At 35.5% G+C, this 115,343-nt stretch carries 95 protein-coding genes and 1 pseudogene (2 of these 96 cut by a window edge); 47 read left to right on the forward strand and 49 right to left on the reverse strand.

Translation table 11 applies throughout. The annotated features are described in order from the left end of the window. Nucleotides 1-1,333 carry the 3' portion of a hypothetical protein gene (locus ACQUQZ_RS20385; protein WP_435356933.1) on the forward strand. Its footprint begins 1,109 nt before the window's first position, so the window shows 1,333 of its 2,442 coding nt (coding positions 1,110-2,442); its start codon lies beyond the left edge, outside the window; the stop codon is at nt 1,331-1,333. A 59-nt stretch (nt 1,334-1,392) separates the two neighbouring features. After that, nucleotides 1,393-1,953: a cob(I)yrinic acid a,c-diamide adenosyltransferase gene (locus ACQUQZ_RS20390; protein ID WP_435356934.1), complete on the forward strand. Its 561-nt coding sequence runs from the start codon at nt 1,393-1,395 to the stop codon at nt 1,951-1,953. A gap of 90 nt (nt 1,954-2,043) precedes the next feature. On the opposite strand, the gene ACQUQZ_RS20395 is transcribed toward ACQUQZ_RS20390, so the two are convergent. Continuing rightward, nucleotides 2,044-2,559 carry a hypothetical protein gene (locus ACQUQZ_RS20395; protein WP_435356935.1) on the reverse strand — a complete coding sequence of 172 codons (516 nt, stop codon included), beginning with the start codon at nt 2,557-2,559 and terminating at the stop codon, nt 2,044-2,046. Between the two features lie 154 nt (nt 2,560-2,713). Here ACQUQZ_RS20395 and purH point away from each other — a divergent pair, with 154 nt between their 5' ends. The 6 genes and pseudogenes from purH to ACQUQZ_RS20425 all read left to right on the forward strand — a co-directional run bounded on the left by purH (nt 2,714) and on the right by ACQUQZ_RS20425 (nt 6,481). After that, a complete protein-coding gene (gene purH, locus ACQUQZ_RS20400; protein WP_435356936.1) occupies nt 2,714-4,234 on the forward strand; it encodes a bifunctional phosphoribosylaminoimidazolecarboxamide formyltransferase/IMP cyclohydrolase in 1,521 nt (506 codons plus the stop codon). Between the two features lie 133 nt (nt 4,235-4,367). Next, a pseudogene (locus ACQUQZ_RS20405) lies at nt 4,368-4,445 on the forward strand (transposase-like zinc-binding domain-containing protein); the annotation flags it as partial. 3 nt (nt 4,446-4,448) lie between these two features. Then, nucleotides 4,449-4,577: a hypothetical protein gene (locus ACQUQZ_RS20410; RefSeq protein WP_435357682.1), complete on the forward strand. Its 129-nt coding sequence runs from the start codon at nt 4,449-4,451 to the stop codon at nt 4,575-4,577. Beyond that, nucleotides 4,564-5,094: an IS1 family transposase gene (locus tag ACQUQZ_RS20415; protein ID WP_435356937.1), complete on the forward strand. Its 531-nt coding sequence runs from the start codon at nt 4,564-4,566 to the stop codon at nt 5,092-5,094. Before ACQUQZ_RS20410 ends, ACQUQZ_RS20415 begins: the two co-directional genes overlap by 14 nt. Nucleotides 5,095-5,204: 110 nt before the next feature. Continuing rightward, nucleotides 5,205-5,708, forward strand: a complete 504-nt coding sequence (locus ACQUQZ_RS20420) for a hypothetical protein (protein WP_435356938.1) — start codon at nt 5,205-5,207, stop codon at nt 5,706-5,708. A gap of 2 nt (nt 5,709-5,710) precedes the next feature. Continuing rightward, entirely contained in the window at nt 5,711-6,481 is a 771-nt protein-coding gene (locus tag ACQUQZ_RS20425; protein ID WP_435356939.1) for a DUF1828 domain-containing protein, read from the forward strand. 83 nt (nt 6,482-6,564) lie between these two features. Here ACQUQZ_RS20425 and ACQUQZ_RS20430 read toward each other — a convergent pair whose 3' ends face one another. The 3 genes from ACQUQZ_RS20430 to deoC form a co-directional block, all read right to left on the reverse strand. Then, the gene (locus tag ACQUQZ_RS20430; protein WP_435356940.1) at nt 6,565-7,710 is read right to left on the reverse strand and encodes a Gfo/Idh/MocA family protein; all 1,146 of its coding nucleotides are present in this window, start codon (nt 7,708-7,710) and stop codon (nt 6,565-6,567) included. Nucleotides 7,711-7,780: 70 nt separating this feature from the next. After that, on the reverse strand, nt 7,781-8,491 hold the full coding sequence (locus tag ACQUQZ_RS20435) for a GntR family transcriptional regulator (RefSeq protein WP_435356941.1): 711 nt from the start codon (nt 8,489-8,491) through the stop codon (nt 7,781-7,783). Between the two features lie 366 nt (nt 8,492-8,857). Next, nucleotides 8,858-9,610: a deoxyribose-phosphate aldolase gene (gene deoC, locus ACQUQZ_RS20440; RefSeq protein ID WP_435356942.1), complete on the reverse strand. Its 753-nt coding sequence runs from the start codon at nt 9,608-9,610 to the stop codon at nt 8,858-8,860. 263 nt (nt 9,611-9,873) lie between these two features. Here deoC and ACQUQZ_RS20445 point away from each other — a divergent pair, with 263 nt between their 5' ends. The 7 genes from ACQUQZ_RS20445 to ACQUQZ_RS20475 all read left to right on the forward strand — a co-directional run bounded on the left by ACQUQZ_RS20445 (nt 9,874) and on the right by ACQUQZ_RS20475 (nt 18,316). Further along, nucleotides 9,874-11,529 carry an amino acid permease gene (locus ACQUQZ_RS20445; protein WP_435356943.1) on the forward strand — a complete coding sequence of 552 codons (1,656 nt, stop codon included), beginning with the start codon at nt 9,874-9,876 and terminating at the stop codon, nt 11,527-11,529. A 12-nt stretch (nt 11,530-11,541) separates the two neighbouring features. Beyond that, complete coding sequence (locus ACQUQZ_RS20450) at nt 11,542-12,147, forward strand: Uma2 family endonuclease (protein ID WP_435356944.1); 606 nt, start codon at nt 11,542-11,544, stop codon at nt 12,145-12,147. 41 nt (nt 12,148-12,188) lie between these two features. Continuing rightward, the gene (locus tag ACQUQZ_RS20455) at nt 12,189-13,634 is read left to right on the forward strand and encodes an APC family permease (protein WP_435356945.1); all 1,446 of its coding nucleotides are present in this window, start codon (nt 12,189-12,191) and stop codon (nt 13,632-13,634) included. A gap of 101 nt (nt 13,635-13,735) precedes the next feature. Continuing rightward, complete coding sequence (locus ACQUQZ_RS20460) at nt 13,736-14,323, forward strand: 3'-5' exonuclease (protein ID WP_435356946.1); 588 nt, start codon at nt 13,736-13,738, stop codon at nt 14,321-14,323. A 233-nt stretch (nt 14,324-14,556) separates the two neighbouring features. Then, nucleotides 14,557-15,933 (forward strand): MATE family efflux transporter, encoded by a 1,377-nt coding sequence (locus ACQUQZ_RS20465; RefSeq protein WP_435356947.1) that lies wholly within the window; start codon nt 14,557-14,559, stop codon nt 15,931-15,933. Between the two features lie 95 nt (nt 15,934-16,028). Beyond that, the gene (locus ACQUQZ_RS20470) at nt 16,029-17,852 is read left to right on the forward strand and encodes an ABC transporter ATP-binding protein (RefSeq protein ID WP_435356948.1); all 1,824 of its coding nucleotides are present in this window, start codon (nt 16,029-16,031) and stop codon (nt 17,850-17,852) included. Next, nucleotides 17,849-18,316, forward strand: coding sequence for a regulatory protein RecX (locus ACQUQZ_RS20475; RefSeq protein WP_435356949.1), 468 nt, complete (start codon nt 17,849-17,851; stop codon nt 18,314-18,316). Before ACQUQZ_RS20470 ends, ACQUQZ_RS20475 begins: the two co-directional genes overlap by 4 nt. Before the next feature lie 44 nt (nt 18,317-18,360). Here ACQUQZ_RS20475 and ACQUQZ_RS20480 read toward each other — a convergent pair whose 3' ends face one another. Further along, a complete protein-coding gene (locus tag ACQUQZ_RS20480; RefSeq protein ID WP_435356950.1) occupies nt 18,361-18,834 on the reverse strand; it encodes a lipocalin family protein in 474 nt (157 codons plus the stop codon). Nucleotides 18,835-19,071: 237 nt separating this feature from the next. On the opposite strand from ACQUQZ_RS20480, the gene ACQUQZ_RS20485 reads away from it, so the two are divergent. The 6 genes from ACQUQZ_RS20485 (at nt 19,072) to ACQUQZ_RS20510 (ending at nt 24,790) form a co-directional block, all read left to right on the forward strand. Then, entirely contained in the window at nt 19,072-20,175 is a 1,104-nt protein-coding gene (locus ACQUQZ_RS20485) for an efflux RND transporter periplasmic adaptor subunit (RefSeq protein ID WP_435356951.1), read from the forward strand. Between the two features lie 109 nt (nt 20,176-20,284). After that, on the forward strand, nt 20,285-21,535 hold the full coding sequence (locus ACQUQZ_RS20490) for an ABC transporter permease (protein WP_435356953.1): 1,251 nt from the start codon (nt 20,285-20,287) through the stop codon (nt 21,533-21,535). A 50-nt stretch (nt 21,536-21,585) separates the two neighbouring features. Beyond that, nucleotides 21,586-22,311: an ABC transporter ATP-binding protein gene (locus ACQUQZ_RS20495; RefSeq protein WP_435356954.1), complete on the forward strand. Its 726-nt coding sequence runs from the start codon at nt 21,586-21,588 to the stop codon at nt 22,309-22,311. Beyond that, nucleotides 22,308-23,324 (forward strand): sensor histidine kinase, encoded by a 1,017-nt coding sequence (locus tag ACQUQZ_RS20500; protein ID WP_435356955.1) that lies wholly within the window; start codon nt 22,308-22,310, stop codon nt 23,322-23,324. Before ACQUQZ_RS20495 ends, ACQUQZ_RS20500 begins: the two co-directional genes overlap by 4 nt. A gap of 78 nt (nt 23,325-23,402) precedes the next feature. Continuing rightward, on the forward strand, nt 23,403-24,176 hold the full coding sequence (locus ACQUQZ_RS20505) for a LytR/AlgR family response regulator transcription factor (protein WP_435356956.1): 774 nt from the start codon (nt 23,403-23,405) through the stop codon (nt 24,174-24,176). A 50-nt stretch (nt 24,177-24,226) separates the two neighbouring features. Continuing rightward, nucleotides 24,227-24,790: a Uma2 family endonuclease gene (locus ACQUQZ_RS20510; protein ID WP_435356957.1), complete on the forward strand. Its 564-nt coding sequence runs from the start codon at nt 24,227-24,229 to the stop codon at nt 24,788-24,790. Here ACQUQZ_RS20510 and ACQUQZ_RS20515 read toward each other — a convergent pair. Both ACQUQZ_RS20515 and asnS read right to left on the reverse strand, forming a co-directional pair. Continuing rightward, the gene (locus ACQUQZ_RS20515) at nt 24,787-25,872 is read right to left on the reverse strand and encodes a complex I subunit 1/NuoH family protein (RefSeq protein WP_435356958.1); all 1,086 of its coding nucleotides are present in this window, start codon (nt 25,870-25,872) and stop codon (nt 24,787-24,789) included. The genes ACQUQZ_RS20510 and ACQUQZ_RS20515 overlap by 4 nt on opposite strands. A 140-nt stretch (nt 25,873-26,012) precedes the next feature. After that, on the reverse strand, nt 26,013-27,440 hold the full coding sequence (asnS, locus tag ACQUQZ_RS20520) for an asparagine--tRNA ligase (RefSeq protein WP_435356959.1): 1,428 nt from the start codon (nt 27,438-27,440) through the stop codon (nt 26,013-26,015). A gap of 160 nt (nt 27,441-27,600) precedes the next feature. Between asnS and ACQUQZ_RS20525 the strand changes: the two genes are divergently transcribed. From ACQUQZ_RS20525 to ACQUQZ_RS20555, 7 genes are all read left to right on the forward strand, one after another. After that, entirely contained in the window at nt 27,601-28,209 is a 609-nt protein-coding gene (locus ACQUQZ_RS20525) for a Uma2 family endonuclease (protein WP_435356960.1), read from the forward strand. Between the two features lie 136 nt (nt 28,210-28,345). After that, nucleotides 28,346-30,058, forward strand: a complete 1,713-nt coding sequence (gene lysS / locus ACQUQZ_RS20530; RefSeq protein ID WP_435356961.1) for a lysine--tRNA ligase — start codon at nt 28,346-28,348, stop codon at nt 30,056-30,058. Nucleotides 30,059-30,290: 232 nt separating this feature from the next. After that, entirely contained in the window at nt 30,291-30,806 is a 516-nt protein-coding gene (locus ACQUQZ_RS20535) for a YciI family protein (RefSeq protein WP_435356962.1), read from the forward strand. Nucleotides 30,807-30,860: 54 nt separating this feature from the next. Further along, nucleotides 30,861-31,526: a peptidoglycan recognition protein family protein gene (locus ACQUQZ_RS20540; RefSeq protein ID WP_435356963.1), complete on the forward strand. Its 666-nt coding sequence runs from the start codon at nt 30,861-30,863 to the stop codon at nt 31,524-31,526. Nucleotides 31,527-31,604: 78 nt separating this feature from the next. After that, nucleotides 31,605-32,510, forward strand: a complete 906-nt coding sequence (locus tag ACQUQZ_RS20545) for a TIGR01777 family oxidoreductase (RefSeq protein ID WP_435356964.1) — start codon at nt 31,605-31,607, stop codon at nt 32,508-32,510. Nucleotides 32,511-32,585: 75 nt separating this feature from the next. Beyond that, nucleotides 32,586-32,978 (forward strand): HIT family protein, encoded by a 393-nt coding sequence (locus ACQUQZ_RS20550; protein ID WP_435356965.1) that lies wholly within the window; start codon nt 32,586-32,588, stop codon nt 32,976-32,978. Between the two features lie 2 nt (nt 32,979-32,980). Then, on the forward strand, nt 32,981-33,271 hold the full coding sequence (locus tag ACQUQZ_RS20555; RefSeq protein WP_435356966.1) for a hypothetical protein: 291 nt from the start codon (nt 32,981-32,983) through the stop codon (nt 33,269-33,271). A 101-nt stretch (nt 33,272-33,372) separates the two neighbouring features. On the opposite strand, the gene ACQUQZ_RS20560 is transcribed toward ACQUQZ_RS20555, so the two are convergent. The 7 genes from ACQUQZ_RS20560 to ribD form a co-directional block, all read right to left on the reverse strand. Further along, nucleotides 33,373-34,266, reverse strand: a complete 894-nt coding sequence (locus ACQUQZ_RS20560; RefSeq protein WP_435356967.1) for a restriction endonuclease — start codon at nt 34,264-34,266, stop codon at nt 33,373-33,375. A gap of 79 nt (nt 34,267-34,345) precedes the next feature. Beyond that, nucleotides 34,346-34,879: a transposase gene (locus tag ACQUQZ_RS20565; RefSeq protein ID WP_435356968.1), complete on the reverse strand. Its 534-nt coding sequence runs from the start codon at nt 34,877-34,879 to the stop codon at nt 34,346-34,348. A gap of 99 nt (nt 34,880-34,978) precedes the next feature. After that, complete coding sequence (locus tag ACQUQZ_RS20570) at nt 34,979-35,965, reverse strand: NAD(P)H-dependent glycerol-3-phosphate dehydrogenase (protein WP_435356969.1); 987 nt, start codon at nt 35,963-35,965, stop codon at nt 34,979-34,981. 200 nt (nt 35,966-36,165) lie between these two features. Continuing rightward, nucleotides 36,166-37,560: an efflux RND transporter periplasmic adaptor subunit gene (locus ACQUQZ_RS20575; RefSeq protein ID WP_435356970.1), complete on the reverse strand. Its 1,395-nt coding sequence runs from the start codon at nt 37,558-37,560 to the stop codon at nt 36,166-36,168. 95 nt (nt 37,561-37,655) lie between these two features. Next, nucleotides 37,656-39,155 (reverse strand): TolC family protein, encoded by a 1,500-nt coding sequence (locus ACQUQZ_RS20580; RefSeq protein WP_435356971.1) that lies wholly within the window; start codon nt 39,153-39,155, stop codon nt 37,656-37,658. A gap of 227 nt (nt 39,156-39,382) precedes the next feature. Further along, nucleotides 39,383-40,183, reverse strand: a complete 801-nt coding sequence (proC, locus tag ACQUQZ_RS20585) for a pyrroline-5-carboxylate reductase (protein WP_435356972.1) — start codon at nt 40,181-40,183, stop codon at nt 39,383-39,385. Nucleotides 40,184-40,234: 51 nt separating this feature from the next. After that, nucleotides 40,235-41,215, reverse strand: coding sequence for a bifunctional diaminohydroxyphosphoribosylaminopyrimidine deaminase/5-amino-6-(5-phosphoribosylamino)uracil reductase RibD (ribD, locus tag ACQUQZ_RS20590; RefSeq protein WP_435356973.1), 981 nt, complete (start codon nt 41,213-41,215; stop codon nt 40,235-40,237). 101 nt (nt 41,216-41,316) lie between these two features. Between ribD and prmC the strand changes: the two genes are divergently transcribed. The 4 genes from prmC (at nt 41,317) to ACQUQZ_RS20610 (ending at nt 45,185) form a co-directional block, all read left to right on the forward strand. Beyond that, the gene (gene prmC, locus ACQUQZ_RS20595) at nt 41,317-42,261 is read left to right on the forward strand and encodes a peptide chain release factor N(5)-glutamine methyltransferase (protein WP_435356974.1); all 945 of its coding nucleotides are present in this window, start codon (nt 41,317-41,319) and stop codon (nt 42,259-42,261) included. 81 nt (nt 42,262-42,342) lie between these two features. Beyond that, nucleotides 42,343-43,314, forward strand: coding sequence for an AAA family ATPase (locus ACQUQZ_RS20600; protein ID WP_435356975.1), 972 nt, complete (start codon nt 42,343-42,345; stop codon nt 43,312-43,314). Nucleotides 43,315-43,434: 120 nt separating this feature from the next. Further along, nucleotides 43,435-43,806 carry a BlaI/MecI/CopY family transcriptional regulator gene (locus ACQUQZ_RS20605; protein ID WP_435356976.1) on the forward strand — a complete coding sequence of 124 codons (372 nt, stop codon included), beginning with the start codon at nt 43,435-43,437 and terminating at the stop codon, nt 43,804-43,806. Beyond that, the gene (locus tag ACQUQZ_RS20610) at nt 43,803-45,185 is read left to right on the forward strand and encodes a M56 family metallopeptidase (protein WP_435356977.1); all 1,383 of its coding nucleotides are present in this window, start codon (nt 43,803-43,805) and stop codon (nt 45,183-45,185) included. The genes ACQUQZ_RS20605 and ACQUQZ_RS20610 overlap by 4 nt, the downstream gene beginning before the upstream one ends. Before the next feature lie 56 nt (nt 45,186-45,241). On the opposite strand, the gene ACQUQZ_RS20615 is transcribed toward ACQUQZ_RS20610, so the two are convergent. Then, complete coding sequence (locus ACQUQZ_RS20615) at nt 45,242-46,759, reverse strand: zinc-binding dehydrogenase (protein WP_435356978.1); 1,518 nt, start codon at nt 46,757-46,759, stop codon at nt 45,242-45,244. A gap of 209 nt (nt 46,760-46,968) precedes the next feature. On the opposite strand from ACQUQZ_RS20615, the gene mraY reads away from it, so the two are divergent. The 5 genes from mraY (at nt 46,969) to rplL (ending at nt 50,891) form a co-directional block, all read left to right on the forward strand. Continuing rightward, nucleotides 46,969-48,189, forward strand: coding sequence for a phospho-N-acetylmuramoyl-pentapeptide-transferase (mraY, locus tag ACQUQZ_RS20620; protein WP_435356979.1), 1,221 nt, complete (start codon nt 46,969-46,971; stop codon nt 48,187-48,189). 353 nt (nt 48,190-48,542) lie between these two features. Continuing rightward, nucleotides 48,543-48,980, forward strand: coding sequence for a 50S ribosomal protein L11 (rplK, locus tag ACQUQZ_RS20625; RefSeq protein WP_435356980.1), 438 nt, complete (start codon nt 48,543-48,545; stop codon nt 48,978-48,980). A 193-nt stretch (nt 48,981-49,173) separates the two neighbouring features. Next, nucleotides 49,174-49,872, forward strand: coding sequence for a 50S ribosomal protein L1 (gene rplA, locus ACQUQZ_RS20630; RefSeq protein WP_435356981.1), 699 nt, complete (start codon nt 49,174-49,176; stop codon nt 49,870-49,872). A gap of 2 nt (nt 49,873-49,874) precedes the next feature. Next, entirely contained in the window at nt 49,875-50,408 is a 534-nt protein-coding gene (rplJ, locus tag ACQUQZ_RS20635) for a 50S ribosomal protein L10 (protein WP_435356982.1), read from the forward strand. Between the two features lie 99 nt (nt 50,409-50,507). After that, nucleotides 50,508-50,891, forward strand: coding sequence for a 50S ribosomal protein L7/L12 (gene rplL / locus ACQUQZ_RS20640; protein ID WP_435356983.1), 384 nt, complete (start codon nt 50,508-50,510; stop codon nt 50,889-50,891). 85 nt (nt 50,892-50,976) lie between these two features. Here the strand turns inward: rplL and ACQUQZ_RS20645 are convergent, their stop codons facing one another. Next, nucleotides 50,977-56,292: a PAS domain-containing protein gene (locus ACQUQZ_RS20645; RefSeq protein WP_435356984.1), complete on the reverse strand. Its 5,316-nt coding sequence runs from the start codon at nt 56,290-56,292 to the stop codon at nt 50,977-50,979. A 592-nt stretch (nt 56,293-56,884) separates the two neighbouring features. Here ACQUQZ_RS20645 and rpoB point away from each other — a divergent pair. The 5 genes from rpoB (at nt 56,885) to ACQUQZ_RS20670 (ending at nt 68,101) form a co-directional block, all read left to right on the forward strand. After that, nucleotides 56,885-60,742, forward strand: coding sequence for a DNA-directed RNA polymerase subunit beta (gene rpoB, locus ACQUQZ_RS20650; RefSeq protein ID WP_435356985.1), 3,858 nt, complete (start codon nt 56,885-56,887; stop codon nt 60,740-60,742). 80 nt (nt 60,743-60,822) lie between these two features. Then, a complete protein-coding gene (rpoC, locus tag ACQUQZ_RS20655) occupies nt 60,823-65,139 on the forward strand; it encodes a DNA-directed RNA polymerase subunit beta' (RefSeq protein WP_435356986.1) in 4,317 nt (1,438 codons plus the stop codon). 138 nt (nt 65,140-65,277) lie between these two features. Then, nucleotides 65,278-65,901 (forward strand): carotenoid biosynthesis protein, encoded by a 624-nt coding sequence (locus ACQUQZ_RS20660; protein WP_435356987.1) that lies wholly within the window; start codon nt 65,278-65,280, stop codon nt 65,899-65,901. Between the two features lie 73 nt (nt 65,902-65,974). Beyond that, complete coding sequence (locus tag ACQUQZ_RS20665; protein WP_435356988.1) at nt 65,975-67,246, forward strand: hypothetical protein; 1,272 nt, start codon at nt 65,975-65,977, stop codon at nt 67,244-67,246. Between the two features lie 111 nt (nt 67,247-67,357). Beyond that, the gene (locus ACQUQZ_RS20670; protein WP_435356990.1) at nt 67,358-68,101 is read left to right on the forward strand and encodes a glycosyltransferase family 2 protein; all 744 of its coding nucleotides are present in this window, start codon (nt 67,358-67,360) and stop codon (nt 68,099-68,101) included. Nucleotides 68,102-68,134: 33 nt separating this feature from the next. Here the strand turns inward: ACQUQZ_RS20670 and ACQUQZ_RS20675 are convergent, their stop codons facing one another. Both ACQUQZ_RS20675 and pruA read right to left on the reverse strand, forming a co-directional pair. After that, nucleotides 68,135-68,578, reverse strand: a complete 444-nt coding sequence (locus tag ACQUQZ_RS20675; protein ID WP_435356991.1) for a transcription elongation factor — start codon at nt 68,576-68,578, stop codon at nt 68,135-68,137. 90 nt (nt 68,579-68,668) lie between these two features. Continuing rightward, nucleotides 68,669-70,300, reverse strand: coding sequence for an L-glutamate gamma-semialdehyde dehydrogenase (gene pruA, locus ACQUQZ_RS20680; protein WP_435356993.1), 1,632 nt, complete (start codon nt 70,298-70,300; stop codon nt 68,669-68,671). A 328-nt stretch (nt 70,301-70,628) separates the two neighbouring features. On the opposite strand from pruA, the gene ACQUQZ_RS20685 reads away from it, so the two are divergent. After that, a complete protein-coding gene (locus ACQUQZ_RS20685) occupies nt 70,629-71,006 on the forward strand; it encodes a LytR/AlgR family response regulator transcription factor (protein ID WP_435356994.1) in 378 nt (125 codons plus the stop codon). 303 nt (nt 71,007-71,309) lie between these two features. Here the strand turns inward: ACQUQZ_RS20685 and ACQUQZ_RS20690 are convergent, their stop codons facing one another. From ACQUQZ_RS20690 to ACQUQZ_RS20710, 5 genes are all read right to left on the reverse strand, one after another. Beyond that, entirely contained in the window at nt 71,310-72,161 is an 852-nt protein-coding gene (locus tag ACQUQZ_RS20690; protein WP_435356995.1) for an AraC family transcriptional regulator, read from the reverse strand. A 203-nt stretch (nt 72,162-72,364) separates the two neighbouring features. Continuing rightward, entirely contained in the window at nt 72,365-72,940 is a 576-nt protein-coding gene (locus ACQUQZ_RS20695; RefSeq protein ID WP_435356996.1) for a non-canonical purine NTP diphosphatase, read from the reverse strand. A gap of 78 nt (nt 72,941-73,018) precedes the next feature. Beyond that, complete coding sequence (locus ACQUQZ_RS20700) at nt 73,019-73,348, reverse strand: hypothetical protein (protein WP_435356997.1); 330 nt, start codon at nt 73,346-73,348, stop codon at nt 73,019-73,021. Between the two features lie 108 nt (nt 73,349-73,456). Further along, a complete protein-coding gene (gene prfA / locus ACQUQZ_RS20705) occupies nt 73,457-74,533 on the reverse strand; it encodes a peptide chain release factor 1 (RefSeq protein WP_435356998.1) in 1,077 nt (358 codons plus the stop codon). A gap of 146 nt (nt 74,534-74,679) precedes the next feature. Beyond that, nucleotides 74,680-75,525: a DUF2911 domain-containing protein gene (locus ACQUQZ_RS20710; RefSeq protein ID WP_435356999.1), complete on the reverse strand. Its 846-nt coding sequence runs from the start codon at nt 75,523-75,525 to the stop codon at nt 74,680-74,682. 235 nt (nt 75,526-75,760) lie between these two features. Here ACQUQZ_RS20710 and ACQUQZ_RS20715 point away from each other — a divergent pair, with 235 nt between their 5' ends. Beyond that, nucleotides 75,761-77,308 (forward strand): long-chain-fatty-acid--CoA ligase, encoded by a 1,548-nt coding sequence (locus tag ACQUQZ_RS20715; protein WP_435357000.1) that lies wholly within the window; start codon nt 75,761-75,763, stop codon nt 77,306-77,308. Nucleotides 77,309-77,391: 83 nt separating this feature from the next. On the opposite strand, the gene ACQUQZ_RS20720 is transcribed toward ACQUQZ_RS20715, so the two are convergent. Both ACQUQZ_RS20720 and ACQUQZ_RS20725 read right to left on the reverse strand, forming a co-directional pair. Beyond that, nucleotides 77,392-78,762 carry a Gfo/Idh/MocA family protein gene (locus tag ACQUQZ_RS20720; protein ID WP_435357001.1) on the reverse strand — a complete coding sequence of 457 codons (1,371 nt, stop codon included), beginning with the start codon at nt 78,760-78,762 and terminating at the stop codon, nt 77,392-77,394. A gap of 38 nt (nt 78,763-78,800) precedes the next feature. Then, nucleotides 78,801-80,180: a 3-keto-disaccharide hydrolase gene (locus tag ACQUQZ_RS20725; protein ID WP_435357002.1), complete on the reverse strand. Its 1,380-nt coding sequence runs from the start codon at nt 80,178-80,180 to the stop codon at nt 78,801-78,803. A 246-nt stretch (nt 80,181-80,426) separates the two neighbouring features. Between ACQUQZ_RS20725 and ACQUQZ_RS20730 the strand changes: the two genes are divergently transcribed. Beyond that, a complete protein-coding gene (locus ACQUQZ_RS20730; protein ID WP_435357669.1) occupies nt 80,427-81,491 on the forward strand; it encodes an NADH:flavin oxidoreductase/NADH oxidase in 1,065 nt (354 codons plus the stop codon). A 48-nt stretch (nt 81,492-81,539) separates the two neighbouring features. On the opposite strand, the gene ACQUQZ_RS20735 is transcribed toward ACQUQZ_RS20730, so the two are convergent. The 3 genes from ACQUQZ_RS20735 to ACQUQZ_RS20745 form a co-directional block, all read right to left on the reverse strand. Then, a complete protein-coding gene (locus tag ACQUQZ_RS20735) occupies nt 81,540-82,424 on the reverse strand; it encodes a sugar phosphate isomerase/epimerase family protein (RefSeq protein WP_435357003.1) in 885 nt (294 codons plus the stop codon). A 187-nt stretch (nt 82,425-82,611) separates the two neighbouring features. After that, nucleotides 82,612-84,294, reverse strand: a complete 1,683-nt coding sequence (locus tag ACQUQZ_RS20740) for a RagB/SusD family nutrient uptake outer membrane protein (RefSeq protein WP_435357004.1) — start codon at nt 84,292-84,294, stop codon at nt 82,612-82,614. A gap of 38 nt (nt 84,295-84,332) precedes the next feature. Further along, complete coding sequence (locus ACQUQZ_RS20745) at nt 84,333-87,419, reverse strand: SusC/RagA family TonB-linked outer membrane protein (RefSeq protein ID WP_435357005.1); 3,087 nt, start codon at nt 87,417-87,419, stop codon at nt 84,333-84,335. A gap of 310 nt (nt 87,420-87,729) precedes the next feature. On the opposite strand from ACQUQZ_RS20745, the gene ACQUQZ_RS20750 reads away from it, so the two are divergent. Next, complete coding sequence (locus ACQUQZ_RS20750; RefSeq protein WP_435357006.1) at nt 87,730-88,593, forward strand: AraC family transcriptional regulator; 864 nt, start codon at nt 87,730-87,732, stop codon at nt 88,591-88,593. Between the two features lie 78 nt (nt 88,594-88,671). On the opposite strand, the gene ACQUQZ_RS20755 is transcribed toward ACQUQZ_RS20750, so the two are convergent. From ACQUQZ_RS20755 to ACQUQZ_RS20785, 7 genes are all read right to left on the reverse strand, one after another. Next, complete coding sequence (locus ACQUQZ_RS20755; protein WP_435357007.1) at nt 88,672-88,884, reverse strand: hypothetical protein; 213 nt, start codon at nt 88,882-88,884, stop codon at nt 88,672-88,674. 119 nt (nt 88,885-89,003) lie between these two features. After that, on the reverse strand, nt 89,004-89,297 hold the full coding sequence (locus tag ACQUQZ_RS20760; RefSeq protein ID WP_435357008.1) for a putative quinol monooxygenase: 294 nt from the start codon (nt 89,295-89,297) through the stop codon (nt 89,004-89,006). Between the two features lie 54 nt (nt 89,298-89,351). After that, complete coding sequence (locus ACQUQZ_RS20765; RefSeq protein ID WP_435357670.1) at nt 89,352-89,933, reverse strand: TIGR00730 family Rossman fold protein; 582 nt, start codon at nt 89,931-89,933, stop codon at nt 89,352-89,354. 175 nt (nt 89,934-90,108) lie between these two features. Further along, nucleotides 90,109-91,017 carry a DUF72 domain-containing protein gene (locus ACQUQZ_RS20770; RefSeq protein ID WP_435357009.1) on the reverse strand — a complete coding sequence of 303 codons (909 nt, stop codon included), beginning with the start codon at nt 91,015-91,017 and terminating at the stop codon, nt 90,109-90,111. A 37-nt stretch (nt 91,018-91,054) separates the two neighbouring features. Continuing rightward, nucleotides 91,055-93,067 carry a hypothetical protein gene (locus ACQUQZ_RS20775; RefSeq protein WP_435357010.1) on the reverse strand — a complete coding sequence of 671 codons (2,013 nt, stop codon included), beginning with the start codon at nt 93,065-93,067 and terminating at the stop codon, nt 91,055-91,057. 155 nt (nt 93,068-93,222) lie between these two features. Beyond that, nucleotides 93,223-95,352 carry a carboxy terminal-processing peptidase gene (locus ACQUQZ_RS20780; protein ID WP_435357011.1) on the reverse strand — a complete coding sequence of 710 codons (2,130 nt, stop codon included), beginning with the start codon at nt 95,350-95,352 and terminating at the stop codon, nt 93,223-93,225. 74 nt (nt 95,353-95,426) lie between these two features. Next, a complete protein-coding gene (locus ACQUQZ_RS20785) occupies nt 95,427-96,182 on the reverse strand; it encodes an FKBP-type peptidyl-prolyl cis-trans isomerase (RefSeq protein ID WP_435357012.1) in 756 nt (251 codons plus the stop codon). Nucleotides 96,183-96,372: 190 nt separating this feature from the next. Between ACQUQZ_RS20785 and moeB the strand changes: the two genes are divergently transcribed. Next, nucleotides 96,373-97,437, forward strand: coding sequence for a molybdopterin-synthase adenylyltransferase MoeB (moeB, locus tag ACQUQZ_RS20790; RefSeq protein WP_435357013.1), 1,065 nt, complete (start codon nt 96,373-96,375; stop codon nt 97,435-97,437). 77 nt (nt 97,438-97,514) lie between these two features. Here moeB and ACQUQZ_RS20795 read toward each other — a convergent pair whose 3' ends face one another. The 14 genes from ACQUQZ_RS20795 to ACQUQZ_RS20860 all read right to left on the reverse strand — a co-directional run. Then, nucleotides 97,515-98,129, reverse strand: coding sequence for a M23 family metallopeptidase (locus ACQUQZ_RS20795; RefSeq protein ID WP_435357014.1), 615 nt, complete (start codon nt 98,127-98,129; stop codon nt 97,515-97,517). A 170-nt stretch (nt 98,130-98,299) separates the two neighbouring features. Continuing rightward, nucleotides 98,300-99,481 (reverse strand): acyltransferase family protein, encoded by a 1,182-nt coding sequence (locus ACQUQZ_RS20800; protein WP_435357015.1) that lies wholly within the window; start codon nt 99,479-99,481, stop codon nt 98,300-98,302. A gap of 458 nt (nt 99,482-99,939) precedes the next feature. Next, the gene (locus tag ACQUQZ_RS20805) at nt 99,940-101,127 is read right to left on the reverse strand and encodes an acyltransferase family protein (protein ID WP_435357016.1); all 1,188 of its coding nucleotides are present in this window, start codon (nt 101,125-101,127) and stop codon (nt 99,940-99,942) included. A gap of 317 nt (nt 101,128-101,444) precedes the next feature. Next, nucleotides 101,445-102,599: an ATP-grasp domain-containing protein gene (locus ACQUQZ_RS20810; RefSeq protein WP_435357017.1), complete on the reverse strand. Its 1,155-nt coding sequence runs from the start codon at nt 102,597-102,599 to the stop codon at nt 101,445-101,447. Between the two features lie 218 nt (nt 102,600-102,817). After that, nucleotides 102,818-104,473 carry a phosphoethanolamine transferase gene (locus ACQUQZ_RS20815; protein ID WP_435357018.1) on the reverse strand — a complete coding sequence of 552 codons (1,656 nt, stop codon included), beginning with the start codon at nt 104,471-104,473 and terminating at the stop codon, nt 102,818-102,820. A 140-nt stretch (nt 104,474-104,613) separates the two neighbouring features. Continuing rightward, nucleotides 104,614-105,453 carry a beta-1,6-N-acetylglucosaminyltransferase gene (locus ACQUQZ_RS20820; RefSeq protein ID WP_435357019.1) on the reverse strand — a complete coding sequence of 280 codons (840 nt, stop codon included), beginning with the start codon at nt 105,451-105,453 and terminating at the stop codon, nt 104,614-104,616. A gap of 2 nt (nt 105,454-105,455) precedes the next feature. Then, the gene (locus ACQUQZ_RS20825; RefSeq protein ID WP_435357020.1) at nt 105,456-106,811 is read right to left on the reverse strand and encodes an oligosaccharide flippase family protein; all 1,356 of its coding nucleotides are present in this window, start codon (nt 106,809-106,811) and stop codon (nt 105,456-105,458) included. A gap of 106 nt (nt 106,812-106,917) precedes the next feature. Further along, the gene (locus tag ACQUQZ_RS20830) at nt 106,918-108,150 is read right to left on the reverse strand and encodes a glycosyltransferase (RefSeq protein WP_435357021.1); all 1,233 of its coding nucleotides are present in this window, start codon (nt 108,148-108,150) and stop codon (nt 106,918-106,920) included. A gap of 88 nt (nt 108,151-108,238) precedes the next feature. Beyond that, entirely contained in the window at nt 108,239-109,423 is a 1,185-nt protein-coding gene (locus ACQUQZ_RS20835; RefSeq protein ID WP_435357022.1) for a glycosyltransferase, read from the reverse strand. Then, entirely contained in the window at nt 109,420-110,373 is a 954-nt protein-coding gene (locus ACQUQZ_RS20840) for a glycosyltransferase family 2 protein (protein ID WP_435357023.1), read from the reverse strand. Before ACQUQZ_RS20840 ends, ACQUQZ_RS20835 begins: the two co-directional genes overlap by 4 nt. Continuing rightward, nucleotides 110,370-111,818 carry an O-antigen ligase family protein gene (locus ACQUQZ_RS20845; RefSeq protein WP_435357024.1) on the reverse strand — a complete coding sequence of 483 codons (1,449 nt, stop codon included), beginning with the start codon at nt 111,816-111,818 and terminating at the stop codon, nt 110,370-110,372. The genes ACQUQZ_RS20840 and ACQUQZ_RS20845 overlap by 4 nt, the downstream gene beginning before the upstream one ends. A 46-nt stretch (nt 111,819-111,864) precedes the next feature. Beyond that, nucleotides 111,865-114,048 carry a hypothetical protein gene (locus ACQUQZ_RS20850; RefSeq protein ID WP_435357025.1) on the reverse strand — a complete coding sequence of 728 codons (2,184 nt, stop codon included), beginning with the start codon at nt 114,046-114,048 and terminating at the stop codon, nt 111,865-111,867. Then, nucleotides 114,045-114,797 carry a TolC family protein gene (locus ACQUQZ_RS20855; RefSeq protein ID WP_435357026.1) on the reverse strand — a complete coding sequence of 251 codons (753 nt, stop codon included), beginning with the start codon at nt 114,795-114,797 and terminating at the stop codon, nt 114,045-114,047. The genes ACQUQZ_RS20850 and ACQUQZ_RS20855 overlap by 4 nt, the downstream gene beginning before the upstream one ends. A gap of 116 nt (nt 114,798-114,913) precedes the next feature. Continuing rightward, nucleotides 114,914-115,343: the end of a glycosyltransferase family 4 protein gene (locus ACQUQZ_RS20860; RefSeq protein ID WP_435357027.1), read on the reverse strand. Its footprint extends 698 nt past the window's final position; only the last 430 of its 1,128 coding nucleotides appear in the window; its start codon lies off the right edge, out of view; the stop codon is at nt 114,914-114,916.

The raw sequence follows: 115,343 nt of genomic DNA on the forward strand, positions 1-115,343 counted from the left end.
GTTAACTGCTGCTTCATATTTGACCTTTATTGCTAAAGATTATAAAAAAGCCGATGAATTACTACAAAAAGCGAAAGCAATTCCAACTGAACGACAAGGGCTAAAAGACCAAATAGCCATGCAAGAAATGATTTTGACAGTGAGTGAAACGCCAGATGTTACGCCAAAAATGGAGGAAAAAGTTATACCTCTTTTAGAACGTTTTGCTCGTTCGGACAAATTCCGAACGGCCAATAATTTCAATACTGCTTGTAAGATTTTAGCTGCAAAATATCGAGGATTGCCTGGCACTGATGAATTTTCTGAAAATTTAGGTTCAAAAACTACGGTTATCATCTCAACCGAAACAAAATCTTTGGGTTGGTTTGCTGGTTGTTTTGGCAAAAAAGAAAAGTCAGCTAATGATATTTCGCCAGAAAATAAAGCAAAAGCATTTCTGGTTTCGATGCTCACATCGTATCAATTAAATATAAGTGATACCAATGGTGGAGCTTCTTTTATGAGTAATTCTGACCAATATGTCATTGAAGATTCTACTTCTTCAACAACAATTAATGCAGTAATAACCTATTTTTCAAAAAAATCACTTAGCGATTTTGATAAAAGGTTGATAAAAATGACTGGTTTTAATAACGACTATTTATACTTGGTTTTAGGTCGAAGAGCTTTATCCGAACACCATTATGCTGAAGCAAGTGACGCATGGAAGCAGATTTCTCCACAAGTTTGGCAAGAAGAACCTTACAAAACATATTTAGATGTAAATCCGTTTAGTTTAAATGGGCAGGGTGACCGCAATGCAAAAGAAAAGGTTACACCATTGTCATTTGCCACTCGCATGGCCGATTTGGAGATAAAAGTAAAAGCAAATCCTAATGACGCTGAAAGTTGGTTATTGTTGGGGTGTGGTACATATAATATGAGTTATTATGGCAATAGCTGGATTTTACTTCGCCGAAGTTGGAGTAGTTCGGAAACAATTAATGAAAAAAGTGACTACTATACTTACGAAAAAGCCTTATTTTATTTCGACAAAGCCATGAATACAGCAACAACGCCTGAGCAATCGGCAAAAGCTTGTTATTTGGCAGCAGCTTGTCAGAAAATAAAATACGACATCATTTATACCAAACTTTATGATGGTATTTATATGCTTTCTGAGGAAGAGCGTCTTAAAAAAGAAGCTGAAATCAAACAGACTTTGACAACTTTGAGAAAAGATACGTATTCAACTTATTTCAATCTCTTGAAAACAAAGTATGGAAACACCCCTTTTGAAGACCAAGTGATAAAGGAATGTAGTACATACAAGGATTATTTAGCTGGCAAATAGTAAAGAATAGTTGTGGCACACTTTTGAAGTGTTCCACAACTAATTTCAACAAATTTTAAATGAAAATATACACAAAAACAGGAGATACTGGCACAACTTCGCTCGTAGGCGGAACGAGAATTAGCAAAGGTGATTTAAAAATTGAATCGTATGGTACAGTTGATGAATTAAATTCATGGATTGGCTTGGTACGAGATCAAGCTATTAATGAGTCAAGAAAAGAGATTCTAAAAGAAATTCAAGACCGTTTGTTTACGATTGGAGCAGATTTGGCTTCTGAGCCAGAACAAGTTCGGAAGAAAAAATTACCTGACCTTTTGGATGAAGATATTTTGCTTTTGGAAAATGAAATGGACAAAATGGATGCTGAAATTCCACCGTTACGAGCCTTCATTTTACCGGGCGGGCATCAATCAGTTTCATATACTCATATTGCTCGGACTGTCTGCCGTCGTGCCGAGCGTTTAAGTATTAGACTGTCTGCCGAAGAAGAAGTTAATCAACTGATTATCAAATATTTAAATCGACTTTCAGACTATCTTTTTGTCCTTTCACGAAAAATGACGCAGGAATTAGGTAGCGAAGAAGTTGCTTGGAAACCAAGAGTAAACAAGGCATAAAAAAAGTATAAGCCTCCTTTCAGAGACTTACACCATTGTATAGAAACGCTCAGTAGCGAGGAGTTCGGCTCCTCCACTACTTTGCCAAAATTATTCATTTGCTAAAGCCATTTGTGCTTGATTTAGACATTTAATATCAGTGTGTGGAAAATCTAATATTTTGCCAGTTGGCTTGTCTAATTTCCAAGCTTTTACAATTTTGGTCAAATATTTTTGCTGTTCAATTACTGCCAATGCAAACAATGTTGGGTCTTCAACACCTTTCAAACTGCAGCCTTTTACAGAAACACAATGATAAAAATTATTGAATTTCGGAATCTCAACAACCTCTATTACTTTTAATTGAAAATCGTCATTGCTTTTAAGTGAATTTTCAAATCTTGATAAAAAAAGAAAATGCTTATCTGCTTTCTTCATCACAGCTATACCATAATGTAAGTTTATCATAGTGCTGTTGATTTTCGTAATTTCTTTTAATTCTCGATAATCTTTGTACCTTATTCCTACATACTGATTTCTAAAATTTGTACTATTTTGAGATTGTGCAGAAGTCCTATTTGTCCCCAAAAGCATTAGAATGATAAACAGAATAGATATTTTATTCATTTTTTCTAAATTTTCAATGTTTTTGGGTCAATTATGCACTAATCAAGAAAAAGCAGTAAATTTGCACTTTCAAAGTTTTAATGCTATTGCTCAGATATTTGGCACAGCTTAAAAGTAATTTTGTTTATTTCTATCGCAAAAATCATTCCAAAAAATGACTAAGAAAATTCAGTCGGCACTTATTTCGGTTTATTACAAAGACGGTTTAGATAAAATCGTACAATTGCTTCACGAACAAAACGTCCAAATTTTTTCGACAGGTGGTACACAAAAATTTGTTGAAGACTTGGGTATTCCAGTCACAGCAGTTGAAGATTTGACAAGTTACCCTTCGATTTTCGGCGGACGTGTAAAAACCCTTCACCCTAAAATTTTCGGTGGTATTCTTTATCGTAGAGAAAATGAAGGGGATGTACAAACAGCCGCACAGTTTGAAATTCCGTCGATTGATTTAGTTATTGTTGATTTATATCCTTTTGTTGAAACCGTTGCTTCAGGAGCAAGTGACGAAGATATTATTGAAAAAATTGACATTGGAGGCATTTCTTTGATTCGTGGAGCAGCCAAAAATTTCAATGATGTATTGATCGTCTCTTCACGTGAGCAATACGATGATGTTTATGAAATTTTGAAGGAAAAAGGTTGTTCAACCGACCTCGAAGACCGTCGCCGCTATGCAAAAGAAGGCTTTCAGATGAGTTCAAGCTATGATACTGCTATTCATAATTATTTTGCCAATGATGTATATTTATCAACACAAAGCTTTGATTTATTGCCGAAAAAAGTTTTACGTTATGGTGAAAATCCTCACCAAGCGGCAACTTTCTATGGTGATTTAGATGCGATGTTTGAGCAAATTCATGGAAAAGAATTATCTTACAATAATCTCATGGACGTAGAGGCTTGTGTGCGTTTGATGGATGAATTTACTGAAACTTCGTTTGTCATTGTAAAACATAACAACGCTTGTGGTGTAGCCACTGCCCCAACAGCTAAAGAAGCTTATGTTAATGCTTTGGCTTGTGATCCAGTTTCAGCTTTTGGTGGCGTAATCATTACTAATGCTAATGTTGATTTGGCAACTGCCGAAGAATTGCACAAACTTTTCTTTGAAATTTTGATAGCTCCGAGTTTCGACGAAGATGCTTTAGAAATATTGAAAAAGAAAAAAGACCGTCGTTTATTAATCAGAAAACCAGTTGAAGTAAGCAAAAAACAATTCAAAACACTATTGAATGGTGTTTTGGAACAAGATAAAGATAATTCAATTGAAACAGCCGCTGATTTTAAAGTAGCAACTGAAAAATCCCCAAGCGAAAGCGAAATTAAGGCTTTAGAATTTGCCTTGAAGATTTGTAAGCACTTGAAATCTAATAACGTAGTGTTGGCAAAAGACGGCCAGATGTTGGCTTGTGGAGTAGGTCAAACCTCACGTGTAGATGCGTTGAAACAAGCCATCGACAAAGCAAAAACATTTGGTTTCGACCTCAACGGAGCAGCAATGGCTTCAGAAGCTTTCTTCCCATTTGCTGACTGTGTAGAAATTGCTCACCAAGCTGGCATCACCACAGTTGTACAACCTGGTGGCTCTATTCGTGACAAAGAATCAATTGATTATTGCAATGCCAATGGTCTTTCGATGGTCATGACAGGCGTAAGGCATTTCTTGCATTAAGAGAAGTTTTTTGTTAAAAGGAAAGCGAACTATTCTGGAAATGGTTCGCTTTTTTTGTAGATTAATTTATTGGTAATGTGCTGAAATGTATGATGATTTTGAAAAGAAAGACAATGAGGCGTAACTTTGGTAGATGTGTCTAATAAATATCAAAGTAAACTGCCCACATTGCCATTCTGCAAAAGTCGTCAAAAATGGCAAAAAACGAACAGGTATGCAGAATTTTTTATGCAGAGCCTGTGCTAAACAATTTCAATGGGAATATTTTTATCAAGGAGCTAATCCATTGGTAAAAGCTCAAGTAAAAATCGGACCGCCGATGCGGTTCTTTGCTTCATGGTAGTGGTATTAGGGATTGTTACAAAGTCTTTGGTGTAAGCCATCAAACGACCTTGAATCTTATACTTTCTGAAGGGGAAAAGATAAAAATTACTCCTCAAAGAAAGCATTACCAACAAGTCCAAATTGACGAAATGTACTCTTTTGTCGGAAAAAAAAATAAAAAAGTATGGCTATTTTATGCTTATGCTCCCGAAACAAAAGAAATTTTGGCTATAACAATGGGTAAACGGAGTCGAAAGCAATTACAAAGTCTAATGATACAACTTAAAAATCTTCACATAGAAATTGATTTTTATTGTACAGATAAATTTGAAGCTTTCAAAGAAATTTTACCGTATTATAGCCATTTAATTGGCAAAAGGTTTACGAAAAATATTGAGGGTATCAATACTCTTATTCGTTCTAAAATTGCCAGATTACAGCGTCGTACTACTAAATTTTCAAAGAAATTAATAGTTCAATGGTTTTTGATGAAATTATTTATCTTTTATTTCAATCAAATGCCATCATACATTTAATAACATAACCAATTTATTGAAGAAACTTGCCAATAACAACTTTCTTGACAAAATTATTGTTATATTTTTTATTAATTACGTTATTGCATTAAAAAACAATCATCTAAGAAATGACACAATCTGAAATAGATTTGCTTATAACTTGTCCTAAAAATATTATCACAAAACGGTTTTTGCTTCGAAATTTGGATAGGTCTTTGCATGGTGTTTTAGATGCAGAAGCGATAATTGAGGAAAAGAACTTCAAGTTTAAAGTTTTTTTCAGACAAAGTATAAAGTTAGAAGAAAAATTTTCAGTTGGACTAAAATTACTTACTAATGAGGATGAAGATATAAATTTAGTACGATATAATGGCATACATGAGCATACTAATAAACATGGAGATGGAGTTATTTTTAATACTTTTCACAAACATTTTGCGACTGAAAGTGCCATTTTTAAAGGTATTAAGGCAGAACATAATGCTAAACCTGCTAATTACGTTAATTTTAAAGGAGCAGTTGTTAGATTTTTTAAAGAATTAAATTTCCAAAACTATCATCAATTTTTAAAACATTTTGATATAGTTGAAAACGAGAATGAAAATAGTAATCAACTTGATTTTGATTTTTAAAGATGAATAATCTGTCTGAAATAAAGAATATATTACAAAACCAATTTATGGATATGTTTGATTTAAAACAAATCAGACCTTCTATATTTCAAATCGTTTTGCCTTACTATTACTCTGACGGTGACATTTTTGAAATTTTCATTGAGCAAGAAGGTGATATTTTCATTCTTCAAGATTTCGGACTTTCATTAATGAAATTATCTTATGATTCAGATACTGAAAGTGACTATAAAAGGGATTTAATAAAAAAGATTTTAAGGGAAAATCAAGTAGAATTTGATGATGGAAACATATATTTAAACACATCAATTGATTTTTTATTACCTAATCTAATGGTGTTTTTAGATACCATATCAAAAGTATCAGCACTATCATTGCTCAACAAAAAAGTTTCAAGAAATCAATTTTATGAAGTTGTAGAAAAATTCCTTGCTGAACGATTTAGGAATAATGGATTTGAGAGTAAATTTCTACCTGAAAGTGTCCCTTATGTGGAAGATTATCTTGCTCCACACGCAATCATTGTGGAAAACAAAATACCGATTTGTTTATTTCCAATTGCTACAAATGATAGATGTGACCAAGTAACAATCTCTGTTCAGCACTATAAACTGAATGGTTTTAATCCATATTTAATAGGTTTATATGAAAATATGGAAGACATAAGCAGTAAAAAGATTTCAAAAGTAACCAATTTAATGGATAAGCAATTTTCGTTTTTCTTTAAAAATGAAAAGTTTATAACCAACTATCTACAAGATAAATTAAATTAATCAATTTAAATATTATACATATAAAAAACGAGCCATCCATCACTGAATAGCTCGTTTTTTTATGATAAATATTTCAAAAACTATCAAATCTTCACCCAAGCTTGTTTGCGGTGACTTTCGATGATTCTTTCACAAATCAATAACTCACGCAAACCATCGGCGAAGGTTGGGAACGTTGGATTTTCTGGTTGTTTGCCTGCTGCAACTGCTGCATACACTTCTTTAAACAATTGTTTGGAAGTATCAGGAAAACCTTCGTTGTGTCCACCTGGGAAACTGATGAGGCTTTGTGCTTCACGGTAAAACAATGATGGGTCTTTCATCAATTGTTGGTTGGCTCCGTCACGCTTTCCTACCCACATTTCATTAGGTTTTTCTGAACACCACTCAAAATTCGCTTTCGAGCCAGAAATCTCCAAATTCAATCTATTTTTGCGTCCTGCTGCTACTTGGCTAACTGTTACACTTCCTTTATTACCATTATCGAATCTCAACAATACACTTGCATGATCTTCTGTATTAATCGGAACTTCCTGATAATCAGATGGTTCAAGCATTTTTCCTGAATACGTTTCGATTGCTTTTAATGGTTTCAAACGAGTTTTGTGAACTGTACTGAAATCGGCCATTACCTCTACGATTTTCAAACCTGTGATGTATTCAGTTACATCCAAAAGGTGCGAGCCAATATCTGCAATTGCTCTTGAATCGCCCGATTTATCTGGCTCTAAACGCCAGTTATAGTCAGTTTGATAGAAAAGCCAATCTTGCAAATAGCTACCCATGATTGAGTAAATTTCGCCTAAATCGCCTTTTTCACGCATGGTTTTCATCTGACGAACCAATGGATAATATCTCAAATTGAAGTGAACAGCATTAACCAAACCAGTTTCAGCTGCCAATTTCACTAATTCTTCAGCATCTTCTATTTTAGTAGCCAAAGGTTTTTCGCAAACCACGTGTTTACCAGCCAGTAAAACAGCTTTTGATTGTGAATAATGCAAGAAATTTGGTGTACAAACGTGTACACATTCAATATCTTCATCTTTCAACAAATCTTCAAAAATATAGGCACGTTCGATGCCTAAAGCATCAGCTTTTTCTCTGGCTAAACCAATATTCGCTTCGCAAAGTCCTAAAACTTCAATATTTGGCAAGCGACGAAGGGCTTCGATATGTGCAGGTCCGATGAAACCAGTGCCAACGACGGCAACTTTGATTTTTTTCATGGTTGAAGGCAAAAAAGGGTTAATTAATATTAAAAAAAAGAATTTCGTCCCAAAAATAGTAAGAGATTCCTTAGTTAAAACTACTTATGGCAAATTTTTCAGTATTACAGTAAATTGAGCTATATAAATAAAAGCCTTCTTTGGAAGTTTTATATTTACGAAGCAGGTGTAAAACAGGCGATTTTGGCTTTATTTTAAGCAAATTCGCTATTTCTTTATCAGCAGCTACTGCCCTAACCTCTTGCGTCATACTTTGTACATCAATTTGATAACGAATCAACAATGTACGAAAAAGCGAGCCTTCTAATAAGGGTTCACTGGTAAAGTTTGGTAGATTTTCGTTTGGAATATAGGTCTGTTCAACCATCATTGGTAAATCTTCTACCGAACGAAGGCGTTTGATGAAAATAAAATCCTCGTGACTTTCAGCATCTATGAGTGGTTTAAATGCAGCGTCCTCTAATTTTTTAATAACTGGTCCAGCCAAAACGAATGTTTTTCCATGTCTATCACTGGCAATTACTACCTCTGTCCACCCTTTCAATGACAATAAACCTAAAGACTTTCGACTAGCCGACACCGTACTTCCTTTACCATGTTGGCGAGTAATATACCCTTCTTTTACTAATTCATTGAGAGCCTGTCGAACAGTCATGCGGGTAGCATTAAATTCGCCACAAAGGTCATTTTCTGATGGTAAAAGTCCTCCTTCTTCGTATTGTCCCGATGTTATTTTTTCTTTTAAGTTTGCTTGTATTTGACGATAAAGAGGTATTTTCATAAGTAGCTAAGGGTCAATTTTTTGTAATGTACATTACATAACATCATTTATGAAAAAAGGCATTTAGGAATCCCAAATGCCTTTCCAAGACGAAAATACTTTAACCTATGATGAATAAACCCGATGAATCGGGGTACTCAAACTCTTTTGACTTTTTGTAAAGTCGAATATATTTTATACAACTTGTATAGACAACAGAATATTTATATACAAAAGAAATTAAAAATCACTATACAGGCAAATTTTTTAAGCGTTTTTTTTACAATTAATATATTTTATTCTATTTTCAGTCAAAAAAGTATTAGTTTTTCTTAAAAAAAGCAAAGCGATATAATGTCATATTTTTGATACATTTGTATATATTTTTCAGTAACCTACCACTGTATCTTTCACTTCAACAGATCCTAAACCCAAGCGTTTTTTTGCATCTTCTATAATTGTGGCAGTAGCCGTAGCTCCTAAACGAGTCACACCCAAATTCATCACTTTTAATAAACCATCAAGCGTACGCACGCCTCCTGCTGCTTTGATTTGTACTTTTTCGCAGGTATTTTCACGCATGAGTAATAAATCATGTTCGGTTGCTCCTTTATAATTGTAATCGCCATTGGCTTGTTTCACATAGCCATAGCCAGTCGAAGTTTTAATAAATTCTACTTCAAGTGCACTACAAATTTTACAAAGCTTGATTTTATACTCATCTTTTGGTAAAAAATCATTTTCAAAAATTACTTTTAATATCGCTCCATATTTATGACTTTCTTTCAAAATCGCACCGATTTCCTTCTTTATATATCGCCAATCTTCCGATAATACTTTACCAACATTAACCACCATGTCGATTTCCGTAGCTCCATCCTTACAAGCCTGACGAGTTTCTGCAACTTTTTGTTGAATTGTACTACTTCCATGTGGAAAACCAACAACCGTACAAACCGCCACGTCAGAATCTTTGAGCAGTTCGACCGCTTGTTTGACAAAATATGGCTTGATACAGACAGTAGCAACATCATATTTTTTTGCTAATTCACAACCTGCAATCAAATCAGCATCGGTCATTGTGGGATGAAGCAAAGAATGGTCAATCATCTTTGCAATTTGGTAAATAGTGTAGTTCATAATTTTAAAGTAAAATAATTAATTGTTTGATTTTGAAGGATTTTAGCGACAATAACCTTATAGATTAGCAAAGATAATATACACAACTTGTCTATACAAGTTAAGAAACTGATTTTGTAAAACAATTTCTTGAAAAATTGAAATTCTTGCTAAATCATTCTTCATTCAATAAATAATTAGACATCAATCATCGTATTTATAGTTTTTTTCGATAGTTTTGGAAAGTAATCATCAATGCTAAAACCTAAACTTCAAAAACATATATGAGTAATTCACTTTTTCGTAGAAAGGATGTCAACCAAGCTATTAAAGAAACCGAAAACCGAGACGAAGCACATTCGCTGGCTAAAGTACTGGGAGTTAGAGATTTAACCTTACTTGGAATTGCAGCAATTATTGGAGCAGGGATTTTCAGTACGATTGGATTAGCAAGTTTTAATGGGGGGCCAGCCGTTTCACTTTTATTTGTTTTTGTAGCAATTGCCTGTGTTTTTACTGCTTTAAGTTATGCACAATTTGCATCGATGGTTCCTGTGAGTGGAAGTGCTTATACTTATGCTTATGTTTCTTTTGGTGAGATGCTGGCTTGGATTATCGGTTGGGCATTGATTCTCGAATATGCCGTCTCAAATATGGTGGTTGCTATTTCATGGTCAAGTTATTTCACATCCATGCTTGAGGGATTTGGCATACATTTCCCCACTTGGCTTGCCGTTGATTATACCACTGCCAAAGAAGCCTTTGAAAGTGTACAGACTGGAAGTACAGAAATAAATGATGGAACCAAACGCCTTGCACAAGCCTTCCAAGATGCTCCAAGTTTTGGTTTTTTGAAAGTAATCTTCAATCTTCCTGCTGGAATGATTACTGTATTGATCACATCTCTTTGTTATATCGGAATCAAGGAATCACGTAATGCCAGTAATTTTTTGGTAGGTTTAAAACTCCTTGTCATTCTTTTAGTAATTGTTGCGGGTGTATTTTATGTAAAACCTGCCAATTGGTCGCCTTTTGCACCCAATGGTGTTCAGGGAGTTTTGAGTGGCGTAGCGGCTGTTTTCTTTGCATTTATTGGCTTTGATTCTATCTCAACAACTGCCGAAGAAGCCAAAAACCCCCAACGAGATTTGCCTCGTGCGATGCTTTTATGTTTACTTATTTGCACAATTTTATATGTTCTTATTTCATTAGTACTTACAGGGATGGTCAATTATAAAGAATTGAATGTTGCTGACCCATTGGCTTATGTATTTACAAATGTAGGTTTTGATTTTGTTGCAGGAATCATTTCAGTCAGTGCTGTTGTAGCGATTACTAGTGCTTTGTTGGCTTATCAAATTGGGCAGCCTCGTATTTGGATGACCATGAGTCGTGATGGTTTATTAGGCAAAAAATTTGGTGAAATTCACCCAAAATTCAAAACACCAGGCTTTGCTACCATTATTACAGGTATTTTAGTAGCAGTTCCCTCATTGTTTTTCAAGATGAGTTTCTTCGTTGATTTGACAAGTGTGGGTACTTTTTTTGCATTTATTTTGGTTTGTGCAGGAGTACTTTATTTGGATACAAAAGGCATGAGTAAAGACGCTAAATTTAAAATTCCTTATATCAATGCTAAGTATTTATGCGGAATTTTGATGATTGGAGCATTATACTTTACCTATTCACAAGGCGATGTGATGCAACATTTGGAAGAAAAGCCCCTCCTTTTTGTTTTCTGGACAGTTTGGGCTGGACTTTCGGTCATGAGTTTTAAGTATAATTTTTCATTACTCCCTATTTTTGGAATTTTAACGAACCTTTATTTAATGACCGAACTTGGCTGGACAAACTGGCGAATGTTTATCATTTGGATGAGCATTGGTTTGGTAATTTATTTCTCTTATGGATATAGCCACAGCAAACTGGCGAAGAAGTAAAAACAATCGACTATGAATGCATTAGCAAAGAATTCAAAATATAGACTGGGTGGGAAATTAATAAAAAAAATTCCCCAACCTAAGCTACTTACGTACGATGACTACGTAAAGCTTACTCCGCCCGATAGCGGTAATTTTGAATTACTCAATGGTAGAATTTTCTTTATGGCATCACCTACACCTTCACACCAACGTATTAGTCTCCGTTTAAGCTATTTTCTTGTGGGATTCATCATTCCGAATAATCTTGGAGAATTATTTGTAGCTCCTATGGATGTGCTTTTCACGCCACATGATACTTTTCAGCCTGACCTGCTTTTTATTACAAAAGAAAGACTCAATATAATCGGTGAAAATAAAATTGAAGGAACGCCTGATTTGGTTGTAGAGATTCTTTCCCCATCAAATGATACAAATGAGATGAGCTATAAAAAGCACATTTACGGAAGCACAGGTGTGAAAGAATATTGGTTGGTAAATGTAGAAAAACAAACCTTGACACTCTACAAACAGATAGACAATGAGCTTCGCTGGCAGAAAGATATTCAAAAAAACGAAGTACTGCAATCAGAAATTATCACAGGTTTTGAATTAGATTTAAGTAAAATATTTGAATAAATTTTAAATTTTCATTAACAAACCCTAACCCTCTCACTATTTTGGCAAATTTTAAAAAAGAAATCAAACTATACGATGCTGTGATGCTCGTATCGGGTTCGATGATTGGTTCTGGAATTTTTATTGTAAGTGCCGATGTGGCTCGACAAGTAGGCTCTACTGGTTGGCTTTTAGCCTCATGGCTTTTGGCTGGAGTATTGACCATGCTTGGTGCTTTATGCTACGGCGAACTTACTGCCATGTTTCCACAAGCAGGTGGACAATATGTTTTTCTTCAAAAGGCCTATGGCAAACTCACTGGTTTTCTCTACGGATGGTCGTTTTTTGCTGTTATTCAAACAGGAACGATAGCGGCAGTTGCCGTAGCTTTTGCCAAATATTCTGGTGTACTTTTTCCTGAAATTATAAGTGATAAGCACGAATTTTTTAGCCTTGGCGATACAAGTTTTAAACTTACTTCACAGCGTTTGCTCGCTATGGCGAGTATTGTTTTGCTAACTTATGCCAATACAAGAGGCGTAAAAGAAGGTAAAATTATCCAAAATATTTTCAGTACAACCAAGCTCGGTGCTATTGCTATGCTCATCATTTTAGGTTTTATTTTAGGAGCAAATGCTGATGTGATTTCTCAAAATTTTTCAAATATTTTTGATGCCTCAAGCTCTGCCAAAGTTGATGGACAATGGATTGTAACTGGCATTACAGGATTTGGAATTATCTTGGCAATTGGCGTAACGCAAGTTGGTACATTATTCTCAAGTGATGCTTGGAATGGACTGACTTTCGCAGGTGACGAGGTTGTAAATGCTGAAAAAACGATTCCAAGAGGCTTAGCGATAGGTACTATTTTAGTCACATCTTTATACATTTTGATGAATATTGCCTACCTATGCATTTTACCTTTAAAAGGCGACCCAAATGGTGCAGATGTATTGAGTCGAGGTATTCAGTTTGCTTCCGAAGATCGAGTTGCTGCTGCTGCCGCACAAGTCATTGGTGGACAAGGGTTTTCAGTGGTTGTAGCTATTTTGATTATGATTTCTACTTTTGGCTGTAATAATGGCTTGATTTTATCGGGTGCAAGAGTTTATTATACAATGGCAAAAGATGGTTTGTTTTTCAAGAATTTTGGAAAATTAAGCGAAGCTGGTGTACCTAAGAATGCTCTTTGGTGGCAATGTGCTTGGGCTTGTTTTCTTTGTTTGACAGGAAAATATGGTGATTTACTCGACTATTTGATGGGTGTTGTTATATTATTTTATGCGTTTACGATTTATGGAATTTTTATTTTACGCAAAAAAATGCCCGATGCTGTTCGTCCAATCAAAGCTCCAGGTTATCCGATTCTTCCTATGATTTATGTAATTGTAGCCTCAGCAATTGTATTGATTTTAATTAAAGAAAAACCTCAATTTACCTATCCTGGGCTCGGAATTGTAGCTATTGGTATTCCTGTCTATTATTGGTTTAATAGTAAGAAAGAATAAACTCTTAGCAATTAGCTTTTAGCGATTAGCTAAAATATAACAAATAAAAACTTTATTGAAAGCTAATAGCCAATCGCTAAAAGCTAATTGCTCATAATACAATGCGAAAAATTATCTTTTTCGATACCGAAACCACTGGTTTGCCTAAATACTATAATGCACCTATCACGCAAGAGAATAATTGGCCTCGGTTGGTGCAATTGGCTTTTCTTGAATATTTTGAAGACGGTAGTTTGTCAGCAAAACATAATTATATTATCAAACCAGAAGGATTTTCAATTCCACGAGATGCTACGCTTATTCACCGAATATCTAATCAACAAGCTCAAACCGAAGGACACGATTTAACAAAAGTCTTAGATCTTTTTGCAGATGCAATTAACGAATCTGTGATTTTGATAGCTCATAATTTTGACTTTGATAAAAACATTGTTGGAGCAGAATTTGTCAGAAAAAATTTCGACACAAAACCACTCTTGACTAAGCGAAGTTTTTGCACAATGAAAAACAAAAATGTAGTAAATTTTTGTGAAATTCAAGGCAAAAATGGTTATAAATGGCCCAAATTAGAAGATTTATACTTTAAGCTTTTCAAAGAAAAAATAAGCAATGCCCACGATGCAAGTGTTGATATTCAAGCAACAGCCAAATGCTTTTGGCAATTATTGAAGCTTGGGGTGGTTAGATGATAATGACAATTCAGAAAATTATTCTACTTTTTTTGCAAAAAAGAAACAATTCTTTACCTTTGCTACACAAAATCTTCAAAAGCCGATGAAGTTCCTCGTTTTTGTTTGCTAAGTGCAAACTTTCTCTACTTATTTCCTTTTTAAAAGAGATTATTTTCAATAATTCTCAACGTTTCCGTTTTTAATAATTTTATTTTTTAATCTGAAATATTTCAGACTAATACCTTTTTCTCATGCGAAAAGTAGTCAATTTATTTATGCAAGCCATTCGTGGCGAAGAACAAAACTATACAGATATTAGTATCAATCGAGCCATTTTTCTATTATCAGTACCTATGATTTTAGAGATGATTGGCGAATCTCTATTTGCAGTTGTTGATGCGTTTTTTGTAGCTCGATATGTTGGCACAGAAGGCGTTGCAACCGTTGGTTTGACAGAATCAGTGCTTACTTTAATTTATTCGGTAGCCATCGGGCTGAGTGCAGCTGCTACAGCAATTGTGGCTCGCCGAGTGGGTGAAGGCAACAAAATTGGTGGTGGCTTAGCCGTTGCCCAAGTCATCATGATTTCCCTCGTTTTAGGCATTTCAGTAGGTATCATTGGCTTTGTATTTGCCGAAGATATTCTTCGTATAATGGGTGGTAGTGAGCATTTGATTGAGAAAGGCTCAAGCTTTACACGAATCATTTTTGCGAGTAGTCCATCTATTGTTTTGCTTTACACACTTAGCGGAGCTTTGCGTGGTGCAGGTGATGCTTCCACTGCCATGCGTTCGATTTTATTAGCCAATTTCGTCAATATCCTTATGGATTTTATCTTAATTCCTGTCATGGGCTTAGGAGTAGAAGGTGCAGCAATTGCCACAACTGTTGGACGAACAATTGGCGTTTTGTATCAATTGTATGCTTTGTATCGTGGCAATGGAAATGTACAGATTTTGATAAAACAATTTGTTCCTGACAAAGAAGTGATCAAAAATATGCTCAGTGTGGCTGCTGGTGGCACAGGGCAATTCTTGATCCAATCTGCAAGTTGGATTTTCCTAACTCGAATCTTGTCATCATTTGGCAGCGAAGTTGTTGCAGGTTATACAATTGCTATCAGAATTATCATTTTCACTATTTTGCCTTCTTGGGGAATGTCAAATGCAGCAGCAACCTTGGTCGGGCAAAACCTTGGAGCAGGAAAACCTGAACGTGCTGAAACTTCCGTTTGGCGAACCGCTTTTTATAACATGTTGTTCTTACTTTTGGTTGGACTCGTGTTTGCGTTCTTTGCCAAAGACTTTGTTGAGATTTTCACCAATGAGCCAAACGTTGTTGCTAATGGTGTTTTATGCTTGCAAATCGTATGCTTAGGATATATTTTCTTCGGTTACGGTATGGTCATCGGGCAATCGCTCAATGGTGCGGGCGATACACTTTCACCAACAATTATGAACTTTGTCTGTTTCTGGCTCATCGAAATACCATTGGCCTATTTTCTTGCAAAAAGCCTTGCTTGGGGGCCTTTGGGTGTATTTTCTTCAATTGCTATCAGTGAGTCGATTTTGGCAATCGTAGCCATTTTTGTATTCAGAAGAGGTCGTTGGAAAAAAATGAAAGTCTAAACCTTATAAAAACCTGCAAGGTCTTTTTCAGACCTTACAGGTTTTACGCAAATTTTAACGAACTTTGCATTCAAAACATTTTCTTATTTAATCAATTGAAAAATTACTTTCGATTACTTTCTTACGCCAAACCGCTCGGTGGTTTCATCGTACCGTTTGTTTTAACTTCATTGTTAGCAAGTATTTTTGGTGTATTAAATTTCACCCTACTGATTCCATTGTTGAATGTACTATTCGACCAAGTAGATTCACAGCAAGTCTCGAAAATGCTAACGTCTTCTTCTGATTTTAGTTTGACAGGCCAGTTTAATTTCTATTTCGCCAAATACCTTGCTCAATATGGAAAATTTGGAGCTTTACAATTTGTTTGTGGAATTCTGACCGCCTCCATTATCTTTTCTAATATTTTTAAATATGTCAGTATCAGACAATTAGAACGCTTCAAATCAAATATGGTTGCTAATTTAAGGCAATCCGTTTTTGATAATTCAATTAATCTGCATCTTGGTTTTTTCAGTAATGAACGCAAAGGAAATCTCATTTCTCGCATTGTAACTGATGTACAAGAAGTCGAAAATTCGATTGCCAATACATTTTCTGCAGCAACCAAAGAAGTATTTCTATTCATTGCTTATATCTACTCACTCTTTGTAATTTCTTGGAATTTAACACTTTTTGCCTTATTGGTAATTCCTGTCTCTGGTATTTTTATCTCCACACTTGTGAAACGCATGAGACGAGATGCGGGCGAAGGACAACAAAGATTGAGTAATTTGATTAGCTTGATGGACGAAGCATTTGGCGGAATGAGAGTTGTAAAAGGCTTTGTAGCAGAAAACTTTATCACCGAAAAGTTCAAGAATGAAAATCAAGGCTATCGGAAAGCGATTTTCAGTTTGGCCGCTCGTCGAGAAATGTCTTCCCCTTTCTCCGAAATCATGGGAGTGATGGTTGTCGTAGGTATTTTACTATATGGAGGTTCTTTAATTCTTGGTGGAAATTCTGAACTATCAGCTTCTGAATTTATCGCATATATTGCAATTTTCTCGCAAGTAATGAGACCAGCTAAAGACATTTCAAATGCCTTCAGTTCGGCACAAAGAGGCTTGGCCTCGGGCGAGAGAATCTTGGAACTAATTGATAATGAGTCTCTTATAAAAGATAAAGCAAACCCTACTAAACTTGATAAATTTGAAAATAGTATTAAAGTTGAAAATGTTAATTTCACTTACGAAGGAGATGTAGAAGTCTTGAAAAATATCAGTTTTACTCTCCCAAAAGGAAATACGATTGCTTTGGTTGGCTCTTCAGGTGGTGGAAAATCAACGATTGCTGACTTGATTCCTAGGTTTTATGACCCAAATTCTGGTCAAATTCTGATAGATGGCATTGACATTAAAGATGTTTCGCAGCATTCGCTTCGCAAACTAATGGGAATCGTTACCCAAGAGGCTGTTTTATTTAATGATACCATCTATAATAATATTGCTTTTGGTGAAAATGTATCTTTAGAAGAAGTTATTGCAGCGGCTAAAATTGCCAATGCCCACGAATTCATCATGCAACAAGCATCTGATTATCAGACAGTTATTGGTGATAGAGGCACAAAGCTTTCAGGTGGACAACGCCAACGACTTTCTATTGCAAGAGCCATTTTACAAAATCCTCCTATCTTGATTTTGGATGAAGCAACTTCGGCTTTAGATACAGAATCAGAGAAATTAGTGCAAGAAGCACTCACAAACCTCATGAAAAATCGCACAACTTTGGTGATTGCACATCGCCTAAGTACGATTCAAAATGCGGATCAAATTTTGGTTGTACATCAAGGACAAATCATCGAGCGTGGTAAGCATGACGAACTCTTGCAAATCGAAGATGGTTTCTATAAAAAACTAAGTACCATGCAAACGCTATGATTACCCGACGTGATATATTGGTAAAAGCTGCTAATTTTTGTGCTTATCAAGAACGTACACACGCCGAAGTGCGTGAGCGTTTACAAAAATGGGAAGTTTGGGGTGATGAAGCCGAAGAAATAATTGCGTATTTGATTGAAGATAATTTCTTAAATGAAGAGCGTTTTGCCAAGATTTTTGCAGGAAGCAAGTTTCGGGTAAAACAATGGGGAAGACAAAAAATCAAATATGAACTCAAAGCCCGAAAACTGTCCGAATATTGCATCAGAGTTGGTATGGCCGAGATTGATGACGATGATTATATTGACACCCTAAAAACCATTCTTGAAAAGAAAAAACAAGAACTTCGTGCTGAAAAGCAAACCATGATTATAAAGCAAAAACTCGCTCGTTATGCCATTGGCAAAGGTTTTGAAAGTGATTTGGTTTGGGAAATGATTGGCAAAATAATGACACAAAAATAGCTCATCACTATGGTGATGAGCTATTTTATTATATTAAGTACTATTTATTGTTTTGTTAAAACAACCTTAGTGGTAGTTACCACCCCAGCTGTTGTTTCTGATGAACTCCAAGTCATTTGATTGCCACTAAAAGTTACATCTTCTGTGGTGGTGGTTCCGTCAGTATCTGTGATTGTTAATTTCCCAGATTTTACTTCGTATTTGGCAGTTCCACTTGTTCCTATAAAGTCATCTGCTGTTGCCTGGCAAGCTGCTGGCACCGAAGCAGTCAAGTCTCCATTACTTTTAAATGTAAATGTAACATCTTTAAAACAAGGTAAAAAAGCCAATAATAAAGGAAATTGGTCAGTTTCTGGCTTCGTTCCTTCTTTTACCAAAATACCGCTAATTTTCCATGTACCTTCAATTTGGGCTGATGGTGTATCTGAATCACTTTTTGAACAATTCATTACCGCCATTGCTAAGGACGACAACACAAGTAGTACAACAACTTTTCTAAAATTGGATGAGATTTTCATAAAACTTTGGATTTTTAAATTATTTGATTGGGCAATTTACCTATTAGAACACTACTACAACGAATTTCTATTCAGAAAATTTGTAAATATTTAGTAAACGGCGAAATTAAAACCTGCCTCAAACATTTTTTCTTCCGTTTCATTCAAAAAATGTTGATGTTGCTATAAATTCCTTGCACTTTTGACACAATATCAATCATGAACGCATTTCTTTGGTTCGAAAGCATTATTATAAGTATGAAAAAAAATTGCCTCCTAATTTTAGCTATTACTGGCATTGTTTTGACTTCTTGCAAAAAATCACAAGATAGTAATACAACTCCACAGTATAAATCATTGACCGAAGCCGTTTATGCTTCTGGAAATATTTATCCAAAAAACGAATATAAACTCACCGCCAATGCGGATGGCTTTTTGGTCAAACAAACAGCATTTGAAGGAGATATTGTCAATAAAAATCAAGTGATTTTCCAACTTGAAAGTGTCTCGCAAGATGCTCGTTTGGAGGCTTCCAGTAATATTCTTCGTCAATCAGAAGCAAATTTTAGTGATAATTCACCTATTTTAGATGAACTTGAATCACAACTTAGAAATGCCCGCACAAAATTGAGCAATGATTCAGTGAATTTCGTTCGTTACAAAGAATTATATGAACGAAACGCTACAACGAGAATCGAATATGAGCGAGCAGAATTAGCTTATCAAACTTCTAAAAACGATGTTTCGGCAAGACGAAAAGCTTGGCTGCGTACTAAAAATCAATTATATGTTGATTTACAAAATTCAAAATCAAACTATAAAGTCAATGCTCGTGAAGGCGATAATTTCAGAATTAAGAGTTTTGAAGCAGGGAAATTATACGAAATCTATAAAAAACAAGGAGAATTGGTCAGAAAAGGAGAAGCAGTAGCTTTGGTTGGCGATGCAAATGAAGTCTATGCCCAATTGGCCATCGACGAAGCTGATTTTGTAAAAGTGCAAATCGGACAAGAAATCTTAATTAAAATTGATGTCTATAAAGACAAAGTTTTCAAAGCAAAAGTGAGTAAACTTTATCCAAAACTCAACAAAGCAGACCAGACTTTTAGGGTTGATGCTGAATTTATTGACGAAAAACCCAATGCTTACTATGGAATGACAATAGAAGCCAATATCATAGTTTCTCAAAATTCAAAAGTGCTAACGATTCCAAAAAACTACTTAGTTGGTACCGATTCAGTTTGGATTGAAGAAAACGGAGATAAGAAAAAAATCAAGATTACTAAAGGTGTAGAAAATCTTGATTTAGTAGAAGTAAAATCGGGACTAACTGAAAAGTCTGTTCTGATTATGAGTAATTAGTCTGTGGAACGAACCGAGTGGCAGTCGCTTCTACTTCGTTCATAGAATCTCAGATATACGATTTAGTCTTAATTCTTTTTCGGCGAACTGGAAGTTCGCCCCACAGACAATGAACTTAAAAATCTCATTTCAAATAGCCAAAACGCACTTATTGACAAAGAAACGCCAAACATTGATTGCAATGCTTGGCGTTACCTTCGGAATTGCAATGTTTATCGTGATGATTTCAATTATCAAGGGGGTCAATCAATTTCTCGAAGACTCTGCATTAGATGCCACTCCTCATGTCAGAATTTATAAAGAAATTACGAGTAATCATCCAAGTTTGATTGAAGAGGCAAATCCAACAGGATTGAACATTATTTACCACCAATTACCAAAAAATGAGTTAGCAAATATCAAAAATGGCCTACAAATAGCCGCAAATATTGAAAAAGAATCAGCAGTTTTTGGCGTTTCGCCTCAGCTTAGTTCACAAGTTTTCTTTAATAAAGGACCGATTCCAATTTCTGGACAAATCGCAGGCGTCGAAATCCTTAAAGAGGATAAACTTTATAATCTCAAAAAACGAATCAAAGCTGGAAGCATGGAAGCTCTACTTTCAACACCAAACGGGATATTAATGGGTAAGATTTTAGCTAGAAATTTGAATGTTAAAACAGGTGATAAAATTACGATTACAACACCAACAGGTAATTTGAAATTAGTGAAAGTAGTAGGAATTTATGGTTTTGGTATTCAGACCGTGGATGGTGTAAAATGCTATGCAAATATTTCGATGGTACAAGAAATTTTGCAAAAAGATAAAAGCTATATCACTGATATTCACATCAAAATGAAAGATGCACAAGCAGCCTTGAATTATAGCAAAATTTTGAGAAATCAATATGGTTATAAAACACAAGACTGGGCAGAAGCAAACTCAGCTTTTTTAGCGGGAGATAAAATCAGAAATGGCATGGTTATTATTGTTTCGATTACGCTTTTGGTAGTTGCTGGTTTTGGTATTTATAATATCATGAATATGAATGTTATTAACAAAATGAAAGATATTGCTATCTTAAAAGCAACTGGTTTTGCTGGAAACGACATCATTTCAATCTTCCTGATTCAATCAATCATTATTGGTATTTTGGGAGCTTTATTGGGTATTTTAATTGGTTTTGGACTAAGTTATAGTGTTTCGGTGATGCCTTTTGATGCGGGAGATTTTCTGGATATAAAGACTTTCCCCGTTGTTTTTCAAGGAAAATATTATGCAATGGGGATGGCTTTTGGGGTTATCACAACGCTTTTAGCTGGGTATTTTCCCGCTCGAAAAGCATCAAAAATTGACCCCGTTGCGATATTGAGGGGGTAATAGGAAGAACAATCACACAAAATCTATACTGAAATTTGACAATTAAAAAAATGAATAAAATCGAAATAGCAAGCTCCCCTTTAGGGCAATCCGATGGGTCTGTTGGACTTGTATTATCAGCAAATAATATCAATAAATATTTCTACGAACCTGAAAAGTTTCAAGTTTTGAAGAATATTTCTTTTGAAGCAAACAAAGGCGAATTTTTGGCTTTAGTCGGTAAATCTGGCTGTGGAAAATCAACGCTTTTGTATATTCTTTCTACGATGGATACTGACTATGATGGGTCGCTTGTGATGAATGGCGAACGCTTAACTGGCAAAACGCAAGACCAGTTGGCAGCTTTTCGTAATGAACATTTAGGTTTTGTTTTTCAGTTTCACTTTTTGTTGCCCGAGTTTACCGTTTTACAAAATGTAATGCTTCCTGCATTGAAATTAGGTAAATACTCAGCTAAAGAAATTGAAGAACGTGCCTACCAAAAACTCAAATTGGTTGATATTCATGAACAAGCACTCAAACAATCTTCTAAACTTTCGGGTGGACAACAACAACGAGTAGCCATAGCACGAGCATTAATAAACGACCCCACAATTATTATGGGCGATGAGCCAACGGGCAATTTGGATAAAAAGAATTCGGAGATAGTTTTTGAAATTTTTAAGCAAATTGCTCACGAAAACAATCAAACAATCATTGCTGTCACACACGACCCCGATTTTGCCAAAGGAAGCGATAGAATAATAGAAATGTCAGATGGGCAAATAATCAAATGATGGATAATAAGAATAAAATAGCAGCTTTTGTAATTTTTGCAATGACAATAATTGCTACGTTTTTTAGGTGGTATATTTTTGATATTGAGCTAAAAATCAATCTTTTATTGACATTGGTTTCATGTGTTGTACTCACAACTACATGGATATTTTTCACTAAATTATATGCGTATTTCGACCGAGTAATGCCTTATGATAAAGGAATTTTCAAACGTTTATCGTTACAAATTGTCATAACATTAGTTTTTTTAACCATTGTTTCAAGAATGGTGTTTGCAATCGGTGTAAACTTTGGCTCATTTCAGCACATAATTGTCAAGCAATTAACAAATCTTACGCAAATTGCAGGAATTACTGCTGAAATCTTATGGGTAATTTTATTAAATGTAGCTCATTTTTCGCATTATTCTTTAGAAAAATGGCGTGAAAATGCTCTACGAGCTACTAATCTCGAAAAAGAGAAATCACAGGTACAGTTCGATAATTTAAAAAATCAGCTCAATCCTCACTTTTTATTTAATAGTCTGACTTCTTTAGATTCACTGATTCAAGAAAACCCAACTTTGGCACGAGAGTTTTTACAACAATTGTCAAAAGTCTTTCGATATGTGTTAAAAAACAAAGAAAAAGGCTTGGTAAGTCTCGAAACAGAGTTAAACTTTATTAAGAATTATGTAGCTCTACTAAAAACTCGCTTTGGTGATTCTTTGACTATTAATTTCAATATTTCTGAGGCTGTTTTAGAGCAGCAAGTTGCCCCTGTTACACTTCAGATATTGATTGAAAACGCACTAAAACACAATATTATCAACCAAGTTAATCCACTGATTATCAATATTTTAAACCAAGAAGACTATTTAATTATCGAAAATAAAATTCAATTAAAAAAACAAGTAGAAACTTCGAACGGACAGGGTTTAAATAACCTCAAGTCGCTATATAGTTTTTTGAGCGAGAGAGAAGTTCTGATTGAAACGAATGGTACTTTTCGAGTAAAAATCCCCTTGATATAAATTAAGATGTATGTTTTAGACGATAGACTTTACGTTTATAGCCTACTGCGTACAGCGTAATGCCTAAAGCAAAAAAACATGAAAATATTACTCATAGAAGATGAACCTTTAGTAGCCAAAAACCTTGAGAATTTGGTTAAAGACATCGAACCTTCTGCTATATTATTAGCCACTATTGGTAGTGTCAATGAAGCATTAGAATGGTTTAAACAATACCCTGAACCCAGTTTAGTGCTGTCAGATATTCAGCTCTCTGACGGTGTAAGTTTTGATATTTTTCAAGAAATCCAGCCACAATGTCCAATTATATTTACTACAGCTTACGATGAATACGCCATTCAAGCATTTAAGCTTAATAGCATTGACTATCTATTAAAACCAATTGATAAAGACGAACTAAAAAATGCTTTTGACAAATATAAACGACTCAGTAACACAACTAATCAAGGTTTTCGTGAACAACTTACGCATTTACTGAGTGATTTGGGAAATCGCTCCACAACTCCAAAATTCAAAACTCGTTTTACAGCACATCATCAACGAAATATTGTTGCCATAACAGTTGAACGAATTGCCTGTTTTTATAGGGATGAAGTAATTTGGATACAAACTACTGATAATCAAAGACTTATCACCGATTATAATTCATTAGACGAAATTGAAGAACTTTTAAATCCTAATGAATTCTTTAGAGCGAATCGCCAATTTATTGCTAATAAGAGTGCTATTGAAAGTTATAGAACACATTTTACTGGGAAAATTGAATTAAAATTAGCCGTTTCAACCAAAGAAGAAATCGTGGTAAGTAAAGAAAAAGCACATCAATTTAGAGGCTGGTTTGAGTTGGGTTAAGATTTGTTTTTATCAAAAAAACGATTAAATTTGAACAAAACTTCTGAAAAATGCTGACAGAAACTTTAGTAAGCGACAAAAAATATAGCCTTGAGGAGTATTTTGAATTTGAAAAAACTTCTGAAATCCGTCATGAATTTGTGAACGGAGAACTTATTCCTATGCCTGGAGAATCAAAAAAAGCAAATGAAATAGCAGGAAATATCTATGTTTCTTTGCGAAATAGCTTCAAAAAAAGAGCTCTAAAAGTGTATAATCACGATGTAAGATTAATGCTTGATAACGGAAGTCGTTATCGCTATCCCGACATTGCGGTTGCACCTACGATCGATGATGAAGATTCGCACGCTATCACTCAACCTGTACTTATCGTTGAGGTTTTTTCAGAAAATTCGGTAAAAATTGATACTGTTGATAAACTGAAAGAATATTCTGTCTTGCCTACTTTGCAATATTATTTGATTGTTTCACAAGAAGAGCCTTTTGTAGAAGTTTATGCCAAAAATGCTGATAAATGGGAATTTCGCTACTATGCCGATTTGCAAGAAAGTATAGAATTAAACACCCTTAATGTTTCTCTTTTAATGGGCGATATTTTTGAAGGGATTTTCTAAATCATCAATAAACGCCAAACACCAGAAATAAGCAATAAAACCAAGCAGAAAGGAGTAAGCACTTTCCAAGAAAGATACATGAGTTGGTCAACACGCAAGCGAGGAAGTGTCCAACGCACCCACATTTGAATCAAAATCAGTAAATAAGCTTTTGAAACTAACCAAAAAGCTCCCCAAAGGTCGCTCGACCAATGACCAATTTCACCACTTGTCCAAGTTCCAAGAGTTACGAAACCGATATTTGGAAAAGGAGAATTCCAACTTCCTAAAAATAAAATCGTTCCCAAAATTGAAACCAATAGCATCATCCCGTATTCAGAAAGCATCACAATGGCCCAGCGAAATCCTGAATATTCAGTATGAAAACCACCAATCAACTCCGACTCAGCTTCGGGCAAATCGAACGGAGCCCGATTGGCTTCTGCCAATGAAGCAATAAAGTAAATCACAAAGACAATGATTAAAAAGGGATTTCTGAGAATATTCCAAGTTAAAATCCCTCCATATTGGCTAACTTCAATGCCTGTTGCTTTTACTCCAAAAAGGTAGTTTTTTTCAACAGAAAAAATTCCTTGTTGAAAGCTAATCTCTTGTAAGTCAAGGGTTTGTGTAATCAAAATCACACATAAAACCGATAAGCCTAAAGGCACCTCATAAGATATAATCTGAGCCACCGAACGCATTGCCCCCAATAAAGAGTATTTATTATTTGACGACCAACCTGCCATCAAAATTCCTAAAATGTCTAAAGAAACCACCGCTAAAAGCATAAAAACACCTGTTTGCGTTGCCGAACCTCGTAGATTTGGCGAAAGTGGAAACAAGGCAAATCCAGCAAAAATTGCCATAAAAATCATCAGAGGAGCAAACTTAAACATCTTCCTATCTGCTACGGCAGGTACAATGTCTTCTTTCTGAATCAATTTTAATAAGTCAGCAATCAATTGCAAAAGTCCCCATTTACCAACTTCCATTGGCCCAGTACGGTCTTGAATAAATGCCGAAACTTTACGTTCGACATAAACCCCAACGACAACATTGGCAAAAATTGCAGCAAGAAATATGAGTATTGTTATGAGCATTTTGGGGTGCTTTAATTAGTATAGAACGCAGATTTTTATGATTTAGCAGATTTATTATGATAACATTGTGACATCATTTTTTATCATAATTATCATAAAAATCAGCGTTCTATATTTATTTATTCAATTTTCGTGCCTAATCAAAACTCTGCACTCTTAGGCGTACGAGGGAAAGGAATTACGTCACGGATGTTGGTCATGCCTGTTACAAACAATACCAAACGCTCGAAACCAAGTCCAAAACCTGCGTGTGGTGCCGAACCAAATTTACGAGTTTCGAGGTACCACCAAATGTTTTCTGGGTCTATACCAACTTCTTTAGTACGAGCTAAAAGCTTTTCATAATCGTCTTCACGTTGTGAGCCTCCAATGATTTCACCAATGCCTGGAAATAATACATCCATTGCACGAACGGTTTTGCCATCTTCATCTTGCTTCATGTAAAACGCCTTAATATCCTTCGGATAATTAGTCAAAATCACTGGTTTTTTGAAGTGTTTTTCTACCAAATATCGCTCATGCTCCGACTGTAAATCTATGCCCCATTCAACAGGATATTGGAATTTTTTCTCTTTGTGAGGTTTTGAACGTAGCAAAATTTCAATGGCTTCGGTATAAGTCAAACGCTCAAATTTATTTTCAACTACAAATTTTAGTTTTTCTAACAAGCTCAATTCGCTACGCTCATTTTGTGGTTTGCTTTTCTCTTCTTCCAACAAACGTTTTTCTAAGAAAGCTAGATCATCAGCACAGTTTTCGAGAGCATATTTGATTACATACTGCACAAAATCTTCTGCCAAAGCCATGTTGTCTTCCAATTCGTAGAAAGCAACTTCTGGCTCAATCATCCAAAACTCTGCCAAGTGACGAGTCGTATTTGAATTTTCTGCACGGAAAGTTGGCCCAAAAGTATAAATTTTCGATAAAGCTAAAGCTCCCAATTCTCCTTCCAATTGCCCCGAAACCGTCAAACTTGTCTGACGACCAAAGAAATCTTGGCTATAATCAATGCTTCCATCTTCTGCTCTTGGAGGTTTTTCCATGTCAAAATTTGTTACATGAAACATTTCACCTGCACCTTCGGCATCAGAAGCAGTGATGATTGGCGTATGCAAATAAAAGAAACCGTTGTCGTTATAATATTTATGAACAGCATAAGCCAAGGCATGACGAATGCGGAAAATTGCTCCAAAAGTATTGGTACGGAAGCGTAAATGGGCTTTTTCACGCAAAAACTCCATCGAATGCTTCTTTGGTTGCATCGGGAAAGTTTCGTCGGCTGTACCGTAAACTACGATTTTTTCAGCTTTTACTTCAACTGCTTGTCCGCTCCCCATCGAAGCGATAAGTTTGCCTGTTACAGCTACACAAGCCCCAGTTGAGACTAATTTTAAAGTTTCCTCATCAATTGCTCCACCTTCGGCAACTGCCTGAATATTATGTATCGTTGAGCCATCATTAATGGCAATAAAAGTGACGGCTGCTTGTCCACGTTTGGTACGTACCCAACCTTTTACAGTTACTTCTTGTTCGCTTGGCGTTTGCTTCAGTAATTCCTTGATTTGCATAATTCTCTCTTGATTCTTGAATTGAACTGCAAAAATAGAAATAAAACTCATCTAAAACTTTGATTAAGCTGATTTATCTGATTGAGCAGATTGGTTTTTATGAATTTTATATAGGAATTTAAGTATTTTTTGTACCTTAGTTTTATTAAATACAAAGAATATGGTACTTGAAAGCGACGTAGAAGTTATCAAACGCAAGATTCCCGAAGAATTCATTTATGAAATCATGGATGGAAAACCTATTTATTATAAAGGTTATAAGGAAGCGATAAAAAATCATTTAACCGCAGAAGAAATTATGGGGTGCGGTTCATTACAAGCAGAATTAATCAATTTTATTCTTGAAATTATTTATCGTTCATACGACCGAACAAAATACCGAGTTCATACCAATGAATCTGGCTTGCAATTAGGGTATAAAGATACTCTTGCTGGAGATATTCTAATTTATGATAAAGCTGTTTTAACTGCCGATAAAATCACGACTAAATATTCTAATGTTCCACCAAAATATATTATTGAAATAGACACCAATGCTGATTTGAGTGAAAGTAGTTTTATAGACTATTTTACCCGAAAAACCGAAAAACTTTTTGAATTTGGCACAGAAAAAGTCTTTTGGATAATTACAGCTTCTCAAAAAGTAATTATTGCACAACCCAACGAAGATTGGTTAATAAAAACTTGGCACAAAGAAATCGAGCTTTTTGATGGAATTAGCGTCAATATTGGTAAATATCTTGAAGATGAAGGCATAAAAGTTTCATAAAATCAAACGATATATCTATTAAAAAAGGTTAAGCTTCATTGCTTGACCTTTTTTGTTTAATTTTGCAGAAAAAATAAAAAAATTTGTGGATGAATGCCATTCATCATTCATCATTCATCATTCATCATTCATATAAATGGCACTTAGCGAACAAGAAATACTACGCCGTCAGAAAAGACAAGACTTAATGGCAATGGGAATTGACCCCTACCCTGCCGAATTATTTGAGGTAAATGTAACGGCCGCTGATATTGAAAAAAACTACGAAAATAACAAGATTGACTACAAAAACGTATCAATTGCAGGGCGTTTGATGAGTTTCCGAATCATGGGAAGTGCGTCATTTGTTGAGTTACAAGACTCAACTGGACGTATTCAATTGTACTTCCGCCGTGACGATTTATGTCCTGGCGAAGATAAAACTTTATATAATACTGTTTTCAAAAAGTTGCTTGATATTGGCGATATTATTGGTGTAAAAGGATATGTTTTCACAACTCAAACGGGTGAAACTTCGATTCATGTAACTGAATTTAAGATTTTAAATAAATCGCTTCGTCCACTTCCAATTGTAAAAGAAGTTGATGGCAAAACTTATGACGCTTTCTCTGACCCAGAGCAACGCTATCGCCAACGTTACGTAGATTTAATTGTCAATCCGCATGTAAAAGAGGTTTTTGTAAAAAGAGCAAAAATCATCAGTACGATGCGTAGAATGTTCGACGATAAAGGTTGGTTAGAAGTAGAAACGCCAATACTTCAACCAATTCATGGTGGTGCAGCCGCTCGGCCATTTGCCACACACCACAATACGCTTGATATGCCTTTGTATATGCGTATTGCCAACGAATTGTACCTAAAACGCCTCATCGTAGGAGGTTTTGAAGGAGTTTATGAGTTTGGCAAAATGTTCCGTAACGAGGGAATGGACAGAACGCATAATCCAGAATTTACCTCATTAGAATTCTACGTGGCCTACAAAGACTACGAATGGATGATGGGAATTACAGAAGAGATTTTTGAGAAAGTAGCAATGGCGGTTCATGGTTCAACTACCTTTAAATTGGGTGAAAATGAATTGAATTTTGCGGGACCATTTGCTCGTTTGAGCATTTTAGAAGCCATCGAAAAATATACTGGCGTAAACTTAGCCAATTTGAGTGAAGAAGAAACTCGTGCTTATTGCCGTCAGTGGGGCATGGAAATTGACGACACAATGGGCAAAGCCAAATTAATTGATGAAATTTTTGGAGAAAAAGTAGAATCAAATTTGATACAACCGACTTTCATTATTGATTACCCAGTTGAAATGTCGCCTTTGACTAAAAAACATCGTTCAAAACCAGGTTTAGTTGAACGTTTTGAGCTATTTGTCAATGGAAAAGAGGTGGCGAATGCTTACTCAGAGCTAAACGACCCAATTGACCAACGTGAGCGTTTTGAGGAACAAGCAAGATTGGCCGAGCGTGGAGATGACGAAGCAATGGCCATGGACGAAGATTTTATTCGCTCACTCGAATACGGAATGCCTCCAACCGCAGGAATTGGCATCGGCATCGACCGTTTGACAATGATGCTAACCGACAATGTGAGTATTCAAGAAGTGCTTTTCTTCCCACAAATGCGACCAGAAAAGAAACAAGAACTTTCACAAGAAGCTGATTATGAAGCCATTGGTATTCCAGCAGTTTGGGTACCAGCCTTACAAAAAATGGGTTTTGTAATGGTTAGTCAATTGAAAGAAGCAAACGCTAATAAAATCTTCAATGATTTGGGAGGTATGAGAAAGAAATTGAAAATTGACGAAAAAATGCCAAGTAAAGAGGAAGTTGAGGCTTGGGTAAAGTAATTTTTAAAATAATCAACTTAGAAAAGCGGAATATAAAAATTCCGCTTTTTTTATTAAGCGGTCATATTGCTTTCCGATTTATCTCGTTAAATTTGTCAAACCCAAATATGGAATTCCTATAAAGAAATTCTTGAAGTTAATCAAAAAACATTGGCAATCACCTTCAAAATTTTGGTTGATGCTTGCAAAAAATAAGCTTTTAATATACATTTTCACCTATAAACCCACTATAATGATAAAGTACCCATTCAAATCTCAACTATTTTTATTCGTAATTATTGCTTGTATTTCTTGCAGTTGTCTTGTACCTGAAAAACCCAAAACAGCCTATGTTGATTCTACCAATATAAACCTTACCCCAAGTATTGATAGTGTACTTGCCAATCAATTAGGTGCTGATGATTATGGAATGAAAACTTATGTAATGGCATTTTTGAAAAAAGGGCGAAAACGTTGGATGATTGACTCAGTTACTGCTAATAAGCTCCAAAAAGCCCACATGGAAAATATTGGACGATTAGCCAATGAAGGTAAATTAGTCGTTGCAGGGCCTTTTGAAGACAATACTGATTTAAGGGGAATTTATATTTTTGATGTAAGAACAATCGAAGAAGCACAGAAATTGTGTGAAACTGATCCAGCCATTCAGGCGGAATCTTTAGCAATGGAATTACATCCTTGGTATGGGTCTGCGGCTCTCATGAAAACGGTAGAAATTCATAAGACAATTGCTAAAAAGAGTTTTTAAAGCCGATCGACGACAGACAACAGTCCAAAGTTTATATTTCAAAAATCAATCAAAATGGTAAAAAAAGCACTAAAACACCTTATTTTTTGCTTAATTTTATTCAATTTTCAAGTATTTGGGCAAAAATTAAAAATCGTTGAGAAACCTATTATTTGGGATTCTACTCGTCGGGCTTTATCCTTAGAATATATGAAAAATCGGCATGGGATTGAGCAAAAAGAGCCAACTATTCGGCCAAAAATGGTTGTTTGTCATTGGACAGCCATTCCAACTTTTGAACAATCATTTTTTGCCTTTAATACGCCTATTTTGCCCAATGCTCGTCCTGAACTAAAAAATGCCAGTCTCTTAAATGTCTCGGCTCATTACTTAGTTGATAGAGATGGGACGGTGTATCATTTATTGCCCGATACAATTTTTGCCCGACATGTAATTGGACTAAACTATTGTGCAATAGGTATTGAGAATGTGGGTGATGGAACAGACAACAAACTAACCGAAGCTCAGTTTGAAGCCAATTATTTGTTAATCAAGCAATTACGAAAAAAACATAAAATCGAATATTTGATTGGACATCACGAATATACCAAATTTCGTGGCTCAAGTCTTTGGAAAGAAACCGACTCAACTTACCAAACTACTAAAAGTGACCCAGGTGATGAATTTATGAATCGTCTTCGAGAAAAATTCAAAAAACTAAAAAAAGAGCCTACACCGTAAAACAATTTCCCAAATTGTTAAAACCAAACAATTCCTCACTAAAAGTGTTCATAGATTAACACTCAACAATCAAACAAAATGAATATTTTAATCACAGGTGGCACAGGAATGATTGGGCATCGGTTGACAGAGCTGCTTTTGCAAAAGGGCCATAAAGTAGTTTATCTCAGTCGTAGGAAAGAAAACATTGCCAATGTAGCAATTTATCAATGGGATATTCAGAAAGGCTTTATCGAAGCGGGTGCATTGGAAAATGCCGACTATATTATTCATTTGGCAGGAGCAGGAATTGCCGACAAACGATGGTCAAATGAGCGAAAACAGGAAATAATCAATTCAAGAATTCAACCTATTGAACTGATAAATAAGTATTTGAAAGAAAGAAACATTCAATTAAAAGGCTTTGTTTCTGCCTCTGCCATTGGCTATTATGGTGGTGATACTGGCGAAACAAAATTAGATGAAAATAGTCCAGCTGGGAATGATTTTTTAGCAGAATGCACTCAACTTTGGGAATCAACTGCCAAAAAAATCAGTTCAGCCGAACGCATTATTAGAATCAGAATTGGTATTGTTTTGAGCGAAAAAGGTGGAGCATTACCCAAATTAGTGCAACCTATTCGATTCGGTTTTGGTGCGGCTTTAGGCAGTGGCAAGCAATTTATGTCATGGATTCATATTGATGACCTATGCGAAATTTTCATCAAAGCCATCGAAGATAAAACCATGCACGGAGCATATAATGCGGTTTCGCCAAACCCTGTTCGCAATCAGGAAATGACAAGTGTAGCAGCAAACGTGCTGAAAAAACCACTTTGGTTGCCAAATATACCAAGCTTTATATTAAAATTAGTTTTCGGAGAAATGGGAATTGTCGTAACTGGTGGTAACTTTGTGCAGAACAAAAGGCTTTCGCAAGAAAGCAATTTCAAGTATAAATTTACTAACATTAAAGAGGCATTGAAAGATTTGTTAGAAAAGTAGTCAGCAGTCCAGAAACGGCTGACGACTGTATTTTTTTTTAACTCAGAATTCAGAACTCAGCACTCAGAACTCAATATGTCTTCCATCTTTTCAAAAATCGTTGCAGGTGAAATTCCTTGCCATAAAATAGCGGAAACCGAGCAGTTTTTAGCTTTTCTTGATGTTTTTCCATGTGCTACAGGTCATACGCTTGTCATACCAAAGAAAGAAATTGACTATTTATTTGACCTCGATGATGAACTTTATGCAGGTTTAATGGCATTTGCTAAGCAAATTGAGCCTGCGATTCGTCAAGCTGTACCTTGCAAGCGGGTGGGTGTTGCTGTTGTTGGCTTGGAAGTTCCGCACGCTCATGTTCATTTAATTCCGATGAATAGCATGAGTGATATGAATTTCAATAATAAACTAAAATTTTCACAAGAAGAATTGGCGGAAACTGCTGCTAAAATCAGAAGTTTTTTGAAGTAAATATGAAATTAATCTTTGAGGTAATTATCTGCATTTTGCCAATTTTCTTGGCTTTAAGACTTATTTTTTGGGTGAGAAAACACAATAGAGTTTCAGACTTTATGAAAACCATGATACCAGTGATGATAAGTTGTATTATATTTCTTTCTCTGAGTGTTAGTCTGCATCATTTTTCAAATTTCAGCATCGACCAAGCCTCTAATTGGAGTGTAGGAATGTTACCTATTTTGCAAATCATTCTATCAGGAGTTATATACGGTATTTCTTTGTTTTTGAAGAATCGGTATGGGTGAGGTTTTGGCTTACTTAAAATGCTGTTATTTAGAAAGGTTACATAGATTAATTTAACAAAATCAACTCAACATGAAACTTTTTAAATTGTTTATTATTAAATTTACTGATCTTCAAAGAAATCTTCGTCAAGTTGTTTTATTTCATAAGTTGCTTTTATTTGAATTCCAACATTATATTCGTGCATCAAGTCAACTAATTTATTTCCATCTATAAGAATGATTTTATGGTGAGCATTTTTGGCCTTTTCAATCGCACCATTATCAAATAATGAAGTCGTTACAAACACTCCTTTATTTGTATCACCACTCATTGCTCCGATAAAATTTCTAATATCTTTTTCTCTAACTTTATTTTCATTGAATCTCTTTGCTTGAATATATATTTTATCTAATCCTAATTTGTCTTCATTTATTATACCATCAATCCCCCCATCACCAGATTTTGAAGTTTCAATAAATTCTCCATATCCCATTTTTTTGAGTAAGATTAAAATCACTTTCTCAAAGAAATAAGGGTCTATTTTTTTTAGCTTTTCCAGCAACTCACTTTTTACCTCTCTTTCAATTTGAGAAAAACCTTTATCAATTAAATCTTGCGGTGATGAATTTACAATATCTTTAAAGGTTACTTTATCTGAATTACCTTTTGATATTTCATCAGAGTAAAAATTTAAAATTCCTGAATCTTCCACAGCATTTTTTAAAGTTAGTTCTGATTTTTGTTTCAGCCCTTTTTCTGTTATCCTAACATTGCCTCTTTCAGGATAAAAAATATACCCCCCTTTCTTTAAATAAGATTTTCCCCAAGCAATACGATTATTAATTAGTATTTCACCTGTTTTTGTCTTCTCCAATAATTGTTCTTCACTCAGATGAGAAAAATATTTTTTTATTACCAAGCTTTGTAATACTCTTGTATGAATTGTTTCTCCATTACTCAAAACTTCGAGAATTGGATTAAAGGTCTCATGAAATTTGGGTATCTCTAAATTCATTTTTAATTTCTTAAAAGTTATAGTTCTATTTTTATTATGCCGTTGTCAGTGTCCTCACTGACAACAACCATTCATTTAATCATCTATCTTGCCAATGGGTTAAAAACATAAATTCATCTACACCTGTTGCATAAAACTTAGCTGATGAGTAATGGTATTTTTCGGGTGTTTCGGCTAACTTCCATCTGTCTTGGAGGGGGTTATTATGAATATAATTAAGCTTCTGAACCAATGTTTCTTCTTTATTCAAAACAAAAGGCAAACTATTTCTTTGCCAAAAATGGTGTATTCTGGTACTTGATTCTACAATAAAAAAAGGTAAAATTTGTGGATGGTTGTCTCGTAAATCTTCTAAAAATTGATGCCCTGTATATTTCATTAGGCTTGCGTGGGGCATTTCTTTCCCATTTTTGGCAAGCATTTCCCATATTAAGTGGATGTGGTTCGGCATTATTACAAAACCATAAACTTTTATTTTCTTTTTATCAACTAAATGCTTCAAGCTATCAATGATGATTTGTTTATATTTATCGGGTTCGAGTAATTTCTTCCAGTTTAGGATAGTTGCTGTATAAAAATAAACATAGCCGATTTCCATTGCTGCAAATTGCATAACCGTTTTTGTTTTGGATTATTAATTTGTTGATTGTCAGTGAGGACACTGACAATGGCAAATGCGGTTCATTCCCTTTGTCATCGCTCAGGCAATGAATTATATCAATTTTTTCTTCAAAACCTCAAATTCTTTCTTCAAAGAAGCATTTTTATATAAAATTTGGTAGGCAAAATTAGTGATAGGCATGGGTACTTCGAACCGCTGCATCATTTCATATATACACTTTACTGCATAATAACCTTCGGCAATCATATTCATTTCCAACTGAGCAGCTTGTACACTGTAGCCTCGGCCAATCATGTTTCCAAAAGTGCGATTGCGGCTAAATTGCGAGTAAGCTGTTACCAGTAAATCGCCCAGATACGCCGATGCACTCAAATCTCGCTCCATTGGGGCAATCACATCAACTACACGCTTTATTTCTTGCATGGCGTTAGAAACCATCACAGCTTGAAAATTATCTCCGCCACCTAAGCCGTGGGTAATTCCACAAGACAATGCTACAATATTTTTCATTACTGCGGCATATTCTACGCCATAAATATCTACTAAAGGCGATGTACTGACATAACGGCAACGCATCAAATTGGCAAAGTCATTGGCCAAATCCATATTTGCTGAGGCAATTGTCAGGTATGATTGCTTTTCTAAAGCTACTTCTTCGGCATGGCAAGGGCCAGCAATAATACCCATATTTTGGTGTGAAACTTGGTAATTGTCAGCGAGCCAATCGGTAATTAATTGATTGCTTTCTGGAATCATTCCTTTGACTGCCGAAATGATTTTTTTCTCCTCCAAATTAGATTTAGAAATGCTTTTAAGTGCATCAGATACAAAAGCAGCTGGTACTGCCAACACAACCCAGTCTGTTCCACGAAGAGCTTCTTTGAGGTTGGTATAAGGTTTGACTTTAGAAGGATGAATCTCGACACTGCTCAAATAGTTTCGGTTGTGGTGATGTTTTTTTATATGTTCGGCATCTTCTACACTTCTCATCCACCATTTAATCTGCACATTTCCTTCACATAAAATTTTTGTGATGGCTGTTGCCCAACTTCCTCCGCCAATAACTGTAATTTTCATAAATCCTCAATGCTTTCTATCTGTTGATGCTATACTTTAATTACGCTAAGTAAATTAAAAGAGCTGAATAAAAAAAGAGCTTGCCTTTCGACAAACTCTTTTTTATACTTTTATGACCGTTACTACGAAATATTAGGGTCAGCCTTATCTTTCAATTTAGATAGTTATCGTGAACTAATAATTAATCATTCACCATTAAACTACTCTTTCTTTTTTTCGTCTTTTTTCTCTACTTTCTTTATTACAATATCTCCATCTTTCAACTTTTTCGATACTGCAATAAATGGCCCTGAAACAATTTCTTCACCCTCTTTCAAGCCTTCAATTACTTCGATTGTACCAGCGGCTGTATCTGTGATTCCAGTTTTTACCTCACGCATTTTCACTTTATCTTTGTCATGTACAAAAACTACTTCTTTAGGTTTGTCTTTTTTCGCAGTTGATTTTGGCTCTTCAGTCGTAGCACCTTGATTATTAGGACCATCTCCCTCTACCTTTACTTCTTCTTTACCGCCACGAGTGGTTACAGCAGCAATTGGCACACTTTTTACACCCAATTTTTTCTCTGTAATGATATCAACGGTAGCTGTCATCCCAGGTTTGAAAGGATATACTTTTCTTGCTTTTCTATCAATTAAATCACGGTAAGATTCTGGTAAAATTTTAATTCTTACTTCAAATTCTGTTACAGCATCTGTGGCTGCTGCTGCTGCGGTTAGTGAACCCGAACCATTCGCAGTATTGGCGATTTCAGTCACTACACCTTTAAACTTTTTATTTGTCATGGCATAAGAATCCACGTCGATGATAGCTGTATCGCCTAAACTTACACGTACAATATCATTTTCATTGACATTCATACGAACTTCCATATTGTTTAAGTTGGCAATACGAAGCATTTCTGTACCTGACATTTGAGAAGTTCCAACCACACGCTCACCTAACTCGATAGCTAATTTCGATACAATGCCATTCATTGGAGCATAAACAGTTGTTTTATACAAGTTAGTTTTAGCATCTCTTAAACCTGCCTCAGCACTCTTGATATTAAAGTTGGCAGCTTCTACATTTGCTTTTGCTGATTCAATTTCTTGTTTAGCAACTTTCAAATTAGTTTCTGCTAATTCCATATCAGAAGCAGAAATTACTCTATCTTCAAACAATTTCTTTTGGCGATTATATTCTTGTTGTGCTTTTAATAATCGCACTTCGGCTTGTGCTTGTACGGATTTAGATTGCTCTGCACCTGCTTTGGTTTGATTTACCACCGCTTCCGAACGTTCTACAACTGACAAGTAGTTTTCAGGCTTGATTTTTAGTAAAAGTTGTCCTTTTTTTACAGAATCTCCTTCTTTTACATATAACCCAATGATTTCACCTGGTACATCAGGGGTAATTTTTACCTCAATTTCAGGCTGAATTTTACCTGATGCCGAAACTGTTTCGGTAATATCAGATTTACCAACCTTGACAAATTCTACTTCGGTTGGCTTTTCTTTGCCAATCCAACCTTGTGATTTTGCAACGAACAAAAATATAACAAGAAGGGCAACTACACCACCCAAAATATACCAGAGTCTATTTGATTTTTTCATTGAGAAATTTTATTAAGTCTATTGTCGATAGCCAACAGACGACTGTCATTAGTTTTTTAGAAAATATTGATAATCAATCAAAATGTCAATTACTTTTAAAAAAGTGGCTTGTTTTGATAGTAATCTAAGATTTTGATACGGAAAATATAATCGTATTTAGCTTGAATCTGATTGGTTCTTGCACGATCAAGATTTGTTTTTGAAATGCTATAATCTAAGGCATTTAACGAACCTACATTAAATCTTGCTTCTGCCGCACGAAACGATTCTTCTAATGCTCTTACTTGATTTCCTAATGCAGAATAACGTTTGGCTGAATTTGAGAGATTCACATACGCTTGGTCAATATCTTGACGAAGAAGTAAGCGGACATTTTCAGCTTGTACTTCGCTTTGTTTTTGATTAATTTGAGCAGTTGTCAGACGAAACTTAGTGCTGTAACCATTAAAAATCGGAATTCTTACACTTAAACCTAATGACGCATTTCCATTTCCTGTTAATTGTCGGAAATAAGGTATTTTTTCGCTGGTTGCACTTGATGTTGGCAAATAGCCAAATACTGGGTAACGTGTACCTGCCACATTTACATAGCCCGCCTCTGTTTCAACGATTTTTTGTGTAACACTAACCTTCTCGGCCGCAGTCGAATAAGACGAGTTGAAACCTGCACTTGCTGAAACCACTGGCATTTTCAAACCTTTCGCAATATCTACAGATTTTTGTGAAGCCTTTACTCGCATATCAGCCGCCTGAACATTGGCCAAAAAACTTTGAGCAATTTCGTAAACTTGGGCAGCCGAACTCGGATATGGTTGAATATTAGGATTTGGCACTTCAATTCTCACCACCTCTATTTCACGGTCAGCTCCTGCATTCATCAATTGTTTTAAAGTCAATTTGGCTGAAACAATGGCGTTTTCAGCGTTCACAACACTTACTTCATCATTGGCCAATTGAGCTTTGATATCATAAAGATTGGTTTCGGGTAAAGAACCTGCATTGACCAATTTTTGCGTACGTTCGAGTTGTGTTTGCGAAACTTCCATTTGCTTTTGAGCAGCCGCTAATAAATCTTGTTGCGAAAGTACATTCAGATACCCAACTACAATATTGAGTGTTATCTGATTTTTCATGTTTTGCAAATCAAGGCGAGAAGCTTCTAAATTCAATTGATTGAGAGCAATACCATTACGAGTTTGATAACCATCGAATAGCACTACTCCTGAATTCAGACCAAAACCATTTGACCCAACTGTATTGGTAATGATACCGTTGGTATATGGATTGATATTTCGACCTGAAAAAAGGTTGAAGTTTGCACCACCATTGAGTGTTGGATATTTTGCCCACTTTGATTGCTCAAGTGTGTTAATACCTTGTTCAACTTGAAGGTTATTTTGTTTGATAGAAAGATTATTCTTCAAAGCAAAATCAATGGCTTCTTGCAAAGTCACTTTTTCTCCGCCTGAGTTATTTTTACTTCCCGAAACCGCAGATGACGACGGGACGCCGCCCGACGGAACGCCGCCCGATTGTGCGAAGGCGAAACTGTTGGCAAGAAAAAGAGTTGAAAATAAAATTTTAGCTAATTTCATAAGAATTTAAGATGCTGTATTCAAAGCCCTCTTCAGATTTTGAACTTATTTGATACAACAATCTTACGAAACATTCGTATATGCTTGCTACAATAAATGGATAAACGGTTTTTTTGAAGTTTGGAGGTGCGTTAGGGTGTTTTGAAGAAATTGTTAGAGTTAACAGTTTTCAGATCTAAGCCCATAAATAAAATGTTGGCAAGATTTTGAATCTTGCCAGCATTTCCTTATTTCGATAATTCTTTAGCTCTATTCTCGGCCGCCAAAATGCCTTTAATCAAACCTTCAGAAATTTGATTTTCTTCAAAAGTTCGTAATGCGGCTTCGGTAGTTCCTCCTTTGGAGGCTACAGCTTTTATTAAATTATCAAGGCTTTGTTCGGCATTATTTATCAAATGATAAGAACCAAGCATGGTTTGTTTTACGAGCAAACTTGCCATCCCTTCATCAAATCCCATTTGCTTACCCGCCTCAATCATGTGCTTGACAATATAATAAAAATAGGCTGGACCGCTGCCGCTCAATGCCGTCACGGCATCAATCATACCTTCATCTTCTAAATAAACAGAACGACCAGTAGCATTGATTAAATTTTCAACTTTGCGGAGTTTATGAGCATCAACTTCTGGCGAAGCTGTAAACCCCGTAATGCCCATACCCAGCATGGCAGGCGTATTTGGCATGGCACGTACCACTAACTGGTGATCAAGAGCCGATTGTATTTTCGACATCGGAATACCTGCCATAATTGACAAAACAACTTGCTGCGGCTGAATCACAGCTCGGAGTTCTTCTTGTACAGAAGCAAAATCTTGCGGTTTAACCGAAAGAATAATCAACTCATAATCAGCTACTTGCGAATTGATAACACTTACAACCATGCCTTCTTTAGCTGTTCGTAAAATATCACTGCGTTCTTGACTTTTTTCGATTAAAAGTAAATCTTCTTTTTTTACTAAATCATACTGCAAAAAAGAGCGTGCAAATGCCATACCCATATTTCCGCAGCCTACAATGGCAATTTTCATTAGATAAATTTATATAATAGAGGAAAAATATTTACAAAGATTGAAAGTAAATTACAGCGAAACAAGATTTTTATAAATCGTTAGTTCATCTCCTTGTAAATTTTGTTTCTGAATAAGATCTATATTTTTAGGTAAAATAGGGGCTGAAATACCTTTTTTTAACTGGTTTTGACTCTTAAAAACCCTAATTTCATCAAAAAGCTGAATATCTATAAAACTTTGTAAGAGTTTTGTGCCACCTTCAACTATCAATGACTGAATTTTATTATTTCGTAATTCATCTAATTGAGTTGGGTTTGATAAAATAATTGTTTCTTGCGAACCATCAAACAAATGCAAATCTTTGGGCAAACGCTCATTTCTATCAACAACAATTCTTATTGGATTCCTACCTATCCATTCTCTTACATTAAGTCTTGGGTTATCGTACAAAGCTGTATTTGTGCCAACCATCATTGCATCTTCTTCACTTCGCCATTTGTGCGAAAGCTTGTGCGATAAAGCATTACTAATTTTCAATTGCTCAAAGTTTTCTCCAGCAATAAAACCATCCGCCGTTTCGGCCCATTTCAAGATAATATATGGGCGTTTTTTTTCAATAAGCGTAAAAAACCTTGCATTTAATTCTCTTCCCTTTGCTTCTAAAACCCCCGTAATAACCTCAATACCAGCATCTTGCAGTTTTTCAATTCCTTTTCCTGCTACTAATGGAAATGGGTCAAAATTACAAATCACTACTTTTTTTACTTGATGTTTCACCAATAAATCGGCACAAGGTGGCGTTTTTCCAAAATGTGAACAAGGCTCAAGTGTTACATAAACTGTTGCTGTTGATAGTAATGATTTATCTTTAACAGAATTTACCGCATTTACTTCGGCATGCCAATCTCCATATTTTCGATGCCAGCCTTCGCCAATAATTTTGTCGTCATGCACAATTACACAACCAACCATTGGATTAGGGCTTACATTTCCTCGACCAATTTCAGCCAATTGTAAGGCACGGAGCATGTATTTTTCGTCGGTATTCAATGATAGAATTAGTGAATGAGTGATTTAGTGAATATTTTTGCAAAAAATGTGGGGCGGACATCCTGTTCGCCGAAATACAATTTGCAATAAAAAAAATATTTATGCAATCCAGCAAAAAACTATTTGATGATTTGCTCCAACAAATTACGGTGTACGAAGCTCAAGAAGCAAAAGAAATTGTTTTTTGGTTAATGGAATTTTATTTAGGCTTGAAGAAAATTGAAATTCTGAGTGATAAATTAGCCGAGAAGCAGGTAAACTGGACAAATATTATTGAAAGGTTAAATTCCCACGAACCCATTCAATATATTTTAGGCGAAACAGATTTTTATGGAAGAAAATTTTTGGTAAATGATTCTGTCCTAATTCCACGACCTGAAACCGAAGAATTGGTACAATTGGTCATTGAAAATAGTCAACAGTCCACAGTCCATGGTCCACAGTTAAAAGTCAGCAGTCGGCAGTCCGTTGTCGGCGAAAAAGCACTCAGTACTCAGAACTCTAAACCGCACGGCGGACCGTTCAGAACTCTTTTAGACATTGGCACTGGAAGTGGCTGTATTGCTATTTCTTTGGCAAAAGAATTGCCTAATTTTCAAGTTTTTGCGTATGATATTTCAGAAAAAGCTCTCGAAACGGCACAAAAAAATGCCGAATTAAATAATGCAAATGTGATTTTTGAAAAAGTTGATATTCTCCATTCTCCATTATCCATTATCCATTATCCATTATCCATTATAGTAAGTAATCCGCCTTATGTTACGAAGAAAGAAATTGAGTTGATGCGAAAAAACGTCATTGATTTTGAGCCACATTTAGCACTTTTCGTAGAAAACAATGACCCTTTGGTTTTCTATAAAGCTATCGCTAATTTTGCTTATAATAATCTGACTATCAACGGTTTAGTAGCTGTCGAAATAAACGAATCATTAGGCAAAGAAACCGCAGAAATATTTATTAAAAAAGGGTTTTCAGATGTAGTTATTGTAAAGGATATTCATCAAAAAGAAAGGTTTGTGAAAGCAAGGCTTAGTAAAAAGATTTAGATAAGGAATGAGAGTTTTGATGGTTTTTGCTAACTTCACGTTTTAAAATTTTACACAATTTGGAAAATTGTGCTACAATACATGGAAAGCTCAAGAATTCTACATAGAAAAATAAGGGATGTTTTTTCGGAAACAGGTAAAGTGGTTATTGGTCAAGAACGATTGATTAATCGTTTATTAATTGGACTTTTTACTGGCGGTCATATCCTACTCGAAGGTGTACCTGGTTTAGCTAAAACCAAGACTATCAACACTTTAGCGAAGGTTTTGGACTTGGGTTTCAATCGTATTCAGTTTACTCCTGACTTACTTCCTGCCGACCTTGTGGGGACGATGATTTATAACCAAAAATCAGGAGATTTTGAGGTAAAAAAAGGACCTATTTTTGCTAATTTGATTTTGGCGGATGAGGTAAATAGAGCTCCTGCCAAAGTGCAATCAGCTTTATTGGAAGCAATGGCGGAAAAACAAGTAACCATCGGCGACGAATCGCATAAGCTCGACCGCCCCTTTATGGTTATGGCTACTCAAAACCCCGTTGAACAAGAAGGTACCTATCCACTTCCTGAAGCACAAGTAGATAGATTTATGATGAAAGTTTTTGTTGATTATTTGAACAAAAACGACGAACTCGAAATGGTTAGAAAAATAGCGAATCTCAATGAAAACTATGTTCCGAAACCAATATTAGATAAAGAAGAAATTGCAGCCATTGGACAAGAAATCAATCGAATTTCTATCTCTGAAATGCTCGAACGTTATATAATTGAGTTAGTTTTTGCTACTCGCCGCCCAGCAGAATATGGCATGAAAGACGAAGCTCGTTACATTCAATTTGGTGTTTCGCCACGAGCAGGTATTGCCTTGTATAATGCCGCCAAAGCCCTCGCCTATTTCGACGAACGTGATTACGTTTTGCCCGAAGACATCAAAGCCTTAGTGCATGATGTTTTCAACCACCGAATAATCCTCAACTACGAAGCCGAAGCCGACGGACTCACCACTCGTGAAGTGATTGATAATGTGCTGAAAAGAGTGGCGATTGGGAGGTAAACTTCAATAAAACCTTAGTTTTTTTATTTAAAATGATTTTTTGAAAAATATTCTTCAAAAAATTTGTAAAGTATTATTTTATTGTTCTACATTTGTAGAAACAAATCTATAAACGTAGAAATGAAATTGACCGAAACCGAAGAAACATTAATGCAATATTTGTGGGATGCAAAAAAAGCATTCATGAAAGATTTATTAGATACCTATCCCGAACCCAAACCTGCTCCGACAACTGTTGCCACACTTTTGAAAAGAATGATTGATAAAGGTTTTGTAGCCTATCGTGAGTATGGAAATTCAAGAGAATATTATCCATTGATAGAAAAAAACGATTATTTTTCAAAGCAGATGAATGGCATGATTCATAAATTTTTTAATAATTCAGTTACACAATTTGCATCATTTTTTACTTCAAAAACTGATTTCAGTGCAACAGAATTAGAGGAGTTAAAAAGTATTATTGACAAACAAATCGAAAAAAAGAAAAAATGATACTCTATCTTTTGAAATCAGGTGCGTGTTTAATCGTTCTTTTTGGCGTTTATAAATTCTTTTTAGAAAAAGAGAAAATGCTACATTTCAATCGCTATTTCTTATTATTTAGTTTGATTTTCAGTTTTTCAATTCCACTCATTTCAATCGAAATTGGACAAGAAAATCTACAAATAGAAAAAGTAAACAAACTAATTTCCACTGAAAACATCCCTTTTAGCATTCCGAATGAAAATCCAGTAAATGAAGTACAAAAAACTGATTATCAGTCTTTTATAAAATATATTTATATTATTGTTACTTTTTTTCAGTTGCTAAAGTTTACGAGAAATTTAGTTCTTATTAAGAAGAAAATTACTCAGAATCGAAAAATCATAGTTGAGGGCATCTATTTTATTTTACTCAAAGAAAAGGTTGAACTTTGTACTTTTCTGAATTATATATTCATCAATGAGGAAGAATACAATAATTTAGAAGACGAATTAATAAGTCACGAACGAACACACATTCAACAATTTCATACTTTAGATATTCTTTTTATTGAAATTTTAAGGATCATATTTTGGTTCAATCCGACACTTAATTTTTACAAAAAAGCGATTCAACTCAACCATGAATTTATGGCTGATGAGACAGTCAATCAGAAATTTCAAAATATTCGATTTTATCAAGAATTACTTTTACAAAAATCCATTGGCAATCTTGCTTTTAATCTTACGAGTAATTTAACTTTTCAAATCACTAAACAACGACTTCTAATGATGACAACTCACACCTCCGCCAAAGTAGCATTGCTCAAAAAAGTAGTTTTATTACCTATTTTTACGATTTTACTATTGAGTTTTATAGACATTTCTTTTGCTCAAACACCTACTAAACCTCTTGAAATACAAGTAATTCCTAATGAAAACTCGAAAAAGAAGTTGACACAAAAGGATGTTAATATGGACAATGCAAGGGTTTATATTTTTGAAGATCTCAATCCTACTACCCATGAAAAAGGTAAAATAAAAAATCCGAAAAATTATAATGAGTTGACAGATGATGAAAAGAAATTACTCAAAGAAAGCCCTCTTTACGCAGAAAAAAACAATCCAACTGATGAAATGATGAAGTTATGGGCAAGTACTGATAAATATGGTGTGTGGGTAGATTCAAAACGAATTCCAAATAATAAACTTAACAGTTATAAAGCTTCTGATATTGCCGAGTTTTCGATTAGCCGACTTTACAAAAATGCTCAAGTTGGCAATCGTCGTTTTCAAATTGATTTAATGACACATAAATACTACGATGAGGTATATATGAAACATGTAAAAGAATCACCAATGTTTTCTATTGATAAAAGAACTAATAAAAACAAACCTAAAAAAAGCTAATAAATATTAATTTGCAGGTCTATCTTTATATTCATTAGACCTGCAAAACATGGTTTTTACTCATAAATCACACTCAACAACTCGGCCACGCAAGCTGGCTTTTCTGAACCTTCCAATTCAAAAATGGCATCAATGATAAGTTTTGCACCGCTTGGTTGCATATCTTCTACTTCTTTTAAAATTGCTTTCATACGCACTCGACTATTTACAGGCACGGGCGAAATAAAGCGTACTTTATTTGTACCATAATTCAGACCCATTTGGGCAGATTCTATCTTAAACATTTCATACATAAACTTTGGCGAAAACGAGAGCGACAAAAATCCATGAGCAATTGTACCACCAAAAGGTGAAAGTTTGGCCTTCTCTACATCAACATGAATCCATTGGTCGTCTAAAGTTGCTTTGGCAAAATCATTGATTTTTTCTTGCGTCAATGTTTGCCAATCAGATGTGCCAAGCTCCTTACCAACATGAGCTTTCAAAGCTGTTAAGTCTTTAAAAACCAACATTTCACCTACTTTATTTGTTTGAGGAACAGGCTTTACTTCTTGTTTAGGGATTTCTTTTACTTCATAATTTGGCATTTTTATGTCATCCGACATTACTACAACCGCCTTTCCAACCACTTTTCTATTCATCAAATCATTCAACGAATCAGCGGCATTTTCGAGCGAATATAGTTTATGAATATGTGGTCGCAAAGCTCCTTTCATAAAATAACCTGCCAATTCTTGAATATTTTTGAAGTTTTGAGCAGCTTCTTTCTCAGCAAATTGTCCCCAAAAAACACCAACAATCGAGCACCCTTTCAACAGAGCCAAATTCAAAGCTATTTTGGGGATTTCACCTGCGGCAAAACCTACTACCAAATAACGCCCTTTCCAAGCGATTGAACGCAAGGCTGGCTCGGCATATTTATCGCCAACGGCATCATAAATTACATCAACACCTTTGCCTTCAGTGATTGTTTTTATTTTTTCTCGTAAATCTTCGTTTGTATAATTTATCGTAAAATCTGCTCCTTTTTCTTGACAAATCGCCAGCTTTTCATCAGTTGATGCGGCCGCAATCACTTTTGCACCCATCAATTTGCCTAATTCAACGGCAGCCAAACCAACACCTCCTGCGGCACCCAGCACCAATAAAGTTTCACCTGCTTTCAGTTCCGCACGATCTTTCAAGGCATGATAAGATGTGCCATAATTATACATCACCGAAGCAGCTGTCACAAAATCCATTTTGGGTAGCATTGGAAAAACCCTGCGGGCATCAACCAATACTTCTTCTGCCATGCCTCCCCAGCCAGTCATCGCAAAAACCTTATCGCCTACTTTTAAGTGCTTGACACCCTCTCCTACTTCTTTAACTATACCAGAAACCTCACCCCCTGGAGAAAACGGCAAAGCAGGCTTGAACTGATAAAGATTTTGAATAATTAACGTATCAGGAAAATTAACACTACATGCCATTACGCTAATAACTACTTTTCCAGCTTCAGCTTTTAAAGGCTCAAGGTTTTCTAAAATTAGTGTATCGGGCTTACCGAATTGTTTACAAAGAAGAGCTTTCATAGGTTTTTATTTTGTTGAATAGTTTTTTTGTTCACAGTCGATGGTCAACAGTCCACAGAAAAACTGTTGACCGTTGACTGCGGACTATCGACTAATTTCTACAAAAAACGCAAATATTAGCTTCATTTTTCACTTTTTTTATTCATTTATTTCTTAACTTTTCAAAAAAAACTATCTTTGCCCCTCTTTCCTATAAAATCTAATGTCCTATGCTTTACTACCTATTTACTTATCTCGACAAGGCTTTTAATTTCCCTGGTGCTGGGGTATTCCAGTACATCACTTTTCGAGCGATGGGAGCGATTGTTTTTTCGCTACTGATTGCTTCTATTTTCGGTAAAAGAATCATTCTTTTGCTTCAAAAATTGCAAATTGGAGAATCCATTCGTGACCTTGGGCTCGCTGGTCAAATGCAAAAAAAAGGTACGCCAACGATGGGTGGCTTCATCATTTTAGCCTCTTTGATGATTCCAGTGCTACTTTTTGCCAAATTAGACAACGTTTATATCGTTTTGCTCATCATTGCTACAATCTGGACTTGTGGAATCGGCTTTGCTGATGATTATATTAAAGTTTTCAAGAAAGATAAAGAAGGTTTGAAAGGTCGTTTCAAAATTATTGGGCAAGTGGGTTTAGGTCTAATTGTTGGACTAACGCTTTATTTCAATGATTATGTAAAAATCAGGGTTTATGAAAAGGCAAAAATAAGCACGGCTGTGGGCGAAATTCAGAAATACACTGATACACATTCTCTTACTACAACTGTTCCTTTTTTCAAGAATAATGAAATTGATTATCATGTTTTAGGAGCTTGGTTTCCTGAAAATTTAGCTTGGATCCCTTATGTTTTGATCGTTATTTTTATCATTACAGCAGTATCAAATGGAGCTAATATTACTGATGGTATAGATGGTTTGGCTGCAGGAACATCGGCAATTATCGGCATAACTTTAGCTGTTTTTGCCTATTTATCAGGTAATAAAGTATTTTCACAATACCTCAATATCATGATGATTCCAAACTCTGGCGAGGTCGTGATTTTCTGTGCCGCTTTTGTGGGGGCATGTATTGGGTTTCTGTGGTATAATGCTTATCCCGCCCAAGTTTTCATGGGAGATACAGGAAGTTTAATGCTTGGAAGTGTCATTGCTGTGTTGGCGTTGGCACTCAGAAAAGAGTTATTGATTCCAGTCATGTGTGGCATTTTCTTGGTTGAGTCACTTTCAGTAATTCTGCAAGTAAGCTATTTTAAATACCAAAGGCGAAAGGGGGGACTGGAATTTGCCCAGAAAAATCGTTTGTTTTTAATGTCGCCATTGCACCATCATTTTCAGAAAAAAGGTTATCACGAAGCAAAAATTGTCACTCGTTTTTGGATTATCGGAATCGTATTGGCAGTGGCTTGTTTGGTGACTTTGAAATTGAGATAAGATAATAAATTATACTATTTTTAGTAAGGTGATAAGGCTTGGCTTTATCACCTTTTTTGGTTTCTTCTTTATGAATAGTTGAGAGATAAAAGATTTCTCATCAAATCTTTGCATATCTAAAAGCAAACGCTTACTTTTGCAGTCCGATTTTCGATAGGTGTGCAAACATCAATCGATGCGGCAGAAATTTTGCTTTAGCCTTGACGTCATTCGTGCCGTCGCTTCCCCTGGCTAACAGCAGAATTTCCGAATTAAATCAACGGAAAAGATTGATAATCAAGCAAGGTTGTTACCCTCGCTTACATTTGAAAATCAAATCTAATTTTACATTCCTTTATTAAATCTGAAAGACAATGGCGAAAGACATCGCAGGTTATGTGAAACTTCAGGTAAAAGGCGGTCAAGCAAACCCTTCGCCACCAATCGGTCCAGCGTTAGGTTCAAAAGGCTTGAACATCATGGAATTTTGTAAGCAATTCAACGCCCGTACTCAAGACAAAATGGGTATGGTAGTGCCAGTAGTAATTACTTACTATACTGACAAATCGTTTGAATTTCAACTCAAAACTCCTCCCGCTGCTATCATGTTGTTGGAAGCAGCCAAAGTAAAGACAGGCTCTGCTGAACCAAACCGTAAGAAAGTTGGTACAGTTTCTTGGGATCAAGTGAAAACTATCGCTGAAACCAAAATGCCTGACTTAAATTGCTTTACTGTGGACTCAGCAATGAAGATGATTGCCGGTACTGCTCAAAACATGGGTATCACCATCACAGGCAACGCTCCTTTCTAATTATGAATTATGAATTATGAATTATGAATGAAGTTTAAATCTCACTCATATTTTTTAATGATAATTTATCAATTCAGAAAAATCGCTGTATTGTTACAATCAGCGACCTTCGCTTCGGCGAAAACTATTATTCACTGGGAGTTAGAAATAAATCATAAAGATTAGATTCTAACGCTAAAACCAAACAAAGCCAATGGCAAAATTAACTAAAAAAAGAAAAGAGGCGAATGCTAAGTTTGACGCCGACAAAGCCTACTCGCTAACAGATGCGGCTGGTGTTTTGAAAGCTGTTTCTTACACAAAATTCGACTCATCGGTGGACCTACACGTTCGCCTTGGGGTTGACCCTCGTAAAGCTGACCAAATGGTTCGTGGTGTTGTAGCATTACCACATGGTACAGGTAAAACTGTTCGTGTTTTGGTACTTTGTACACCAGATAAAGAAGCAGATGCGAAAGCAGCGGGTGCTGACCACGTAGGTTTGGACGAATACATCCAAAAAATCGAGCAAGGTTGGACTGACATTGATGTAATCATCACAATGCCAACTGTAATGGCGAAATTAGGTAAATTAGGTAAAATCCTCGGTCCTCGTGGATTAATGCCAAACCCTAAGTCAGGTACAGTTACTTTGGATGTAGCAACTGCGGTAAAAGAAGTGAAAGCAGGTAAAATCGACTTTAAAGTTGATAAAACAGGTATTATTCATGCTTCTATCGGGAAAGTTTCATTCTCGCCTGAGAAATTGGCCGAAAATGCCATCGAATTGATTCAAACTTTGTTGAAATTGAAACCTTCGTCTGCTAAAGGTACGTATGTGAAAACTATTTCACTTGCAAGCACAATGGGCCCTGGAATTCAAATTGACAAAACCACCATTAATGGATTGTAATCATGACAAAAGAAGACAAAGGAGTAATAATCGAGGAACTTGCTGCTAAGTTTGCCGTTACACCTTACTTCTATATCACTGATGCAAGTGGCCTAAACGTTGCGAAAACCAACGAATTGCGTCGCCTTTGCTTCGAGCGTGGTATTGAGTATCGTGTAATCAAAAACACTTTGATTCAGAAAGCACTTGAAAAACAGCCTACTGACTATTCATCATTTGATGATACAGTTTTGAGAGGTTTCTCTGGTGTGATGTTTCACAAAGAGGACGGTAAAGTAGCTGCTAAACTTATCAAGGAATTCCTTAAAGCAAACAAAAATAGCATCAAACTGAAAGGTGCCTCAGTTGATTCAAGCATTTTCATCGGACACGACCAATTGGATACGTTGTTAACGTTGAAATCAAAGCAAGAATTGGTTGGCGAAATCATTGGTTTGTTGCAGTCACCTGCCAAAAATGTTATTTCTGGCTTACAAAGCGGTGGCAACAAATTGGCTGGTATTCTCAAAACTCTTTCAGAGAGAGAAGCAGCCTAATCAATTATCGGTTAACAGTCATCAATATGACAGTTTTCGGTTAATAATTAAAATTTTTATCATTTATTTTTTGTAAAAAACACTTTAAAATCTATAAAAATGGCAGATTTAAAAGCATTCGCAGAGCAGTTAGTAAACTTAACTGTAAAAGAAGTAAACGAATTAGCAACAATCTTGAAAGATGAGTATGGTATTGAGCCTGCTGCTGCTGCTCCAGTAATGGTAGCTGGTGGTCCTGCTGCGGGAGATGCTGCTGAAGCTCCAGTTGAAAAAACTGCATTCGACGTAATCTTGAAGGCTGCTGGCCCGAACAAATTACAAGTTGTTAAATTGGTGAAAGACTTGACTGGTCTTGGCTTAAAAGAAGCTAAAGATTTAGTTGACGGAGCTCCAAAAGCAGTGAAAGAAGGTGTAGCTAAAGACGAAGCTGAAGGTTTACGTAAATCTTTAGAAGAAGCTGGTGCAGAAGTAGAAGTAAAATAATTTTACTCCTAATCGGTATCCGATTTTCATATAAAACGTCGGTAAGGTTTATAACCTTGCCGACGTTTGTTTTTTAAGCAATACATTAATTTTCAGGAAACTTTATCTCTATGACTGTGCCTACTTCATCATCAGGATTGGTAGGATTAGTTATTTTATCAGTGATTGAAAAAATAATGCTCGCATCGTTGATTCTATTGTAGGTATGTAAACGCTCAGCTGTTATTTTTAAACCTTGAGATTGATACCCTTTACTTGATTTTGACTGAATTTCTCCTACATTTTTCCGCCCAACACCATTGTCTTCAATTTTACAAATGACATAATTTTCCTCTAAATAAAATTTAATACTCAATAAACCCTTTTCTTTTTTATATCTTAGCCCATGATTAATGGCATTTTCGATAAATGGTTGAAGAATCATCGTTGGAATTTCAAAATACTTACTGACATTCCCTTCAAATAATATTTCAAAGTCAAATTTTTCTTCAAACCTTAATTTTTCAAGTTCGATATAAAGTTTCAATAATCTCACTTCTTCACCTAAAGAGATAAACTTACTTCGTGATGAATCTAAAAATAGACGAATTAAATGGGCAAATTTTGATAGATAATTATTAGCTGTCAATGTATCATGGTTCATTACATAGCTTTGAATAGAATTGAGGGCATTAAAAACAAAATGAGGATTCATTTGCATTTGCAAAGCTCTTAGTTCTAATTCTGCCTTTGATTTATTGGCTATGTCGGCCTCTTCGTGAGCTTTAATAAGAGCTTTCTCGGCCGCTTTTTTATCGCTTATATCGGTTGTAATACCCATAATCATTAATGGCTCATTATTCTCATCTCTGACTATTTTTGCCGAATTTTCCAGCCATTTCAAGTTGCCATCAGCATCAATTATACGGTATATACCATAAGCAACACCATAAGTAAGGATATCATGTTCGATTTTTTCACCAATTTCTTTATCTTCAGGGTGAATCGCTTCTTTCCAGATATTAAAGTTCTTTTTCCAATGTCTAATGTCTTTTCCATAAATTGTTTTGAATGATTGGCCAGCAAACAAAAGCCTATAATCATCTATGCTTATTGCCCACACAAGCTGATCTAAGGAATTAAGGATAATATTCAATTTTCTTTCACTTTCCTTTTGTTTTTCTTCCGCTTTTTTTCGTTCGGTAATATCTATGACTACTTCAATTTGTTGTTCTGTTTCTCCTGCCTCATTTCTTATCGAAGTATTATTAATCTGAATCCATTTTTTATTTTTCTTGAAGGTATTTACTTCTATTTCTAAACTAAAATTATAACCATTCATCACACTCATTTTCTCAGCAAACACATTATTACCTGGATTAAATAGATCTCGTGGTCTATTGTTTAAAAGGTTTTCTAAAGGTATTTCCAACATATCTAAAAAAGCTTGATTTGCCCATAAAACCCGTCCAGTACTATCAGCTATTAAGACACCATTGGTAATTTTTTCAGCTACCAACGAAAGTTGTTTTACCTCATTCTGTGTAAGCTTTTTCTCCGTAATATCAGAGCAAATACCCGATATTCGCACCATTTCTCCTTTTTCATTATGAATAGCAAATGATTTTTGATAAATCCATTTTATTTGTCCGCTACTTGTTTTGATTTTATATTCAACTTCAGATGACCCACTTCTTAAAAGTTGGTCTTCAATAATATCATTTATTTGTTGGTCTTCCTGACTAAGGAATTTTTTTACATAAGAATGGCCTTCATAAAAAAATGATTGCTCTGCATCAAGTACCTTCTTACATGAAGGACTCACATAAAGATACCTTTTTGCCACGCAATCAAATAGTAAAAAGACATCTTCAATGGTTTCGTTGATTTGTCTAAAGGTATTTTCACTTTCTTTAATGATTGTTTCATTATTGATTCTTTCAATGGCATTAGCAATATTGGTTGCTAATGATTGTAAAATATTTAATTTATCCGTTGACCAAAGTTGCTCACTAAAACAATCATCAAAACCAATAAAGCCATAAAATGTATTTTTAATAAAAATTGGCAATAATAGTACTGAAGAAATTTCTTGATTCCTCCACCGCTCTTTTATTTTTTCATCATTCAATTCACTGATAGTGCTTTGAAATGATTTGTTTTGAAGCAATGAATCCATATAATAATAGATATCATCAAAAGTTAAATTTTTGGTGATTGGATTGTTGATTTGTGGAGTAATGGATTCACGAACCCATTCAACTTTATGGCTAATACGATTGGTTTTAATATCATTTTCAAAATAATATACCCTATCGACTTCAATGGCTTCGCCAATCAAAGTAAAGGATTCTTGTAAGGTTTGTTCAATATTGTTACTTACCAGCAGTTTTTCAGTAATTTTGGCAATGGCAGCAAGAATTTTGCTTTTATAAACCAAAACTCGTTGATTTTCAAGTAATTTTTCTTCGGTATTTTTTCGTTCAGTAATATCTGTAATTACACCATCCAAAAACAAAGGTTGTTCATCATTTTCAACGTAGCCTTTCCCTTTTTCATTGACCCATACAATATTATTATTTATATCAATTAATCGGTACTCAATGGTATATTCTTCACCTTTTGTTATATTGTCTTCAAATGCTGTATTAACGTAATCTTTATCATCGGGGTGAATAACACTTGCGTAACTTCTCTTCATATTATTAATAAAATCACTGGCCGAATAGCCTGTTAATCTTTCAATCGCATCGCTAATAAAAAGCATTGTCCTCTCCCTATTATTGAGACATCGAAACGCAACACTCGAAATATTAGAAATCAATGTTCGATATTGATATTCTTTCTCCTTTATTAATTCATATAGCTTTACTCGCTCATCAATATCTTGCACAGTTCCATAAATTCGTTTGCATAAACCATTAGCAAATTCAGCCGAGCCTTTTGCTCTTATCCAACGTTTGTTTCCTTTGGCAGTAATAATTTGTATTTCATAGTCATAAGACATTCCATATTTCAAACAATTTTCAAAAGTTTTGAAAACAGTTTCTCGGTCTCTTCCTACATCAAAGTACTTAATAGCACTATAAAAATCTGGCTCATTTGCTTCACGCTCTTCAAAAATCTCTCTAAAAATATCAGAGTAATATATCTGTTTCTTTATCAAATCATATTCCCAGCCACCCACACGTGCTACACGATTGGTTTGTTCGAGTATCTCTTTGGCACGCTTCAGTTCAATTTCAGCTTTTCTTCGTTTATCAGCCTCCATTCCCAATAAAATAATATCAGCAATTGAACGAGCAAATGCAATATCATCCTCCGACCACACCTTCTGTTCATGGGTCTGCTCCCAACAAACCAAACCTACCAATTCTCCATCGACTCGAATGGGAATATCAAGCATTGATTTGATATCTAAAGGTTTCAGGTAAATTTCTTCAAATTCATACGTATATTCATTTGTTAGAGCATCATTTGCCACGATTGCCAGCCCTTTCTTCAATCCTTCAAAATAAGAAGGGAAATTATTAGCATTTAATCTTTCTCCCGATGTATGTGTTTGTTTCTCCCTATCATAAAAGTCGCTGCATTCGATGACATCCTCTTTGTATTCCCAAACACTCATGGTATTTACATCCATCCCTTCGACGGCTGCCTCAGTGATGGTTTGTAAACTTTTTGCCCATGAACCATATTGATCAAACGGTGTTGTAGAAATACGAATAAGTATATTGTTTTGTAGTATTATTTTCTCTTGTCGAAGTTGATTAGCCAGCTCAATTGCTTTGCGTTCACTCACATCTCTTGCCAAAACGATCATTTTTGACGGCCTACCTACCAAGTCATAAACAATATCAACCGAGTCTTCACGCCAAACATAAGTACCATTTTTATGTAAGAAACGATAAACATAGTTACAAGATGATATTTGTTTTTCCATTGAATAAATGATAGCCTTTTTAACCCGATCTCTATCATCAATATGCACTAAATCAAAAATACTTTCCACTGTCATTTGTTTGGTCTCTTCGGTAGTATAGCCAAATAGTCTTTCGTGAGATGGTGAAATATAGGTAAGCTTTTGGTAATTAAAAACCACAATAACATCCGACGTATTTTCACTGATAAAACGGAAGTGTTCCTCGCTCTCCATCAGAGCTTGTTTTGCCTTCACTTGCTCATCAATATCCTGAGCAGTTCCATAAATTCTTCTACATTGATTATCTATAAATTCGGCAGTTCCTTTGGCTCGTATCCAGCGTTTATTTCCTTTGGCAGAAATAATCGGTATTTCAAAATCATAATCAGTACCATATTTTATACAATTTTCTATGGCATTTATGATTTTGTTTCTATTTTCACCTTCTTCAAAGTAGTTAATGGCCGTTTGAAAGTCAAAATAAGCACTCGTTGATACTTCAAAAATTTCCTTTGTGATCTCAGAAGAATACCCTTTTTGCGTGATTAAATCAAACTCCCACCCTCCAACTCTTCCAACTCGGTTGGTTTGTTCGAGTATTTCTTTGGTGCGTCTTAGTTCAATTTTTGCTTGTTGGCTTTCTGTAATATCTCTACCAATTTTAATATCCAAATTATTGTAGGTAGGCTCATCTCGCCACTCAATCAACTTATATGATTTATTTTTTAATAAAATTCTTTGTAAATAAATACCTGACTCTAATTCTTTAGAATCTTCAGCATCAACAATATTTACCATTTCATTGTGCCAATTCTTACCTATCCATTCTTCTTTATGATAGCCCAAAATATCTTTAATATTTTCACTAACAAAAACTACCAAGCCATCACTGTTTACTCCGATTACAAGCAAGTTGCCATTATTGACAATATTATAAGCGAAAAACAAATTTTCTTTAATACTCAAATCAATAAAACGAATCACATAATTGATAGTAAAGGCAATTAAAGTGCTATTAAAATAAATGATAAAAGCGTTGGTAGAAATAAAATTAAGCAACCGATAACTTAGCAGTAAACAAAAAATTGCAATGAAATAAAGGTAGAAGTGTTCGACTTTATAAAATACGTGGTAAGAAATCATCAAAAATATCGTAAACTCAGCCAGAGTCAACAAGTCCATTGGACTATATGAAATTCTAAAAAGAGTCAGGATATTAAAAACGACAAAGAAACCAACAAAGATCCGATGCAAATTCTCATGAAGCGTTTTGAAATATTTAGAAGTATAGCCTATTCCTAAACAAATACCCCCAGCCAAAAGATTATAATACAGCTCGCTCTGCTCTCTAATCTTGAAAATTTCTAAAATAATTTCGCTTGAAGGAATAAAAATACCTACGCCCCAAAAGTAGAGTAAGTAACGATAATAATGTTTAGAAAAATCTTGTACATCATTGACATAAAGATGTCGATACTTGTCATGAGACCATCTTATCAAAGAAAATATTGATAATAAAGAGATTGCAAGTACTATAATGAATGCCAAATTTTGGGACAGATTACTCATATAAAGCAAATAAAGTCACACGATATTTCTTGCAAGTTTTCATTCTTTATCAGAAAGTAATAGGTAAAGCTTTCTTTGTTATAAATATACAAGAAAAAAAGCTAATTAAAAGCAATAAGTATTAAACACCAACTCATTTAAGATGCCGAAATTTAAGATTAAAATCTTAAAAAAAAGCAATATCACTAATATCACTGCTTAGAATAATCAATAAAATATTTAATTAATGATATTTTAAAAAAATACAAGAAAAATCTTGCTTTATTAAAAAAAAATATGCTATTTCGCACCTCATTTACCAAATATCCCTTAAAAATAAGCATTTCATTAATAGGATTCTCATCCGATACACTTCTGTTTTCGTAGGGCAGTTGAACAGGGATGATGATTCGCTTCACTACGTTATATTTTGCTTTTAGCCATTAGCATTTAGCCTTTAGCTTTATTTATAAAAAAAGCTAACAGCCAGCAGCCAACAGCTAACAGCCACTAAAAGAATTTATCACTTAAAACTTTTCAAACCTTGAATCTGACAGAAACCGGTAGAAAAAGTTTCGCAACGATAAAACCAATCGTTGACTATCCAGACTTTTTGGATATTCAGGTTACCTCATTTCAGGATTTTTTCCAGATTGAGACTCCTGCCGAAAGCCGTAAAATGGAAGGGCTTTACAATGTATTTGCCGAAAACTTCCCCATCGCCGATTCACGCGAGAACTACGTATTAGAGTTCGTTGATTACACAATTGACCCACCAAAATACTCAGTAGATGAGTGTATTGACCGTGGTTTGACTTACGCTGTGCCTTTAAAAGCAAAGCTACGTTTGATTTGTAACGACACCGACAACGAAGATTTCGAAACAATCGAGCAAGAAGTATTTTTAGGTAACATTCCGTACATGAATGGACGTGGCTCTTTTGTAATCAACGGAGCTGAGCGTGTAATTGTGTCGCAATTGCACCGTTCACCAGGTGTATTCTTCTCTATGAGTAAGCATACAAATGGTACAAAATTATACTCTGCAAGAGTAATCCCGATGAAAGGCTCATGGATTGAATTCTCAACTGACGTAAACAACGTCATGTATGCCTACATCGACCGTAAGAAAAAATTCCCTGTAACAACATTGCTTCGTGCAATCGGTTTTGGATCTGATAAAGACATCCTAAACCTTTTTGGTTTGTCAGAAGAAATCCCTGGCACTAAAGAAGCCTTGAAAAAAGCAATCGGCCGTCGTTTAGCTGCTCGTGTACTTCGTACTTGGACAGAAGACTTCGTTGATGAAGATACAGGTGAGGTTGTTTCGATTGACCGTAACGAAGTTATTTTGGAACGTGACTCGGTTATCTCTGATGATGACATTGATACTATTCTTAATACAGAACAGAAATCAATCATTCTTCATAAAGAAGATGCCAACGTTTCAGAATTCAACATTATTTATAATACGCTTCAACGTGATAGCTCAAACTCTGAAAAAGAGGCTGTTGAGCAAATCTATCGTCAATTGCGTAACACTGAAGCACCTGATGAGGCAACAGCCCGTGAGATTATTCAAGGTTTGTTCTTCTCTGAAAAACGCTATGATTTAGGAGAAGTAGGTCGCTACCGTGTCAATACAAAATTGAGTTTGACTACACCACTTGAAACGGGTGTTTTGACAACCCAAGATATTGTCGAAATCGTTAAGTTCCTTATCAGTTTGATTAACTCGAAAGCAGTTGTCGATGATATTGACCACTTATCGAATCGTCGTGTACGTACTGTAGGCGAGCAACTTTACTCACAATTTGGTGTAGGTTTGGCTCGTATGGCTCGTACAATCAAAGAACGTATGAACGTTCGTGATAACGAAGATTTCAAACCAGTTGATTTGATTAATGCAAGAACTTTATCTTCGGTAATCAACTCATTCTTTGGTACAAACCAGTTGTCACAATTCATGGATCAAACCAACCCATTGGCCGAAATTACGCACAAGCGTCGTTTGTCAGCTCTTGGGCCAGGAGGTTTGAGTCGTGAGAGAGCTGGTTTCGAGGTTCGTGACGTTCACTATACGCACTACGGTCGTTTGTGTACAATCGAAACTCCTGAGGGACCAAATATTGGTTTGATTTCATCGCTTTGTACATTTGCCAAAATCAATGGTATGGGCTTTATCGAAACGCCTTACGTTAAAATTGAAAATGGTAAATTGACCAAAGAATTAGTTTACTTAACTGCTGAGGAAGAAGATGGCAAAAACATTGCCATGGCAACAGCAGATGTGGACGACGAAGGTAACTTCTTGGTAGATACATTAAAATGTCGTTATGAAGGTGACTTCCCTATGAAATCACCAGACTCAATTGATTTCATGGACGTTGCTTCTAACCAAATTGTGTCGGTGGCAGCATCAATGATTCCATTCATTGAGCATGATGATGCCAACCGTGCCTTGATGGGCTCGAACATGCAACGTCAAGCTGTTCCTTTGTTGCGTCCAGAAGCTCCAATTGTAGGTACAGGTTTGGAAGGTCGTTTGGCTCGTGACTCTCGTACTTTGGTCGTGGCAGAATCAGACGGTGTAATTGAATATGTAGATGCAAATGTGATTAAGGTTCGTTATGACTGGACAAAAGAGCAATCTTTGGTAAGTTTTGATTCTAACCTTACTTCTTATGAACTTATCAAACATCGTCGTACGAACCAAGATACGTGTATCAACATTCGTCCGATAGTATTGAAAGGTCAATCTGTAAAGAAAGGTCAAATCTTAGTAGAAGGATATGCCACACAAGGTGGAGAATTAGCTCTTGGACGTAACCTTTTGGTTGCCTTCATGCCTTGGCAAGGATATAACTTTGAGGATGCGATTGTAATTTCGGAAAGAGTAGTACGTGAAGATATTTTCACTTCTATTCATATCGAAGAATACGAACTTGAAGTACGTGATACCAAACGTGGAGAAGAAGAATTAACGGCTGAGATTCCAAACGTTTCGGAAGAAACAGTGAAGAACCTCGACGAAAATGGTATTGTTCGCACAGGTACACGTGTAAAAGAAGGAGATATTTTGATTGGTAAGATTACTCCAAAAGGAGAATCAGATCCAACTCCAGAAGAAAAATTACTCCGTGCCATCTTTGGTGACAAAGCTGGTGATGTGAAAGATGCGTCGAAAAAAGCACCACCATCAATGGACGGTGTGATTATTGACACAAAATTATTCTCTCGCCCAAGCAAAGAAGAACGCTCTAAGCACAAAGAAGAATTGAAAGTGTTGATGAAAAAACACGGAAGAGTTCTTTTAGAATTGCGTGAGTTAATGATCGAAAAGTTGACTGAACTCCTTGACGGAAAAACAACCGTTGGCGTGAAGCACAAATTTGGAGATGAATTAATTTCAAAAGGTGTTAAATTCAATCGCTCAAATATCGCTAATAATTTGTTCCCTGATAAGAACAATTATGTTGATGAAAGCCAATACAATGTACCAGAAGAAGTAAACCTTTTGGGAGATGTAATTTTGGACGGTTGGACAGAAGATACAGCTTTCAACAAATTAATCGTGACGCTTTGTAAAAACTACTTGGCACGTCGTGGTGAAATAATCGGTCGCTTCAAACGTGAACGTTTTGTTTTGGAAGTTGGTGATGAATTACCAGCAGGTATTGTGAAATTAGCCAAAGTTTATATTGCCAAAAAACGTAAGTTGAAAGTAGGTGATAAGATGGCAGGTCGTCACGGTAACAAAGGTGTTGTTGCACGTATTGTTCGTGATGAAGATATGCCATTTACAGCTGAAGGTCAGCCAATGGACATTGTTTTGAACCCTCTTGGTGTACCTTCACGTATGAACATCGGTCAGCTTTATGAAGTTGTATTGGGTCTTGCGGGTAGAAAATTAGGCCGTAAATATGCCACGCCAATCTTTGATGGTGCTACTGAAGCCGAAGTTTCAGCCGAATTAGCAGAAGCAGGTTTACCACCGTATGGTCGTTCGCAACTATATAATGGTTTAACTGGTGAGCCTTTCGACCAAAAAGTAACCGTAGGTATCATGTATATGATGAAATTGGGTCACTTGGTTGATGATAAAATGCACGCTCGTTCAATCGGACCATACTCACTCATTACGCAACAACCATTGGGTGGAAAAGCCCAATTTGGTGGTCAACGTTTCGGAGAGATGGAGGTTTGGGCATTGGAAGCATTCGGTGCATCGCATATCTTGCAAGAAATCTTAACTGTAAAATCAGATGATGTAATAGGTCGTGCAAAAGCCTACGAAGCCATCGTAAAAGGGGAGAATTTGCCAAAACCAAATATCCCAGAGTCATTCAATGTATTGGTTCACGAGCTTCGTGGATTGGCATTGGAGATTACTTTACAGTAAAAAATACCAAAGAAGTGTAATTCTGTAGAATTACACTTCTTGAAATGAGCATATCATTTTCACATCAATCATACTTGAAAATGTCTTTAAAGAAAAATAAAAAACTAAATAGTGACTTCCAGAGCATTACTATCAGTTTGGCTTCACCAGAGTCAATCTTAGAAAGCTCATTTGGCGAAGTTACACAACCTGAGACTATCAACTATCGTACTTACAAACCCGAAATGGGCGGTTTGTTTTGCGAGCGTATTTTTGGTCCAGTAAAAGACTGGGAATGTCACTGTGGTAAATACAAACGTATTCGCTATAAAGGCATTATCTGCGACCGTTGTGGCGTAGAAGTAACCGAGAAAAAAGTTCGTCGTGAACGCATGGGTCATATCGAATTGGTTGTTCCAGTTGCTCACATTTGGTACTTCCGTAGTTTACCAAACAAAATTGGTTACTTAGTAGGAATGTCGTCGAAAAAACTCGACCAAATTATTTATTATGAAAGATACGTGGTTATCCAACCAGGTATCAAAGGTGAAGATGGAGTTTCACAAAACGACTTCTTGACTGAAGAAGAATATTTGGACATCATGGACAAATTGCCACGTGATAACCAAATGCTCGACGATAAAGATCCTAATAAATTTATCGCTAAAATGGGTGCTGAAGCATTAGAAATGATGCTTTCTCGCCTTGACTTAGACCAGTTATCGTACGATTTACGTCACTCAGCAGCAACAGATACTTCACAACAACGCAAGGCTGATGCCTTGAAACGTTTGAAAATCGTTGAGGCTTTGCGTGATGCAAACACTCGTATCGAGAACAAACCTGAGTGGATGGTGATTCGCATGGTACCCGTTATTCCACCAGAATTACGTCCGTTAGTGCCATTAGATGGTGGTCGTTTTGCCACTTCTGACCTAAATGACCTTTACCGTCGTGTGATTATTCGTAACAATCGTTTGAAACGTTTGTTGGAAATCAAAGCCCCTGAAGTAATCTTACGTAACGAAAAACGTATGTTGCAAGAAGCGGTTGATTCACTTTTCGATAACTCACGTAAAGTAAACGCTGTTCGTTCGGAAGGTAACCGTGCCTTGAAATCACTTTCAGATATGTTGAAAGGAAAGCAAGGTCGTTTCCGTCAAAACTTATTAGGTAAACGTGTTGACTATTCTGGTCGTTCGGTAATCGTTGTAGGACCAGAATTGAAATTGCATGAGTGTGGTTTACCAAAAGATATGGCAGCTGAGCTTTTCAAGCCGTTCATTATTAGAAAATTGATTGAGCGTGGAATCGTTAAGACTGTAAAATCTGCTAAGAAAATCGTTGATAGAAAAGATGCCGTAGTTTGGGATATTTTGGAAAACGTATTGAAAGGACACCCTGTTCTTTTGAACCGTGCCCCTACACTCCACAGATTGGGTATTCAAGCTTTCCAACCAAAATTAGTGGAAGGAAAAGCCATCCAATTGCACCCATTAGTTTGTACAGCCTTCAACGCTGACTTTGACGGTGACCAGATGGCCGTTCACGTGCCGCTTGGTCAAGAAGCAATCATGGAGGCTTCGGTCTTGATGTTGGCTTCGCATAATATCTTGAACCCTGCCAATGGAGCTCCAATCACTGTACCTTCTCAGGACATGGTATTGGGTCTTTACTTCGTAACAAAAGGACGTAAATCAACTGCCACTCACAAAGAGCCAGGTGAAGGTTTAACGTTTTATTCGGCAGAAGAAGTAATCATTGCGATGAATGAAGGAGCGGTTTCAAAACATGCTCATATCAAATGTCGTGTGAAGGTAAAAGATGAAAATGGACAATTGGTTTGGAAAATCGTTGATACAGTTGCTGGTCGTATTTTGTTTAACCAATGTGTACCAGAAGAAGTAGGTTATTTGGACGAATTATTGACCAAGAAAAAACTTCAACAACTCATCGGACGTGTATTCAAAGAATCAGGCTATTCTCGTACGGCTAAATTCTTGGATGATATCAAAGAATTAGGTTATCAGACAGCCTTCCGTGGTGGTTTATCTATCGGTTTGGACAATATTATTGTTCCTCCTGAAAAAGTAAAACTCGTTGAAGATGCGAAAAAAGAAGTAGAAGAAGTGCAAAACAACTATATGTTTGGTATCATTACTGAGCGTGAGCGTTATAACCAAATCATTGATATTTGGGGACGTGTCAATAGTAATATGCGTTTGATTCTATTGAAACAATTGGAAGAAGACCAAGCTGGCTTCAATCCAATTTATATGATGATGCACTCTGGAGCTCGTGGTTCGCAAGAACAAGTGCGTCAGTTGGGTGGTATGAGAGGTTTGATGGCAAAACCACAAAAAAATATTCAAGGTTCGGTTGGAGAAATCATCGAAAACCCAATTTTGTCTAACTTTAAAGAAGGTCTTGACGTACTCGAATACTTTATCTCAACTCACGGTGCTCGTAAAGGTTTGGCCGATACTGCCTTGAAAACTGCCGATGCGGGTTACTTGACTCGTCGTTTGCATGATGTTGCTCAAGACGTAGTAGTAAACGAAATCGACTGTGGAACTTTACGTGGTATTCAGGTTTCAGCTTTGAAAGACAACGAAGACATCGTTGAACCACTTTCTGAGCGTATCTTGGGACGTACATCTGTTTATGATGTAATTGACCCATTAACAAAGAAACTTATCGTAAAAGCAGGCGAAGAAATCACGGAAGAAATTGCCGCTGAAATCGATGAAACTGCTATCGAAACAGTTGAAATTCGTTCAGCTTTAACATGTGAAACACAAACAGGTGTTTGTGCGAAATGTTATGGACGAAACTTGGCAACTGGCCGTATGGCAGATGGTGGCGAAGCAGTTGGTGTAATTGCCTCACAATCAATCGGTGAGCCTGGTACACAGTTGACACTTCGTACATTCCACACAGGGGGTACTGCTCAAAACGTTGCTTCTGAAGCTAATATCAAAGCGAAATTTGCAGGAACAATCCAATTAGAAGAAATGCGTACTGTACAGTCAACTGACCGTGATGGTAATGTCATTACTACTGTTTTGGGTCGTCGTGGAGAGATTCGTATCATCGAAACAGGTACAAACAACGTACTTATCGTAAATAACGTACCTTATGGTGCTACTTTGGAAGTAACGGACGGACAAAAAGTGAACAAAGGTGATGCACTTTGCCATTGGGATCAATTTAACGCCGTTATCCTTGCTGATATTGATGGGGTAGTAGAATATGATGCTATCGAAGAAAATGTAACTTATAAAGAAGAAGCCGATGAGCAAACTGGTTTCCGTGATAAAGTTATCATCGAATCGAAAGACCGTACTAAAAACCCTGCAGTAATTATCAAATCTGCGAATGGAGAAGAGGAAAAAGCCTATAACTTGCCAGTATTGGCTCGTTTGACAGTTGAAGATGGCAAAGTTATCAAAGCTGGTCAGATTTTGGCGAAAATTCCACGTGCTATCAATATGAACCGAGATATTACGGGTGGTTTGCCACGTGTAACGGAGTTATTTGAAGCTCGTAACCCTTCAAATCCTGCGGTTGTATCTGAAATTGATGGTATAGTACAATACGGTGCTGTGAAACGTGGTAACCGTGAGATTTTTGTGGAAGCAAAAGATGGCATCAAAATGAAATACATGGTTGCTTTGTCGAAATTATTCTTGGTACAAGATGGTGATTTCGTATTGGCAGGTGACCCACTTTCAGATGGTGCAATTACGCCAGCCGATATTCTTCGTATCAAAGGGCCAACCGCTGTGCAAGAGTATTTGGTAAACGAAGTACAAGCTGTATATCGCCAACAAGGGGTAAAAATCTCTGATAAACACATCGAAGTGATTGTTCGTCAGATGATGCAAAAAGTAGAGGTAATCGATTCAGGTGATACGCTCTTCTTAGATAACCAAATGGTTGATAAATGGGTAGTACGTGCAGGAAACGATAAAATTTTGGATAAAAAAGTGATTATGGACGCTGGTGCTTCTGATAAATTCAAGCCTGGTCAAATTATCACCGCTCGTGAAATGCGTGACGAAAATAGCCGATTGAAGCGTGCTGACTTAGCACAATTAGTTGTGCGTGACGCTATGCCAGCGGTTGCTCGTCCAACTTTACAAGGTATCACTACTGCATCGTTGGGTACAGAATCATTTATGTCGGCGGCATCGTTCCAAGAAACCACAAAAGTATTATCAGAAGCTGCCGTAAGAGGTAAGCGTGATACACTCGAAGGTTTGAAAGAGAACGTTATCGTAGGTCACTTGATTCCTGCCGGAACTGGTGCAAGAAAATACCAAAATATTATCGTTGGTAGCAAAGCAGAACTCGAAGCAGCAGCCGAAAAGAAAAAAGCTCAAGACGCAGCGAAACAACGCAGAGAGTATGTTTAATAATTAAGAATTGAGAATGTAGAATTAAGAATTTTTTCTAATTCTCTTCAAATATAATATTGAAAAGGTCAGGCATTTTGCTTGACCTTTTTTTGTAAATAGCCCATTGTATGACTATTTTTGAGAAAAAATCATTTAGTGAAACCAAAACCTTATCTCTATCTCCTGACTTCGATGTATGTGGCAGGAATTATTGGCTTAAACATTCCGTTAACTGCCCCACTTTTCAGATTTCTTACGCCATTCAATCTTTTGGCTTCTTGTGGTATTTTATTATATTTTCATCAAGAATGGAATCGTAATTTCTTGATATTCATTACCTTAACTTTCCTGATAGGCTATTTTATTGAAGTAATTGGTGTAAAAACTGGCATGATTTTCGGAGAATATCAATATGAAACCACACTTGGTTTTAAGATTTTGAATGTTCCACCTGTCATCGGTGTTAATTGGTTATTATTAGTTTATTGCGTCGGAAGTTCGTTTTGCCGAGTGACTAAACCACTCTATTTCAAAGTGCTTTATGGAGCATTATTAATGACCATGTTCGATTTTTTAGCCGAACCTATCGCCATTCGTTTAGACATGTGGTCTTGGCATGAGATAACACCACCTTTACAAAATTACATTGGTTGGTTTATCACTTCTGCTTTTTTATTAACTTTGTTTCATACCTTAAAATTTAGGAAAGATAATCCTATCGCTTTGTGGCTATTGATTTTACAAATTTGTTTTTTTGGTATTCAAAGCTTAATATTTTAAGAAAATTACAACCTTTCATTACAAAATAGCATCCTTATAATGAGTACAATTATTTCCCCAAAACGCTATTATTATGAAATCCTCGTTAAAAACTTTCCTATATATATTTTTGGGTTTTGTGATGCTTACAAGCTGTGAAACTCAAACCGAAACGCCTGCACCAGTAGTCGCTGCCGAAACGCTTAATTTTACAAAATATATCGCTGTAGGCGGCTCAATGGTAGCTGGATATACCAATGGTGGTTTATACCGAGATGGGCAGTTGACATCTTATCCAAATCTCATTTCTCAACAAGTAGGAGCAAAATTTGAACAAGCACTTTTCCCGATGGGGCAAGAAAATGGAACGGGTTATTTGGTTACTTCGGCAACAAATACCTCTGCTCAATTTGATAAAGTTACTGAAAAAACAGGCATTATTAGCACTTCACCCCTACTTTTTTCTAAATATGCTGGCAGTATCAATAATTATGGGGTAGCCGCTTTACGAATGTCAGATATGGGGAAAACTGGTTTGGGGAATTCAAAAACGCAGGGTTTTAATCCTTATTTTGAGCGTATCTTACCTACTGGAAAGGAGGACATTAGTTACGCCGACTTTGTAAAAGAAAGTAATCCAACATTTTTTACTGCGAGTATCGGTGAGTATGATATGCTCGCTTATGCCACATCTGGTGGCAAAAATTCATTGACTGAAACTTCTGTTTTTACAATCAATTGCCAAAAACTATTTGATGCTTTGGTAGTAAATAAAGCCAAAGGAATTGTCACTAATTTACCTAATGTCCTCGATTTTCCTTTCTTAAACTTTTCTACTTTCGAGGAACTGTCCAAAAATCTTGGCGTTTCAGGTATATATATCACTACAGGCAATGGTGTTGTACGATTAGCAACTACGAATGACAGAATTTTATTAGATGCAATTCCAAATGTTGGTAAAAGCAATGCTTCTGGAGTGAAAAAAGGAGTATCTACCACTTATCCACTTAGTAATGAAGAGGTTTTAGACAAAGATGAAATCAATTCAGTTGCTTTCCGCTTGTCTGAGTTCAACGGTATTTTAAAATTAGAAGCTGAAAAAAGAGGCATCATATTACTTGACTTGAATAGTGTTTATAAGCAAATCCAAAACAACAGTTATGTTACTGGGAATAGCATAAAATTGAGTAATTCTTTGCTAACAGGTAGCTTTTTTAGCTTAGATGGTATTAACCCAACTCCACGAGGCTCGGCTGTAATTGCCAATGAAATCATTAAATCAATCAACGAAAACTACAAAAACTTTCTAAAAATCCCTATTTCTACACTTGATATTAGTAAATTTGAGGCTTTAAAAGTAAAATAATTAATCAACGTTCAATAGAATAGTCCATAGTTTATAAAATAACTATCATCAATTAGCTATTTTCTATTGATTCAGTCAAAATGACTATTTGAAAAGCGAAGCCTAAAAAGAATGAAAATATCCATTGTTACTGCTGCTTTTAATTCTGCGGCTACTATCAAAGACACCATTGAAAGTGTCCTTTCGCAAGATTACCCAAATATTGAGTATATTGTTGCCGATGGGGGTTCAAAAGACGGTACTGTAGAAATTTTGAAGTCGTACGGTGATCAAATCAAATGGATTTCAGAAAAAGACAGTGGTATATATGATGCCATGAACAAAGGAGTAAAAATGGCAACAGGTGATGCCATAGGAGTTGTAGGTTCTGATGATTTTTACCCAGATAATCAAGCAATTAGTAAAGTTGTAAAAGCTTTCAATGAATCAAAAGCCGATTCTGTTTATGGAGATTTACACTATGTTGATGCCGTGAATACCAATAAAATTGTTAGAAATTGGAAATCTGGCACTTACGACAGACAACGTTTTCTAAATGGTTGGATGCCTCCACATACCGCATTTTTCTTGAAAAAATCTGCTTATGACACCTACGGTTTATATGATACCACTTACAGATCAGCGGGTGATTATGAATTAATGCTAAGGATGCTATATAAACACCATGTATCATCTTTCTATATTCCTGAAGTATTGATGAAAATGCGAATAGGTGGCGATAGTAATAGTTCAATCAAAGGCCGTATAAAAGCCAATCGAGAAGATTTGAGAGCTTGGGTAATCAATGGTTTGAAACCCCGTTGGTACACCATTTATGCCAAGCCAATTTCAAAGATTTTTCAGTGGTTTGTTTGAAAATAGTGCTGAGTAAAAACTTGTAACTTATTTTTAACTAATTGCAATAATCTTCTGCACTTTTCCTCTAAAATCGAAAGTATCACCCGCCAATTTTCCTGCAATTGCCTGACCAATAGGTGATTGCGGAGAAATAACCATGACATTTTTACCTTCAAATTCAACTGAACCAACACCTATTGTTACAAAAAAATGACCCATAGTTGTTTCTACTAATGCTCCCAAAGCAACTTTTGAAAAAACTGTTGTCGTGTCTATTTTTTCAAGTAATTGACGCTCTTGCTGTGCTTGCTCATACATTCGACCATTCATTTCTCTGTCAAGTTGTCCCATAGCTCTTGCTGTTTCATATTTATCGCCAGCCGAGCTTTTGCCTTCTTCATTGGCGGAGTTTTTTGCGGCCTCCATCGCTTGCCAAGAAGTATCCATTCGTTTTTCGATGAGCAATTTTATTTTTTCTAAAAGTTGTGATTTCATGAATATAATGAGAGAATAATAGCATCGTAATTAAGACAAAAAATAATGAGTGAATGAAAAACCTTCATTCACTCATTATGCACAGAAATATTATTCTTCTCCCAAAAATGGATATTTATAATCAGTCGGAGAAACAAATGTTTCTTTGATTGTGCGAGGCTGTACCCAACGGAAAAGATTCAAAATCGAACCAGCTTTATCATTTGTACCAGAAGCTCTTGCTCCACCAAAAGGTTGTTGTCCAACTACTGCTCCTGTTGGTTTATCATTGATATAAAAATTCCCAGCAGAGTTAACTAACTTCTTCATCGCCAAATCAATCGCATATCTATCTTGCGAAAAAATTGCCCCAGTAAGAGCGTAAGGAGAAGTAGCATCAACTAATTCGAGTGTTTTTTCAAAGTCTTTTGGCTCATAAACGTAAATGGTTAAAACTGGACCAAAAATCTCTTCGCACATGGTTATATAATTGGGGTCGCTTGTCAGCAAAACGGTAGGCTCAATAAAGTAACCTTTTGATTTATCATAATTTCCACCTGCAATGACCGTTATTTTATCACTTTTCTTTGCATTATCTATGTACCCTGCAATTTTATCGAATGATTTTTCATCAATGACTGCATTCACAAAGTTTGAAAAATCTTCGGTGCCGCCTATTGTTATTTCTTTCAAATCTGAAATAATTTGCTCTTTCACAGCTTCCCAAAGATTGGATGGAATATAAGCACGTGAGGCTGCCGAACATTTTTGTCCTTGGTATTCAAATGCTCCACGCACTAAACCTGTAGCCAAAGCCTTCACATCAGCTGATTCATGAGCCATTACGAAGTCTTTTCCACCTGTTTCGCCCACAATTCGTGGATAAGTTTTGTATTTTGAAATATTTTCTCCGATTGTTTGCCAAATTGTCTGGAAAACCTTGGTGCTTCCAGTAAAATGAATTCCTGCGAAATCTGGATGCTTAAAAATTACATCACCCGCCACTGGGCCATCAACATAAATCAGATTAATCACACCATCTGGCAAGCCTGCTTCTCGCAAGACTTCCATAATTACATTGGCCGAATAAATTTGAGGATAAGCAGGTTTCCAAACAGTCACATTGCCCATCATGGCCACACAGGCAGGAAGATTTCCTGCGATGGCTGTAAAATTAAAAGGCGTCAAGGCAAATACAAATCCTTCAAGCGGACGGTATTCCACACGATTCCATAAACCACGTACTGACTCTGGTTGATTAGTATAGATTTGTTGCATAAATGCCACATTGAAACGCAGAAAATCTATAAACTCACAAGCAGCATCAATTTCTGCTTGATAAGCATTTTTTGACTGCCCCAACATGGTAGCTGCATTGATTTTTGCTCGATATGGACCTGCCAATAAGTCGGCAGCTTTTAAAAAAATACTGGCACGCTGTTCCCAAGAAAGATTTGCCCAAGTAGTACGAGCTTCTAAGGCTGCATCAATGGCTTGTTTTACATGTGAAGCATCGCCTTCACTGGCATATCCCAAAATATGTTGGTGGTCATGCGGAGGCGAAAGTTTGATTTTATTATCGGTATGTACCAGTTCGCTGCCAATATACATAGGCACTTCAATAACCTTTGAACGAGCTTCGACAATTGCTTTTTTGAGAGCAATTTTTTCAGCAGAACCTGCTGCATAATTCAAAACAGGCTCATTAATTGGCGTTGGTACTTTAAAAAAGGCATTATTCATTGTTGATGAAAGTTTTGGTGATTCTCAAGAGCGAAATTACTGAAAAATATTTGAATCAAGATTTTATGAAGTGATTTATTACTTCATAAAATCCTACAAAAGGTGCATATACTTGGCTCAATAACATTAATCTGATTTTTTAATATTCTACATGCTATTACAACATTTTCTTGAGTATCAATTTATGATAAAGAAGATTTTGGATGAGAACTTCCATTAAAAAATGCAGAATACATACTTTAGATGCTGTACACATACATTTTTTGTGACCTAAACAAACTTTAAATGTCCAACAAAAAAAGTTTGTACTGAAAAATTATATTATTCCATGAAATCATTATTTATATCAGTCTATAACAAGAAGAAAGTGAAGGTGGATTCAAACAATATCGTGTATTTACAGGCTCAAATAAACTATACAAAAATATTTTTGATTGACGAAACTTCAATATTAGTAGCAAAAACCCTAAAATCATTTGAAAGAGAATTTCAGGGACAAGATTTTTATAGTTTTTATCGCTCAAATAAAACTTTTATTGTCAATTTAGATAAGATTCAAAACGTTGAAGAAATCGATAATGTACTACAAATACAATTAAGTAATAGTATTAAAGTATCTGTATCAAGGCGAAAAAGGAAAGCGTTTATATCAAACTTTAGGAAATCCACTTCCCGAGAGATTCTTATGAAACAAAAATCAATTTAATACTTGATTGATAGTATTCATCATGATGTTTTTTATCAAGAATTCACCAAATAAAATCCAATAATCTTTCATTATTAATACTTTTAGCTAGATTTAGTCATGTAATAGCACATGTTTTAAGCATTCCTCCACGGTTAACTCATGATTAAATTTCACAAACTTCCACTTCTACAAATAATATTCTGAATCTACTTGTAATCGAAAAGCAATCTTGAATAATCATATATTGGTTTGATATATAATACGGCTACTTCAGCTATGCGTCCCTCTTTTATAGAGGTTGTTGTGGGAATCAGTAAAACCCTATCCATTTATATTCATTTCAATCTTATAGTCTCTTGGACTTTTGCCTTTGAGTTGTTTAAATGTTTTATTAAAATGTGAAATATTATTAAAACCTACCTCAAAACAAATATCGGCGATAGGCATATTTTCAAATAATAAACGGCATGCCTGATTGATTCGGAATTCATTGACAAAATCAGTGTAAGTGATATGTGATATTTTTTTAAAATAACGACAAAAAGACGGAACAGTAAGATTAGCAATATCAGCAACCGCCTGAATATCAATGCTTTGCTTATAATTAAGCTCAACATACTCATAAACTTTATTGATACGATCTTCGTCTTTATGGCTAAAATCAAAACGTACATTATCAGAGTTTAATATTGAATATTCTTTGGTAGTGGCAAGGATTTGAAAAATATTCAGCAATTCAACAAGTCGCTCAAAATGTGAAAGTTGTAACATCTTTTGAAGTTTATTTGCTACCAGTTTTTGTGCTTTTCCATGAAAAGAAAGTCCTTGCTTAGCGATTTCAAAAAGTTCTCTAATATGCTGCATTTCTGGTTTTTGCAGAAAATCTTCTCCTAAAAAATCTTTACGAAGTTGAACCACAATTTCTTCATGTTCGCCAATAACACCATAGCCAAAACCGGTATGAGGTAAATCTGGGCCAATAAAAACCAATTCACCTTGTTCGTAGTTAGTCAGATGCTCGCCAATATGCAATTTTCCTGACCCTTTTTTTACAAATACAATTTCGTATTCTGGGTGATAATGCCAAAAAAAACGGTCATTTTCTGACTTCCAATGAATCAGTCGAAATGAGCTACCAGTATCGGGAGAGATTTTTTCGTATTCAACTTTCATGCTTTATTACCATTATACATGAAGCAAATGTATGTAAAATGTTAATGAAGCACAAGTATTTGGTAATTATGGAATAGTTTTTTTACAAAAAATACCCCAATTTTGCACAAGAAAAAAAGTTGATTACCTTTCTGAGACAATCAGAAATACTTTTACCTATGAAGAGTTTATATGAGTGATGCTGATGGCATCGCTCATTTTTTTTATAATTCATTTAAAAATGCAATCATTTTAGCAACTGCCAAACCACGATGGCTGATTGGATTTTTTTCTTCGATACTCATTTCGGCAAATGTGCGGTCGTAGCCATCGGGGACAAAAAGTGGATCATAGCCAAATCCTTGTGAACCACGTTTTTGATGAATGATTTCTCCACGAATAATTCCTTCAAAATGATTAGCTACTCCGTTAATAATCAAAGTAATAACACTTCTAAATTGAGCTGCACGGTTTTCAATTCCTTCCATATTTTTGAGAAGTTTTATCATATTATTTTCATGATTGCCGTGTTCGCCCGCATAACGTGCCGAAAAAACACCTGGTTCACCATTTAAAGCATCTACTTCCAAACCTGAATCATCCGCTATACAATCAATCTGAAAACGTTCCCATACGTACATGGCTTTTTGTAGCGAATTGCCATCAAAAGTATCAGCGGTTTCTGGAATATCATCAAAACAGCCAATTTCATCAAGTGTTTGTAATTGAAATTTTTCGCCAAGAAGTGCTTGCAATTCTTCTACTTTATGAGCGTTGTTGGTTGCTAAACAAAGTTTCATTCTCTTATTTTACTGAATTATAAAAAATATAGGGGTTCAAAATATTGAACCCCTATATTTTTTGGTTGAAAAACTAAATTACATCGTAGAAAACCAAATAACATGACCATTTCTTAAAGCATCCAAATCTAATTGAACTGGACGCAAGCTCATTCGACACATAACTGCATCTTTGGTTTCCACATCTCCATTCTCATCTGTTACGTCAATTGTAGTGTCTATACACTCATCGCCAGCAAGTTCTATGGTATTATCCCATTCATTTTCATCATATCCAAGCCAAACGATAGAATCCAAATCGTCAGTATAATATAGTGAATAAAGCATCCAAGTATTTCCGTCGCTTGTGACAGCATACATTGAATTAAAATAATGTTCTTCGGTAATGTCGGTTGGAGTAGTTTCCATTGTAGTTAGGTTGGTATAAAAGTTATAAATGTAAAAAAAGCAAACAAAACTATTGTTCGTGAACGCACGCACAAAACGCCCAATCTCCTCATAATAAATTTATTACACTTACACCATCATTCCCTCTTTCATCTTCTCAGCATTATCGGCAATACGTAATTGCTCAATAAACCCACCTATTTCGCCTTCCATTACCGTTGGTAAATTATAAACTGTATAACCGATACGATGGTCAGTTACACGGCTTTGTGCATAATTGTAAGTTCGTATTTTGTCTGAACGGTCACCTTTTCCAACCAAACCTTTGCGTTCGGCCGCAATGGCATCATTATGTTTTGTCATTTCCATTTCATACAATCTTGAACGCAAAACCGATAAAGCCTTTTCACGGTTTTTGATTTGTGAACGCTCATCTTGACAAGAAACAGTAATCCCACTTGGAAGATGTACCATTCTAACAGCTGAGTAAGTTGTATTGACTGACTGGCCACCTGCACCAGACGAACAGAAGGTATCAATTCTGACATCATTCATGTTGATAGTCAAATCGACCTCGTCAGCTTCAGGTAAGGCAGCTACTGATGCAGCCGAAGTATGCACACGACCTTGAGATTCTGTTGCTGGTACACGTTGTACACGATGTACACCCGACTCATATTTTAGTTTCCCGTAAACATCATCCCCTTCTACTTGTACTACAATTTCTTTGTAACCACCCGCAGTTCCTTCATTATGGTCAAGTAAAGTCATTGACCAACCTGGCTGTTTTTCGATAAAACGTTGGTACATTCTGAACAAATCTCCAGCAAAAATTGATGCTTCATCACCACCTGTTCCTGCTCGAATTTCGAGGATTACATTTTTGCTATCATTTGGGTCTTTCGGAATCAACATTTCCTTCAAGATTGCTTCTAATTCATCACGCTGAGGCAACAAAGAATCTAGTTCTTCTTTTGCCATCTCACGCAAATCTTCGTCTTTCTCATTGGCAATAATATCTTTTGCCCCTTCTACATTTGAGAGTACATTTTTGTAAACTTTCAACTGGTTTACAATTTTCTCTAAGTCTTTGTACTCTTTGCTCAAACGAGTAAATTTCGTCATATCCGATACTATTTCTGGCATCGTCATTTGTTGTGAAACTTCCTCAAATCGCTCTTTTATAGCTTCTAATTGCTCTAACATGGTTGTATTTATATGTAGAATGAAAATGCTTTTCAGTCCATTTTCATGTAACAAATCATCTATAAATAATGATTTTTATCTATTTTTCGTTCCCTTTTTTTATAAAACCTGTAAGGTTTTTATTAACCCTTGCAGGTTTTGCAACCTTATTTCTTACATTGAGCAAAAACTGCTTGATTTAACTTAATATAAGCATCATCTCCTGCTTTTTTTGCTAACTCCATTGATTTTTCGGCATTTGGTAAAGCTACCACACAATTATTTTGCTTAGCAGCAATGCGTGCCACCAACTGATAATTCCAATATTCTTTCTCTTTTTCTAAAACTTTTGTTGCCCAAGCTAAAGCTTCATCAAGCTTGATACCTTTTTGAAAATAATAGTCAGCCGCTGCAAAATACGTATCTGTTGTAGCATCTGGTTTTGCTGTTTTTTCGGCAATTTCTGCCATTATTTTATCTTCAACTTTTTGTTCAATCCTAAATCTTACTTCTGTATTTTCCCATTTAATAGATAAATAGGCCGTTGTTGGTGTAAATTCGACAAAATCAATGGTCATTTTTTCGGCAAACTCTTGAGGTTGAATTGGCTGAACGTTAAAGCGAATAACGTCTTTATTGATGTCATACCCATAAGCACCCCATTGTTTATCATCACGATTTAGGATAATTGTCCATTCGCTTTTTCCGGGAATTGTATAAAGACCATAGCTACCTGCTTTCATCGTTGCTCCATTGACCAAAACTTCATCATCAAACTTGATTGAAGTGATTTTATTGGCACCAGTTCTCCAAACTTTTCCATAAGGCACTAAATCTCCAAAAATCTTGCGACCTTTTACCGATGGGCGACTATAATCAACGGTAATTTTAGTCAATCCAAGCGTTTGCGAAAGTGTAGCAGACGGACTGGCAGCGGGTGTATTTATCTGAGCAAAACTTTTGAACGATATAAAAGCAAAAGTTATAAGTAGTTTTAGTACAATGCGATTCATTTTAATGATGTTTGGTGTGTTAGTATTTTGATGTAAAGTTAAGACTTATCTTTCGTTGGAGTGATGTTTTAACATAGAATTTTATCAATAAAAGGCTTTTATAGGTAAAATCAGTATTTGTTTATGTAAAACAAATCTCCCTTAGTTGCTGTTCAGTAATAAGTTTATACAATCAAAATCTTTTTAAAATACAATTTAATCTATAAATTGCTTAAAAAAACAACCCTGTTACGCTATGTTTAACTTGTCAACTATTTTGGAGCATCACGCTCGCAATTCTCCTCATAAAGAAGCATTGATTTTTGCTGATAAACGCATCACATTCAGCCAATTGGATGCGGCAAGTAATCAAATTGCCAATGGTCTGAAAAATCTGGGTATCAGTCATGGCGATAAAGTTGCTTTGACTTGCCCAAATTTACCATATTTCCCAATGATATATTTTGGCATCCTGAAAACTGGAGCAAGTGTTGTTCCTCTGAGTGTTTTGTTGAAACGACACGAAATTGCCTATCATTTGCAAGATTCTGATGCAAAAGCCTATTTTTGCTTTGTTGGCACACCCGAAATGCCAATGGGACAAGAAGGAAATGCAGGTTTTGAAATGACTGACTCTTGCGAACATTTCTTTATGATTACCCCCTCTCCTACTGATGCTTCGCCTATTGAAGGTACAAAAACAATGGGCATGTTGATGGCGGGTCAATCTCCTAAGTTTCAAAGCTATTTTACTTCGCCTGATGATACAGCCGTCATTATTTATACTTCTGGCACAACAGGTCGCCCAAAAGGTGCTGAACTCACACACTCAAATCTTTTCTTGAATGCTAATTTGAGCAAAGATTTGCAAGGTTTAGAGTTTAATGACAGAACGATGTTGGTACTCCCACTTTTCCATATTTTCGGGCAAACAGTTTGTATGCTTGCCAGTATTTTTCGAGGAGCAACAGCCGTACTGGTTCCAAGATTCGATGCCGAAATGGTACTGACTTTGCTTCAAAATGAAAAAATCACGCATTTTGCTGGTGTACCAACGATGTATTGGGGGCTTTTGAGTTATCCAAACATAGAAAAATTTGATTTAAAAGCGATTAAAAGTTCACTAAGACTCTGTTTATCAGGAGGAGCGGCTTTGCCAGTTCAAGTTTTAAAGGATTTTGAAGCAAAATTTGAAGTGGCAATTTTAGAAGGTTATGGCATGTCGGAAGGCTCGCCAGTGGTAACTTTTAATCACCCTGACCGAGTAAGGAAACCTGGCTCAGTTGGTACACCTGTTTGGGGTGTAGAAGTGTGTATTATGGATGAAAATGGTAACGAACTTGGGTCAAATGAAAAGGGAGAAATCTGTTATCGTGGACATAATGTAATGAAAGGTTATTACAAACGCCCAGATGCTACGGCCGAAAGTATCAAGAATGGTTGGTTACATTCTGGCGATATTGGCATTAGAGACGATGATGGTTATTATTTCATCGTTGATCGCACAAAAGATATGATTATTCGTGGTGGCTATAACGTCTATCCACGAGAAGTGGAAGAAATAATGATTCAACATTCAGCGATTTCGATGGTAGCAGTAATTGGCGTACCAAGTGATGAATATGGCGAAGAAATAAAAGCTTGTGTAGTGCTGAAACCCGAATCGACAATTTCTGAAAAAGAATTAATTGCTTGGACAAAAGAGCGAATAGCTTCTTATAAATATCCTCGTGAAATCGAATTTATGGCCTCCCTTCCGATGGGTGCTTCGGGGAAGATTTTGAAGCGAGAGTTGAGGAAATAAAACCCCACCCCTTGCCCCTCCCCGATGGAGAGGGGTAAAGAGTTTTTTTACCCTCCCCATCGGGGAGGGTTGGGAGGGGTTAATCAATATTTAAACGGCTTTCCACCAGCCATTACTTCTTGCGTTTTCTCATCGAAAGTAACTTTCAAACCTGTACGGTAAGCGGCAGTTGCCATGATATTAGCGATTGAGTGCGAATAACCTGCTTCAATTGGAGCATTTGGTGTTTTACGACTACGTACACATTCCATCCAGTTTTTGATGTGATTGAATGTCAATGGGTCGCCACCTGTATTGGCATCGGTTGCTACTTTATCTCCTTGTAAAGTTAATTTTGGCAATAAATTCGCCTTCATTCCCATTGTTTTGGCATGGCTTTCTGTCAAACCACCCGTTGGAGAAATCTCGTTTGTGTCCAAATTGATCATACCACCATTTGAGTAGTATAATTCTTTTGTTTCACCTGCCGAGTTTGAAAAACGAGAAGTAAACTGAACTTGGAAGCCCGAGGTCGGGTCATTAGCTGGGCCGTAATCGAATACAACTGTCATGGTATCGGCATTGGTACGACCATCTTTCCATTGGTAGATTCCTCCATTGGCAACAGCACTTCTTGGATGAGCAAGACCGCTAAACCAGTGAACTGTATCAATTTGGTGACTCATCCATTGTCCAGGAATACCTGACGAATAAGGCCAGAAAAGACGATATTCCAAATATTTTCGTGGGTCGAATGCTTCAAAAGGGCGATTTAACAAATAACGTTTCCAATCAATATCTGCTTCTTTCAAATCTTTCACTAATTCTGGTCTTCTCCAACGCTCAGGTTGATTTACATTCCACATCAATTCAACCATTACAATTGGCCCGAATTTACCTGACTTGATGAAATCTTCAGCAGCAAAATAATTAGAACCACTACGGCGTTGCGAACCAATTTGTACAATTTTCTTTGTATCTTTCACAGCTTTCAAAACTGCACGAGCATCCGACATTGTTTCTGCCAATGGTTTTTCTGCATATACATCACAACCAGCTTTTACAGCTTCAACTGTGTGCATCGCATGTTGAAAATCGGCTGTACTCATAAATACCGCATCAACCATTTTAGCATCATACAATTCTTCGTTATTTCTGAATGCTTTTACATCTACGTCTAATTGTTTTTTGTAGAATGCTTTAGCTTCATCACGACGGCGGCTCCATAAATCAGAAACAGCTACCAGTTCAAAGTTCATGCCTTTGGCAAGTTCTTTAAAGGGTCCTACATGAGATGCACGGTGACGGTCAGAAAAACCGATTGTTCCAACACGTACACGGTCGTTTGCACCGATAATTTTGTTATAACTTTTTGCTGAAAAACTGCCTGACGATTTTCCGAAAGCAGAACCTCCGACGGCTACGCCAGCACCAGCAATGACCGATTTGATAATAAAATCTCTACGAGTTGTCATAGTTTTATATTGATTGAATTTTATTGACGGATACTATTTTACTTAATCTCTCTAATTTTTATATTCTTAAACGACACATTATTACCGTGATCTTGAAGTAAGATATTTCCTTTATCACCTGCTCCAAAACCGTTGTAATCTTTGTATTTGCTACGAGCAACCAAAGCATTAAAAATATTACTTTTACGTTCGTATTCAACTACTTTAAAGCCATTGAGCCAATGTTGAACGATATTATTTGGATAAACAATGACACGACCTTGGTTCCAATCTCCGATTTTTTTGATGAAACGTCTGTCCATTTTTAAATCTTTGTCAATTTTATACGAAGGAATTAAATCATATAAACTTGCCAATGTACGATTGCCTACTGCTCCCATTTTTGCATCGGGATGTTTTTCATCATCAAGTACTTGAAATTCAAGTCCAACGCCTGATTTTCCACCCGAATCGAAGGCTTCATTGACAAAGTATTTTACGCCTGAGTTTGCACCTTCCGTAAGTTTGAACTCAAAAACAAGCTCAAATGCACCATATTGGTCATTTGTCACAATATCATTGCCTGTTTCTGAACCATCTGATGGGCTAACATTGATAGTTCCATCAATCACACTCCAATGCTTTTTGGGCATCTCAGTGCCATGTACTGCACGCCAGCCAGTAAAATCTTTACCATTGAAAAGCATTTTAAAACCTTGTGCTTTTTCTTGCTCTGAGAGATTATTCAGTACTAAATTCACTACTGGACAATTATCCGTTGGACTTGGCTTGAGGTTTTCTGTTTGAATTTTAATGTTTTTCCAATGAATTTTCATGCCTTCTTTCATTTCGCCATAAATCGCATGAACTTGAAGTGCAATAAAACCCTTGGCAGTCATGTCATCTATCAAATGAGCAGTCGGAACGCCATTGATGAAAGTACGAAGTGTATTTCCGATAGCTTCGATGCGATACTTATTCCATTGACCAACAGGCTTGAAGGCTTTCTTCCCTTCTGGATTAATATTTGGAATATACAACCAATCACGTCGTGCTTCATCATAAATTGCCCCAGACCAAGCTCTTGGAGATGGGTCAACTTCCATTTGGTAGCCATGTACACGGCCATTCTGATAATCAGGTTTTGATAAGCTACGAAACTGTACGCCACCATTCATAGCGTCATCGAGCTTGAGGTCAAGTTCGAGAATAAAATCACCATATTCTTGTTCAGTTGCTAAGAAAGAGTTAGGGGAGTCTTTTACGGTTGTACCAACAATTTCACCATTAATTACCTCATATTTTGCCTTCCCGTTGAGTTGTTTCCAGCCTTTTAGGTCTTTACCATTGAATAAATTAGTCCACTTTTGAGCGAAAACTATTTGTGAATGAGCAAATGATAGAATAATAGAATATACAATAATAAGTGTTTTTTTCATGCTTTTGTAGAGTTGAATAATAATTCAAAATTAGTCATTAAACGAATACCAATCTAATATCTATTTAACTAAAAATATTAAAATTTTGATATTTAATTGACCAAAAGTTATTTATCAGAGTCAAAATTACGATTCATTCAAAAAAAGCTTTTCTTAAATTTATATAAAAGCTCTTGATGAACTATTAAAGTTGAATATTGTTTTCTATGATTATTAGACATTCTTTCTTTTTCAAATAATATGGCTATAAATCACCTTTTTTCTCCATTACAATTAAAGAATATTATCCTCAAAAATAGAATTGTTATGTCGCCTATGTGTCAGTATTCTGCTGAAGATGGGTTTGCCAATGATTGGCATTTGGTACATTTAGGAAGCCGTGCAGTGGGTGGTGCAGGGTTAATCATAAGTGAAGCGATGGCCATTTCACCCGAAGGTCGCATTTCACCTGCTGATTTAGGCATTTGGAAAGATGAACACATTGCTCCGCTTCGTCGAATCACAGATTTTATTCATCAGCAAGGCTCAATTGCTGGAGTTCAATTGGCTCATGCAGGCTATAAAGCCAGCAGCTCTATCCCGTGGAAAGGTACAAGTTTGGTGTCGCCTGCTGATGGAGGATGGCAGCCTATTTCGCCTAATGAAGTTTTGTTGAGCGATAAAAAAAGTTATTCAAAGGAGATTGATTTCACAGAAATACAAAGAATTATCAATGATTTCAAAATGGCTACCAAACGAGCTATGGAGGCCGGTTTCAAAATCATTGAACTTCATGCCGCACATGGTTATTTGATACACGAGTTTTTCTCACCATTGATTAATAAACGAACGGATGAATATGGCGGAAGTTTCGAGAATCGTACTCGAATTTTAATACAAATCATTGATGCGGTTCAGGAAGTCATTCCAACAGATTTTCCACTTTTTGTAAGAATTTCAGCAAGTGATTGGGTAGATGGTGGCTGGACAATCGAAGATTCGATACGGCTTTCGGAAGTTTTAAAAGAAAAAGGCATTGATTTGGTCGATTGTTCTTCAGGAGGCTTTGTTGCTCCCAAAGAAATTCCGATTGGCTTAAATTATCAAGTACCTTTTGCTGAAGCGATTCGGACAAAAACGGGCATCAAAACAGGTGCAGTTGGCATGATTGTTTCGGCCGAACAAGCCAATGAAATTATTACATCAGGAAAAGCTGATTTGGTGTTTTTAGCAAGAGAAATGCTCAGAAATCCTTATTTCCCACAAAATGCAGCTCATGAATTGGGATTGGATATTGAGTTGCCTGTACAGTATTTGAGAGGAAAGAAATAATATAAGGGCGAACTGGAAGCATCCGTCGCTTGGTTCGCCCCACAAACTTTAAAACTTCACTTTTATTGATTCTAAGTAATTTTTGCTTGTTTGTCCGCATTCAAGAGCTGTACGACCTTTCACTGGAACAGCATCCAACTCAATGATATTCCATCCATTGAATTTTACTTTTTCTAAAGCACTAAAAATAGCAGGAAAATCTACTCTGCCCTGACCTAACTCCACAAATTGATAGCCAGATTTGCCATCGGTTGCTTTTGTGTCTTTTATGTGAGTAGCGTATAAAATATCTTTGTATTTGATGACAGCTTCGGCCGCATTTCCACCACCTTGTGTATAATGTGCCACATCAAGCAAGGCTAATACATAGTTGTGGTTCATTTCATTGAAAATAATATCTACTTCCTCGGGTGTTTCTCCCAATTGATGCATGTGGTTGTGGTAAGAAGGTTGAATCCCTGTTTCACCTTTGACAACTTTAGCAACTTCACTCATATTTTTGGCAAATTTCTTCAATTCATCGGTCGTTGGAAGGCGGTCTTTGGGACGAGAATTATTGGTTATCTGTAAAGATTTTCCGCCTAAAGTCTTAATAAACTTGGCATGGTTGAGGTGCGTTTCAATATCTTTAGAAATATCGTCTTGAATACTCACATTTCCACTCGAAAACATTGCCAAAGTAAGTTTATTTTTATCAAGTGTATCTTTTAAATCTTGAGGTTTATCTTTGAATGGAGCGTAAGTATTAGCCCTTAGTTGAATACCTTTGAAACCTAAAGCAGCAATATCACTAATGGCAACTAAGTCGTTGCCACTCCAAGTGATGGCTGAATAAGCAATCTTAAATTTTGATTTAGCAGCAAGAGCTTCTAATGAAAGGAACGAAGATGCTGTAAGTATTGATGCTTGTGTGAGAAAATCTCTTCTGTTCATAATTTTGGAGAATTTAGGGTTGATTTATTGATAGATATGTAAGTCCTTTTATGCAAATGTGCCACAACTTATTATTGTACTAACAGGTTGTGGCACACTTATTTTATATTTTTTTTGTTTCAAAAAGAGAGGACTCCTCGAAGTGGAGGAGTCTCTCCATTAAACTATGATGAAACAAAACTACTAATTAATACCCTGGATTTTGAGCAAAAACACCTGCATTTGAGCGGTCGATTTGTGTTTGAGGAATCGGACGAACATAGTGTTTGTCAGCTACGTTACCCGCTGCTTGTGGGTTGTATTTTTTAACACGGTCAATTAATAATCCCCAACGTTTCAAATCCATCCAACGAGTTTGTTCGCCAGCCAATTCTCTTGCACGTTCTTCAATTAAGAAATCCATAGTCATATCACTTTCAGTAATCAACATGGCATCTTTTTTACCTGGCCATCCAGCTCTGAAACGCACAGCATTGATTGCTTTTGTTGCTTCTGCAACATTACCAGCTTTCAATTGAGCTTCTGCCAACATCAAGTAAACATCAGCCAAGCGGAAAACGAAATAGTCACGACTACCAGCTTCATAAGTTAAATCTGGACGTTTTGTATCGAAGAATTTAGTCAAAGTTGGAAATAATGCCTCACTGTATGCACTTGGCACTAATACTTGATATTTCTTCGTAGCACGCTCCTCTTTTGACATTTCATAGCCTGGTATAAAGATCGCTGTATCACCTGCTGCAAAAGAAATTTTAGACTTAGAGTTATCAAACGATGCGTTTAAGTTAGTCCCTGGGTTGTTACTCAACCATGTATCACGGAATGACTTCTTATAACGAGAGTCATTTGTACGGTCTTTGAAACAAGTCTCTAACAAATAAGCTGTAGGGCGTAAACGCTTAAACGGACGACCATAGAATACATCACGTTTCATACCTGGTTGTACGTCATATTGCATACCGAAGAAAAGGTGTAGGTTATTTCCACCATTTACAGCACCAGTATTATTAGTAAGGTTAGTTAATGGGTCAGAAGTATATTGAACCGCAAATACAACTTCACTATTTACTTGGTTATTTTCATCAAAAACGCTTGCAAAATCATCTAACAATTTAAAGCCATAAGCTGTAGTTACAGTTTTGCACAAATCAGCTGCTTTTGTAAAATCATCCGCCGCTTTTGCAGACGAATATCCTTTTGCCAAATAAACCTTTGCTAAAAGAGTTTCAGCAGCAGGTTTTGTTGCACGGCCATAATCAGACGATTGAGCTTTCGCTTCCAATGCAGGAATCGCATCATTCAAATCTTTGATAATCGCAGCATACATTTCAGCATCAGACGCTCTTTTTGTTTCTTTAGTTGGCACTAAAGTTTCACTTAATCTTAAATCTACCCCACCAAATTGTTGGTGTAAGATATAATAATAGTGGGCTCTCAAAAACTTTGCTTCTGCAACTCTTCGTACTTTGATAGCTTCGGTAACTGTTGCAGCTGGAGCTCTATCAATTACAGCATTACAAGTATTGATACCACGGTAAAGCTCATCCCAAGTATTTCCTAAATAGTCAACTGTTGGCTGTAATTGAGTATCATAGAAATGGAAGCCTTTATAACTACCATCAGCACCAGTAGCATAGATGTCGGTACCGTATTCAGTCATTGTTAAGCCTTGCTGCGTGCCATAATAATATCTCAGTGATGAATACGCTGATTTTACTGCATCTTCAAAACCTTTTGGAGTATTGATATAGTCGTTACCAATGCCTGATACAACTGTTTCGTCCAATATATCTTTACATGATTGGGTTGTAAGTAACAACGCCACAACACCAAAGATTTTAATTGGTTTTAATATATTTTTTACTTTCATTTTATTTAATGTTTTAAAATTCCTGTTTAAATTTTGAATTAGAATCTGATATTTAAACCAAAAGTTGTGACCGATGTTGCTGGTGTAACACCTGAGCCAACGTTAGTTGTACCAGTACCTGATGAGGTAATAGTTGCCTCTGGGTCGATACCGTTGTATTTGCTGCGGTATTCAGACCAAATTTTTGGTTGTTGAATACTTGAGAATATACGCAAAGATTCCATTCCTAATTTTTTAGCAACACTTTGTGGGAATGTATAACCGAAGTTAATGTTTCTCAATTTGATGAATGTTCCATCAAAATAAATCAAAGTAGTATTATACTGAGGGAATTCTTGTGTGCTAAATGGACGAGGGAATTCGTTAGTTGGATTATTTGGAGTCCAGTAATCAACTTTGATTTGTTGGTAACGACCAGCCAAAGCGTTGTTGTTTTGGTGGAAACCACTCACAATCATATTTCCGAAACGGCCAAATAAAAATGCCGATAAATCAAAACCTTTGTAAGTAAATCTTGTTGTGAAACCTGCACTAAAGTTAGGAATATCTGATCCAAGCAATACTCTATCAGCTGCAGTGATTACCCCATCACCGTTAGTATCTTGAACTTTTACTTGACCAACACCTGCTCCAAGTGGGTTAGCTTTATCTCCAGGATAGAATTTAGCCGCTTGTTCTTTCTCATCCAACTGCCAAATACCTATTTTTTTATAGTCATAGAATGAGTTCAATGGTTGACCAATAAACCAACGGTTTCCTAAATCATCAACTTTTCCATTATATAATGAAACAATCTCTTCTTTATTTTTAGTGAATGTAAAGTCAGTTGTCCATTTGAAGCCACTTGGAGAGTTTACATTGACAGTTGTAAAGCCTAATTCGATACCTTTATTACGAGTTTGTCCTACGTTACGAGTCACAGCACTAAAGCCGATTGAACCAGGCAATTGGTCAGACAATAATAAATCCGTAGTATTAGTTTCATACAATTCTAATGAACCTTGGATTTTTCCTCTTAAGAAACTGAAGTCTAAACCAATGTTAGCTGTTGCAGAAGTTTCCCATTTCAAGTCAGGATTTCCGATAGTATTTGGACGGTATCCATAAGCAGCAGTATTACCCCAAGCATAAGCAGTTCTGCTCAACAAACCTTGTGTTTGATAAGGTGAAACCCCTTGGTTACCCACTTTACCCCAACCAGCTCTCAATTTCAATAAATCTAACCATGGAATTTGTTTCATGAAAGCCTCATTGCTGATATTCCAACCTAAAGCGATACCTGGGAAATTACCATATTTTGTATTTTCACCAAAACGGCTTGAACCATCACGACGCATTGTTGCTGTTAATAAATATTTGTCGTTGAAGTCGTAGTTGATACGAGCCATGTATGAGTTGATCGTCCATTCAGTTAAGCCACTACCTACACCCAAAACTGAACCAGCATTGCCTAAGTTATAGAATTGTTGTGTTTCAGCAGGTACAGCTTGTACATCAGTTGTATATCTTTCAAAATTATCTCTTTGAATTGATTGTAACAATGTTGCTCCAAAGTTATGTTTTTGAGCGAAAGTCTTATTATATGTTACAATGTTTTCGAGTGTCCAGTTGAAACCAAAATCATTACGTGTAGAAGCTTGCGGGTCGCCAAATTTTCTTGCATTAGTAGCAGCACCTATGAAACGGCCCCATCTTGCAAGAGTAAAATCAGGTCCAAAGTTTACTCTATACTTCAAGCCTTCCATGATTTTCACTTCAGTATAAAGGCTATTAAAGATTCTATACCTTTTAGTATTATCTACTTGAGCTCCTGGAACAATCTCTGCTAATGGATTTGTCAATAAGGCATCATTAGTTGGCGAGAAAATCATATTACCATTATCATCAAAAGGACGACCTAATGGATTTTGTTGGATTGTAAATTGATAAGGGTTTAGGTTTTCGCCATTTCTCACACTATACATAGTATATGATGAGAGACCAACTTTTAACCAGCTATTGATATTATGGTCAATATTTGCTCTCAATGACATACGAGTATAATCTAATCCATCAGAAATACCTTTGTCTTGGAAGAATCCACCAGAGATATAAAATTGCGTTTTATCGTTTCCACCTTGAACACCCAAAGAGTGATTTTGCATAACACCATTATGTAAAATCAAATCTTGGTAATTATTATTTCTACCAGCAGCAAGACCAGCAGCTACCGCAGGGTCTCCACCCAAAACTGCTACTTTTGCATCGGCAGCAGCATTTGCTACTCCTGTTGGAACTGCTACACCGTTAGCATCTTTATAGTTGTTTGTAGCACGGTATGCTTCACGTACATACTCTGCGAATTCTTCACCACTAAATAATTGAATTTTATCCAATGGTTTTGAAACACCACCATAAGTATCAAACGTTACTACAGTTTTCCCTTTTACAGCACCTCTCTTAGTTGTTACAAGCACAACACCATTTGCACCTCTTGCACCATAGATGGCAGTTGCAGTTGCATCTTTCAAAACCTCCATTGATTGAATATCACTTGGATTCAAATCTTCATATCCAGCCGATAATGGAATACCATCAACAACGTATAATGGATCATTACCCGCATTGAATGAACGACGTCCACGAATCAAAATCTTTGGCACTGAACCTGGCTTAGAACCAGACTGAGAAACATCAACCCCAGCTACACGACCTTGCATTGCTTGGCCTAAACTTGTGATTGGCATTTCTTGAATTTGCTTCGCACTTACTTGTGAAATTGCACCTGTTGTTTGGCTTTTCTTTTGTGAACCATAACCAACTACGATAACCTCGCTTAGAGCCGCAGCATCTTCTTCCATACTTACATTAATTGTGCTTTGGCCGCTTACCTTCACTTCTTGTGCCTTGTAGCCAATGTAACTAAATACCAAAGTTGCGTTGTTGGCTGCTTGTGTACTAAATTTACCAGTAGCATCTGTAATAGCACCCTGAGCCGTACCTTTTACGGTAACACTTACACCTGGAAGCGGATTGCCACCTGTGTCAGAAACTTTCCCCGAGATAGCTCGGCCTTGAGCTTGTGCAAACTGCCAACTTAATAAAACAGTAAACCCAAGCAACACTTTTTGTAGTAATTGTTTCATACTAAATTAATAGAGGGTTAAATAAATAAATAATAAGGTAAAAACAAATGAACTTAAAAAAAGTAAATTTATAATTAGAATAGTTACAAAATTAGTTTTTAATTATACCTTTAACAACTAAAATTTAGTCCATTTCTAATATTTTTTTGACTAAAAATATCAGAAGGACACGTTTAATGTTAATTATGTAGTAAATTAGCTGTCATATTTTAATTGACTTTATAAAAAACTACCTCTTCTTAGGATTTTTATAAAAATTATTAAAATAAAAATAGATTATCATGGAAGTGTTTAAACATGATTTTGAAAAATGAAACCTCAATTACTTAAAATATCAAATCCAGCAGACTCATCGTTTAACTTGTTTGTACAAGAAACGCCTTATTTTTCTACACCTTGGCATTATCATCCCGAATACGAAATCGTTTTGGTTTTAGAAAGCACTGGAAAACGATTTGTAGGTAGTAGTATAACCGATTTTAAAGCTGGAGACCTTTGTATGATTGGCTCATATTTGCCTCATTATTATCGCAATGATGATGAGTTTTATGCCAAAGATTCTAACTTAAAAGCAAGGTCATTGGTGATTCATTTTTTGGAAGAGTTTTTAGGAGATAAATTCCTTCAATTACCTGAGAGTCAAGCCATTAAAGCTCTTTTAGAACGTTCAAAAAGAGGTTTGAGTTTTGGCGAAAAAACAGTCGAGAAGGTTGCACCTAAGTTTAAAAACTTACCCAATTTAGTAGGAATGGCTCGTTTATTAGAAATGATTTCTATTTTGACCATTTTATGCGAAAGCGAAGACAAACAAGACCTCACCACCAATCCCATTTCGCTTCGCAATGAAGTTGATTCGGCTCGTATGAATAAGGTTTTTGAGTTTGTGATGTTAAAATACCAAGAAGAAATTCAGTTGAAAGACGTAGCAGATTTGGCTAATATGAGTGAGTCGGCTTTTAGTAGATATTTCAAGAAACGAACTCGACGTACTTTTACACAGTTTTTGGCTGAAATTCGCATCGAACACGCCTGTAAGTTGTTGATGGTTGATAAAATGAGTGTCGCCGAAATTTCTTTTGAAAGTGGGTTTAATAACCTTTCTAATTTCAATCGTCAATTTAAGGCAATCAAGAAAATCACGCCTTTGGCTTATCGAACTAAGTTTCTTGAATAATCAACAGAAACAGACCACGGTCAATAGTCGATAGCAAACTTTTTTCATTGACTACCGACCGTGGTCTTTATAACTCACTTAATGCTTTGGGCAATCACATTGATTTTTACCTTTGAATAAACCCCACATAAATCCTTTTTTCTTGCGATAACTTCCATTCTTATTTCTGCGGCCTCCACCAACAGATTTCTGAATTTCAGATTTACTAACAACTTTATTATCAGATGCTTGTACGAATTCTGGCATTAAAGCTATCATTCCTACAAAAGCTAATATTACGATTTTCTTCATTTTATTAAAAGATAAATTGATTAGCATAAATCAACAGGTAAAGTATAAAATCTTACCATCCATTAATCTTTCTAATCTTGTCTATACTATTGATTATCAACGAAAAATAAAGACAAAAATTACACCAAAATTAAACTTTCTACAGAAAAAGCGAGTGGTTTTTCTGCAAATAGTACTTTAGTTTTCGACCAAGTTTCTTTGAAAAGCTCAGAGTCACGGTAATTATTCAAGTCGTCTTCAGACTTCCAATGACTATGGGTCATAAAAATATTAGGATGATGAATATCGTGCATCAATTCCAAATACTCACAACCATTCATTGCTTTAATTTTATCCTTCGATTCATTAAATATTTTCAGAAATTCATCAGTCTTATCATTCTGAAAAGTCATTCTAACATAGCGAATAAGCATTTTTTTTATGTATTTTTTTCTCAGAAAAAGAGTAAAACTTTTACTTTGAGTAAATCAAATTTGATCTCTTTTCAACCATTTTTCGTGGAAAGAAGGCGAAAACGCTTCCATTTTCTTCAATAAATCTTCTATATTATCTGATACTAAGACCAAATTTCGATTTTCTGCCTTCAAGAAACCCTCTTCTACCATTACATCCAATTGTTTTAGAAGATGGTCATAAAAACCATTCAGATTAAGTAAACCAACTGGTTTTTGATGTAAACCTAATTGCGACCAAGATAAAATCTCGAACAGTTCATCCATACTTCCATAGCCTCCAGGAAGGGTAATAATACCATCACAAAGTTTTTCCATAAGAGCCTTCCGCTCGTGCATGGTTTCTACTTTATGCATATCAGGCAGGTTTTTATGCCCTACTTCCATTCGATCTAAAAAGTGAGGAATAATGCCTGTCACTTGTCCATTATTTGCTAAAACGGAATCAGCGATAATCCCCATAAGGCCAACGCTACCACCGCCATAAATCAAACGTATATTGTTGATAGCCAATATTTTACCAAGTTCTTCGGCAGTTTCTTTATAAATTGGTTTTGTGCCTGGATTTGCTCCGCAATACACTAAAATCGCTTGCATATTTTTACTGGTTAATGTTGTCATTTGTTAAAAAATAAAACCCGACAAAACGTCGGGCTTATTTAGTTCGCTAAATTTGTCAGGAAAAAAAGTCTTTGCAGTAATATGGATTTAAAAGACGGTATTATATTTTCTTGCAATTTATAGAGTTGAACAATATAATGCAAGTATTTTATTAGAACAAACTACCCTGTACAGCCAATGGAGTGATTTTTGGTATTTCTATGTTCAAATCAGCTAAAGTGTTTAATCGGTCTATCCAATATTTTGTTAATTCTGGAGCATATTTATTTTCGCCACAATGCACAAATATATAAGCATTTTTCAGCCCCATTTCAAGCCATGTTAATATACGTTCACACCACTCATCTATTCTTGTATAATCAGTCGGGTGCAACTCGTTACCAACAAATCTGAGCGTCAAATCGGGGGTAGTTAAAGCACAATGAAGCACATCTCTCCTACCCGACACATCTGTAATAACCGTTCCTACTTTCATATCAGCAAGCATTTCACAGGTATTTGTCCAAACTTTAGCATTATTAAACCAATCAGGATGCCGAAATTCTACTGAAACAGGGAAATTAGAGGGTAAGGATTTTAAATATATTTCAAGAAACTTTATTTGTTTTGGATTAAAATTGGGAGAAAGTTGCAAAAAAGTCATTCCTAAATACCCTTCCAAACCTAAAACTGCATTACAAAACTCAGACGTAAGTGCATCACAACCAACCAATTGACGGTCATGGCTAATAATTTGAGGAAATTTGGGGCAAAATTTAAAACCATCAGCCGCAGCCTCTTTCCAACGTTGGATAGTCTCCAAAGTTGGGATTTGGTAATGTGTCACATTTAACTCAAGGGTATTAAATTGCCGAGTATAGTAATACAGCAAATCCTTTTCTTTAGCATTAAAAGGATAGATTTTGCCGATCCAATCTTTATTTGCCCAAATAGGTGGCCCGATATAGATGTTAGGTTTTGAAGTTTTCTGAGTTAAACCAAGAATTTTGCTTGTCAATGGATTATCAGGAGGAAGACCAAAATCTATATTTGAAATATCTTGAAGTTTTCCGAAATCCATGTTTTTTCTAATTTCAAATGTGTTTTTTTATTTTGACTCACTCTCCCAAAACATAAACCCTACATTCATGCTGCCAACTATACTCTCCTGTCCCCAAAATAAATTGCAAAGGATGATTGAAAGTCGCTTCTCTCAATACGTTTTCATCAATGCCTCTTCCGGCATCAAGATTTGCTACAAAAACATATTTTGGATTATCTTGCAATGTCCAAATCATTAGTTTTTGTGTTTCTGTTGGTTCTAACAACCATCTCGCTTCTCTTTGTTTTATATCGTCCCAAATATTCTCTGCCAATGTATGAAACTGCTGAAAAACGGCAAATTGGTGATGATTTTGCCCCCAAATATATGGCCCGTGTGTCACTTTATCACGGTCATTCTCATCTCTAATATCAAAGACATATAGTTTGGTGTATTCTTCGTTTAGTCCTCTTTCAATATGTAAGTTTCTGGTCTCAAAACCCAAGCCAACGTAGCTTGGCATATCGGTCAAAAATAAGGCAACAAAAAACCTTAAATGATTGGCTGTTCGATAAAACTCATCAAATCTTGGGTCATCTTTGTCAGCAGTCATTACCGTAAAATTTGGAGCGAACTGCCTGTTTTTCAACAACTTATGATAAGTTACAAACTTTTCCATGTAGGATTTAGAGCCTACAACTGAACTTTGTAAATCACCTAAAGTTGAATCGGCTTCAATTGCTTCTAAGTGGTCAAACTCATCACCATAGCCCATAAAATCTGGCTCAACTAAAAAGGTTTCCGCAAAGAAAGCAAAGTGTTTGACTCCTTGTTTTTGTATAAATTTCTTAACGGCCATTAATGGGTCATAATAAGCATCTGGCTCTTTTGGTACGCCCGTTGGACGAGGTTGTACATGAGCCATATCACCACGCATAAAATCAAAATTATAGGCTTTCTGACAATCATAAACTTTCTGAAAAAAGTATTGCCAAGCATATTTATTGGGATTTTCAAAATCTAATTCCCAATGAGCGTTATCGTCTTTTGAATGATAGAATTTATAACGTGCCAAAGGTCCAAAAACCCTTGACATGGCCTGTGGTTCATCAAATTCATAAGTGTACCAACGATTGCCATTTTCATCAATAATAAAATCTTCGGCATTGATATGTAAACCACGATAAGGTGGAGCCATGGTCATCGGAAGCGTCTCATAGCCTTGATAAATCATGTCGTGCATGAGTTCAATTCTGCGTCTGAGCCTTCCTTGATAGTCATTTTTATGTCCAAAAATAATTTCTAAGCGTTGCTCGTCGCTCAAAATTGGTATTTCTGGCGAGAAAAGAGTATTTTTTGAATAAGAAATAGGTGTTCCATTAGCCGTACCATTTCTTCCTAAATAATGCCAAATAATTTCTTCAACATCTCGATAAAGTGTTTCCGAATTACTCGTAATTCGACCCCCTACCCGCTTGACCCATTCAAAAAAACGAGGATAGGCAAGCACCATTTCTGAAAAGCGGTCGGTGTGTGGAATCACATCCATACCCACGCTTTTCCCCATTGCATGTAAAATATTAACGACAAATTTTAGCTGTTTTTCAACTGTATTTAACGTCGGAATAGCGGCTGATAATTCATGACTAAAAAAAGCTGGATTAATATTAAAACTTGTCATACCATAAAGGCTACCAACCACCCCAGGCTCCCAAATAGGCAATAAATGTATCGAATCTTGTGATTTTGGAATAGTAAAGGCATATTTTATGATATTAAAAAAATTGCCGATGGTACGTACATTGATACCTACCATATTCGATTTTTTGAGCCAAGAGCCATCATTATGATAACTTACAGGGCTTTCAATTGTTTGGTTGGTATCTAAAGCACGTTGAAGTGTTTCTCCTCCAAGTCGGCGTTGTAAAATATCTAAAACATCATAAACATTGAGCTGTACGGCGATTTCGGGTAGCAGGTTTTGGATATACGACGTTTGATGCGAAGTATATCTATCTTTATATAAATAATGATTATGTCGCCACAAATCGTACATAGAGGGTTGTGGTGAATAAGTATCAATCGTCATTGGATTTTCATCATAGGTTTATATACAAAGTTATAAAATACCGATAAAAGAAAACAGTTTAGGAGAAAAAAGTATAAAAAAAATAAAAAATGCCACTTCTGAAGCTTCAGAAGTGGCATTTTTTATTTAAAATCTACCAACAATAAATATGAATTTTATTTTTGAGCTAAAATCAAGTCTATCAAAATACGTTCAGATTCAGTCAAAATGATGTCTTTTTCTTTGGTATCTTTCTCGCCCGAACTTAGTTTATTGACTGCTTTTCTACGTTTTTCATTTTCGTCACGTTCTTGCTTGCGTTTAGCTTCATTAAGCGAGATAATCGTCACATCTTTGGTTTTTCTATATTCTGCCAAATCATCGGTCAATTGCTTCATCTCTGGGTCAGATTTTAAGCGAGCTTGGTATTTTTCTTGCACTTTGCTTAAAATTTTATCAGAAATAGCCGTTGTTTTTTCGTATTCCGATGTTTTTATTTGGTCGTATGGCAATGCACTTGGTTGAGAGCTTTCTCCCATTTCTTCAGGGTCAAATGGCGTTGGTAGTTGAATATCTGCCATCACTCCTTTTCTTTGTGTACTATTACCTGTAATACGATAAAACTTCTCGGTTGTTAATTTCAATTGTCCGTATTTTTCTTTTTGGTCAAAACCAACAGATGCTGATGCTTTTTTATCATTTGAGGCAGTACGAGGCGAAAGCAAAAACTGGTCTAAGTCAACCAATTGTTGTACTGTTCCTTTTCCAAATGATTGTTCTCCAAGAATCAAACCTCTCTTATAATCTTGAATAGCACCCGCAAAAATCTCAGAAGCTGAGGCACTAAAACGGTTTTGTAAAATCACCAATGGGCCATTGTACACCAATTCTGGATCGGTATCGCTTTCTACATCTACACTGCCATTATTGTCTCGGCGTTGTACCACAGGGCCTTTTGTAATGAATAGGCCTGTCAAATTTATCGCTTCTGTTAATGAGCCTCCGCCATTATTTCTCAAGTCTATTACCACTCCATCTACACCTTTTGACTTAAATTCATTCAAGAAACGCTTTACATCTTTGGTCGTACTTTGAAAATCACCACCTTTGCGTGCATCTTCAAAATCACGGTAAAACATTGGAATATCAATCACACCTAATTTAAAATCTTTTCCGTCCTTTTTCATTGGCACAACCTCACCTTTAGCTACTGCTTCTTCGAGTTTCACTTTTTCACGAACCAAGCGTAACTCTTTGGTAGGCGAACCCGCAGGTGCATCGCCTGGAAGCAAGCGTACACGTACAACTGTACCTTTTGTACCTCTGATTAACTTCACTGCATCATCAGTTAGCCAACCAACAATATCTTGCCAGGCACCATTTTCACCTTGGGCAACGGCTACAATTCTATCATTTTTGGTTGCTTCTCCACCCTTAAAAAGCGGCCCACCTGGGATAATTTCAGCAATTTTTACATAATCACCTTCATTTTGTAAAGAGGCTCCGATACCTTCAACCGATTGGCTCATTTCGATATTAAATTGAGCGGCTGTACTCGGAATCATGTAGCTGGTGTGTGGGTCAATTGCTTCTGAAAATGAATTCATAAATGATTGAAAAACATCATCTGATCTCCATTTCGAGATTCTACCTTCCCAGCGTTTGTAACGGTCTTTTAAAGTTGCTACAATGGCACTATCTTTACTTCCACTTAGTTTGAGGTCAAGTACCTGACTTTTGACGATTTTACGCCAAACATCATCCAACTCTTCTTTGGATTTTGCCCAAGGAGCTTTTTCACGATCAGTTTCATAATTTTCATCTACTGAAAAATCAAATGGTTTATCAAGCAATGCCATGATAAATTCATGACGTTCTTTATAACGTTTACGATAAAGATTAAAAACCGTGAACGGAGCAGTTAAATCTCCCTCCAACAAGTCCTCGTCTATGCCATCACGGTATTGTTCAAAAGCATTTACATCAGCTTCTGTAAAATATGCGTGACTACCATCAACATCTTTCAAGAAATTGTCCCAAATCTTTGAAGAAAAAGCATCATCCAATTTGAATTTTTGGTAGTGATGATAACTCAAAAATTGCGTCGCAAATTGCTCAACTTGCTCTTGCGTGCGAGTCGGCTTCAGGTCGTTGTAGCCATAAGTAGGCGGCGTTGAACTTTGATTTTGGGCTTTGTTTTCAAAACAGCCAAAAAGTCCTGTTAAGGTGAATAGAACGATGATTCTTTTCATAATTTGTACCATAAACCGAGCGTCGGTCGCCCCAATTACTAAATGAAAGTTCATTAAATGATTATACTTATGACTAACAACCGCCACCCTAAAATCGTTTATTTTACAGATTAGAGGTTGATTAAAATTTATTTGACAATTTCCAATAATTCTACATCAAAAATCAACACTTGATTTGGACCAATACTTGGCGGGCCTTGTGGGCCATAAGCAAGGTTTGCAGGAATAAATAATTTCCATTTCGAACCTACAGGCATTAATTGTAAGGCCTCAACCCAACCTTGAATTACTTGTGTAACACCAAATTCAGCGGGCTGACCTCTTTCTACTGAGCTATCAAAAATAGTTCCGTCAATAAGTGTTCCGTGATAATGTACCTTTACTTTATCTGATGCTACTGGTTTTGCTCCTGTGCCTGCTGTTAGAATTTGATATTGTAAACCACTTGGAAGTGTGTTTATACCTGCTTTTGCTTTATTTTCTGCCAAAAACTTTTCACCAACTTTTAAGTTTGCAGCACCTTTTTTCATTGATTCATTCTGAAAATAGCTTTGAATATACACATTGGCAGCATTGGCTTCCATCCACGTTGTTTGTCCACCCAATACTTGGTCAATGGCTTTTGCCATCATTTCAGAGTTTACTTTTAAGTTTTGTTGTTTTAAATTTCCTGCAATATTCATACCGATTGCATAGCTAATCGAATCAATACCATTTTTCATGCCAGTACTACTTGTAACTGCAGGAGTAGTAACAGCGGCTTTGTTTGCTATCACTTGTTTTGTTGCTGGAGTTTTTGGCTTTGCTGGAGTCTTTGACACTTGTGCGTATGAAACTTGTACCAAAACAAGGGTTGCAGCGAAAGCAATAATTGATTTTTTCATTTTCTAAGAGATACCTAATTTTTATTAAAATTTTTATGAATAACAAATAAACGTACTTTTATGCTAAAAATTAGTTTTTTTATAAAAAAAACTAAGTAAGTTATGCAACTTTCGATGAAAATTACAAGTTTCATTGATAAAGATGGCTGATTTTTAGGCTATCAAAGCAAATTAAGCCAAAACTCAATAAATGCTCACTACTGAAGAACACCAAAGATATAACCGCCAAATGCTCATGCCAGAATTTGGATTGGATGGACAAGAAAAAATCAAGGCTGCCAAAGTGCTTGTGATAGGTTGCGGTGGACTTGGTAGTCCCATTTTATTGTACCTCACTGCGGCGGGAATTGGTACTTTGGGCATTGTCGAAAATGATATTGTTGATGTCAGTAATCTTCAAAGGCAGGTTTTATATGACTCATCATCAGTAACTTACACAAAAATTGATGAAACCGAAAAACGCTTAAACGCACTGAATCCCTTAGTTAAAATAAACAAATATGCTACACGTTTAACGGCAGAAAATGCCTTGACTATCATCAAAGATTATGATATAGTGATTGATGGAACTGATAATTTTCCAACGAGATATTTGGTCAATGATGCTTGTGTGATGCTGAATAAACCTTTTGTTTATGGGGCTATTCATCGTTTTGAAGGTCAAGTTGCTATATTCAATCATAAGGGTTCAGCCACTTACCGAGATTTATTTCCGACTCCACCACCGCCTGAGCAAGCCCCAAATTGTGCCGAAGCTGGTGTTTTAGGTGTACTACCAGGAATTATTGGTTCGATGCAAGCTCTCGAAGCAATAAAAGTAATCACTGAAATAGGTGAACCATTATCAGGCAAACTCTTACTTTTGGATACACTTTCGATGCAAAGTCGTATTATTAAAATCCCAAAAATGCCTAATACCCCAAAAATCACACAATTGATTGATTATGAGCAATTTTGTTTGAGTCCAGATTTGAAAAACAAAGCTGAAATTACGCATGAGCAATTAGTGGCTTTGAATGATTATCAACTCATTGATGTGCGTGAAATTCACGAATATGTTCTTAAAAATATAGGAGGAGAATTAATGCCACTTTCGGAATTAGAGAAACATTTACCCAAAATAAGTAAAGACAAAACTGTAGTTGTGCATTGTCTGAGCGGTGTACGTAGTATGAAGGCTATCAAACTTTTGCAAGAAAAGTATGGTTTTGAAAATTTATTGAATTTAAAAGGAGGAATTAATGCAATACCTTAAATGATTTTATAAAAACATAGCATATCAGATATTGATTTAGATTCTAAAAAAACTCGCTCAGACATGCCAAGTTTGAGTTATTTACTCAACATACTCACTTTTTCCTTTTCAAAATCCATAAAAAGAAAATCGAAAGGGTCGATATAGTGGTTGTTTTTTTTCAACGTATAATGCAAATGTGGCCCTGTTACAGTACCTGTTGCTCCAACTTCACCTATGACTTGCGAGTGCTTCACATATTGCCCTTTTTTGACTGATATTTTGCTTAAATGTCCATAAATAGACTCAAAACCATAGCAGTGTTTTATTTTAATATAATTTCCTAAATCTGGTTTAAATCCTACTTCCAAAACATTGCCATCACCTGTGGCAATTGCCTTTTCTCCTAAAGCCCCTTTTAAATCAATTCCTCGATGAAAAATGGTCACTTTATGAACAGGGTGATTCCTAAAACCATAAAAAGAATTGATATTTACTTCCTTATTCAACGGATAACCCGCAGGAATTGCATGAATAAATTGTTCTTTAAATGGATCATTATAAATATGTCTTAACATATCATTTACTTCAACCAAAGGCCCTAAACTCGTTTCCCAATAATCTTCGTCTGAGGAGTTACTACTTACTAAACTTTGCGAAAAAACTGAAAAATTGAATCCTACTATCAATAAAACAAATGTTACTTTCTTCATCATCAAACCTTAAAACATAAAATACCTACAAAACTAACTCGGTTATGTATAGAAAATTGCTTTTTATGTCATTTGTCCAACAAGTTCAAAGGATAATTATAATTCACAAATTATATAATCAGCTTTCACATCAAATGTGAATATTTTTATTTAATCCTAATATGGTATTTTTAGGCTTTTATATTAGTGCGTGTAAGCGTAGTGCTGTAATCTTTCATTTCAGCACTTTTACTTGTCTTCATTATGCCAAACAACAAACGCATCACTCGAAAAGGGAGTATCAAAAAATGATAAATTAGAAAAGTAACACCAAAAGTACCGACAACTAAAATGCTGTATTTCACACCTACAGACATCTCTAAATCAGCAATATAATAGCCAATTGTGACAGTGATGGTTTGGTGGATAATATAAAATGGATAAACAGCTTGATTGGCATACTTTACAAAAGTATTTGAAAAATTCAGGTAGTATTTGGCAAATCCACAAATAGCTAAAATAATACACCAAATAAATAACATGCGAAAAAAATCATGCAATAGCAAAGTCGGTAAAAAGTCGTCATTTGGACACCCTAAGATGGCTATATAAACCTTTATAAGTACAAGAGCGGATAAGCCTATTAACAAGAAAGCTTTGCGGTATTTTTCAATTATTACCCAGCTAAACGCCTGAATTGCAAAAAAATAACCGTAAATAAAGAACAAAAATGAGAGGGTAAAATTATACCAATCCGAAACAAGGTTATTGGTGATATCCCAGCGTTGTTTGAGTGTCCAGTAAATAATCGACAAGGGTAATGCAAATAACAGTATTTTGAAAAAACTACTGATAGAGTTTTCTAAATTAAAAAAAGTAAAGGACTTTTTCTTCAACCATAGAAACAAAGGGAGAGCTATTAAAGAAAACACCCACAAGTAGATCACAAACCATAAATGTTGCCAATTGAGTCCGCCTTTTTTGCATGCAAAGAAGTCATAGACTTGTAAGTAAAATGTTGTATAACTCCCCGAAAACGTATGCATTTGGAGCCGTTTAAAATAGATTTGTGGTGGAACTACCACAAGCATTCCGAATACTAATGGAAGCAGTAGTTTTTTTGAACGATCACCAAAAAAATCTATACCTGTTCGGGATTTCAGTGCAAATCTTACCCCTACCCCCGATATAAAAAACAAAAGCGAAAGCCTCCACGGGTTCACCAAATTCATCCAAGTTTGAAGGCCATCAACTGTTTTATTGTTACGTACAAGCCAACCCCAATCAACAAAAAACATTCCACTATGATAAAAAATAAGAATGCCAAATGCTATCACTCGAATCCAGTCAATAAAGTACTGTCGGTCTTTCATAAACTTTACATCCTATTAAAATAATCATAATAACTTGATTTAGTTATTAAAAGGATACAAAATTCATTTAATGTGAAATGAAAAAAGTTCATTTTTCGACCAAATGCTGAATTTGTTGTTTTTTTGTGCAAAAAAGAAGTATAAATACTTATATATTCAAACTTACTTATTAGATACAATTGATTAATTGTATCTAAAAATACAATTAAATACTTATTATATAGATTTAAAATAGTAAAACAATCTATCTAACACATTGATTATCAGTATTCCACATAATTTTACAATAAGCAACTGTATTGTTGCATACATTCTTTAATAAAGTTTCTGAAGTCAAAAAAATTATGTCAAAAATTAGTTATAATAACTCATAAAAAACTCCATTAGGGTGAAATATTTCACCCTAATGGAGCATAAAATAAAGATAAACCTATTTTTCTTTCTAAATCATTTTCAAACTAAGCTCTCAAGGGAACAGGTGAAAGTGTGAGAGGAGTATCGAAATCTTTCATTTCAACACCTTTGTTTGTCTTTATCATTCCAAACAATAAACGCATAACTCGAAAAGGTCGTATTAAAAAATGATAAATGAGAAACGTAATGCCAAATGTGCCAACTACTAAAATGGCGAATTTTGAACCAACAGACATCTCTAAATCAGCAATATAAAAGCCAATTGTGACGGTGATGGTTTGATGTATGATATAAAATGGATAAACAACTTTATTAGCATATCTCACAAATTTATTAGAAAAGTTTAGGTAGTGTTTAGCAAATCCACAAATAGCCAAAATGATACACCAAATAAATAACATCCTCAAGAAGCCATTGACTAAAACAACTGACATACAATCTTCTATTGGATACCCAAAAACTGTATTATATAGTTTCATTAAGATGACTACCGATAAACCTATTGTTAAGTAAATCTTGCGATATTTTTCAATTATTACCCAACTAAATGGCTGACTGGCAAAAATATAACCATAAATAAAAAATAAAAATGAAAGGGTAAAATTATACCAATCCGATACAAGATTATTTGTTATATCCCATTGCTGTTTGAGTGTCCAATAAGTAATCGACAAGGGCAATGCAAATAACAATATTTTAAAAAAACTACTAATAGGATTTTTCAGTTTAAAAAAATGAAAAGATTTATTCTGCAACCAAAGGAAAAAAGGTAAAGCAATTACAGAAAATACCCACAAATAGGCTACAAACCACAGGTGCTGCCAATTTAGTCCGCCTTTATTACAAGTAAAAAACTTATAGATCTGTAAATAAAAAGCGGTATAGCTCCCTGTAAAGCTGTGCATTTGTAGTCGTTCAAAATAAATTTGTGGTGGCACTACCACAAGCATTCCGAAGGCTAATGGGAGTAGCAGTTTTTTTGAACGCTCACCAAAGAAATCAACACCTATTCTGGATTTAAGGGCAAATTTTACACCCACTCCAGAAATAAAAAACAAAAGGGAAAGTCGCCATGGGTTTACTAAATTCATCCAAATCTGGAATCCTTTTGCCGCAACATTGTTGCGTACAAGCCAACCCCAATCAACAAAAAACATTCCGCTATGATAAAATATAAGAATACCAAATGCTATCACTCTAATCCAATCAATGTAGTATTGTCGGTCTTTCATAAAGCTTTTTTATTATTAAGAAATTACAACTAATTATATATTGTACCGTTTAATAATAAAAGCAAAGATGATGCCACGTACCAGACTTTTTTTGATGATATTGAGAGAATAAGCAAATATTATTTTGTTTGATTTCACATAGAGATTTTCCAAACGAATAACCTAATAAGAGATAAAAGCAAAGGTAAAAAAATCTAAAAAATGGATGTATTATTAAACAAATATTATACCACAATAGACTTATAATCAATTAATTACAAAAAAATACTACATAATTCATTGATTATGTAGTATAGAGGAAATATAATTTATTTATCTTATGATTTATGCTTATTTTTCGTCAAATCTCTCTTTATTTCTTTGTACATTCGCTTCATTATCAAGCCATCGTATAAGGGAATAAAACGCCAATATCCTTTATAGTTAAATACCCATCGCAAGGCTCCTTTTAAGTCTTTTTTCTTCCAACACCTTCTTATATCTCGGTAGAAAAGAGCCAATTCTATTTCCTTATTCAAGGCTTCTGGCTTGGCCAGACTTGTATCAATATTTTGTTTATCGGTTGCCTTGATAATTTGACTAATTCCTACTGAAAAATCATGTCCAGTAAAACGGCTGAGCGACATCCAATTATTGAGTCTCATATCCGATTCGATTAAGAAATATTTATTTTGCTTGGCATCATAAATATATCCAATACTGGCAAAGCCATTTAAACCAACCGATTTTCCAAAAGTTTTTAATAAAGCCTCGATTTCCTGATTTCTGAAATAAGTCCTGCGGGTCGTATAACTGAAATTATTTTCGAAAAAATCTAAAATTTTTGCAGCATTATAAGCTATTAATTGGCCTTCATAAAACAAAGCTTCTACACCTATTTCTTCACCAGTGATAAATTCTTGGATAACTAAATTTTCTTTGGGTGATAGTTTTTCAAGTCCTTCTTCCAAAGATTTTTTATCGGTACAAAAGTGTATGCCCGCACCACTCCAACTTAAATCCAATTTGAGCAATATCGGGTAATTCATTTGTTTATCAATGGCATCGGCATCAAGCTTATCGGTATATACCATAAACTTGGGACTTAAAATGCCATTTCTTTCACAAACCTTTGAAAACCCTGCTTTTGAAGAAAGCATTTCTCGGTTTTCGATTTTCGTCAATGGTAGTATTTTTTTGAATAATTCTTCTGATTCAATCTTTTTATTCACTAATTGAATAATTAAATCATCCAATAAAATAACTCTATCATATCCTTTTGTTTCATCATTAGCCAATTGGAAGATTTGCTCCAATACTTCATTGATTTCTTCTTTGATCTCAATCCAATTATCATGAAACCGATTAGATAATAACCAAGTATTTTTATTGCAAAGTACATCAACTTGCAAACACCCACCACGTTTAAAAATTGCAGGAATTTCTCCTAATGAATCCCAATCAACTACCGAAACCAACAATACATTTTTCATACAATTCAATAGCTTTAAAAAAACTCATGGCACTTAAATAATCTATAAATAAAGTAATTTGAAGATAGTTTTTGTCAATAATTTGACAATTGGTTGGCAATATAACAGCAGCAAAGTACACTGATAATCAGGCACTTAAATATTAATCTTCAAATTATTTTCTTCGATCTATACTATTTTCCAAAAATACAATTTAATTCTTATTTATTAAAGTATAACTATTCTAAATTAGAAGACCTATATACTTTTCTATTTGCTCCTAATATCAGTTGCTCACTATTTTTATAATATAAACTTGTAATATTTTTTGAAGAATCTTGCTTGGAATACACAATGCCACTCAAGCTTGTAAGTGTATGTATGATATTTTCTGACGAAATTTTTTTATTTTTATGTAACTTTAAATTAGCAATTTTTTGTGGGAAAGTTTTTTCTAATATAGGAGAATACCAAACAAAAAATGGAATATGTGAAATATATTTTGAAGGAACTGGGTAGGCATGTTGCGATAAATCTCTGTTGTCATCAAAAAGATTTTCTCCATGATCAGATATGTAAGAAACGGAAGAAAGGGCATTTTGATTGGAAACCATTGAGATTACGCTATCAATTACTGCATCAGAATAAACAATGGTATTATCATAGCTATTGACTAGTACATTCTTAAATTTTTTATCTGCAGATTTTGAAAAGACCGTTTTATTACTCGGTTTAAAAACATCAAATTCATCTGGATATCTGGCACTATAATCATAATGACTACCACTCAAGTGTAAAACAATAAATTTCTTCTCTTCCGGTTCTTTCAATACTTTATTTAAAATATGAACTAATTCCATATCACGATGAACATTCTTTGTTGCTCGAAAATCGGAAACTAAACGATGTGGATTTTCGGCTTCTTCTATATGAAGACTAATATGGCCTTCATCAATTTGATTAGTAAGCCAATAAGTTGAGAAACCCGCCTCTTTGAATGCACTAACAATGCTTTTTTGTTGGTAATGTTTATCAAAATTACCAGCTCCAACGCCAGTTAATAGCAAGGGGATTGCATATTCTGTAATAAACCCACCAGCGGCAACTTGATTAAATGAAATGAGATTTTCTCTCTTTGATAAATTGGGTGAGGTGTTTCTTTCATACCCATTGATTCCCCAATGGTCGTATCGAGAGCTTTCACCGATGACCAACACATATACTTGTTTGCCATTTATGATACTATCTTGCGTTGCATTAAATTTAAAATTTTCTCTTTCTTTTTTCGTCGAATGCACCAACTGATATTGAGAACGAATCATTTTAGCCGAGTATAAGAGAGAAGTTGGAAAAACCGTATAATACCTTGATCTTAGAGTAACAAAGTAATCTTTTATTCCATTCTCGATTAAAGGCACTAAAAACAAAACAATTAATGAAATTGCTGAAGTTAATGATGCACTTTTTTTGGATATAATATTGGGTGCTTTGGTTAGTAAGATTAATAAGCCAACTACATAAAAAAAAATACTAGCAGCTAAACGAAGCCAATAGCCTTCCATCAATTCTGATGCTTCATTAAAATTAGTATTAATTAGTAATAGAATCGTGGCTTCATTAGCTGGTACACCAAAAAGGAGGATTGAGCCTAAATTAAAAGGCAGCAGAATAAAAACAGGGGTTAAAAGTAAGAGATATAACTTTATTCTATTTTTAAATAAAAAGACTGGCAATAGCTGTAAACTCAAACATGCCAATCCTCCCAGTATTGCCATAGAATATTGTTCTGTTTTTAAGAAAAATACAAAATCAGAAATACATATCAAAAAAATCGTGATAAAGAAATAAATGGTTGCCGTTGATTTTGATGGAGCGAAAAGGCTACGTGGAAACATATTTTCCTATTATTTGTTTGATTGTCAATAAAATTACTGCTCTTATATTGCACGATAGATAAGTTATTTAAAAGTATAATAATAGGTAAATTTTTGACACAAAATTACTAAGCGGTTCAAGTAAACGCAAAAAAATATGTTTAATACAATAATTTATCAAGTTCGTCAAAAATAGCAGCATCAACATTTGCATTGAATTTTCGAGCAAATAGTTTACCTGAATGAAGTAAGGTTGATAAATCAGCCATTGTAAAAGTCTTGGGGCTTGCTTTTCCTTCCGACCAATCAATGTATCTTAGATTATCATTTATCATATCTTTTTGATAAATCGAATTAAACAAAATCGTTTGAAAAACGATTTCATCACTTCCCCAAGTCAATTCAAAAAATCTTCTTACATTTTTATTTTCTTGCAAATATGCCACAATATATTGAGCGTGTTCGCCTGTAATCGTAAACCATTGAGAACGCCCAACTGGCACTAAATCATTAGGCATTTTTCTCGAAGGCAATAGTATATTCAGGTATTTTTCGACCAAATGTTTTCCTGCAAAGTGGTAGTTACACAAATGATATTTTGTCAATCGTGGAATTGCTTCTTGCCATTCATCTGCAACCGAAAGGGTGTGCATAAAAGCTTTCCCAGGATTATTCTCAAAAAAATGATGAATCGCTGCCGTACTTTTGATTGGATAATCTTGCCCACTCAATAAATTGATATAATCATATTTATGATTGGAATTCAAGATTTCCTCAAAACTGTTCACAGTAGCCTGAACAATACTGTATGCTCCCCAATGGACACTTATTCTATTTTTTATAAATTTTATATTTTCAGAATTTATTGAAATAAATGGTTTTATATCAGTTTTTAAATCAACATGAATATAAAAATCTGCATTTGGGTGAGCCAAACGCTGAATCAATCTTTTTAATTGCAAGGGATTGGCATGAGTTAATATCAAATGGGCGATCTTCATTTTTAGGCGGTTTTTCTTTTAGATAAAAATTGGTGTAACATCATTTTAATCTCTCCAAAACCAACAGTAAAGAAGCCAAAAATTGTAAAATCTAAATATTTTTTTAGCCAAAAATAACCAAAAAAGACACCTGATAAAAATGTAAACAGGGTAGCTAATGCCACACCATTGATATTACCAAAAAGATGGATTCCGATAAAATCAAAAAGAACATTGGTAAATAACATGACCAATACTTTATAAAAGTTAATTCTTGGTTGATGAATAATATCTAAAGTAACACCCAAAAATCTATCAATAGGAAAAAACATGGCAAAACTCATAAAAATACGATAGACTGATACTGCATTTGTGCCAGAATATTGGCTACCACCCAGCAAAGTAATGGCTACATCTGCTAGTAAAATAGCTAATATTGAAACAGGAAAGAGGGCTAATGTAAGTGTTCCGGCATATTTTTGCATGATTGCAACCACTTCTTCTTTTCTACCTTTATTAAAGGCTTCTGACATCGAAGGCATACCTGTTGACAAGAAAGCTCTTAACGGAATCTCAATGATTTCCATCAAACGCATCGGGATTGTGAACATAGCAACCGCCGCAGGCCCAGCCGCTCCTAAAACAAACATAATGATAAAAGTATCTGAACTTCTCAGTAAATTGGTGCTAATGGTTGTACCAACACTATACTTGCCAAAATGGAACAACTCTAAGATACTTTCTTTGGTACGTTTAGTGAAAGTTCTGATGCGAGTCCAACCTTGTGCTATGCAATATAAACTTACCAATCCAGCACTGGTAGCATTGGTAATTAGCACTAAATCAAGGCTTAATTTCTTAAAAAAAATGATACCCAACACCATCACTATGAATGTACCTTGATTAATTATTCTGAGCAATAAGAGTTTGTCAAAGCGTTGGTCTGATTGTAAAATCCAAGAAGCAATAGCCGAAGGAAGTGTGAGCAAAAAAGTAATCCCAAACCATTGGATAACACTAACAATGCCAAAGTTTTGGATATATGGCAAAAAGAAAACTGCTCCAAGGTTAATGACTATCAAAACACTTGTAATAAGCAAACTTAAAAACCAGACCGACCCCAAGACTGCATCTGCTCTATTTTTTTCAGCACCAGTATAAAATTTTATCATAGCAACCTGTAAAAAACCCGTTCTGAAAGTATCTAATAAAACAAAAACCGATTGAAAAAAGAACCAATATCCAACATCATCTTTGTGCATAAACCTTAGTAAAATACCAACAGTTACCATGGCCAAGACTGACATTGAGCCATTGCCCACAAGCGATAAAAAATGCTTGTTTTTAAGTTTTAAAAGAATACTTTGAAGGTTTATCATGGTAGGAAAGTATGTTTCTTAAAGAAATACAAATAAATTAAAGTGTTCTACAATCAAAGCTTGGTAATTAACAAAAACGCAATAGCTTAGCTATTTTATTCAAAAACTAATTGATTACAGTTTCCTTGCTAACTGCTGTAGTCAACAACTGCTCTTGTACAGCATATATTTGCTTAACACATGCCTCCCAAGTATGACCTTTTGCACAATTGATTGCTGCCATTCTACCCTCAGGGTTTTGTGGTAGTAAAGCCTGCTCAATAGCTTTCTTATATCCATCTGCACCGATAGCCAATTCAACATGCGGTAAAAACATTTGCATTGCTGGTGTATCGGTGGCAACTGTCGGTTTTCCCATAGCCAAATATTCGTCTATTTTTCTTGGATAATTACCGATAGTCAAAGCATTTACTAATTGAGGATTCATACACACATCTAAATGCTGTATATATGAAGGCAATTGGCTTGGTTTTTTTGAACCTAAAAAATGCACGTTTTTGATTGCATGAAGGCTGCTTTGTTGGAACATGATTTCCTCTGGCCCAATCAATACAATTTGCCAAGAAGGGTTGGCGTTTGCTACTTGTTCGAGCAAGTCAATATCTAACCTTTCACCTGTCAAAAAGCCAACATACCCAATACGAGGATGAGCAATAGTAGCTAAATCTGATGGTTCTGGATAAGAAAAATCAGCATCGTACATATCAGTTTCACAACCTTGTCCAATGTCTAAACTGATTTTGTTATAATCTCTCGCACAATCGGCTAAATAGGCTGAATTGGCAAAAATAGCATCCGCCAATGCAATCGTCTGAGGCTCAATCCTACTTCCATGAAATTTAAAGTATGGATGCTCAGTCAAATTATCTCGAATGTAGTAAAAGCTCAACAATGGTTGCAGATATTTTTTGGTAAACAACCCAGTAAACATTTGACTATCATTAAACACTACACTGTTTTCATTTTTCCATCCTAATTCCTTGATGGCTTTTTTCAAACTACCGAAAAATCCTTTCGCATTTCTTTCGTTAAGAAAATTATACAAGGATATACTTTTCAGCCAGTTGATTGAATGCGAAATGCTTTGAGGGGTATGCACCCATAAAGTCTCTGATATTTTGACAGTAGCTTCACCAAAACCTAAGGCTAATTTCAGTCTTTTTCTACCATGAGCCGTTTTTATTTGTTTAAAAATCGACTTTATATCCATAGCAGGATTTACATATAAAACAGGTTGTGTTTTACTAAACTCCACTGCTAAGTTTCGTGCATTACTTCCTAAATTCAACTCCCACTCTTGTTGGGCTATTAATATAAATGCTTCAGGTCGTCTCGACATATTTTTTTGCTTTTAGTTTTCAAACCTTGTTTGAAGCCCCAAATAAGACTAAGAATAGCTGGTATGGCAATGATATCCCAAGGCATAATTAATGGCTATTTTGAGGTGAATCGCCATGCGGCGTATGAATAAATTGCTTACGAGCCTTACCAATTTTCAACATGGCTTTTAGCATGGAGATTAATGCAATAGGTATCTGCAAAAATGCCTTTAATAACTGCTTATTATACCATTGTGATGGAATACCCATGAGTAATGCAATAGCTAGAGCGATAAATAATGCTACACTAAAGTTTATAAATTGGCTTGCAAAGAAAAATGTAAAGAATAACCATAAGCCTAAAACCCCGACCAACATCACTCTTGGAAACAAATATGTTTGGAATACTTTGTTAAAAAAGGCAACATTTCCCTTGAAAAGTTGGAACCAACCTTCGATAAAATATTTTTCAAAAAACTCAACTTGTGTAGCCAGCCATCTGCTTCTCTGTTGACTGAAAACATCAGTTTTTGCAACTTTTTCGTCATAAACATATTGTCCGTCCAAGAAAGCTACTTTTTTTCTGAGTCTCACCAATCTAAATTCCAATTCTTTATCTTCGCCTGATGTATCACCAATATCTTCTAAAAGCGACACAAATAACTTCCAGTCAAAAGCCATTCCGCTACCAATCAAAGCAGAAGGTAAACCTACCGCCACATGCCCTCTACGGAAAATATGATTGTTAATTTCTTCAGTACAAGCATCTAAGAGAGCGAAAGGTGTTTGGGTATTCTTGGCAGTTCGGTGTCCTTGTACAGCTTCATATCCTTGCTCAAAAGCATTATTGACTGCATGTAAAAAACCATCTGCAATGTGATTATCGGCATCCAAAATCAATAAAATATCAACTGGCTCATGGGCGGTTGCTTCAATAGCTTTTTGAAGGGCTTTTCCCTTCGTACTTTTTTCAAAACTCACTTCTACAACCTTAATTGGTAGGGTTTTGAGTGTAGCTAAAGTAGATTGACTAAACGAATCTGCAATGATAACAACCTCGAAAAGTTCTTTCGGGTAGTCTTGTTGAATCGCATTTTTAGCTGTATCAATGATGACCGAATCTTCTTTATATCCTGGAATAAAAATGCGTATTTTTCTCAAAGTTTTGGCTTGAGTAAAGTGCGTTTTTTTGCCAATTTTTCCAGCCAATGAGAAAAATAATAGGTAGCCCACCTGAATGGTGAGATAAACAAGAATGAAATATTGAATCGAGGTACTTATGGTTTGTATCATAGTGTTGGCATCAAATCTATTTTTGTTTTTCCAATAAAAGTGGACGAATGGTTATTAGGCTCTTTGTGGTGTGGTTTTGAAAAATTCCATAATAGAGCTTTCCAAATAGATTTTGAATGTTCCCATTCTTTCTTTAATCCATGTTTAAGAATATGAACCATTGAGGAAACCAACACAAAAAAAGTACTTGCAATCAGCCATTTGAAACCACTATAATTGCGACGAATATACAAAAAGCGATTTCGGTAGATATAATAAGTTTTGAAGGGCGAATTCTTCCCTGTTGAAACAGATTCTTTATGATAAATTTCTGCAGTGCCAACATAATGAACTTCATAGCCTGCTTTTTTAAACCTTGCCGCCCAATCTAATTCTTCGTAATATAAAAAATACATTTCACTCATCGGCCCCACTTGATTCAATAATTTCATAGGAATCATCATGGCAGCACCGTTCGGCAAATCGGTTACTCTACAATCATCAAACTGACCATTATCTTTTTGTAAATATCCAATATCATAGCTTCTACTCGTGAGGGGATGCAGACCAATCGCTCCTGCATATTGAATCGTATCAGGCATATAAAAGTATTTGATTTTTGGGCAAGCCATCGCACATTTGGGGTGTGTCTGCAAATATGCCACTAATTCTGTCACTAAATTGGGCGTAACCTCAGTATCATTGTTGATAAAAAAAGCAAAGTCTCCTTTAGCAAATTGTAAGCCAATGTTATTTCCCCCTGCAAAACCAAGGTTTTCGGGACTACTGACATGCTTGATAAATGGAAATTCATTCTTCAAAACCACAGAAGAATGATTGGGCGAAGCATTATCAACCACGATAACTTCCCAATTTTGGTAGGTCAGTTTATCCAACGAACGCAGCATAGCTGCCGTTACTTCTGGAGTATCGTAATTTACAGTAATTATTGAAACTAAAGGTTCTTTCATGCGGTAATTGTTTGAGGTTGCGGTGTGTCCCACCTTGGACTTAACCAAATCAAGGTCCAACTAATATAAACAATCATAGATGATGGCATAGCATTTAATACTTCATTGCCATAACTACATAATAATATCCCAGTAGCTCCCCCACATAACGACATCAACTTATTTCTAAGCACGGGGTCACGGGTTTTCCAAATTATCCCGGCTGATTTTCCAGTGATATACAACATAATACCAAACCATATAATGAACCCAATAACACCATACATTGCCCATATTTTGACGTACAAACTATCTGGTGGTATTGTTGAAATATATTTATCTGCGTTATAGGTTGTACCCCACTGACCAATTGTCCCTACACCCGTACCAAAAGGCTTGGTTGCCAAATAGTCTTTCAATATTTTTTGGTTGAAAAGCCTAACTTTTAAAGAAGGGTCTTCAGGGTCTAATGAGGTTCTCAATCGCTGAATTTGGTCATTCCCACTACCAATAGAAGTATATTTTAATACCCCTAAAAAACCAATACCAACAATACCGCCCAATATTAGAATCTTCACTTGTTTACTTAATACCAAAAATGTAAATCCTCCGCCAACCAAAGCAGCCATCGCTCCTCTTGTACCCGATATCAACATTCCATAAAAAATTACTAATCCTGCTATACCATACCAAATTTTCAATTTTTGAGAATGGGGGCCAATCGCTAAAATAATACACATGATCGCCAATTGTGCTTGTGAAGCTCCAAACTGCCCCGCTTCAGCATAATATGAAAACACCCGTAACTTTCCAAAAAGGATATGTGTTTTTTTTGCTCCCGCCTCTAACCAGCGATTCTCGGCTTCATCAACTCCTATAAACAATTGCTTTGCACCATATAAAGCACCTATCAAAGAGAGAACAATGATGATATTCAAAAAAAGGTCAACATCTTTCTTTTTATTAAATAAGAAAAACGCCAAAGGAATTGACAAAACCCAGTATAATGTTGCTGACCTCATTTCATAAAACCACCCTAAAATACTTGGTCTTTCAGGGTTTCCTATTTGTAGGACGGTGATAGCAAACCACACTAATGCCAGCCATACTAAATCATTATTCAAATGTCTAAATCTAAATCGACTGGTTCTATAAAAAAATACACCTAACCATGTTAATAACAATAAGCCATCTTGTCCCAAACCAAATTGGGGGCCTTCTATATGTTTACCAAGTGTAGGCTGGATAAAGCAATAAAACATAAATACAATCAGACCAATACGAGGCTTTAAAAAAATTAAGGATACAAAGCCTATAAGGAAAGGTATTATTAAAAGTAAAATACCCATGGACATGCCTCTGGTGGCAATCAACCAACCAAATGCAACAGCAAAAAACAATGCTGGAATTAACCAAATCTCCTTTAGTTTATTTCTATTCGATATGTAAAATGCGTTACTTTCCATACTTATCTTCCCTCCTTTCAATTACCATGGGAAAACTCCAAATAGCTTATCGAATTCGTTTTCTATTACCAAATTCAAATTTAACTAGTCTTTTTATGAGTGTTCGGAGGTGGGTTCTTTTCTTTGGAACTTCTCCTATATATTCTTCGGCAAAGTCAGTGTCCACGCCATTAAGGATAAATAATGGTTTTTTTTCTGTTGTTTTTGTAAATATCGTTAATATTTCTTTATCGACTTTGCCCCAAACACGATTGGCTCGACAAACCAAAATTGAGTAATTAAGTTCAGGAAAAAGTCCTGGTTTTATAATGATATCATCTAATGGTGGAAACTCAATCAAAACAAAGTCTTTGGTTTCAGCCAATCTATTCGCTCTTTCCATTAATTGTCCATCCAAATTAATAGGCATTGAAATTCCCAATAATTTATTTTCTTTTTCTTTTATTGTAAGTGGTAAATAAGAAGGTGAAGCATCAGTAGAATTATCTAACAGTATTTGTTTTTCAACACTATAATTCAAATCTAATAATTCTCGCTCCAACAAATTAATAATTGTTGATTTTCCTTCTCCTTTTTGTGTACTTAATACACCCACTACAATTGGCTTTTGCCTAGTATCAACAGTAGCTAAAAACTGTTGTAAAATACGTAAATTAGCTTTTTTGATAAAATTTGGATTTTCGTTCAATAAAGGATAAATACCCAACAAAGGAGTATCTATCGTTCTTTTAGCTCTCAAAGGCTCTAATAGGGTTTTATTAATTAAAGCATTAGCCAAAATAACTGCTAAAACTAAAATAAAACCAACCACAAAGCCTACAACCACCAGAACCATTCTTTTTGAAGCACTTGGTTTTAATGGTAAGAAAGGTGGATCAACTACATTGAGCTTTGAGGTAAGTTCGGTATTCTGCTGTGTCAATCGAGCCATATTTAAACCATGCAAAAGTTCTAAATACTCTGCCTCTGACACACCAATCTGACGCTCAATTTTCTTTAACATTGCTCCTAATGGTGCAAATTTTTGATACTCTATTTCAAACTCCTTTTTACGTTTATCCATTACGGTTAACTTTGCTTTACTTTGTTCATAAGCAAGTGTCGTTTTTAACCATTCATCCAATACACTTTTAGTAGGTATCCCATTAGGCAAACTGCTTTCTGTTGATAATTTATCTAAGGTTGTTTTTAGGCTTGCTTCTACCTTTGTTGCTACGTTTTTCAAGCTATCTACTTGTTTTTTATTGCTTCCATCGGTATTTACTATTTCACTTAACGCAACTTTATTATAAATATCGGTCAATTTATCTCTCTCTCTGACAATTTCTTCGCCATAAAATATTTGATTTAATCTACCTTTGAGATTGCTATTTACTTTATCTAAAGAAGAGCCTGCAGCCATTTTTTCCATCTCTAAGTTATGGTTCATGGCATACAAAATTTCTTTTTCTCCCGCTACGGCTTTGGTTTGCTCATAGTAGTTGATGATATTATTATCTTTATTAAAGTTTAGAAAATTACGTTCCGAAGAATCAAGTTTAGCAAAAGCTCTTTTTGTTTCATTCTCAAAATAATTGACTACCGTTCCTGTTTGCCCTTCTCTCAGCAACTTATTCTTACGCATAAATGTCGTTTCCAATAGCTCAAGTGTTCTTTTACAAACATAAGGATCATTACTTTCATAAGAAATCTTAATTAAATCACTATTGCTCATACGAGAAGCTTTTACATTTTTAAGAGCTTCAAACGAATAAAATGCGTTGTCAGAATAAAGCAATTTGTAAATTTCATTGTCATTACTTTTAATTGCACAACTCACTACAGCGGCACGTGTTTCGGCCAAGGTTGGTTTTACTAACTTAGCTCTTAGCTCAGGGCTTATCAACTTTTGCAGTTGGTCATAAGTTGCCCAAGTAAGCATATTAGGATCATGTTTTTTCAAGAATAGATGTTCAGCAATCAAATCATAAGCCACATCCTGCTTAGTATCTCTTGACTCAATCAATGAAAGCAAATTATCGAAGGCATTACTGGATGCAAAATAATCGGCTTTTGTAGAGCCATTAAGGTCATATCCAGAGGCGATTCCAGTATAAATAGTTGATTCTGACGCATAAACTTTTTTTTCATTTCGGGTAAAGTAATAGATAGCTGCTGCCAAAACCAAAGGAATCAGTAGTAACCAAATTATATTTTTGGAAAGTAATTTTAAAAAATGTAAAAAACTCATTTTACCTGATTTAGTAATGTTGAAAAGCTCACACCTGTATAAGCATCAAGAAGCATAAGACCAGTCTGGAAACTATTGAGGTTTGTTTCGTAATCAATCTTTGCTTTATTAAACATATCTAACACTCTCGAATTTTGCTCTACCGTTATTTGTCCTTGCATAAAATCTCTTTCTGCCATTTTATAATTTACTTCGGCAGCCTGTCTGATGTTTCTACTTAAGAACAAAAGTCTATGTGATAATTTTAGAGCTTGGTAGAGCCTAATTACCTCTTGTTTTACCACTAAAGCTGAATTGTCTTTCTCAGCTTCTGCAATTTCTATCAATGATTGACCAGAACTCAACAGGTGTTTCCTGTTAATGATATTAGTGATTGGAATTTGTAAGCCTACCCCTATATTATAAAAACCTGTTTGGGCAGTTGTAAGATTATTTTGTATGTTCTGCGTACTTACCGCCGAATAATTCGTCCCATAATAATAGCTTGATAAAAATGACAAGCCGCTATAAATTACATTTTTATTTATTCGCTGATTGGCTTCAGCCAAAGCAACACTACCAGCTACTCTTCTAATTTGTGGAGAAAGTTTTTGTGCCGAGTTAATCAAAATTGGTAAAAGTTGATCAGTTGCGAAAGCCTTCACTAAAAGCGAATCTGTTGAAAGCTTTTGACAAATTGCTTTTGTCGGAATTAACCCTAAGCTTATCCAAATTGTCAATCCAATGCTATATTTTTTATACCAGATCATGGTTCTATTAGTAATTTAGCTATAGTTACAAGTAATAAATATACTCTTGTCAAAAACTATGCCTATATCTGTGTGGGCACCTTTTATAAATACGATATTTTTCACAAACAAGACTTTTACCTTCCGTTTTGATAGATATTAAGCATTTTTTGTGCAGTTTTTTCCCACGTAAACATACTTGGTCTTAAATATCCCAAAGTAATTTTTTCTTTTCGAAGGGCCTCGTTTTCATAAGCAGTCTGCATAGCAGTAGCTATTTCTTCAACTGAGTACGGATTGACCAAAAAAGCTGCATCTCCAGCTACCTCGGGCATTGCTGAAATATTTGAAGTAACAACTGGTGTTCCAAAAGCCATTGCCTCCAAAATTGGTAATCCAAAGCCTTCCCGAAGCGACGGATATAAAAAAACCTTAGCTTCAGCATACAATGTCAGCAACACATTTTCTTCTACAAAGCCCGCCAAAACAAAACGTTTGAGGTAATCAATTTCACCGATTTCATTCAAAATATCTTCAACAAATGATTGCTTCAAGCCAGTAATCACT

Origin of the sequence: Emticicia sp. SJ17W-69 (assembly GCF_051209875.1) — a bacterium.
In the GTDB taxonomy this organism is placed as follows: Bacteria; Bacteroidota; Bacteroidia; order Cytophagales; family Spirosomataceae; genus Emticicia.

Coding starts and splice junctions, on each gene's coding strand:
- ACQUQZ_RS20550 (WP_435356965.1), top strand. CDS start 32,586: ATGTCTTCCATCTTTTCAAAAATCGTTGCAGGTGAAATTCCTTGCCAT.
- purH (WP_435356936.1), top strand. CDS start 2,714: ATGACTAAGAAAATTCAGTCGGCACTTATTTCGGTTTATTACAAAGAC.
- ACQUQZ_RS20780 (WP_435357011.1), bottom strand. CDS start 95,352: ATGAACTTTCATTTAGTAATTGGGGCGACCGACGCTCGGTTTATGGTA.
- ACQUQZ_RS20605 (WP_435356976.1), top strand. CDS start 43,435: ATGAAATTGACCGAAACCGAAGAAACATTAATGCAATATTTGTGGGAT.
- ACQUQZ_RS20425 (WP_435356939.1), top strand. CDS start 5,711: ATGAATAATCTGTCTGAAATAAAGAATATATTACAAAACCAATTTATG.
- ACQUQZ_RS20670 (WP_435356990.1), top strand. CDS start 67,358: ATGAAAATATCCATTGTTACTGCTGCTTTTAATTCTGCGGCTACTATC.
- ACQUQZ_RS20720 (WP_435357001.1), bottom strand. CDS start 78,762: ATGACAACTCGTAGAGATTTTATTATCAAATCGGTCATTGCTGGTGCT.
- ACQUQZ_RS20445 (WP_435356943.1), top strand. CDS start 9,874: ATGAGTAATTCACTTTTTCGTAGAAAGGATGTCAACCAAGCTATTAAA.
- ACQUQZ_RS20500 (WP_435356955.1), top strand. CDS start 22,308: ATGATGGATAATAAGAATAAAATAGCAGCTTTTGTAATTTTTGCAATG.
- ACQUQZ_RS20450 (WP_435356944.1), top strand. CDS start 11,542: ATGAATGCATTAGCAAAGAATTCAAAATATAGACTGGGTGGGAAATTA.
- ACQUQZ_RS20785 (WP_435357012.1), bottom strand. CDS start 96,182: ATGAAAAAATCAATTATTGCTTTCGCTGCAACCCTTGTTTTGGTACAA.
- ACQUQZ_RS20495 (WP_435356954.1), top strand. CDS start 21,586: ATGAATAAAATCGAAATAGCAAGCTCCCCTTTAGGGCAATCCGATGGG.
- mraY (WP_435356979.1), top strand. CDS start 46,969: ATGCTTTACTACCTATTTACTTATCTCGACAAGGCTTTTAATTTCCCT.
- ACQUQZ_RS20575 (WP_435356970.1), bottom strand. CDS start 37,560: ATGAAAAAATCAAATAGACTCTGGTATATTTTGGGTGGTGTAGTTGCC.
- rplJ (WP_435356982.1), top strand. CDS start 49,875: ATGACAAAAGAAGACAAAGGAGTAATAATCGAGGAACTTGCTGCTAAG.
- deoC (WP_435356942.1), bottom strand. CDS start 9,610: ATGAACTACACTATTTACCAAATTGCAAAGATGATTGACCATTCTTTG.
- ACQUQZ_RS20545 (WP_435356964.1), top strand. CDS start 31,605: ATGAATATTTTAATCACAGGTGGCACAGGAATGATTGGGCATCGGTTG.
- rplA (WP_435356981.1), top strand. CDS start 49,174: ATGGCAAAATTAACTAAAAAAAGAAAAGAGGCGAATGCTAAGTTTGAC.
- ACQUQZ_RS20525 (WP_435356960.1), top strand. CDS start 27,601: ATGGTACTTGAAAGCGACGTAGAAGTTATCAAACGCAAGATTCCCGAA.
- ACQUQZ_RS20510 (WP_435356957.1), top strand. CDS start 24,227: ATGCTGACAGAAACTTTAGTAAGCGACAAAAAATATAGCCTTGAGGAG.
- ACQUQZ_RS20465 (WP_435356947.1), top strand. CDS start 14,557: ATGCGAAAAGTAGTCAATTTATTTATGCAAGCCATTCGTGGCGAAGAA.
- ACQUQZ_RS20830 (WP_435357021.1), bottom strand. CDS start 108,150: ATGTCGAGACGACCTGAAGCATTTATATTAATAGCCCAACAAGAGTGG.
- ACQUQZ_RS20685 (WP_435356994.1), top strand. CDS start 70,629: ATGAAATCATTATTTATATCAGTCTATAACAAGAAGAAAGTGAAGGTG.
- ACQUQZ_RS20480 (WP_435356950.1), bottom strand. CDS start 18,834: ATGAAAATCTCATCCAATTTTAGAAAAGTTGTTGTACTACTTGTGTTG.
- ACQUQZ_RS20390 (WP_435356934.1), top strand. CDS start 1,393: ATGAAAATATACACAAAAACAGGAGATACTGGCACAACTTCGCTCGTA.
- ACQUQZ_RS20750 (WP_435357006.1), top strand. CDS start 87,730: ATGAAACCTCAATTACTTAAAATATCAAATCCAGCAGACTCATCGTTT.
- ACQUQZ_RS20825 (WP_435357020.1), bottom strand. CDS start 106,811: ATGATAAACCTTCAAAGTATTCTTTTAAAACTTAAAAACAAGCATTTT.
- ACQUQZ_RS20600 (WP_435356975.1), top strand. CDS start 42,343: ATGGAAAGCTCAAGAATTCTACATAGAAAAATAAGGGATGTTTTTTCG.
- ACQUQZ_RS20695 (WP_435356996.1), bottom strand. CDS start 72,940: ATGAAACTTTGTTTAGCAACCAACAACGCTCATAAAGTAGAAGAATTG.
- ACQUQZ_RS20490 (WP_435356953.1), top strand. CDS start 20,285: ATGAACTTAAAAATCTCATTTCAAATAGCCAAAACGCACTTATTGACA.
- ACQUQZ_RS20820 (WP_435357019.1), bottom strand. CDS start 105,453: ATGAAGATCGCCCATTTGATATTAACTCATGCCAATCCCTTGCAATTA.
- ACQUQZ_RS20580 (WP_435356971.1), bottom strand. CDS start 39,155: ATGAAATTAGCTAAAATTTTATTTTCAACTCTTTTTCTTGCCAACAGT.
- moeB (WP_435357013.1), top strand. CDS start 96,373: ATGCTCACTACTGAAGAACACCAAAGATATAACCGCCAAATGCTCATG.
- ACQUQZ_RS20710 (WP_435356999.1), bottom strand. CDS start 75,525: ATGAATCGCATTGTACTAAAACTACTTATAACTTTTGCTTTTATATCG.
- pruA (WP_435356993.1), bottom strand. CDS start 70,300: ATGAATAATGCCTTTTTTAAAGTACCAACGCCAATTAATGAGCCTGTT.
- ACQUQZ_RS20775 (WP_435357010.1), bottom strand. CDS start 93,067: ATGACGATTGATACTTATTCACCACAACCCTCTATGTACGATTTGTGG.
- ACQUQZ_RS20615 (WP_435356978.1), bottom strand. CDS start 46,759: ATGAAAGCTCTTCTTTGTAAACAATTCGGTAAGCCCGATACACTAATT.
- ACQUQZ_RS20735 (WP_435357003.1), bottom strand. CDS start 82,424: ATGAACAGAAGAGATTTTCTCACACAAGCATCAATACTTACAGCATCT.
- ACQUQZ_RS20740 (WP_435357004.1), bottom strand. CDS start 84,294: ATGAAAGTAAAAAATATATTAAAACCAATTAAAATCTTTGGTGTTGTG.
- proC (WP_435356972.1), bottom strand. CDS start 40,183: ATGAAAATTGCCATTGTAGGCTGCGGAAATATGGGTATGGCATTTGCA.
- ACQUQZ_RS20430 (WP_435356940.1), bottom strand. CDS start 7,710: ATGAAAAAAATCAAAGTTGCCGTCGTTGGCACTGGTTTCATCGGACCT.
- ACQUQZ_RS20755 (WP_435357007.1), bottom strand. CDS start 88,884: ATGAAGAAAATCGTAATATTAGCTTTTGTAGGAATGATAGCTTTAATG.
- ACQUQZ_RS20515 (WP_435356958.1), bottom strand. CDS start 25,872: ATGCTCATAACAATACTCATATTTCTTGCTGCAATTTTTGCCAATGTT.
- ACQUQZ_RS20665 (WP_435356988.1), top strand. CDS start 65,975: ATGAAATCCTCGTTAAAAACTTTCCTATATATATTTTTGGGTTTTGTG.
- ACQUQZ_RS20725 (WP_435357002.1), bottom strand. CDS start 80,180: ATGAAAAAAACACTTATTATTGTATATTCTATTATTCTATCATTTGCT.
- ACQUQZ_RS20460 (WP_435356946.1), top strand. CDS start 13,736: ATGCGAAAAATTATCTTTTTCGATACCGAAACCACTGGTTTGCCTAAA.
- ACQUQZ_RS20795 (WP_435357014.1), bottom strand. CDS start 98,129: ATGAAGAAAGTAACATTTGTTTTATTGATAGTAGGATTCAATTTTTCA.
- ACQUQZ_RS20535 (WP_435356962.1), top strand. CDS start 30,291: ATGATAAAGTACCCATTCAAATCTCAACTATTTTTATTCGTAATTATT.
- ACQUQZ_RS20675 (WP_435356991.1), bottom strand. CDS start 68,578: ATGAAATCACAACTTTTAGAAAAAATAAAATTGCTCATCGAAAAACGA.
- ACQUQZ_RS20690 (WP_435356995.1), bottom strand. CDS start 72,161: ATGAAAGTTGAATACGAAAAAATCTCTCCCGATACTGGTAGCTCATTT.
- ACQUQZ_RS20435 (WP_435356941.1), bottom strand. CDS start 8,491: ATGAAAATACCTCTTTATCGTCAAATACAAGCAAACTTAAAAGAAAAA.
- rpoC (WP_435356986.1), top strand. CDS start 60,823: ATGTCTTTAAAGAAAAATAAAAAACTAAATAGTGACTTCCAGAGCATT.
- ACQUQZ_RS20810 (WP_435357017.1), bottom strand. CDS start 102,599: ATGAAAAATGTATTGTTGGTTTCGGTAGTTGATTGGGATTCATTAGGA.
- ACQUQZ_RS20540 (WP_435356963.1), top strand. CDS start 30,861: ATGGTAAAAAAAGCACTAAAACACCTTATTTTTTGCTTAATTTTATTC.
- ACQUQZ_RS20485 (WP_435356951.1), top strand. CDS start 19,072: ATGAAAAAAAATTGCCTCCTAATTTTAGCTATTACTGGCATTGTTTTG.
- ACQUQZ_RS20845 (WP_435357024.1), bottom strand. CDS start 111,818: ATGGAAAGTAACGCATTTTACATATCGAATAGAAATAAACTAAAGGAG.
- ACQUQZ_RS20505 (WP_435356956.1), top strand. CDS start 23,403: ATGAAAATATTACTCATAGAAGATGAACCTTTAGTAGCCAAAAACCTT.
- ACQUQZ_RS20745 (WP_435357005.1), bottom strand. CDS start 87,419: ATGAAACAATTACTACAAAAAGTGTTGCTTGGGTTTACTGTTTTATTA.
- ACQUQZ_RS20565 (WP_435356968.1), bottom strand. CDS start 34,879: ATGCAATTTGCAGCAATGGAAATCGGCTATGTTTATTTTTATACAGCA.
- prmC (WP_435356974.1), top strand. CDS start 41,317: ATGCAATCCAGCAAAAAACTATTTGATGATTTGCTCCAACAAATTACG.
- ACQUQZ_RS20555 (WP_435356966.1), top strand. CDS start 32,981: ATGAAATTAATCTTTGAGGTAATTATCTGCATTTTGCCAATTTTCTTG.
- ACQUQZ_RS20805 (WP_435357016.1), bottom strand. CDS start 101,127: ATGAAAGACCGACAATACTACATTGATTGGATTAGAGTGATAGCATTT.
- ACQUQZ_RS20420 (WP_435356938.1), top strand. CDS start 5,205: ATGACACAATCTGAAATAGATTTGCTTATAACTTGTCCTAAAAATATT.
- ACQUQZ_RS20770 (WP_435357009.1), bottom strand. CDS start 91,017: ATGGATTTCGGAAAACTTCAAGATATTTCAAATATAGATTTTGGTCTT.
- ACQUQZ_RS20855 (WP_435357026.1), bottom strand. CDS start 114,797: ATGATCTGGTATAAAAAATATAGCATTGGATTGACAATTTGGATAAGC.
- ACQUQZ_RS20700 (WP_435356997.1), bottom strand. CDS start 73,348: ATGGAAACTACTCCAACCGACATTACCGAAGAACATTATTTTAATTCA.
- ACQUQZ_RS20765 (WP_435357670.1), bottom strand. CDS start 89,933: ATGCAAGCGATTTTAGTGTATTGCGGAGCAAATCCAGGCACAAAACCA.
- ACQUQZ_RS20840 (WP_435357023.1), bottom strand. CDS start 110,373: ATGAAAGAACCTTTAGTTTCAATAATTACTGTAAATTACGATACTCCA.
- ACQUQZ_RS20570 (WP_435356969.1), bottom strand. CDS start 35,965: ATGAAAATTACAGTTATTGGCGGAGGAAGTTGGGCAACAGCCATCACA.
- ACQUQZ_RS20850 (WP_435357025.1), bottom strand. CDS start 114,048: ATGAGTTTTTTACATTTTTTAAAATTACTTTCCAAAAATATAATTTGG.
- rplK (WP_435356980.1), top strand. CDS start 48,543: ATGGCGAAAGACATCGCAGGTTATGTGAAACTTCAGGTAAAAGGCGGT.
- rplL (WP_435356983.1), top strand. CDS start 50,508: ATGGCAGATTTAAAAGCATTCGCAGAGCAGTTAGTAAACTTAACTGTA.
- ACQUQZ_RS20800 (WP_435357015.1), bottom strand. CDS start 99,481: ATGAAAGACCGACAGTACTTTATTGACTGGATTCGAGTGATAGCATTT.
- prfA (WP_435356998.1), bottom strand. CDS start 74,533: ATGTTAGAGCAATTAGAAGCTATAAAAGAGCGATTTGAGGAAGTTTCA.
- ACQUQZ_RS20560 (WP_435356967.1), bottom strand. CDS start 34,266: ATGAATTTAGAGATACCCAAATTTCATGAGACCTTTAATCCAATTCTC.
- asnS (WP_435356959.1), bottom strand. CDS start 27,440: ATGCAAATCAAGGAATTACTGAAGCAAACGCCAAGCGAACAAGAAGTA.
- ACQUQZ_RS20835 (WP_435357022.1), bottom strand. CDS start 109,423: ATGATACAAACCATAAGTACCTCGATTCAATATTTCATTCTTGTTTAT.
- ACQUQZ_RS20395 (WP_435356935.1), bottom strand. CDS start 2,559: ATGAATAAAATATCTATTCTGTTTATCATTCTAATGCTTTTGGGGACA.
- ACQUQZ_RS20760 (WP_435357008.1), bottom strand. CDS start 89,297: ATGCTTATTCGCTATGTTAGAATGACTTTTCAGAATGATAAGACTGAT.
- ACQUQZ_RS20815 (WP_435357018.1), bottom strand. CDS start 104,473: ATGTTTCCACGTAGCCTTTTCGCTCCATCAAAATCAACGGCAACCATT.
- ACQUQZ_RS20410 (WP_435357682.1), top strand. CDS start 4,449: ATGCAGAATTTTTTATGCAGAGCCTGTGCTAAACAATTTCAATGGGAA.
- lysS (WP_435356961.1), top strand. CDS start 28,346: ATGGCACTTAGCGAACAAGAAATACTACGCCGTCAGAAAAGACAAGAC.
- ACQUQZ_RS20715 (WP_435357000.1), top strand. CDS start 75,761: ATGTTTAACTTGTCAACTATTTTGGAGCATCACGCTCGCAATTCTCCT.
- ACQUQZ_RS20475 (WP_435356949.1), top strand. CDS start 17,849: ATGATTACCCGACGTGATATATTGGTAAAAGCTGCTAATTTTTGTGCT.
- ACQUQZ_RS20610 (WP_435356977.1), top strand. CDS start 43,803: ATGATACTCTATCTTTTGAAATCAGGTGCGTGTTTAATCGTTCTTTTT.